The sequence below is a fragment of the Methanolobus vulcani genome, from assembly GCF_006546655.1.
Lineage (GTDB): Archaea > Halobacteriota > Methanosarcinia > Methanosarcinales > Methanosarcinaceae > Methanolobus > Methanolobus vulcani_A.
The window spans coordinates 1-114194 of record NZ_VIAQ01000011.1 but is presented as its reverse complement, the minus strand read 5'-3'; the positions used below and the strand labels follow the sequence as shown (position 1 = coordinate 114194).

Annotated in this window: 126 protein-coding genes, 1 tRNA gene and 1 pseudogene (1 of these 128 running past the window's edge); 64 read left to right on the top strand and 64 right to left on the bottom strand. The window is 41.5% G+C overall.

The window, feature by feature from the left end:
* From FKV42_RS04705 to FKV42_RS04665, 9 genes are all read left to right on the top strand, one after another.
* Window positions 1-362 carry the final stretch of an aspartate-semialdehyde dehydrogenase gene (locus FKV42_RS04705; protein ID WP_154809088.1) on the top strand. It extends 631 nt beyond the left edge of the window, so 362 of the gene's 993 nt are visible here — the last part of the coding sequence; its start codon lies beyond the left edge, outside the window; the stop codon is at window positions 360-362.
* Window positions 363-511: 149 nt separating this feature from the next.
* Window positions 512-928, top strand: coding sequence for a hypothetical protein (locus FKV42_RS04700; protein WP_154809087.1), 417 nt, complete (start codon window positions 512-514; stop codon window positions 926-928).
* A 209-nt stretch (window positions 929-1137) separates the two neighbouring features.
* The gene (thsA, locus tag FKV42_RS04695; RefSeq protein WP_154809086.1) at window positions 1138-2751 is read left to right on the top strand and encodes a thermosome subunit alpha; all 1614 of its coding nucleotides are present in this window, start codon (window positions 1138-1140) and stop codon (window positions 2749-2751) included.
* A gap of 125 nt (window positions 2752-2876) precedes the next feature.
* On the top strand, window positions 2877-3461 hold the full coding sequence (locus FKV42_RS04690) for a biotin transporter BioY (RefSeq protein ID WP_230375496.1): 585 nt from the start codon (window positions 2877-2879) through the stop codon (window positions 3459-3461).
* Window positions 3458-4273 carry an energy-coupling factor transporter ATPase gene (locus FKV42_RS04685; protein WP_154809085.1) on the top strand — a complete coding sequence of 272 codons (816 nt, stop codon included), beginning with the start codon at window positions 3458-3460 and terminating at the stop codon, window positions 4271-4273. Before FKV42_RS04690 ends, FKV42_RS04685 begins: the two co-directional genes overlap by 4 nt.
* The gene (locus tag FKV42_RS04680; RefSeq protein ID WP_154809084.1) at window positions 4258-5091 is read left to right on the top strand and encodes an ATP-binding cassette domain-containing protein; all 834 of its coding nucleotides are present in this window, start codon (window positions 4258-4260) and stop codon (window positions 5089-5091) included. The genes FKV42_RS04685 and FKV42_RS04680 overlap by 16 nt, the downstream gene beginning before the upstream one ends.
* Window positions 5084-5854: an energy-coupling factor transporter transmembrane component T family protein gene (locus FKV42_RS04675; RefSeq protein WP_196214048.1), complete on the top strand. Its 771-nt coding sequence runs from the start codon at window positions 5084-5086 to the stop codon at window positions 5852-5854. The genes FKV42_RS04680 and FKV42_RS04675 overlap by 8 nt, the downstream gene beginning before the upstream one ends.
* Window positions 5855-5906: 52 nt before the next feature.
* The gene (locus FKV42_RS04670; protein WP_154809082.1) at window positions 5907-6257 is read left to right on the top strand and encodes an ArsR/SmtB family transcription factor; all 351 of its coding nucleotides are present in this window, start codon (window positions 5907-5909) and stop codon (window positions 6255-6257) included.
* Entirely contained in the window at window positions 6257-7396 is a 1140-nt protein-coding gene (locus tag FKV42_RS04665) for an SO_0444 family Cu/Zn efflux transporter (RefSeq protein ID WP_154809081.1), read from the top strand. The genes FKV42_RS04670 and FKV42_RS04665 overlap by 1 nt, the downstream gene beginning before the upstream one ends.
* On the opposite strand, the gene FKV42_RS04660 is transcribed toward FKV42_RS04665, so the two are convergent.
* The 4 genes from FKV42_RS04660 to FKV42_RS04645 all read right to left on the bottom strand — a co-directional run bounded on the left by FKV42_RS04660 (window position 7379) and on the right by FKV42_RS04645 (window position 8929).
* A complete protein-coding gene (locus tag FKV42_RS04660) occupies window positions 7379-7609 on the bottom strand; it encodes a hypothetical protein (RefSeq protein ID WP_154809080.1) in 231 nt (76 codons plus the stop codon). The two genes, FKV42_RS04665 and FKV42_RS04660, sit on opposite strands and share 18 nt — an antisense overlap.
* Window positions 7610-7741: 132 nt before the next feature.
* Complete coding sequence (locus tag FKV42_RS04655) at window positions 7742-8287, bottom strand: molybdenum-dependent transcriptional regulator (RefSeq protein WP_154809079.1); 546 nt, start codon at window positions 8285-8287, stop codon at window positions 7742-7744.
* Between the two features lie 16 nt (window positions 8288-8303).
* Complete coding sequence (locus tag FKV42_RS04650) at window positions 8304-8510, bottom strand: helix-turn-helix transcriptional regulator (protein ID WP_091708569.1); 207 nt, start codon at window positions 8508-8510, stop codon at window positions 8304-8306.
* Between the two features lie 23 nt (window positions 8511-8533).
* Window positions 8534-8929: a hypothetical protein gene (locus FKV42_RS04645; protein ID WP_154809078.1), complete on the bottom strand. Its 396-nt coding sequence runs from the start codon at window positions 8927-8929 to the stop codon at window positions 8534-8536.
* 170 nt (window positions 8930-9099) lie between these two features.
* Between FKV42_RS04645 and wrbA the strand changes: the two genes are divergently transcribed.
* The 6 genes from wrbA to FKV42_RS04615 all read left to right on the top strand — a co-directional run bounded on the left by wrbA (window position 9100) and on the right by FKV42_RS04615 (window position 17166).
* Complete coding sequence (gene wrbA / locus FKV42_RS04640) at window positions 9100-9717, top strand: NAD(P)H:quinone oxidoreductase (protein ID WP_154809077.1); 618 nt, start codon at window positions 9100-9102, stop codon at window positions 9715-9717.
* A gap of 110 nt (window positions 9718-9827) precedes the next feature.
* A complete protein-coding gene (locus FKV42_RS04635) occupies window positions 9828-10496 on the top strand; it encodes a hypothetical protein (RefSeq protein WP_230375495.1) in 669 nt (222 codons plus the stop codon).
* Window positions 10497-10680: 184 nt separating this feature from the next.
* The gene (locus FKV42_RS04630; protein ID WP_154809076.1) at window positions 10681-11151 is read left to right on the top strand and encodes a hypothetical protein; all 471 of its coding nucleotides are present in this window, start codon (window positions 10681-10683) and stop codon (window positions 11149-11151) included.
* A gap of 226 nt (window positions 11152-11377) precedes the next feature.
* Window positions 11378-15640 (top strand): alpha-2-macroglobulin family protein, encoded by a 4263-nt coding sequence (locus FKV42_RS04625; RefSeq protein WP_154809075.1) that lies wholly within the window; start codon window positions 11378-11380, stop codon window positions 15638-15640.
* 217 nt (window positions 15641-15857) lie between these two features.
* Entirely contained in the window at window positions 15858-16700 is an 843-nt protein-coding gene (locus tag FKV42_RS04620) for a MerR family transcriptional regulator (protein WP_154809074.1), read from the top strand.
* Between the two features lie 79 nt (window positions 16701-16779).
* The gene (locus FKV42_RS04615; protein ID WP_154809073.1) at window positions 16780-17166 is read left to right on the top strand and encodes a hypothetical protein; all 387 of its coding nucleotides are present in this window, start codon (window positions 16780-16782) and stop codon (window positions 17164-17166) included.
* Between the two features lie 17 nt (window positions 17167-17183).
* Here FKV42_RS04615 and FKV42_RS04610 read toward each other — a convergent pair whose 3' ends face one another.
* The gene (locus FKV42_RS04610) at window positions 17184-17672 is read right to left on the bottom strand and encodes a small multi-drug export protein (protein WP_154809072.1); all 489 of its coding nucleotides are present in this window, start codon (window positions 17670-17672) and stop codon (window positions 17184-17186) included.
* Between the two features lie 107 nt (window positions 17673-17779).
* On the opposite strand from FKV42_RS04610, the gene FKV42_RS04605 reads away from it, so the two are divergent.
* Together FKV42_RS04605 and mutS are read left to right on the top strand one after the other, a co-directional pair.
* A complete protein-coding gene (locus FKV42_RS04605) occupies window positions 17780-18463 on the top strand; it encodes a class I SAM-dependent methyltransferase (RefSeq protein ID WP_154809071.1) in 684 nt (227 codons plus the stop codon).
* Window positions 18464-18550: 87 nt separating this feature from the next.
* On the top strand, window positions 18551-21205 hold the full coding sequence (gene mutS / locus FKV42_RS04600; RefSeq protein WP_154809070.1) for a DNA mismatch repair protein MutS: 2655 nt from the start codon (window positions 18551-18553) through the stop codon (window positions 21203-21205).
* Between the two features lie 55 nt (window positions 21206-21260).
* On the opposite strand, the gene FKV42_RS04595 is transcribed toward mutS, so the two are convergent.
* On the bottom strand, window positions 21261-22442 hold the full coding sequence (locus tag FKV42_RS04595) for a multidrug effflux MFS transporter (protein ID WP_154809069.1): 1182 nt from the start codon (window positions 22440-22442) through the stop codon (window positions 21261-21263).
* Window positions 22443-22651: 209 nt separating this feature from the next.
* On the opposite strand from FKV42_RS04595, the gene mutL reads away from it, so the two are divergent.
* From mutL to FKV42_RS04560, 7 genes are all read left to right on the top strand, one after another.
* Window positions 22652-24715: a DNA mismatch repair endonuclease MutL gene (mutL, locus tag FKV42_RS04590; protein WP_154809068.1), complete on the top strand. Its 2064-nt coding sequence runs from the start codon at window positions 22652-22654 to the stop codon at window positions 24713-24715.
* A gap of 41 nt (window positions 24716-24756) precedes the next feature.
* Window positions 24757-25767 (top strand): cobalt-precorrin-5B (C(1))-methyltransferase, encoded by a 1011-nt coding sequence (locus FKV42_RS04585; protein ID WP_154809067.1) that lies wholly within the window; start codon window positions 24757-24759, stop codon window positions 25765-25767.
* Between the two features lie 3 nt (window positions 25768-25770).
* Window positions 25771-26352, top strand: coding sequence for a precorrin-6y C5,15-methyltransferase (decarboxylating) subunit CbiE (gene cbiE, locus FKV42_RS04580; RefSeq protein ID WP_154809066.1), 582 nt, complete (start codon window positions 25771-25773; stop codon window positions 26350-26352).
* 331 nt (window positions 26353-26683) lie between these two features.
* Window positions 26684-27379: an energy-coupling factor ABC transporter permease gene (locus tag FKV42_RS04575; RefSeq protein ID WP_154809065.1), complete on the top strand. Its 696-nt coding sequence runs from the start codon at window positions 26684-26686 to the stop codon at window positions 27377-27379.
* Window positions 27376-27666 carry an energy-coupling factor ABC transporter substrate-binding protein gene (locus FKV42_RS04570; protein ID WP_154809064.1) on the top strand — a complete coding sequence of 97 codons (291 nt, stop codon included), beginning with the start codon at window positions 27376-27378 and terminating at the stop codon, window positions 27664-27666. Before FKV42_RS04575 ends, FKV42_RS04570 begins: the two co-directional genes overlap by 4 nt.
* A gap of 269 nt (window positions 27667-27935) precedes the next feature.
* Window positions 27936-28718: a cobalt ECF transporter T component CbiQ gene (gene cbiQ, locus FKV42_RS04565; protein WP_154809063.1), complete on the top strand. Its 783-nt coding sequence runs from the start codon at window positions 27936-27938 to the stop codon at window positions 28716-28718.
* A 10-nt stretch (window positions 28719-28728) separates the two neighbouring features.
* Window positions 28729-30069 carry an energy-coupling factor ABC transporter ATP-binding protein gene (locus FKV42_RS04560; protein ID WP_154809062.1) on the top strand — a complete coding sequence of 447 codons (1341 nt, stop codon included), beginning with the start codon at window positions 28729-28731 and terminating at the stop codon, window positions 30067-30069.
* A 27-nt stretch (window positions 30070-30096) separates the two neighbouring features.
* On the opposite strand, the gene FKV42_RS04555 is transcribed toward FKV42_RS04560, so the two are convergent.
* The 4 genes from FKV42_RS04555 to FKV42_RS04540 all read right to left on the bottom strand — a co-directional run bounded on the left by FKV42_RS04555 (window position 30097) and on the right by FKV42_RS04540 (window position 32115).
* Window positions 30097-30708 (bottom strand): hypothetical protein, encoded by a 612-nt coding sequence (locus FKV42_RS04555; RefSeq protein WP_154809061.1) that lies wholly within the window; start codon window positions 30706-30708, stop codon window positions 30097-30099.
* Window positions 30705-30953, bottom strand: coding sequence for a hypothetical protein (locus tag FKV42_RS04550; protein WP_154809060.1), 249 nt, complete (start codon window positions 30951-30953; stop codon window positions 30705-30707). The genes FKV42_RS04555 and FKV42_RS04550 overlap by 4 nt, the downstream gene beginning before the upstream one ends.
* A gap of 202 nt (window positions 30954-31155) precedes the next feature.
* Window positions 31156-31701 carry a winged helix-turn-helix domain-containing protein gene (locus FKV42_RS04545; protein ID WP_154809059.1) on the bottom strand — a complete coding sequence of 182 codons (546 nt, stop codon included), beginning with the start codon at window positions 31699-31701 and terminating at the stop codon, window positions 31156-31158.
* A gap of 219 nt (window positions 31702-31920) precedes the next feature.
* Window positions 31921-32115, bottom strand: a complete 195-nt coding sequence (locus FKV42_RS04540; RefSeq protein ID WP_154809058.1) for a hypothetical protein — start codon at window positions 32113-32115, stop codon at window positions 31921-31923.
* 690 nt (window positions 32116-32805) lie between these two features.
* Between FKV42_RS04540 and FKV42_RS04535 the strand changes: the two genes are divergently transcribed.
* Window positions 32806-33492 carry a HoxN/HupN/NixA family nickel/cobalt transporter gene (locus tag FKV42_RS04535; RefSeq protein WP_154809057.1) on the top strand — a complete coding sequence of 229 codons (687 nt, stop codon included), beginning with the start codon at window positions 32806-32808 and terminating at the stop codon, window positions 33490-33492.
* Between the two features lie 14 nt (window positions 33493-33506).
* Here the strand turns inward: FKV42_RS04535 and FKV42_RS04530 are convergent, their stop codons facing one another.
* From FKV42_RS04530 to FKV42_RS04520, 3 genes are read right to left on the bottom strand one after another with little or no spacing between them, the layout of a single operon-like run.
* Window positions 33507-34343 carry a TIM barrel protein gene (locus FKV42_RS04530; protein ID WP_154809056.1) on the bottom strand — a complete coding sequence of 279 codons (837 nt, stop codon included), beginning with the start codon at window positions 34341-34343 and terminating at the stop codon, window positions 33507-33509.
* Window positions 34343-34675, bottom strand: a complete 333-nt coding sequence (locus FKV42_RS04525; protein ID WP_154809055.1) for a hypothetical protein — start codon at window positions 34673-34675, stop codon at window positions 34343-34345. The genes FKV42_RS04530 and FKV42_RS04525 overlap by 1 nt, the downstream gene beginning before the upstream one ends.
* Window positions 34676-34729: 54 nt before the next feature.
* A complete protein-coding gene (locus FKV42_RS04520) occupies window positions 34730-35188 on the bottom strand; it encodes a phosphopantetheine adenylyltransferase (RefSeq protein WP_154809054.1) in 459 nt (152 codons plus the stop codon).
* 166 nt (window positions 35189-35354) lie between these two features.
* Between FKV42_RS04520 and radA the strand changes: the two genes are divergently transcribed.
* Window positions 35355-36332, top strand: coding sequence for a DNA repair and recombination protein RadA (gene radA / locus FKV42_RS04515; protein WP_154809053.1), 978 nt, complete (start codon window positions 35355-35357; stop codon window positions 36330-36332).
* Window positions 36333-36477: 145 nt separating this feature from the next.
* Window positions 36478-37158, top strand: coding sequence for a phosphoglycolate phosphatase (locus FKV42_RS04510; RefSeq protein ID WP_154809052.1), 681 nt, complete (start codon window positions 36478-36480; stop codon window positions 37156-37158).
* A gap of 68 nt (window positions 37159-37226) precedes the next feature.
* On the opposite strand, the gene FKV42_RS04505 is transcribed toward FKV42_RS04510, so the two are convergent.
* Window positions 37227-37502, bottom strand: coding sequence for a PRC-barrel domain-containing protein (locus FKV42_RS04505; protein ID WP_154809133.1), 276 nt, complete (start codon window positions 37500-37502; stop codon window positions 37227-37229).
* Between the two features lie 48 nt (window positions 37503-37550).
* The gene (locus FKV42_RS04500) at window positions 37551-39788 is read right to left on the bottom strand and encodes a CDC48 family AAA ATPase (RefSeq protein ID WP_154809051.1); all 2238 of its coding nucleotides are present in this window, start codon (window positions 39786-39788) and stop codon (window positions 37551-37553) included.
* A 250-nt stretch (window positions 39789-40038) separates the two neighbouring features.
* On the opposite strand from FKV42_RS04500, the gene FKV42_RS04495 reads away from it, so the two are divergent.
* Together FKV42_RS04495 and FKV42_RS04490 are read left to right on the top strand one after the other, a co-directional pair.
* A complete protein-coding gene (locus FKV42_RS04495; protein ID WP_023844906.1) occupies window positions 40039-40251 on the top strand; it encodes a TRAM domain-containing protein in 213 nt (70 codons plus the stop codon).
* 125 nt (window positions 40252-40376) lie between these two features.
* A complete protein-coding gene (locus FKV42_RS04490; protein ID WP_154809050.1) occupies window positions 40377-41027 on the top strand; it encodes a flavodoxin family protein in 651 nt (216 codons plus the stop codon).
* A gap of 46 nt (window positions 41028-41073) precedes the next feature.
* On the opposite strand, the gene purL is transcribed toward FKV42_RS04490, so the two are convergent.
* Both purL and FKV42_RS04480 read right to left on the bottom strand, forming a co-directional pair.
* Window positions 41074-43221, bottom strand: a complete 2148-nt coding sequence (purL, locus tag FKV42_RS04485; RefSeq protein WP_154809049.1) for a phosphoribosylformylglycinamidine synthase subunit PurL — start codon at window positions 43219-43221, stop codon at window positions 41074-41076.
* Window positions 43222-43360: 139 nt separating this feature from the next.
* Window positions 43361-43720 (bottom strand): DUF192 domain-containing protein, encoded by a 360-nt coding sequence (locus tag FKV42_RS04480; RefSeq protein ID WP_154809048.1) that lies wholly within the window; start codon window positions 43718-43720, stop codon window positions 43361-43363.
* An 84-nt stretch (window positions 43721-43804) separates the two neighbouring features.
* On the opposite strand from FKV42_RS04480, the gene yciH reads away from it, so the two are divergent.
* From yciH to FKV42_RS04445, 7 genes are all read left to right on the top strand, one after another.
* Window positions 43805-44113, top strand: a complete 309-nt coding sequence (yciH, locus tag FKV42_RS04475) for a stress response translation initiation inhibitor YciH (protein WP_023844901.1) — start codon at window positions 43805-43807, stop codon at window positions 44111-44113.
* Between the two features lie 123 nt (window positions 44114-44236).
* Window positions 44237-45394, top strand: a complete 1158-nt coding sequence (gene nifS, locus FKV42_RS04470) for a cysteine desulfurase NifS (RefSeq protein ID WP_154809047.1) — start codon at window positions 44237-44239, stop codon at window positions 45392-45394.
* 16 nt (window positions 45395-45410) lie between these two features.
* Entirely contained in the window at window positions 45411-45779 is a 369-nt protein-coding gene (locus FKV42_RS04465) for an iron-sulfur cluster assembly scaffold protein (protein ID WP_154809046.1), read from the top strand.
* A gap of 22 nt (window positions 45780-45801) precedes the next feature.
* Window positions 45802-46170: a transcriptional regulator gene (locus FKV42_RS04460; protein ID WP_154809045.1), complete on the top strand. Its 369-nt coding sequence runs from the start codon at window positions 45802-45804 to the stop codon at window positions 46168-46170.
* Window positions 46121-47383, top strand: a complete 1263-nt coding sequence (locus tag FKV42_RS04455) for an Nre family DNA repair protein (RefSeq protein WP_394348044.1) — start codon at window positions 46121-46123, stop codon at window positions 47381-47383. The genes FKV42_RS04460 and FKV42_RS04455 overlap by 50 nt, the downstream gene beginning before the upstream one ends.
* 105 nt (window positions 47384-47488) lie before the next feature.
* The gene (locus FKV42_RS04450) at window positions 47489-48526 is read left to right on the top strand and encodes an inorganic phosphate transporter (protein ID WP_154809043.1); all 1038 of its coding nucleotides are present in this window, start codon (window positions 47489-47491) and stop codon (window positions 48524-48526) included.
* Window positions 48523-49215: a TIGR00153 family protein gene (locus tag FKV42_RS04445; RefSeq protein ID WP_154809042.1), complete on the top strand. Its 693-nt coding sequence runs from the start codon at window positions 48523-48525 to the stop codon at window positions 49213-49215. Before FKV42_RS04450 ends, FKV42_RS04445 begins: the two co-directional genes overlap by 4 nt.
* Window positions 49216-49237: 22 nt before the next feature.
* Here FKV42_RS04445 and FKV42_RS04440 read toward each other — a convergent pair whose 3' ends face one another.
* Together FKV42_RS04440 and purC are read right to left on the bottom strand one after the other, a co-directional pair.
* Window positions 49238-50686, bottom strand: a complete 1449-nt coding sequence (locus FKV42_RS04440) for a phytoene desaturase family protein (RefSeq protein ID WP_154809132.1) — start codon at window positions 50684-50686, stop codon at window positions 49238-49240.
* Between the two features lie 26 nt (window positions 50687-50712).
* On the bottom strand, window positions 50713-51426 hold the full coding sequence (purC, locus tag FKV42_RS04435; protein WP_154809041.1) for a phosphoribosylaminoimidazolesuccinocarboxamide synthase: 714 nt from the start codon (window positions 51424-51426) through the stop codon (window positions 50713-50715).
* 177 nt (window positions 51427-51603) lie between these two features.
* Here purC and nikR point away from each other — a divergent pair, with 177 nt between their 5' ends.
* Window positions 51604-52026 carry a nickel-responsive transcriptional regulator NikR gene (gene nikR, locus FKV42_RS04430; protein WP_023844892.1) on the top strand — a complete coding sequence of 141 codons (423 nt, stop codon included), beginning with the start codon at window positions 51604-51606 and terminating at the stop codon, window positions 52024-52026.
* Window positions 52027-52037: 11 nt separating this feature from the next.
* Here nikR and FKV42_RS04425 read toward each other — a convergent pair whose 3' ends face one another.
* From FKV42_RS04425 to FKV42_RS04380, 10 genes are all read right to left on the bottom strand, one after another.
* A complete protein-coding gene (locus tag FKV42_RS04425) occupies window positions 52038-52397 on the bottom strand; it encodes an ArsR/SmtB family transcription factor (protein WP_154809040.1) in 360 nt (119 codons plus the stop codon).
* Between the two features lie 69 nt (window positions 52398-52466).
* Window positions 52467-52874, bottom strand: coding sequence for a bacteriohemerythrin (locus FKV42_RS04420; RefSeq protein WP_154809039.1), 408 nt, complete (start codon window positions 52872-52874; stop codon window positions 52467-52469).
* Window positions 52875-52997: 123 nt separating this feature from the next.
* A complete protein-coding gene (locus tag FKV42_RS04415) occupies window positions 52998-55676 on the bottom strand; it encodes a cation-translocating P-type ATPase (protein ID WP_230375494.1) in 2679 nt (892 codons plus the stop codon).
* 69 nt (window positions 55677-55745) lie between these two features.
* Window positions 55746-56600, bottom strand: coding sequence for a PfkB family carbohydrate kinase (locus FKV42_RS04410; RefSeq protein WP_268865965.1), 855 nt, complete (start codon window positions 56598-56600; stop codon window positions 55746-55748).
* A gap of 87 nt (window positions 56601-56687) precedes the next feature.
* Window positions 56688-57056 (bottom strand): PAS domain-containing protein, encoded by a 369-nt coding sequence (locus tag FKV42_RS04405; protein WP_154809037.1) that lies wholly within the window; start codon window positions 57054-57056, stop codon window positions 56688-56690.
* 191 nt (window positions 57057-57247) lie between these two features.
* Window positions 57248-58432: a cation:proton antiporter gene (locus FKV42_RS04400; protein WP_154809036.1), complete on the bottom strand. Its 1185-nt coding sequence runs from the start codon at window positions 58430-58432 to the stop codon at window positions 57248-57250.
* Between the two features lie 6 nt (window positions 58433-58438).
* Window positions 58439-59011, bottom strand: a complete 573-nt coding sequence (locus tag FKV42_RS04395) for a CBS domain-containing protein (RefSeq protein WP_196214047.1) — start codon at window positions 59009-59011, stop codon at window positions 58439-58441.
* Window positions 59012-59028: 17 nt separating this feature from the next.
* The gene (locus tag FKV42_RS04390; RefSeq protein ID WP_154809034.1) at window positions 59029-59304 is read right to left on the bottom strand and encodes a ferredoxin-thioredoxin reductase catalytic domain-containing protein; all 276 of its coding nucleotides are present in this window, start codon (window positions 59302-59304) and stop codon (window positions 59029-59031) included.
* Window positions 59305-59348: 44 nt separating this feature from the next.
* The gene (locus FKV42_RS04385) at window positions 59349-60560 is read right to left on the bottom strand and encodes an FprA family A-type flavoprotein (protein WP_154809033.1); all 1212 of its coding nucleotides are present in this window, start codon (window positions 60558-60560) and stop codon (window positions 59349-59351) included.
* Window positions 60561-60577: 17 nt separating this feature from the next.
* A complete protein-coding gene (locus tag FKV42_RS04380) occupies window positions 60578-61066 on the bottom strand; it encodes a ferritin family protein (RefSeq protein ID WP_154809032.1) in 489 nt (162 codons plus the stop codon).
* A 274-nt stretch (window positions 61067-61340) separates the two neighbouring features.
* Between FKV42_RS04380 and FKV42_RS04375 the strand changes: the two genes are divergently transcribed.
* Both FKV42_RS04375 and FKV42_RS04370 read left to right on the top strand, forming a co-directional pair.
* Window positions 61341-62444, top strand: a complete 1104-nt coding sequence (locus tag FKV42_RS04375; RefSeq protein ID WP_154809031.1) for an inositol-3-phosphate synthase — start codon at window positions 61341-61343, stop codon at window positions 62442-62444.
* Window positions 62445-62459: 15 nt separating this feature from the next.
* The gene (locus FKV42_RS04370) at window positions 62460-63293 is read left to right on the top strand and encodes a DUF429 domain-containing protein (protein ID WP_154809030.1); all 834 of its coding nucleotides are present in this window, start codon (window positions 62460-62462) and stop codon (window positions 63291-63293) included.
* Window positions 63294-63353: 60 nt separating this feature from the next.
* Here FKV42_RS04370 and afpA read toward each other — a convergent pair whose 3' ends face one another.
* The 9 genes from afpA to FKV42_RS04325 form a co-directional block, all read right to left on the bottom strand.
* Window positions 63354-63899, bottom strand: a complete 546-nt coding sequence (gene afpA / locus FKV42_RS04365) for an archaeoflavoprotein AfpA (RefSeq protein ID WP_154809029.1) — start codon at window positions 63897-63899, stop codon at window positions 63354-63356.
* 23 nt (window positions 63900-63922) lie between these two features.
* A complete protein-coding gene (locus FKV42_RS04360; RefSeq protein WP_328287506.1) occupies window positions 63923-64591 on the bottom strand; it encodes a ferredoxin--NADP reductase in 669 nt (222 codons plus the stop codon).
* Window positions 64592-64623: 32 nt separating this feature from the next.
* The gene (locus FKV42_RS04355; protein WP_154809027.1) at window positions 64624-65253 is read right to left on the bottom strand and encodes a flavodoxin family protein; all 630 of its coding nucleotides are present in this window, start codon (window positions 65251-65253) and stop codon (window positions 64624-64626) included.
* Between the two features lie 19 nt (window positions 65254-65272).
* Complete coding sequence (locus tag FKV42_RS04350) at window positions 65273-65464, bottom strand: 4Fe-4S dicluster domain-containing protein (protein WP_154809026.1); 192 nt, start codon at window positions 65462-65464, stop codon at window positions 65273-65275.
* A gap of 15 nt (window positions 65465-65479) precedes the next feature.
* Window positions 65480-66901, bottom strand: coding sequence for a multiheme c-type cytochrome (locus tag FKV42_RS04345; protein WP_154809025.1), 1422 nt, complete (start codon window positions 66899-66901; stop codon window positions 65480-65482).
* Between the two features lie 108 nt (window positions 66902-67009).
* A complete protein-coding gene (locus FKV42_RS04340; protein WP_394348043.1) occupies window positions 67010-67327 on the bottom strand; it encodes a carboxymuconolactone decarboxylase family protein in 318 nt (105 codons plus the stop codon).
* A 104-nt stretch (window positions 67328-67431) separates the two neighbouring features.
* Window positions 67432-67650 (bottom strand): DUF2180 family protein, encoded by a 219-nt coding sequence (locus tag FKV42_RS04335; RefSeq protein ID WP_154809023.1) that lies wholly within the window; start codon window positions 67648-67650, stop codon window positions 67432-67434.
* An 8-nt stretch (window positions 67651-67658) separates the two neighbouring features.
* Window positions 67659-67898 (bottom strand): DUF2180 family protein, encoded by a 240-nt coding sequence (locus FKV42_RS04330; RefSeq protein WP_154809022.1) that lies wholly within the window; start codon window positions 67896-67898, stop codon window positions 67659-67661.
* 457 nt (window positions 67899-68355) lie between these two features.
* The gene (locus tag FKV42_RS04325) at window positions 68356-69672 is read right to left on the bottom strand and encodes a hypothetical protein (protein WP_154809021.1); all 1317 of its coding nucleotides are present in this window, start codon (window positions 69670-69672) and stop codon (window positions 68356-68358) included.
* Window positions 69673-70055: 383 nt separating this feature from the next.
* On the opposite strand from FKV42_RS04325, the gene mer reads away from it, so the two are divergent.
* The 4 genes from mer to FKV42_RS04305 all read left to right on the top strand — a co-directional run bounded on the left by mer (window position 70056) and on the right by FKV42_RS04305 (window position 73577).
* Entirely contained in the window at window positions 70056-71036 is a 981-nt protein-coding gene (gene mer, locus FKV42_RS04320) for a 5,10-methylenetetrahydromethanopterin reductase (protein WP_154809020.1), read from the top strand.
* Between the two features lie 27 nt (window positions 71037-71063).
* Entirely contained in the window at window positions 71064-72092 is a 1029-nt protein-coding gene (gene fpoF, locus FKV42_RS04315; protein ID WP_154809019.1) for a F420H2 dehydrogenase subunit FpoF, read from the top strand.
* A 13-nt stretch (window positions 72093-72105) separates the two neighbouring features.
* On the top strand, window positions 72106-72633 hold the full coding sequence (locus FKV42_RS04310; protein ID WP_154809130.1) for a nicotinamide-nucleotide adenylyltransferase: 528 nt from the start codon (window positions 72106-72108) through the stop codon (window positions 72631-72633).
* Window positions 72634-72920: 287 nt separating this feature from the next.
* Entirely contained in the window at window positions 72921-73577 is a 657-nt protein-coding gene (locus FKV42_RS04305) for a cobalamin B12-binding domain-containing protein (RefSeq protein ID WP_154809018.1), read from the top strand.
* A gap of 66 nt (window positions 73578-73643) precedes the next feature.
* On the opposite strand, the gene cysS is transcribed toward FKV42_RS04305, so the two are convergent.
* Together cysS and FKV42_RS04295 are read right to left on the bottom strand one after the other, a co-directional pair.
* Window positions 73644-75080, bottom strand: coding sequence for a cysteine--tRNA ligase (gene cysS, locus FKV42_RS04300; RefSeq protein WP_154809017.1), 1437 nt, complete (start codon window positions 75078-75080; stop codon window positions 73644-73646).
* 23 nt (window positions 75081-75103) lie between these two features.
* A tRNA-Cys gene (locus FKV42_RS04295) sits at window positions 75104-75176 on the bottom strand.
* A gap of 314 nt (window positions 75177-75490) precedes the next feature.
* Here FKV42_RS04295 and FKV42_RS04290 point away from each other — a divergent pair.
* Genes FKV42_RS04290 through FKV42_RS04280 form a run of 3 tightly spaced genes read left to right on the top strand, consistent with a single transcriptional unit; the run spans window position 75491 to window position 79927 of the window.
* Window positions 75491-77929 carry a PAS domain S-box protein gene (locus tag FKV42_RS04290; protein WP_154809016.1) on the top strand — a complete coding sequence of 813 codons (2439 nt, stop codon included), beginning with the start codon at window positions 75491-75493 and terminating at the stop codon, window positions 77927-77929.
* Window position 77930: 1 nt separating this feature from the next.
* Window positions 77931-78359 (top strand): response regulator, encoded by a 429-nt coding sequence (locus tag FKV42_RS04285; protein WP_230375493.1) that lies wholly within the window; start codon window positions 77931-77933, stop codon window positions 78357-78359.
* Complete coding sequence (locus FKV42_RS04280; protein ID WP_154809015.1) at window positions 78359-79927, top strand: hybrid sensor histidine kinase/response regulator; 1569 nt, start codon at window positions 78359-78361, stop codon at window positions 79925-79927. Before FKV42_RS04285 ends, FKV42_RS04280 begins: the two co-directional genes overlap by 1 nt.
* Before the next feature lie 18 nt (window positions 79928-79945).
* Here the strand turns inward: FKV42_RS04280 and FKV42_RS04275 are convergent, their stop codons facing one another.
* The 6 genes from FKV42_RS04275 to trpD form a co-directional block, all read right to left on the bottom strand.
* A complete protein-coding gene (locus FKV42_RS04275; protein WP_154809014.1) occupies window positions 79946-80497 on the bottom strand; it encodes an adenylate kinase family protein in 552 nt (183 codons plus the stop codon).
* Window positions 80498-80552: 55 nt separating this feature from the next.
* Window positions 80553-80684 carry a hypothetical protein gene (locus tag FKV42_RS14190; protein ID WP_268865964.1) on the bottom strand — a complete coding sequence of 44 codons (132 nt, stop codon included), beginning with the start codon at window positions 80682-80684 and terminating at the stop codon, window positions 80553-80555.
* A 98-nt stretch (window positions 80685-80782) separates the two neighbouring features.
* The gene (locus tag FKV42_RS04270) at window positions 80783-81373 is read right to left on the bottom strand and encodes an anthranilate synthase component II (protein WP_154809013.1); all 591 of its coding nucleotides are present in this window, start codon (window positions 81371-81373) and stop codon (window positions 80783-80785) included.
* On the bottom strand, window positions 81370-82941 hold the full coding sequence (gene trpE / locus FKV42_RS04265; protein ID WP_154809012.1) for an anthranilate synthase component I: 1572 nt from the start codon (window positions 82939-82941) through the stop codon (window positions 81370-81372). The genes FKV42_RS04270 and trpE overlap by 4 nt, the downstream gene beginning before the upstream one ends.
* Complete coding sequence (locus tag FKV42_RS04260) at window positions 82934-83611, bottom strand: phosphoribosylanthranilate isomerase (protein WP_154809011.1); 678 nt, start codon at window positions 83609-83611, stop codon at window positions 82934-82936. The genes trpE and FKV42_RS04260 overlap by 8 nt, the downstream gene beginning before the upstream one ends.
* On the bottom strand, window positions 83589-84626 hold the full coding sequence (trpD, locus tag FKV42_RS04255) for an anthranilate phosphoribosyltransferase (protein ID WP_154809010.1): 1038 nt from the start codon (window positions 84624-84626) through the stop codon (window positions 83589-83591). Before trpD ends, FKV42_RS04260 begins: the two co-directional genes overlap by 23 nt.
* Before the next feature lie 309 nt (window positions 84627-84935).
* On the opposite strand from trpD, the gene FKV42_RS04250 reads away from it, so the two are divergent.
* A complete protein-coding gene (locus tag FKV42_RS04250; protein WP_154809009.1) occupies window positions 84936-85337 on the top strand; it encodes a DUF1699 family protein in 402 nt (133 codons plus the stop codon).
* Between the two features lie 180 nt (window positions 85338-85517).
* On the opposite strand, the gene FKV42_RS04245 is transcribed toward FKV42_RS04250, so the two are convergent.
* The 5 genes from FKV42_RS04245 to FKV42_RS04225 all read right to left on the bottom strand — a co-directional run bounded on the left by FKV42_RS04245 (window position 85518) and on the right by FKV42_RS04225 (window position 90345).
* Window positions 85518-85835 (bottom strand): FeoC-like transcriptional regulator, encoded by a 318-nt coding sequence (locus FKV42_RS04245; protein ID WP_154809008.1) that lies wholly within the window; start codon window positions 85833-85835, stop codon window positions 85518-85520.
* Entirely contained in the window at window positions 85835-86296 is a 462-nt protein-coding gene (locus FKV42_RS04240; RefSeq protein ID WP_154809007.1) for a hypothetical protein, read from the bottom strand. The genes FKV42_RS04245 and FKV42_RS04240 overlap by 1 nt, the downstream gene beginning before the upstream one ends.
* A gap of 34 nt (window positions 86297-86330) precedes the next feature.
* Window positions 86331-88352 carry a ferrous iron transport protein B gene (feoB, locus tag FKV42_RS04235; RefSeq protein WP_154809006.1) on the bottom strand — a complete coding sequence of 674 codons (2022 nt, stop codon included), beginning with the start codon at window positions 88350-88352 and terminating at the stop codon, window positions 86331-86333.
* 28 nt (window positions 88353-88380) lie between these two features.
* Window positions 88381-88617 (bottom strand): FeoA family protein, encoded by a 237-nt coding sequence (locus FKV42_RS04230; protein ID WP_154809005.1) that lies wholly within the window; start codon window positions 88615-88617, stop codon window positions 88381-88383.
* Window positions 88618-88860: 243 nt separating this feature from the next.
* A complete protein-coding gene (locus tag FKV42_RS04225; RefSeq protein ID WP_154809004.1) occupies window positions 88861-90345 on the bottom strand; it encodes a cobyric acid synthase in 1485 nt (494 codons plus the stop codon).
* A 114-nt stretch (window positions 90346-90459) separates the two neighbouring features.
* On the opposite strand from FKV42_RS04225, the gene cbiT reads away from it, so the two are divergent.
* The 7 genes from cbiT to FKV42_RS04190 all read left to right on the top strand — a co-directional run bounded on the left by cbiT (window position 90460) and on the right by FKV42_RS04190 (window position 94759).
* A complete protein-coding gene (gene cbiT, locus FKV42_RS04220) occupies window positions 90460-91014 on the top strand; it encodes a precorrin-6Y C5,15-methyltransferase (decarboxylating) subunit CbiT (protein WP_154809003.1) in 555 nt (184 codons plus the stop codon).
* A 54-nt stretch (window positions 91015-91068) separates the two neighbouring features.
* Entirely contained in the window at window positions 91069-91683 is a 615-nt protein-coding gene (locus FKV42_RS04215; RefSeq protein WP_154809002.1) for a cobalt-factor II C(20)-methyltransferase, read from the top strand.
* Window positions 91684-91699: 16 nt separating this feature from the next.
* Window positions 91700-92443, top strand: a complete 744-nt coding sequence (gene cobM, locus FKV42_RS04210; protein WP_154809001.1) for a precorrin-4 C(11)-methyltransferase — start codon at window positions 91700-91702, stop codon at window positions 92441-92443.
* 62 nt (window positions 92444-92505) lie between these two features.
* A complete protein-coding gene (locus FKV42_RS04205; protein WP_154809000.1) occupies window positions 92506-92955 on the top strand; it encodes a cobalamin biosynthesis protein CbiG in 450 nt (149 codons plus the stop codon).
* A gap of 8 nt (window positions 92956-92963) precedes the next feature.
* Window positions 92964-93305 (top strand): cobalamin biosynthesis protein, encoded by a 342-nt coding sequence (locus tag FKV42_RS04200; RefSeq protein ID WP_230375492.1) that lies wholly within the window; start codon window positions 92964-92966, stop codon window positions 93303-93305.
* Window positions 93274-94065, top strand: coding sequence for a precorrin-3B C(17)-methyltransferase (gene cobJ / locus FKV42_RS04195; RefSeq protein ID WP_154808998.1), 792 nt, complete (start codon window positions 93274-93276; stop codon window positions 94063-94065). Before FKV42_RS04200 ends, cobJ begins: the two co-directional genes overlap by 32 nt.
* The gene (locus FKV42_RS04190) at window positions 94055-94759 is read left to right on the top strand and encodes a precorrin-8X methylmutase (RefSeq protein WP_154808997.1); all 705 of its coding nucleotides are present in this window, start codon (window positions 94055-94057) and stop codon (window positions 94757-94759) included. Before cobJ ends, FKV42_RS04190 begins: the two co-directional genes overlap by 11 nt.
* Window positions 94760-94805: 46 nt before the next feature.
* On the opposite strand, the gene FKV42_RS04185 is transcribed toward FKV42_RS04190, so the two are convergent.
* The 6 genes from FKV42_RS04185 to FKV42_RS04160 form a co-directional block, all read right to left on the bottom strand.
* Window positions 94806-95462 (bottom strand): cytochrome c biogenesis CcdA family protein, encoded by a 657-nt coding sequence (locus tag FKV42_RS04185; protein ID WP_154808996.1) that lies wholly within the window; start codon window positions 95460-95462, stop codon window positions 94806-94808.
* Window positions 95463-95945: a thioredoxin family protein gene (locus FKV42_RS04180; RefSeq protein ID WP_196214046.1), complete on the bottom strand. Its 483-nt coding sequence runs from the start codon at window positions 95943-95945 to the stop codon at window positions 95463-95465.
* A gap of 103 nt (window positions 95946-96048) precedes the next feature.
* Complete coding sequence (locus tag FKV42_RS04175) at window positions 96049-96738, bottom strand: 2,5-diamino-6-(ribosylamino)-4(3H)-pyrimidinone 5'-phosphate reductase (RefSeq protein WP_154808994.1); 690 nt, start codon at window positions 96736-96738, stop codon at window positions 96049-96051.
* A gap of 51 nt (window positions 96739-96789) precedes the next feature.
* Complete coding sequence (locus FKV42_RS04170) at window positions 96790-97641, bottom strand: CBS domain-containing protein (protein ID WP_154808993.1); 852 nt, start codon at window positions 97639-97641, stop codon at window positions 96790-96792.
* 11 nt (window positions 97642-97652) lie between these two features.
* A complete protein-coding gene (locus tag FKV42_RS04165) occupies window positions 97653-98111 on the bottom strand; it encodes a universal stress protein (RefSeq protein WP_154808992.1) in 459 nt (152 codons plus the stop codon).
* A gap of 30 nt (window positions 98112-98141) precedes the next feature.
* The gene (locus tag FKV42_RS04160; RefSeq protein WP_154808991.1) at window positions 98142-99242 is read right to left on the bottom strand and encodes an amidohydrolase family protein; all 1101 of its coding nucleotides are present in this window, start codon (window positions 99240-99242) and stop codon (window positions 98142-98144) included.
* Window positions 99243-99574: 332 nt separating this feature from the next.
* Between FKV42_RS04160 and FKV42_RS04155 the strand changes: the two genes are divergently transcribed.
* Both FKV42_RS04155 and FKV42_RS04150 read left to right on the top strand, forming a co-directional pair.
* On the top strand, window positions 99575-99931 hold the full coding sequence (locus FKV42_RS04155) for a DUF167 domain-containing protein (RefSeq protein ID WP_463510145.1): 357 nt from the start codon (window positions 99575-99577) through the stop codon (window positions 99929-99931).
* 383 nt (window positions 99932-100314) lie between these two features.
* Window positions 100315-100782, top strand: a complete 468-nt coding sequence (locus FKV42_RS04150; protein WP_154808990.1) for a toprim domain-containing protein — start codon at window positions 100315-100317, stop codon at window positions 100780-100782.
* A 15-nt stretch (window positions 100783-100797) separates the two neighbouring features.
* Here the strand turns inward: FKV42_RS04150 and FKV42_RS04145 are convergent, their stop codons facing one another.
* From FKV42_RS04145 to FKV42_RS04135, 3 genes are all read right to left on the bottom strand, one after another.
* On the bottom strand, window positions 100798-101166 hold the full coding sequence (locus FKV42_RS04145) for a DUF356 domain-containing protein (protein WP_154808989.1): 369 nt from the start codon (window positions 101164-101166) through the stop codon (window positions 100798-100800).
* A 188-nt stretch (window positions 101167-101354) separates the two neighbouring features.
* A complete protein-coding gene (proC, locus tag FKV42_RS04140) occupies window positions 101355-102170 on the bottom strand; it encodes a pyrroline-5-carboxylate reductase (RefSeq protein WP_154808988.1) in 816 nt (271 codons plus the stop codon).
* A 26-nt stretch (window positions 102171-102196) separates the two neighbouring features.
* Entirely contained in the window at window positions 102197-102688 is a 492-nt protein-coding gene (locus tag FKV42_RS04135) for a multiprotein bridging factor aMBF1 (RefSeq protein ID WP_154808987.1), read from the bottom strand.
* Window positions 102689-102771: 83 nt separating this feature from the next.
* Here FKV42_RS04135 and FKV42_RS04130 point away from each other — a divergent pair, with 83 nt between their 5' ends.
* Both FKV42_RS04130 and FKV42_RS04125 read left to right on the top strand, forming a co-directional pair.
* The gene (locus tag FKV42_RS04130; RefSeq protein ID WP_154808986.1) at window positions 102772-104061 is read left to right on the top strand and encodes a proteasome-activating nucleotidase; all 1290 of its coding nucleotides are present in this window, start codon (window positions 102772-102774) and stop codon (window positions 104059-104061) included.
* A gap of 48 nt (window positions 104062-104109) precedes the next feature.
* Window positions 104110-104709: an endonuclease dU gene (locus FKV42_RS04125; protein ID WP_154808985.1), complete on the top strand. Its 600-nt coding sequence runs from the start codon at window positions 104110-104112 to the stop codon at window positions 104707-104709.
* Between the two features lie 40 nt (window positions 104710-104749).
* On the opposite strand, the gene glmM is transcribed toward FKV42_RS04125, so the two are convergent.
* Entirely contained in the window at window positions 104750-106090 is a 1341-nt protein-coding gene (glmM, locus tag FKV42_RS04120; protein WP_154808984.1) for a phosphoglucosamine mutase, read from the bottom strand.
* 151 nt (window positions 106091-106241) lie between these two features.
* Here glmM and larE point away from each other — a divergent pair, with 151 nt between their 5' ends.
* The 3 genes from larE (at window position 106242) to FKV42_RS04105 (ending at window position 108470) form a co-directional block, all read left to right on the top strand.
* Entirely contained in the window at window positions 106242-107060 is an 819-nt protein-coding gene (gene larE / locus FKV42_RS04115) for an ATP-dependent sacrificial sulfur transferase LarE (protein WP_154808983.1), read from the top strand.
* Between the two features lie 90 nt (window positions 107061-107150).
* The gene (locus tag FKV42_RS04110) at window positions 107151-107687 is read left to right on the top strand and encodes a DUF531 domain-containing protein (RefSeq protein WP_154808982.1); all 537 of its coding nucleotides are present in this window, start codon (window positions 107151-107153) and stop codon (window positions 107685-107687) included.
* 39 nt (window positions 107688-107726) lie between these two features.
* Complete coding sequence (locus FKV42_RS04105; RefSeq protein ID WP_154808981.1) at window positions 107727-108470, top strand: DUF166 domain-containing protein; 744 nt, start codon at window positions 107727-107729, stop codon at window positions 108468-108470.
* A 33-nt stretch (window positions 108471-108503) separates the two neighbouring features.
* On the opposite strand, the gene FKV42_RS14090 is transcribed toward FKV42_RS04105, so the two are convergent.
* Window positions 108504-108965 (bottom strand): PEF-CTERM sorting domain-containing protein, encoded by a 462-nt coding sequence (locus FKV42_RS14090; protein WP_230375490.1) that lies wholly within the window; start codon window positions 108963-108965, stop codon window positions 108504-108506.
* A gap of 234 nt (window positions 108966-109199) precedes the next feature.
* Between FKV42_RS14090 and FKV42_RS04095 the strand changes: the two genes are divergently transcribed.
* Window positions 109200-110327, top strand: coding sequence for a DUF362 domain-containing protein (locus FKV42_RS04095; protein ID WP_154808980.1), 1128 nt, complete (start codon window positions 109200-109202; stop codon window positions 110325-110327).
* A gap of 69 nt (window positions 110328-110396) precedes the next feature.
* On the opposite strand, the gene pheS is transcribed toward FKV42_RS04095, so the two are convergent.
* Window positions 110397-111875, bottom strand: coding sequence for a phenylalanine--tRNA ligase subunit alpha (gene pheS, locus FKV42_RS04090; protein ID WP_154808979.1), 1479 nt, complete (start codon window positions 111873-111875; stop codon window positions 110397-110399).
* Between the two features lie 87 nt (window positions 111876-111962).
* Complete coding sequence (locus FKV42_RS04085) at window positions 111963-113261, bottom strand: tryptophan--tRNA ligase (RefSeq protein ID WP_154808978.1); 1299 nt, start codon at window positions 113259-113261, stop codon at window positions 111963-111965.
* A gap of 203 nt (window positions 113262-113464) precedes the next feature.
* Between FKV42_RS04085 and FKV42_RS04080 the strand changes: the two genes are divergently transcribed.
* On the top strand, window positions 113465-114013 hold the full coding sequence (locus FKV42_RS04080; protein WP_154808977.1) for a hypothetical protein: 549 nt from the start codon (window positions 113465-113467) through the stop codon (window positions 114011-114013).
* A gap of 80 nt (window positions 114014-114093) precedes the next feature.
* A pseudogene (locus FKV42_RS14335) lies at window positions 114094-114194 on the top strand (IS5/IS1182 family transposase); the annotation flags it as partial.

Sequence of the window (114194 nt, the reverse complement as noted above, 5' to 3'; positions counted from 1 at the left end):
AAGTCGTCTGGGAAACCAGAAAGATCTTCTCTGAGCCGGACATGCCAATAAGCTGCACATGTGTAAGGATCCCAACCATGAGGGTACATGGTGAAAGCATTGTTATTGAAACTGAAAAACCTGTAAACCCTGATGATGCAAGAAAATTATTAAGCTCCGTTGAAGGCATCGTACTTAAGGATGATATTGCTAACAATGTATATCCGATGCCAATAACTGCTACAAAGAAATACAACGTGGAAGTTGGCAGGATCAGACAGAATCTTGTGTTTGGTGACCACGGCCTCGAATTCTTTGTATGTGGTGACCAGATTCTCAAAGGTGCAGCTCTCAACGCTGTACAGATTGCTGAGAAGCTCTGAATCATAAAGTCATTCAGCGATGCATTTATGCATCACTCCACATTTTTTTATTTGAATTATTTTTAGGGTTATTGTTGTCTAATAGGCAGTAATTCTTATCTGTTTTCAGATCATAGTTTTATCCGGGTTTATTCTCACGGGGTTAAAGTATGAGCATGCAGGAAATCGACATATATATTGAAAAGATAGAAAGGAACGACCTTCGATCATCCGACATTCCGTTAATTCTCAAAGCATTGCGACAGGATGCAAAAACAGGGCAAATAGAGCTTTCTAAAGATGATATTCATCTTTTTCAGGTTTACCTGTTCTTTTTCCAACAACTGGAACTGGCTAACAGGTCTGCATCGTCAGATGTTCATGCAGGCGACTGGCGTCCAGTAGTTGATGATTTCTCGATGCTAAAGCAGATGATGGATGAAATGGAAAAAAGGAAGGTCATAATAAATGTTTCATGGAATGCAGGTGGTATGGCAATCTATGATATACCCGATGAGATAATTTACAAGAACCATCTCTATTATATGGTACTTGCACATTTAAACAAGCTTTATGGGAGAAAATAATCTCTCAAACTTGACTTTATATTATATAATTGACCGATAAGCCTGTCTTTATTTTCATTCTTATTTTTGTGTTGACAGTTAAAATCTAAGCGGTTACATTTATATAGAACCGCCTGCATTTAGATTGAGCAGTACCATAGAGAGTACTAAAATCAAACTAATGTTTACTTCTAACTTACAGAACATTATGATTATTAGGAGGTTAAAAATTGGCAGGACAGTCTTACGCTTCAGGGAACAGAAACAGGGCCCGTGCAAGGGATGCACAGAGCATTAACATCCTTGCAGGAAAAGCAGTTGCAAAAGCAGTCAGGACAACACTTGGTCCTAAAGGAATGGACAAGATGCTTGTTGACGGACTTGGAGATATCGTCATCACAAACGATGGTGCTACAATTCTCAAGGAAATGGACATCGAGCACCCAGCTGCAAAGATGGTGGTCGAAGTTTCAAAGGCACAGGATGACGAGGTTGGCGACGGTACAACAACCGCAGCAGTACTCACAGGAGAACTCCTTACAAAAGCAGAAGAGCTTATCGAGAAAGGTGTTCACCCAACAATTATCTCTGGTGGATACAGACATGCAGCAGAGAAGGCTGTTGATATCTTAAAGACCATTACGATCGATGTTTCCCCGGACGACAGGGAAACCCTGAGTAAGCTGGCAAAGACTGCTCTCACAGGAAAGGCTGCAGGCGAATACAAAGACTTCCTTGCAGACATTGCTATCGATGCTGTTCTTTCAGTTGTCGAAGAGACCGATGAAGGTATCAAGGTAGATGTTGATGATATTACAATCGAGAAGCGTGATGGTGGCAGTATTCTTGAGTCTGAACTTGTCAAAGGTCTTGTAATTGACAAGGAAAGAGTCAGGCCAAACATGCCAAGGAAAATCGAGAATGCAAAAGTTCTCCTTGCAAGCTTTGCTATCGAATTCCAGAAGATCGAGAAGAGTGCAGAGATCAAGATCACCTCACCTGACCAGATGAACCTGTTTGTCGAGCAGGAAGAAAAAATGGTCAAGGAAATGGTTGACAAGATCATTGCAAGTGGTGCAAATGTAGTATTCTGCCAGAAAGGTATCGATGACCTTGCACAGTACTACCTTGAAAAAGCTGGTGTCTACGCATGTAGAAGGATCACAAAAAGCGATCTTAAGAAGCTGGCAAGAGCAACCGGAGCAACCCTGTTCCAGGATGTAACTGACATCAGGCCAGAAGACCTTGGTGAAGCTGAAGTTGTGGAAGAGCGTGAACTCCACGGTTCAAAGATGACCTTCTTGCTTGGATGTAAGGAAGCTAAGACTGCTTCACTCATTCTCCACGGTGGCACTACACACATCGTAGACAGTCTCAAACGTGCACTTAACGATGCACTCTGTGTCATTGGTGTAGCACTTGAAGACAAGAAGATTGTTGTAGGTGGCGGATCCACTGAGATCGAGCTAGCGCTCAGACTCAGGGAATATGCAGCAACACTTAAGGGCAGAGAGCAGCTTGCAGTCGCTAAGTTCGCAGAAGCACTTGAGATTATTCCACAGACACTTGCAGAAAATGCAGGTCTTGACCCAATAGACAAGCTCATTGACCTCCGTGCACAGCACGAGGAGGGCAACAAGAACATGGGCCTTGATGTTTACACCGGAAAGGTAGTAGACATGTATGAGAATGATATTCTTGAACCACTTAGAATTAAGACTCAGGCAATTAATGCAGCAACCGAAGCAACAGTAATGATTCTCAGAATCGATGATGTTGTGGCTGCAAGCGGCAAGGGCGGCGCAATGCCACCAGGTATGCCACAGCCTGATATGGATATGTAAATCTTTTTTGTGCAGGATTTTCCTGCACAGCAATTCTCTTTTTATTATAGTTTGTTTTGTTTTTCTCCCGACATAAGAGTTATATATTTTGTAAACCATGCACAAAACACAATGGTTAACAATAGATGTTTAATAAGAATGGTGGTCTTATGTTGAATGTGAATCATTTTCAGACCACAAACAGCAACAACATTAAGAAAATGGTCTTTGCCTCTCTTTTTGCGGCATTGATGGCTGTGGGTGCATATGTTGAGATTCCCATACCTGCAAGTCCGGTTCCTATTACATTGCAGACCTTTTTTGTATTACTGACAGGTGCTATATTAGGGGCCAGATGGGGTACGATCAGTGTTATTGTGTATCTACTTCTTGGAATTGCAGGTCTGCCAGTTTTCTCCGGTGGTAGTTCAGGTCTGGGTATGATATTCGGACCAACAGGTGGATTCCTCATTGGATTCATGTTCGGTGCTTTCATTATAGGTTATCTGTCAGACCGTTTTGGAACGAAAAATATAGGTTTAAATATCGCTATTATGCTTGCAGGTCTTTCCGTAATTTATGTTTTCGGAATACTCCAGCTTATGAACGTTGCAGACCTTAGTCTTACGCAGGCACTTGTGCTTGGAATGATTCCCTATCTTCCCGGTGCAGTTCTAAAATTGATTGCTGCTGCAGTAATCTCTTCCAGATATTCACTAAACCAAGAATGATTAAAATTAAAAACCTGAGTTACCAGTATCCTGATGGCAGTTCTGCCCTCGATTCTATAACTCTGAACATCCGCAAAGGTGAATTTGTAGCCATTGCCGGAAAGAATGGTTGTGGTAAATCAACCCTGTTACGACACATTAACGGGCTTCTCCCGCCTACCGAAGGCTCCGTAATCGTAAAAAGGATGGATACTTCTGATCCAATAAATCTTCAGGAAATACGCAGAACAGCTGCAATGGTATTTCAGGACCCACAATCCCAATTCATCGGGATGACAGTTGAAGATGACGTTGCATTTGGTCCGGAGAATCTGAGTCTTCCGTCTGCTGAGATCAAAAGGCGAGTATCCACAGCACTTGAGTCAGTTGGCATGTCTGGGTACAGGTATAACACCCCCAGAACTCTCAGTGGTGGCCAGAAACAGAAAGTTGCTCTGGCTTCAGTTCTTACAATGGAACCTGAGGTCATACTTTTCGATGAGGTAACTTCCATGCTGGATTCAAATTCCAGAGTGGACATACTTTCCTTGATCCGGCAGTTGCACGAAGCAGGAACCACTATTGTTTATGTTACACATCTGATCGAAGAACTTGTACACGCAGACAGACTTGTGCTAATGGAAAAGGGTTGCATTATCCAGAATGGGAATCCCAGGGAAATTATCAGCAAGATAAGTTCCGGTAGTTTTGGTTTTGATGCACCTCCCATAATTGAATTATCAAAAAAGCTTGTAGGTGCCGGAATAATCAAATCCTCCTTTTTGCCTTTATCTAAAGATGAACTTCTGGAGGCAATATGTCGATTGAAGTGAAGGACCTGAGTTTTTTCTATAACAAAGGAACATCCCTTGAAAAAAAAGCTCTTGATAAAGTAAGTTTCTCCATAGTAAAAGGTGAATTCGTTCTAATTACAGGAGAAGTAGGTTCCGGGAAATCAACTCTGATCAGGCATTTGAATGGATTATTGAAACCTCACTCCGGTTCTGTAAAAGTAAGTGGAATTAATTCGACAAATAGGGAACTGCGGTCAAAAATCGGTCTGTTGATGCAGTATCCACAAAGGCAGCTTTTTGGGAAAACCGTCTTTGAAGATGTGGCTTTTGGACCTTCAAATTTCGGTCTGAAAGATGATGAACTTAAAGAACGTGTAAATGAATCTTTACTCCTTGCAGGCCTCTGTCGTGATATTGCAGATATTTCGCCATTCTCACTTAGCGGAGGGCAAATGCGCCTTGTAGCTCTTGCAGGTGTTCTCTCCATGAGGCCTGAATACCTTATTCTGGATGAGCCGACATCAGGTCTTGATCCTGAAAACAAAGCTTCTCTTTTCTCAACCCTGAAAAAGCTTCAGACCACAGGAATATCAGTTATCATAGTATCACATCAGATAGATGATTTCCTGCCATTCGCTAATAAAGTACTCTTTCTAAAGAACGGCTGTGTTGATTTTATCGGTAGTCCGGAGGAATATTTACAATCAGTATCATCTCCTATTCCTGAGCTTACTTCCCTGATGAAAGAATTACAGAATTGTGGCTTTGAAGTTGCCAGTGATATCTACTCTGTGGAAGATGCTTTCAACGAGATTACCAGAGTACTTGGCTCAAAAGAGGTGTATAAGGATGAATGACCTTTTCCTTTCTTTTGTGCCTGGCAAATCTTTCCTTCACAGACTTGACCCACGGACAAAGGTATTAGGACTCATGGCGGTCAGTTTTTGTATTCTCAAAGTTTCATCCTTTGAAATAATGGCATTGATGGCTATTATTTTTGCAATACTTGTAATTGCATGCCACCTTCCTTTCCTCCATTTCGTAAGGTCTGTACGGCCAATGCTTCCTTTTTTTACATTCATATTCCTTATGCAGTTGCTATTCACAGAAGGCACCCATTTATTTGACTTTGGCTTGCTGAAAGGTACTTACGAAGGTTTTCTCCTTGGCAGCATACTTGCATTGAGATTTATTTTCCTGATCCTCTTTGCTGCTCTTATCACAGCTACCACCTCACCTTCAGGGATCACTTCCGGTATTGAACGACTTCTCAGACCATTGCCATTAAAGTATCTGGGAATATCCTCGCATGACCTTGCAATGATGATGTCATTGTCACTTTACTTCGTGCCAATGCTGTTTGATAGTTTCAGGGATCTCAGGGACGCGCAAATCTCACGTGGGCTGGATATTAGAAAAGAACCTGTAAAAGCTATCATGTCTCTGACCGTTCCTCTTGTGAGAATGGCTCTCAGGTCAGTTGATGAAGTTGCTCTTGCAATGGAGAGCCGCTGTTATACTGGTGAAGGACGCAGTTCTATGTATGTACTGGAATTCAGGTCGTTGGATTATGCTTTACTTGTTTTTTATTGTGTGCTGCTGTTTTTGCTTTATATTTGATGAAAGGTAAAGCAAGGGTCATATTGATATATGAACATATGTTCATATGTTTATGGATGATTCAGAACATATTTGTGCAGATTCAACATGCCTCGGTGACAGAGTCAGGCATCTCCCTTCAGAAGATTCCATCTATTCCATGTGCAGGATATTTAATGCACTCCAGTGCACAACCCGCCTGAAGATACTTTTTTTGCTGTTGCAGGGTGACCTTTGTGTAAAAGCAATTGAGGATGCTCTGGGACTCACCCAGTCTGCAATATCCCATAGTCTGAAAAACCTGAGGCAGCTTGACCTTGTAAGAGTCAGAAAAGAAGGTCGGTTTGCTGTCTATTATATTGCTGATCAGCATGTTGAATTACTGATGTCCATGTGTCGGGAACATGTGGAGGAGGTCAAATAATGACACTTATCGATGCAATTCCATCTATCATTATAGGGATTCTGGCAGAGTCATGGAATTTGTTTGAAGAGGCAGCTCCATATCTTTTCCTTGGATTTGCAGTTGCAGGACTGTTGCATGCACTTGTTCCAGATGAGAAAATTCTCAAATACCTGGGTAAATCCGCAGGCAAGTTCAGATCAGCATTTAATGCTTCACTTATAGGCATTCCATTGCCGCTTTGTTCTTGTGGTGTTGTCCCGGCTGCACTTTCACTAAAGAACAGGGGTGCAACAAAAGGTGCCACTCTTTCTTTTCTTATATCTACTCCGGAGACCGGTGTGGATTCAATTGCCATCACATATGCTCTCCTCGATCCCATAATGACTGTTTTCCGTCCCATTGCCAGTATGACAACGGCTTTATTCACGGGAATTGCAGAAAATATCATTGGTGAGAAGAGGGATTCAAAGAAGTCTTTACTCTCATCTGATAACGGTTCAATTGCTCTGATGCAGGCTCCGACGTGTAGTAATTCATCATGCTCATGTCATTCAGGTTCTGTACCAGATGAGAATGCTTCCGTTCTGACCAAAATAAAAAAAGCCTTACGTTATTCATTTGTAGAACTTCTCGGTGATATATCGGGTTGGCTGATGGTAGGTATTCTGATAGCCGGAATAATCTCCTATGTAATACCGGATGAACTAATAGGCGATTATCTTGGGGGAGGTGTTTTCTCCATGATACTTATGCTTGTAATAGGAATTCCTCTTTATATTTGTGCAACAGCTTCAACTCCACTTGCTGCTGCTCTGGTATCAAAGGGAATGAGTCCGGGTACTGCGTTTGTATTCCTGCTGGCTGGTCCCGCAACAAATGCAGCTACTATCACCATGGTAACAAGGTTTCTGGGAAAAAGAAGCGCAGCACTATATCTTACAATGATAGCAGTGTGTTCACTGGCTTTTGGATTGCTGCTTGACACGATTTATTTCAGACTGGGCATTGAAGCTTCGTCTATCGTAGGAAATGCAAGTGAGGTACTGAACCCATGGATAAAAACAGCGTTTGCACTCATTCTGATTCCGTTCATAGTTCATGGTATCTATAAACAAAGAAAATTGAAGAAAGGCAGGAATTCATCTTCTTCGGTGTAATTCCTTTGAGAGGACTTCTGTCATTTTCTCTTTGAACCCATCTACTACTACGTCAGCTTGTTCGTTAAAGTTCTGCTTAGTATGTTCAGCTTTAATATCGTCGAAATTTTCCGGCTCTAAATCATCCTGGGTAGGAATTGCCACTATCTTTCCCAGACAGTCACCGTTTTTGATCTTGCCGTTCTCCCACGAAAAATCTTTTTTATTTTTCATGATTCTCTTCCCGGGCGTGAAACAACAAATATCAACAATTTGCTATATAATTTCTAACCAGAATAATATGCGTCTTAAAAGTATATACGGCTTTTGAACGGTGGAATCCTAAATCAGACCTCTAATGTCCTCTTATTCATGTTTTTGCTCTTTTCCGATAAGCACTTCCGTTGACTTGATTATTGCAAAGACACTATCTCCCTCTTTAATATCAAGTCTTTCTACAGCTTCGGAAGTTATAATGGATGTAAGTGCAGATGGTTCGATTTCCAGTTTGACTTTGGCAACAAGGCCGTCTTTTTCAACGCCTGTGACCTTTGCAGGTATCTTATTGCGGGCTGAGATAGCAAGGCCTAGTTTTTCCCAGGAACCTTCGTCTTCCATTGCATTGTTTATGAATTTCTTGTTCATCTCATATTCCTTAATGAGTCTGCGTCCTTCATCAGTGAGAAAAGTTCCCTGGCTCTTTCCGCCCCTGACAGTTGTAACTACATCCTTCCCCAGTCTTTCACTCATCTTATTGAGAACATTCCATGCATGTTTGTAGGATATATCCATCTTCATACATGCTTTGCGAAGTGATTTTTCCTCATCAATGGCTTTGAGAAGTTCTACTTTTCCACCGCCTATAATTGGTTTTCCATCTTCTGCAAGCCAGACTTTTGTTTTTGCTTCCATTATTATCTCCCGGATATTATTTGAGATCAGATTCATCAAAGATGAACAGTTCATCTATTGTTGTCTCAAGAGTTATTGCTACTTTATATGCAAGTTTTAGGGAGGGATTATATTTCCCTTTTTCCAGAAAACCGATGGTTTCCCTTCGCACACCAACTTTGTTTGCAAGGTCTTCCTGGGTCATGTCATATCTGGCCCGAAGTTCCTTGATCCTTGTTCTCATCTTATCATCCTGCATTTTTGGATTTATTCTATGTCTCCTTTCCTGAAGAGGTACCATTGGATTCCTTTTGCTGACACTATCATTGAGAACATGAGTATTGCCAGCATTCCTTTGACTGTCATCTGTGCTATTCCTGTTGCTTCTACCCAGAATAGAATGGATATCAGAATGAATGTCAGCATCCATGAGTATGATAGTCCGTAGGCTCCTATCTTTACAGTCCTTTCATCCTTGAAAGGTCCTTTCTGTGCTCTTTTAAATCTCAGGTAGATGACAAAAAACAATATGGAACCTGTATTGAGAAGGCTAATTCCTGTCATGATGTTCTCTTCATAATAACCGATGATGAATATTCCTGCTATCATGAGGATAATCGCCAGCGTGTACCCAATTTGTCTGAATTTTTCCAGTTTATCCATAAATATCACCATATGTAATTCTAACATTATGTTAGATATTATTCTTATTATGCGATCTATATCTAACATCCGCTATTTATAATCATGCTTTATATGAACTCCCGGAAAATTACTTATTCAGGAATTCACCCATATGTGTAAGCAGCAAATGCAGTTCGAAGGTGGAGACAATGAAAGTCAGTGTGATCTTTTACAGTTTGTACGGACACAACTACAAAATGGCTCAGGCAGTTGCCGAAGGTGCCAGGGAAGTTAAAGGTGCTGATGTCGGACTTTTCCAAGTCCAGGAAACTTTCACTCCTGAGATTCTTGAAAAAATGGGAGCCACAGAATCCAAAAAGAGCTTTGAGCATATCCCTGTTGCAACAGTTGATAATCTCACAGAAGCAGATGCTATTATCTTTGGAACTCCAACAAGGTTTGGGATGATGGCTGCACAGATGCGTGCTTTTCTTGACAGGACAGGAGGCATCTGGTCAAAAGGTCTGCTTATAGGAAAAGTAGGCAGTGTTTTTACGTCCAGCAGCACACAACATGGTGGTCAGGAATCTACCATACTGAGTTTCCATACAACGCTGCTGCATCATGGAATGGTTATAGTGGGCGTTCCGTATTCTGAAAAAAGGCAGTCAACACTTGATGAAATTACAGGCGGTAGTCCCTACGGTGCTTCTACAATTGCTGGCAGTGGTCCTGATACAAGACATCCAAGCGAGAATGAGCTGGGAATTGCGAGGTTCCAGGGCAGGCATGTTGCTGAGATTACGAAGAAGATGGTTGGTGAATAATATTGGCATGTTTACAGTTCATGTAATTTTCAAACAACATTCAAACAATTGTATTTATTGTACTTCTTATTTGTAAAAGTTTATATTGATACAAGTGTTTAATATATCCTATGAAAGAAATAAAGATCAAGTATATTTTGGCTCTATCGGTTCTATTTTCATTGGTGCTGGTGGGTCTGGTCTATGCCGGTGGTTTCCTGAATGATTCCAGCAAGGAGGAAGCCAGTGATAACCCTTACTATACCTTTGGAGGATATGGGGAACTTTTTATTTCAGATAATGGGTCGGATGGGCTTATTAGAGGGTCAAACCCTGAAATAGAGGCACTTAGCTATGAATATCTAAGTGAGAATTCGGATGTGATTCTCATAGGCACGGTAAAAGAGATTCTTCCAGGCAAATGGAATACTGTAGATGGGAAGAGACCACATGATTCCATTGACGACTTCGAGTGGTATGATATGATCTATACTGATATTGTGATTACTGCTGATGAATACTTAAAAAATCCATTGCCGGAAGATGAGGTCATTGTTCGGGTTTTTACAGGAACAGTTGGTAATGATGTCAGTACTGCTGATTATGAAGCTTCATTTCAGAAGGGTGAAAAGGTTTTTCTTTATCTGATAGAGGATGAGTGGGAGTACACAAGGAACCTTGGTCCGGACCACTATTTTACTCTTGGCTCGATTCAAGGCAAATTGACGTTAACTGATGATGGAAATGCCATGGGTGTACATGGAAATATAAGTCAGAATGAATTAGTTGAAATGATTTAATCTTCATAAATCAATTTATCTATATTTCTTTCTTTATCTGTTTTTAGTTGGATATTTGGCCATAATTTTTATTACATATCTCATTTATTTGTATATTCTCAAAAAATATCCTGTGTTATATGTTTCAGTATTCATTCGATTGCAGAATGGGCTTTAGTTTTATATTCTAAAAGGCAGGCTGGTTATGAGTACATTGAAAAAAATGCTATTTTTGTTCCTCGTTATTTTCCTCATTTCATCAATCGATTATGTAATTCCAGTTGAAGTGGAAGGCATTGTCGAATCCAAATCTATTAATGGCAGGATGAGTGGAAATATTGGTGAAGGGGTTTTAGAAAATCGGGAGTTTTTTCCTGATGAACTACAGATAGAAGTAGAAAATGAAGATTTCAATCAATTCTTTACTCCAGAAGACAGGAATGCATATGTTAATGATTCAATGAAAGAACTTCTGGAAAGGAAATATGTCAGTGTTGATTACTATGTTGCTGTAAGGCTAATCTCTGATGATCCTGCAAATGATGTGTCTGAAGGCGAAACTTTCACATATTTTACCAGTCTTGATGACTTTAATAAAGTGAAAATTGGTGACAAAGTCAGGTACAAAGTAGCACGGTATCGATTTGCCAGAATTGACAAGATTACTGTTCTGTAGATTAAAAAAGTAATAGCTCTGTTTTTATGGCTTTGTAGAAAACCTATGGAAATTTTTAGTATATGATATTGTGGACTATTAGAGTTTCATCTAATTTTCAAAATCCATAGGCGCAACAACACATAACTTCAAACATCTTCGAAGTTTAAGCAAAGTATATACAGTTCTATTCCTAAATCTTCCAGTAAGAATCAATATTACATAATAATCAGGCAGGAGTGGTTACATGAACTTTACAGGAAAAAATAAAGGATCATTAATTCTATTGGTATCGCTGGCGACAATTTTTGCAGCCCTGATATCGGGTTGTATAGGAAATAATACAGATTCTGTTCTTCCGTCAAATATTGCAGGGCCATGTGGTGGTCAGGTATCATCTATGGGTGATGAGTTCTTCATACTTGCACCACAAACCCTTTTCTCAGGCGGTGAAAGCTCTGTGACAATGGCAGCTTTTTCTGATAACCGATCAGTGGAACGCTGTGTGGAATATACGCTTACAGACGAAAATGACAATGAGATAACTCTTGTCCAGGCGTCTACATCCGAATCAGGAAATGTTGTAGCTACCTTTGAAGTGCCTGATGTTGAAGAGGGGACATATGTACTTTCAGCAAAGCCTTCAGGTGTTGATACTGAATTCACAGCAACAGTGGATGTTGTAAAGAACAATCCATTGTTCATCGAAACTGACAAACCCATCTACAAACCCGGTCAGACAATACACGGCAGGGTAGTTTCCCTGAATAACAATCTTGTTCCTGTGGAACAGAATGTAACGATAGAAATTACGGATGCAAAAGGCATCAAGGTATTCAAGGAAGAACTTCGCTCAAACGAATACGGTGTAATTTCTTTTGACCTTCCACTCGCATCCGAACTTAACCTTGGAACATGGAAAATAATAGCATCGTCAGGAAGCTCCAGTTCTAATGTTGACATTCAGGTTGACAAATATGTGCTTCCAAAGTTTGATGTTTCACTTGAAACCCCACAGGAATGGTTCCTTGTTTCAGATGAAATAACAGGCACAGTTTCAGCCAATTATTTCTTTGGAAAAGAAGTGGATGGGGATGTACTTGTGGAAGCTTCCCGCTATGTTGGTGAGTGGGAACAATACGCAACCTTCTCAGGCAAACTTGAGAACGGAAGCATTGAGTTTGAACTTCCTGCCGTGGAATATGCAACAGGGACTTATGGGGCAGGAGGACAGGCAAGTCTCATGCTCAATGTTACAGTCACAGACACTGGAAACCACAGTGAGTCCACAAATAAACTTTTGACTATCACCGAGTCGTCAATCGTCCTCCAGTTAATCCCGGAATCAAGCACTATCAAACCCGGAATGCCATTGCAGGTACTTCTGGTTACAAAGGACCCGACAGGGGAGCCTATTGATGCTGATGTTTCAGTTGAGACACGACTCAGGAACGAGTCCTATGAGGATACACATGAACAGTATAATCTGAGCACTGAGAACGGGATTGCAATGCTTGAGCTTGATATTCCTTACAATAGTACCAACCTGTACATAAGTGCATACATTGATGCTACTAATGCATGGGCAAGTGAGTCATTAAATGCTGCTTACTCTCCTAGTGCCAGTTTCATACACATCACCCAGGTAAGTGATGGAGTGCCAGAAGTTGGTGACGCAATTTCGTTCCATGTGTATTCCACAAATCCCGGAACTGTGTTCTATGATGTGTTTGCCAACGGAAGAACCGTTTATTCAGCAACAAGCGATGAAGCTGATATCAGCATTCCAGTGACACCACAGATGAGCCCACAGGCAAAGGTTGTTGCTTACATGATAAACCCCAACAGCGAGGTGTCAGTGGATGTGCTTCCGTTTGATGTGGAATTCTCTACTCAGGTCGATCTTTCAAGTTTATTCAGCAGCGAATCGGCTGAACCGGGGGACAATGTTACAATTGATTTCGATGCTGGCAGCAGGTCAATGATTGGATTCTCTATAGTTGATGAATCAGTCTATGCTCTCAGTGAAGGCAGGCTCAATCTTAAACAGGTATTTGATGAGCTGGAAAAGCGTTTCATGGAACCACAGGCAGAATCTCATCCCTCATGGTACTCGGAAGGTGCTTATGATACCCTTTACAACGAAGGTATGGTAGTAATGGCATCGCCGGGAATTGATGTTCCACGCTCAGATGAATACGATAGTGCTGCTGTATTTGATGGAAGAGAGGTCGCTTTTGATGCTGTAAATTTTGCAGGTTTCATGATGGACGTTGAAGACGAAATGGTTGAAGAGATGCCTGCAATGGGGATGGAGACAATTCCTACTGAAGAAGGAGGACTTGATAAATCAATGGCAGATGGAGGCGACCTTGCAGAAGTGCAGCGTGTGCGTCAGTTCTTCCCTGAGACATGGGTGTGGATGCCTGAACTTCTAACCGATGATGATGGTCTTGCACGTGTTGACCTGAATGCACCTGACAGCATCACCACCTGGAGGTTACATGCAGTTTCAACCGGTTCGGAGGGAATTGGTATTTCAGAGTCCAGTCTGACTGTATTCCAGGATTTCTTTGTTGACCCTGACCTGCCGTATTCTGTGACAAGGGGCGAGGAATTCCCTGTGCAGGTACAGGTCTATAATTATCTTGATACCGAGCAGGATGTCAAACTCACGCTTAGTAACGCTGATTGGTTCAGGATAATAGGTGACGATATCCAGACTGTTACTGTGGATGGAAATGGTGTGGGATATGCCAGCTTCACTATAAGTCCAACAAAAGTTGGAAAACAGATTGTTGAAATAACAGGCCAGACAACAGAAAGAGCCGATGCTGTCAGAAAGGATATCATTGTTGAGGCTGAGGGTGCAACCCGTGAGATAGTTGACAATGGAGTGCTGAGCAACGGTTCTGTGGAGCTTGATGCAACACTGCCAGCAGACATTGTTCCTGATTCTGAAAAGGTGCTTGTTAGTTTTACTCCAAGCATTGTTGCGCAGAGTATTAGCGGAGTGGATGATTTGCTTGGTATGCCATATGGATGCGGTGAGCAGAACATGATGCTATTCTCCACTGACGTTGAGGTATTGCGATACCTGAAAGCAACCGGACAGGATAATCCGGAGGTTCGTGCAAAGGCTGAGATGTACATCATCACGGGCTACCAGCGTGAACTGACATACCGTCACAGTGATGGCTCATTCTCAGCATTCGGTGAGAGCGATGAAAGTGGTAGTCTCTGGCTTACTTCATTTGTGCTTTCCCAGTTCAGTGGTGCAAGGGATGTCACCACCATTGATGAGGATATACTTTCCGATGCTGCAGACTGGATAGAATTCTACCAGCAGGAAGATGGTTCATGGGAGCAGGTCGGTTTTGTTATTCATCAGGACATGATGGGAGGTTTGAGTGGTACCTATGCACTAACAGCCTACACAACCCTTGCACTTGGGGAGTACGGTTCTGCAAACCCTGTTGTTATGGCAAAAGCCCAGCAATATCTTGAAGATAACCTTGCAAGCCAGGACGATCCTTATGCACTTGCTATCGGAACTCTTGCGTTGCAGAAACTTAACAGTTCTATGGCAGATGAAGCTCTTACTGAGCTGCTGGCAATCTCTAAGCAGGATGATGACGGCATGTACTGGGGATATGGTGACGGTGATATCAAACTTCCATACGAGTATGGTGGTTATGGTTTCATAGCTCCTTCAAGTAAGAATGTGGAAACGACTGCATACGCCACCCTTGCACTTATCGAGGCAAAGAATCCTTCAGCAACACCAGCATTGAAATGGATTGCTGCACAGCGTAATTCCAATGGCGGATTCTCAAGTACTCAGGATACTGTCATGGCTTTCAGGGCTTTGATGAGTGCAGCAGCATCTGCCGGAAGGGATATTGATGCAACAGTTCATGTGATTGCTGATGGAACAGAGGTCAAATCCGTTGAAGTGAATCAGCAGAACTTTGATGTTGTCCAGATAATTGAGATTCCGGATGGAACTTCAAAGGTGGAACTTGAAATGGAAGGTACAGGCGACCTGAACTATCAGCTTGTAAGGCGTTTCAATGTGATTCTTCCTGATGTCATTGAGCAAAATGAGATTGAGCTTGATGTTGAATATGATTCAACTGATGTTTCAGTTAACGATGTCGTGACAGTTAACGCTCACATCAAGTACAACGGAATCACCGGCATCGATGGCACTACAAGTTCAAGTGGTATGGTGATAGTTGACCTTGCGGTTCCGACTGGTTTCAGTCCTGTAACTTCAACCCTCGAAGCAACAAAAGCATCAGAGGATAAGATAACCCGATACGAGATTGCCGGAAGGAAAGTAATCTTCTATATCGATGACATGCAGGCTGACGAAGAACTGAACTTCAGTATGCAGGTTCAGGCTCTCTTCCCGGTGAAGGCAGTTGTGTCAGAGAGCAAGGCTTACTCGTATTATAATCCGGAGGTTGTGGCTGAAGTAAAGGGAATGAACGTGACTGTAGTTTGATAGGAGAAAGGAAGGGATGCTTTCTCTTCCTTTAGTTATTTTATTCAATCTGCTATCCAACACTAATTGTAGTTTCTGAATTAATTTTATTAGATATGGTAATATCAACTGGAAATTCATAGTAACCCGTGGTGAAATTTGTATTACTAAATAAACTCTGACCCGTGTCAGAAAAAATCACATTAAATATGAACAACCCAATTATTTGTTGACCAAGATGAAATTCGATCGGATACCAATTGGAAAATTTTCCCTGATGACGCACTTGACACAGAAAGCTCTTCGTATATATGACAAAAAAGGTCTTCTTGTGCCCGAGGCAAAGGATGCATTCACAAATTACCGTTGCTACACCTATGATCAGATAGAAAGAGGAGTAAAGATACGTACTCTTTCCTGGATGGGATTCTCCCTTGATGAGATTGCTACGTTGCTGGATGCAGAGGAAAAAAGTGACAGTGCCACCATCAGTGTACTTATGCAGAAAAGATGTGCACACACTGAGAAGGAAATCCTCAGACTGCAGAAAGTACAACAGGTCTTGCTCAGACAAAAAGACACATTGGAGTTGTATAGTATGTCAGTATCAGAACCAGCGATTAAAGAAGTCCCACAGATGCGTGTATTAAGTAAAAAAGAGATTGGAAGCTATGAAGTGACAATAGGGAAACTCATAGAAGACCTATTCGGGTTCATAGAATCACGAAATAATCTCCGAAATAATCTTAAGATGACTGGACCCTGTATGTTCATCTGTCATGATGAGGAATACAAGGAAACAGGAGCAAATATTGAAGTTGTTCTTCCAGTATCAGGTAGCATTTCCACCGATAACTTTGAAGTTGAACTGGTAACATTACCGGCCGCTACTGTTGTATCGGTTATCCATAAGGGACCCTATGAGGAAGTGGGTGTAGCATATACCCGTCTTTTTGAATACATCAAAAATAATGATCTTAAGGCTGCAGGTCCTTCCAGGTCATTATATTTAAACGATCCGAATGAAGTTTGTGAAGAAGAGTTCCTGACTGAGGTACAGATTCCTGTAAAACCATTGTAATATTTTTGCAGGAAATAGTTCCGAAAGATTAAGTATTTATTTCAGTCAAATTAACATCTTCTCTTAAAGGGGATTTCAAATGAACAAATACTTGAAAATGTTCCTTTACGGACTGCTTGTGTGGCTAATTCCTTTTATCATATCCTTTGCATTCGTTGATAAGCAGGGCAATTTCACGATTGGTGAGACATTCTTTAAATCTATTATGGTAGTTACCGGTGCTCTTGTGGGCGTTGTTCTTGCAGTGAGGTATTTCAGGGATGTTGAAACAAATTACGTGAACGAGGGCATATTTCTCGGCTTGTTCTGGCTTGCAATCAATCTTGCACTGGACCTTTTAATGGTGTACGGAGGATTTTTCCAGATGGGAATTATGGAATACTTTACCGATATCGGAATGCGCTATTTTGCCATGCCGATTTATACGATAGGAATGGGTTATGCTCTGATGCAACAGCGCATATGAGTTCAATTGAAATAATCTCATCCTAGCAGCCATTTCAGGCTTTCTATTCCGTAATAGGATACAATTGTGACAATCACAGTCCAGATTAAAATACTCAGAGTAATCCACATTGTCACCATACATTTCTTTGATTTGAAACTAAGGGCAACAAATGTGGCAAAATGTGTGCCTACGGTTAGCGGAGATATTAAAGCAAGTCCTGGCAAACCATATCGTTTCCAGATATGGAGTGCTTTCTTTTTTCTTTTTGAAGGCGGTTTTTTGTCCTCACCCGATTTGCGTTTATCAAATATAGAGGTCAGGTAATGATAGGCTGAAATCAAAAAATAAACTGTTGTCAGGTTCCCTGTGAACGCAAGTATGGAAACTGCCAGAGGATTTAATCCGAGGGCTATTCCTGCCGGGATTACAACAAGAATTTCTATCCACGGTGTAGCTGCCAGTAGAAATACCAGTGAATAGGCAAAAAATCCTTCAGCATTGTACAAAGACTCAATCCCAAACATCAATCTTAATTAATTTCATAGTACCTTATACTTTCGCACGATGTGTGACATACTGTAATTTTGTATTTTTCATCACATTTATCTGGCATAAAGGCCATCACCTTTTCATGTCCGTTCAGTACCATAATGTAGTTCCCGGGGGACGTTCTTTTCAGGAATACGTTGACATTTTCAGTCTTTCAGACGAAGACCTGAATAAATCAATTCTGGGTTGTGGTGATGGTCCTGCCAGTTTTAATTGTGAAATGAACAGGATGGGGAAATCGGTTGTTTCAGTTGATCCTATATATGAGCTGGACAGGGAAATGATTCAAAAAAGGATTGATGAAACCTATTTAGAAGTGCTGGAGCAGACAAGGGCAAACAAGGACAAATTCATCTGGAAAAACATATCCTCAGTTGAAGAACTGGGTGAAATTCGCATGAGTTCCATGAGCCAGTTCCTTGATGATTTTGAGAAAGGTAAAATACAGGGGAGATATATTGCGGGCGGGCTGCCGGAGTTACCTTTTGCAGATAATTCTTTTGATCTGGCACTTGTATCGCATCTGCTATTTTTGTATTCGGAGCAGCTATCATTTGATTTTCATGTTCAGGCAATTGATGAGCTTTTGAGGGTTGCCAGTGAAGTGAGGATATTTCCACTGGTGGACCTGAATTCAAGGAAATCCATACATCTGGATGAAATCATAGGGTTGTTAGTTTCAAAGGGTTATGTTGTCAGTGAGGAAAAAGTGAATTATGAATTCCAGAAAGGTGGGGACACTATGTTGAAAATAATGCATGTTTAATTTCCGTGTATAATTTCATCCCTTCTTCAATGCAAAAACAAAAATACTAACAGCCAGATAATTTGGGGCACGAATTTGGTGTGAATCATCATGAGTAAAGTAACCCCTGCCATGCAACAGTATTATGCAGCCAAGGAAGAGCATAAGGACGCCCTCATATTCTTCAGGATGGGGGATTTTTACGAATCATTTGGAGAAGACGCAAAGACAATTGCAAAGGAACTTGAGATTACCCTGACAACCAGGGGGAAGGATAAGGATGGGGAAAAGATGCCACTGGCCGGTATCCCCTATCATGCAATAGATAATTATCTTCCTCGACTGATTAAAAAAGGATACAAGGTTGCCATATGTGAGCAGCTTGAAGACCCGAAACAGGCCAAAGGTGTTGTGAAAAGAGGAGTGGTGAGGGTTGTAACTCCGGGCACAGCGATGGATTCCTCTATGTTCTCGGATTCCTCTAATAATTATCTCGTGGCTTTGTATGGTGATAAAGGTGAATTTGGCCTGTCTTTTCTGGATATTTCAACAGGAGAATTCCTTGCAACCCAGCTTACCGATGAGCAGCCATATGATCGCATCATAAGTGAGCTTGCACGCATGGGGCCGTCTGAGTGCATCATGCCACCATCCCTGCTAAAAGAAACTCATCTCAAAGAGAGAATAAAAGACCTGAGGATAATTATTCATGAGGTTGATGAGGATTCCTTTGATCACAAAATTGCTGAAAAAGTTCTCCTTGACCACTTTAAAGTAACTACTTTAGAGGGTATGGGTTGCAGTGAACTTCTGGCGGCAGTTTCGTCTGCCGGTGCAGCATTGCGTTATGCAACAGACACCCAGATGAGAGAACTCTCACAGGTACAAACGCTAAAGACTTATTTTGATTCCGAGTTCATGGTTCTGGATGCCATTACCCTGAGGAACCTGGAAATTGTCAGGAATGTCAGAGGTGAGGGAAACGATGCATCTCTTATCGGTGTACTTGATGAAACAAAAACCCCGATGGGCAGAAGGCAGTTACAGAAATGGCTGCTGAAACCACTAATTTCTGTGGATGCTATCAATGATAGGCTGGATGCTGTTTCATGGCTTCACGATAATACACTTGTAAGATTCGATATCCGTGCTCATCTTTCCTATGTAAAGGACATGGAACGTCTTGTTGGAAGGGTCATGTATGGTAATTCCAATGCAAGAGACCTTGTCTCCCTTAAAAAATCACTTGAATCCGTTCCTCTTTTGCTTGATTCTCTCCAGGGATGCAAAGACATAGAATTGCTTGAGAGCACTTCATCAAAGCTTTCATCATTTGCAGAACTGGATGAGCTTGCAAAACTCATAGACAGCGCAATCGTGGAGGAACCTCCTCTTAGTGTCAGGGATGGAGGGATGATTAAACCCGGTTACAATGAGCAGCTTGATGAGCTGTTCGACCTTTCGAAGAACGGTAAACAATGGATTGCGAAGTTCCAGCAGAAAGAACGTGATAGGACCGGGATAAAGTCCCTGAAAGTAGGCTACAACAAGGTTTTCGGCTACTATCTTGAAATTACAAAGGCCAACATCTCACAGGTTCCAGACGATTATATCAGGAAGCAGACCATGACCAATGCTGAGAGGTTCTATACTCCTGAACTGAAGGAACGTGAGAGTGCCATACTCTCGGCTGATGAAAAAATGGTGGCTCTGGAATACGAACTTCTCAGTGAGCTAAATACTATTGTAGCTTCACATTCCAGACAGTTGCAGGAAACTGCTGCTCTTATTGGTACACTGGATGTGCTTGCAAACCTTGCTGAAGTTGCAGCAAATAACAATTATGTCAGGCCTGCAATAACACCTGACTGCAGGTTGCTTATCAGGGATGGAAGGCATCCTGTGGTTGAAAATACAGTTCCCGGTGGATTTGTTTCCAACGACACTGAGATGGACTGCAGTGAGAACCAGTTCCAGCTTATCACTGGACCTAACATGGCAGGTAAATCCACCTATATGAGACAGATTGCTATGATCGTTATCATGGCGCAGTCCGGTTCTTTTGTACCTGTATTATATGCTTCTATTGGAATTGTGGACAGGGTTTTTACAAGAGTAGGTGCTTTTGATGATCTTGCAAGTGGCCAGAGTACTTTTATGGTGGAAATGGTTGAACTTGCCAACATCCTGAACAATGCGACACCTAAGAGCCTTGTACTGCTGGATGAGATTGGCAGGGGTACAAGCACTTACGATGGTTACAGCATCGCAAAGGCAGTTGTTGAGTATATCCACAACAAAGGCCGTGTTGGTGTCAGGTCACTTTTCGCCACGCACTACCATCAGCTTACCGAAGTTGCAGCCAGTCTTAAAAGGGTTAAGAATTACCACATTGCTGTGAAAGAAGATGGCGATGACCTTGTCTTCCTGCGTAAGATCGTTCCGGGTGCAACAGACAGGAGCTATGGTATCCATGTTGCAAGGATAGCTGGTGTGCCTCATGCAGTCACTTCGAGGGCAAAGGAAATTCTCGAGGATATTGAGGACGAGTGCATGCTGAGTGAAGAGGACCGCAAGGGTAGTAAAAAGAAACAGCACAGCAGTGCCAAATATACTCAGGTTATTCTGTTCGATCAGGAAGCAACTTACACTGAAACAACTCCTGATCCCCTCATTGAGGAACTGAAAAAAATAGATGTAAATTCCATGACACCGCTTGAGGCACTGAACAAGCTGCATGAAATAAAAAGTAAACTTGCATAGTGCGGAGTTTACGCATTTTTAATTTTTGTCTTAATTCTTTGTTGTATTATTCCGTTCAGCTCTTTGAACCTATTCCCTGTTTCTGCAATACCATCCATGCAATAAACGTGAGAACCCCACATACTAATGTGATTGTTCCAAGTATCTGCAGGCGTTCCATCACATCCAGGGACACCAGCCACATTCCTACTGCTCCCAGAGAGAAATATGTGAAAATCAGCAGAGATGAGGCAGCTCCTGCATCTTTGTGTACCTGTTCAAGTACTAGGTGGTTGCTTGGTGGCCTGCTGATGCCTATGGAATATGTGACTAAAGCCATTGGAAGAGCAAAAGCCAGGGGTGAGTAATTTCCAATTGTCAGAATAATGGCTGCTCCGACTACAAGTCCCACAAATCCTCCTGTCATCAGATGTTTCGGTTTTATTCTGTCGCCGAGTTTCAGGAATGACATGGAGCCTGTCATGAGTGCCAGGGCGTTAAATGCAAAGAAGTAGCTGTAAGTCTGTTCACTCATTCCGAACCCGTTGATGTAAATGTCTGATGAGCCGGCAATGAAACTGTACATTGGTAAAAGGCTAAGTGACATAACAAGAACCATGATAATATATATCCTGTTATGCAGCAGGTTCACGTAGGAATGCAGTACCTTTGATACAGGTGCGTTTGACGTTTCTTTCAGGGTTTCCGGTGTTCTGATGACACCAAGAAGTCCGAGAACTCCCATTGCTCCCTGAGCAATGAATATCCAGTGCCATTTGAGGTATGCAAGTATCCATCCGCCGACCACCGGGGCGAACATCGGTGCGAGTGCCATTATAACAGAAATGTATGCAAGAATTCTTTGTCGTTCATTTCCTGAAAAGAGATCCTTTGTCATTGCCATGGACAGGGAACTACTGGCAGCAGCTCCGGCGGCCTGCAGTATGCGGAAGGCTATCAGTGCAGTTGCACTGGAGGCCATGGCACAGAGTATGCTGGCAATTATGTAAATTATGATTCCGGCCATCAAAGGCTTCTTGCGTCCGTACCTATCTGATATTGGTCCGTAGAAAAGCAGTGAGAATCCATAGGTGACAAAGAAACCTATAAGAATAAGGTTAACAACTGACAGGGGCTCATCCCATAAAACTGCCAGGGACGGAATGGCAGGCAGTATCATATCAGTTGAAAACGCCGGAAAGGCGGTCAAAAGAGCTAGTAACGGTACTATGTTTTTTATTTTTTCAGAATTGTTCATAATGAACCTTCTAACTTAATGTCGGCTCTTACAATGCGTGAATATATATAATCGTATGGGCGATAATAATCATTTATTTTCATATTCTTTGCAGGTTTTTAATCAGTAGTTGAAACTTGCAATGCAAACACAAAAATACTAACAACAAGATATTTTTGCCGTGATGGGTTGGATTATGGAATATACTTGCCGTGGACAGGAAGTGGAAAATGACTGAGAAATCGTGTGATCTTAAAGGTTCCCGAATAAAATTACTGGATGAGTCCACCATCAACAAAATAGCAGCAGGAGAAGTGATTGAGCGTCCTGCCTCAGTGGTCAAGGAGCTTATTGAAAACTCAATTGATGCTCATGCAACCGATGTTCGAGTGGAAATAGGGGGGTATGGCACGAAAAGCATCCTTGTTGTAGACAATGGTACAGGAATGAGTCATACAGATGCTTCAATGGCTTTCAAGAAACACGCTACAAGTAAGATTGGCAGAATAGAGGACCTTGATAATATTCTCACAATGGGATTCAGGGGCGAGGCTCTTGCTTCCATTGCTTCTGTTGCACGTGTGGAACTGGTCACCCGTCAGGAAGGGGAAATTGAGGGTACCAAGGTAGTGGTTGACACCAGCGGAATCAAGAACATAACCTCTACCGGTGCATCAGTGGGAACCAGTATTCTTGTAAATGACCTATTTTACAGCACTCCTGCACGCAGAAAATACCTCAAAAGTGCCAGAACTGAACTTGCACATATTGTAGATGTCGTGTCACGAAACTCCCTGTCACATCCCGATGTTTCATTTACTCTGGTTATAGATGGAAAAGTTAACCTGCGTTCTCCCTCGTCTGTAAAAATGCTTGACAGCATAGTGCATTTGTATGGTGCTGATGTTGCACGTTCCCTTGTTCCACTGGAATACGAATCCGACCTCCTGACAATCTCAGGATATGTATCAAAGCCGGAGTTCACCAGGAGTGGAAAGGATTTCCAGGTATTTTTCATAAACGGCAGACCTATTCACTCAAACCAGCTTAGCAATGCTGTGAGGCTTGGTTATTACACCCTGCTTCCAAAAGGACGTTATCCTGCAGCTTTCCTTAATTTCATAATCAACCCTGTGAACGTTGATGTGAATGTGCACCCTGCAAAACGTGAGGTCAGGCTTAGTCATGAAAAAGAAATTGGTGTCATGATTATATCTGCTGTAGAGAAAGCACTTGCAAAGGATTCTCTTGTACCTGAAGTTCAATTGGACAAAAAAGATGTTCCTGTTCAGTCACGTTTGAATATTTCAGGAGCTAAACCAAGTTCATCTTTTTCAAGTACTCCATCTGACAGATCAGTAGCATATGATTCAGTAGAACCCAGAAAGCCGGCAGAATTTTCAGTTTCTTCTGCACAAGTTACGTCCACTTCATCAAAAACACCTGTCTCATCTTATGATTATCAAAGTGTTGAGCCCTCTCGTACTGGGGAAATAGTTTCTCAAAAGCCGAACGATGATTTAGAAAGTTCTTCTCCAATTATAATTTCTGATGAAGAAACGGTTGAAAAGCCAAAAACAAGTGTTGTCAAAGAGGAAAATGAACCATACCATTATCCTGCTAAAGACACTCAACGCCGCCTGAAAAGAAGTGAGCGGCTTCAAATGAATGTAAGTTCTGAAGGGCCGGAGGAATTAGAGGAGCTGAACGCTTCATTTAATCCATCAGGAGTGAAGGTATTCGGTCAGTATGCTGATCTTTACATAATTACGGAGATGGATGGGAAGCTTGTGCTTATTGATCAGCATGCAGCGCATGAGCGTATCATGTATGAGCAGGTGCTGAGAATGCAGGATATGGGATGGCAGGAACTCATCACTCCGATTACTCTTGACCTGAGCCAGAAAGAGATAGCAATCATTGGGGATTTTATTCCACAGCTTGAGGAAATGGGTTTCTCTATATCTGAGTTTGGTCCAAAGACATATGTTGTTACTACGGTTCCAAGCATTTTCGGTAAGCTTGAGGATACTGATGTGATACATGATATAATCTCGGACCTTCTTTCAGTTGGCAGGGTCAAGGAAGATACGGAACGTTATGATCTTCTGTGCAGTACCATGGCATGTCGTGCAGCTATCAAGGCAGGTGCGGTATGCAATACTAAACAAATGGAAGAACTTATACGCCAGCTCATGAACTGTAATAATCCTTACACGTGTCCGCACGGCCGACCTACTATGATTTCTTTTACGAAGGATGAACTGGCCAAGCTCTTCAAAAGGACTGGATAGAGTCGGTAGATTTTAAAAGTATTACTTACAATTGACCTGAGATGATTGACCCGGTAAACAAATCCAGGATTCCAGACGAATGGCTGGATCGTTCTAAAATGCCACGTGAAGAGCTTGAAGAGGGTATAAAGAACGGAACTCTTGTGGTTCTGAGCGATGGTTCTGTATTAAAGAGAGGATATACTACCGGAACCACTGCAGCAATGGCTGCAAAGGCAGCTGTTCTTTCCCTGGGCGGTGATGTAAACCATATTTCAGTTCCAACGTCTGTTGGACTCAGGGCAGAGATGGATGTCACAGGAAGCAAGGGACATGCTGTTGCAGTGAAGATGAATAACGATCACGAATCTGATATTACAAGGGGCCTTGAATTCGTTGCCGATGCCAGGGAAGCTGAAGGTATTAGTGTCTATGCAGGCGAAGGGATTGGAATTGTTACCCGCAGCGGCTTGGAATCCAGGAAAGGCCATCCTGCGATTAATCCTGGTCCCATGAAGCAAATCAAAGAATCCATTAAGGAAGCTGTGGATGAGCTTGGACTTAAGGGTGCTGAAGTAACTATCTATCTTCCAAGAGGTAAGGAAATTGCGAAGCAGACCCTGAACAGCCGTATTGGTATTGTTGATGGAATTTCCATTCTAGGAAGTACAGGATTTGTGGAACCATGGAATGATCACCTGGGTGAGATGAAAGGTGATCTCATAAGACACTCTGACAAAGTGGTGCTCACCACAGGCAGAGTTGGCATTCGTTACTCAACCATGCTTTTCCCGGATCACACTGTTGTGCTTGCAGGAAGCCGTATATCCGAGGCTCTTGATTCAGCACATGGTGATGTGGTTATCTGTGGATTGCCGGGACTTGTGTTGAAATGGGGCAATCCTGATATGCTTAAAGAAAGCGGCTTTGCTACTGTTGTTGAGATGATAGAACTTGACCCTGAGAATGAGCGTCTTAAGCAGGCATTTAATATGGCTGTGGAAAAAGGCAAAGGTGCCCGTATTGTCGTTGTTGACAGGGACGGTACCGTGTTAATGGACAGCGGGGAATAATTAATGATAGTAGTGGGTGTGGGCGTTGGTCCGAATATGTTGACCCAGGAAGCTATAGGGGTAATCAGCAATGCTCCTGTTGTGTATGGTTCAAAACGTTCTATCGAACTTGCAGAAGAGTTCATCAAATGCGATGCTCATATTATTAAAGATTATAAGAATCTCCATCTTTTACCGGAAGATGCAGTTATACTCTCTACTGGCGATCCAATGTTTTCAGGACTTGGTAAGTTTGCCACGGAAAAAGATCGTGTTGTTACAGGCGTATCATCCATACAGGCTGCATGTTCTCGTTTTCATGTTGATATGTCAACACTTGCAATGATCACTGCACATGGCAGGGACCCTGCACCTGCAAAGGAAGTCTTGATAAGGGAAATTGGTCTGGGTAAGAATATATTCCTGCTACCTGCGGACAGCTTTGGACCAAAAGAGATTGCAGCAGTATTACTGGGAATGGGTGTTAATGCAAGAATATGTATCTATGAGGATATTGGTTATCCCCATGAACGTTCTGTTTGTGGAACGGTGGCAGAGCCACCTGAGAATTTATCAGATGTGTACTGCGTTATGATAGTACAATAAATACTCATCATATGAAATATTTGTTGTAATAAAACAATTTCTTCTGATTTTTTTGATAAAGTGATTTTTATATATAATTCGCTTCACTGTTACTTATGATGATTTGTTAGTGTGTATTGTATTATTTCATTATCAGTAAAGTTTCTTAGCTTTCGAGATAAAATTAATAATCTCAGTAGAGAATCGTTATGTTTATGTACCATAACATATTACATCCAATAGCCAAAACAAATTTAGTTGTTCACATGAAACGATTCAAATTGTTCACGGTGCTAACTGGCTTGTTTGTAAGCAGTCCAGTTATTGTTCGTTATATGGAAGGTGAAAAATAATGCATATATTCGAAGGTTTCTTGCCATCTCCATGGTGGCAGTTATGGTTTGTATTTTCTATTCCTGTTATATTGTATGGTATGTACAAATTGAATAAACTTGTAAGTGCAAGACGTGACGTTATTCCTCTGTTGGCAGTTGCTGGCGCTTTTATTTTCGTATTGTCTTCTCTTAAACTTCCGTCTGTGACTGGAAGTTCATCACACCCTACAGGTACGGGAATGGCAGCAATTCTTTTTGGTCCAGGTATTACGGCTGTTCTTGGAGTAATTGTACTCCTCTATCAGGCAATTTTCCTGGCACACGGCGGTATAACCACACTTGGTGCAAACTCTGCATCAATGGCAATTATTGGTCCTGCAGTTGCTTATGCGTTCTATAAGGCTGCATCCAAGGCAGGTATCAACTTCTACCTGAATGTTTTCCTTGCAACAGCAATTGCTGATTGGGTAACTTATGTTGTAACTTCTGTGCAATTAGCAGTGGCGTTCCCTGCGGCTGAAGGTGGTATATTGGCATCATTCACGGCATTTGCCACAATATTCGCAGCAACCCAGGTTCCACTTGCAATAATGGAAGGTGCTCTTACAGCACTTATCATGAAGTATGTTGTACAGATCAAGAGTGATGTATTGATTGACCTGAATGTGCTTAGTACATCTGCAGTTGCAAAACTCAAGGAGGCAATGGAATGAAACTGGAGTACTTTGTAGCTATAATTGTAATTCTTTTTGCTGCTCAGTTCTTTTACGGTGCTGCAGCAAATCCGGATTCCGAATTTGGTGGTGCAGACGGTGCAGCAGGAGATTATGTCGCAGAGAACTTTGGTTATGAACCTTTTGTACCATGGTTCCAGAAATATCTCTTTGAACCACCTGGAGGAGAAACCGAAAGTCTTCTCTTTGCACTTCAGGCTGCATTCGGTGCAATCGTAATTGGTTACACATTTGGATACTATAAGGGCAAAGGTCAGGGTAATTAATTCATGACGTGCTTCTCCTGAAAGAAGCACATTTCCCTTTTTCTTTTTTAAATCTAAATGCTTGTAAACAATTTATTTTGATTAATCTGATTAATTTCAAAGCATTTTATGCAAATTGATTTATGCGTCTACCTTTTTTAGAGTATGATTATAATCGTGGAACATAACAACGAAATACTTATGTATAACGTTCTCTATCGTATTACATTACACTTGTACAGCTATTATTTACACAATTTGTATTGTTTTATAATTGGTTGGATCTAAAAATGGCACATATACTTGATGACTATGCGGTACTGAGCCCACTCAGGTACAAAAATAACTGGCTTAAAATATCCATTGTGACTTTTGGACTACTGGCGGGCGTATCTTCTAACTCACCACTGGTTCCCTTTCTTGTAGCTATATGTATGAGCTTTGCAACTCTTTATTTTGCAAAGATTCCTATATCATTCTATTTCAAGCTACTTGCAGCTCCTGCTAGTTTTGTTATAGTTAGCGTGGTCATAATCGCATTCTTCTTTGGTGAAGGTGCCAAATTATTCTCGTTCGATATTTTAGGTTATACTCTTGGTGTAAGCAAGGCTGGCCTTAATATGGCCCTTTTGGTTTTAGCACGTACACTTGGTGGTATGTCATGTCTGTTTTTCCTTTCTCTAACAACGCCCATGATCGAGCTTTTTTCAGTTCTCAAGGCTACAAAGCTTCCTGACTCATTTCTTGAGATTGCTATGATGATGTATCGTTATATCTTCGTTTTTCTTGATGTAGCAATGGGTGTGAAATATGCTCAGTCCGTAAGGCTTGGTTACAAGGATTTCAGGACATCTTTCAAGTCCATGGTCATGCTTGGAACAAACCTTTTCATAAGGTCATGGGAACAGGGCGAGAAGATATTTGTTTCCATGAACTCGCGATGTTATGATGGAAAATTGACAATTTTGGATGATAAAAGGCCTGTTAAGTTCTCTGAATTAATATTGACTCTAGTTTATTTCGCATTGGTGATACTGACTTTTTATTTTACACGGGGTGCGTCCGTTATTTGAGGTGAGATATATGATTATATTAGAAACAAAAAATCTGAGTTTTTCCTATCCTGATGGTACCCTTGCTCTTGATAATATTAATATTTCCATTGAAAAAGGTAAAAAAATAGCTTTTGTCGGACGCAATGGTTCCGGAAAATCAACATTGTTTCTCTCAATGAATGGAACTCACCGTCCTAAAAAGGGTGAAATACTCTTCCATGGGGAGTCCATGAAATATGATTCTAAATCCCTGAGGGATGTCAGGAAGAATATCGGTATCGTTTTTCAGAATTCAGATGACCAGATATTTGCTCCTACTATCTATCAGGATGTTGCCTTCGGACCAACGAATCTTGGTTATCCAAAGGATAAAGTTGAATCAATTGTTAATAATACTCTGGAATATGTAGGTCTGACGCACCTGAAGGATAAACCTCCTCACCACCTGAGTGGTGGCCAGAAAAAGAGGGTTGCAATTGCAGGTATTGTTGCAATGGACCCTGAATTAATCATTCTGGATGAACCACTTGCAAATCTTGATCCGGTGGGTGCAGATGAGGTAATGGACCTGCTCAATGAGCTTAACTACTTCGGGAAAACAATTATCATATCAACACACGACGTTGACCTGGCATATGGGTGGGCAGATTATGTATTCCTTATGAATGAGCATAAGGTGATCAGTGAAGGTACTCCTGAATCTATCTTCATGGATGAAGAAAATCTGAAAACAGCTTACCTTAGAAGACCTGTTACTCTTGAGATTTATGAAGAGATTAAACGTAGAGGTCTTGTAAAACCTCAATGTTGTCCACGTGACATTCCTGACCTTGTTCATTCACTACGTTCACAGCAGTTATTGTGGGCAAAAGTACCATCTGAGGTAAAAGAAGGGGATTACATCAATCTTGGTATATTGTATGGTGATTATGCACCTGATTCCGGCTACGAGGCTGCAAACTGCAAGGTTCTCCATGTTCATGAAGATAACCTTGCAATTGTAGAAATGGAAAGAAGGCCATACAGGGCAGGTTTTATCGGCATATATGACACATCCAGATATTCTAAAAATGAGCTTTGCGACATAATTCTCAGAGATGAGATTGAATGTGTTGGTGCCATGGGCAAGAGGAGCAAAATCCTTGCAGAAAGAGATGAGATCTATCTCCATGTAACTGCAGGAGTTGTAGACCGTTCAATCCTGAACTCCCTGGCAGGTCAAAGATGCTTAATTCTTACAAATGGCGGCATGGTGTGTCATGCTATGAAAAGGATAAAAGGTTACATGGAAAAAAGCGGAATAAATATCCCGGTTACTGTTGTTAATCCCGAACAAAAAAAGCCAGAAGCAGAGAGCACAAACAATTGATTTTTTATTTTTTGAATCAATTTGTTTTTAGTTCTCGATCATGTTTTTTATGGTGAATTGTCCAATTCCCTCTTTTTCGATATTTAATCCAACAAGAAAAGTTCCAACATGTAAATCTCTTCCATGTGGTATTTTGGATTTGATGTATTCATCGGTTAACCTTGAAGGTGATGCTATTAACGCTTCAGATACAAAGTTCATTCCTTCAGCTTCATCCCATGGTTTAGCACTGATTATCAATAGTGGTACTTCGGTTGTATTCTCCTGACATTTCATTTTGCGGAAGTTGACTACAATGTTGCCAAATACGCAATGATCATTTGAGTTTATGTACTCTTTAATTTCATTCGCATCGCTGATGTCTCTTCCAATAATTTCTCCCTGATATATTATCTTTAGATTATCTGTTGGCCACTTATAGTCTATGTTAGTTACAAAAGCCAGCAATATGTCCGATCTTAGAACTTTTTTGACTCCAATGTTGTGTTTTCTGCCAAGATATAATGAATTCATCTGTTCATCTTTTTCTTCAAGTTTTTTTATTATCTTAACATCATCATTTTCAAGAACGATTGCTTTTTCTATTCCTTTTGTATCATGAAGCATTTCTATAGCTTTTTTATAGATCAATGTATTCAAGATAATTCTCCTACTGAATGAATATTCAATCCCTTTGAATCTGGAAATTGCTGGTTGATGGCAGATGCTGCCCTGTCAATGATTTCATGGATGGCTTCGGCTTCTGGTTCGACCAGAAATCTGGCTATGTCGATCAGCCTATAATTGTGATCAATGTCTTTTTTATATATGTACGTCTGCCAGAACAGTCCATTCTTATGTGTTTCATAAGCTGTATTTTTGTATTCAGCAATTTGTAGGTACATTTTATCCCTCATCGGTGCAGATAATGTATGAAACCAATAATACTAACAGTAATTAGCTTTAATGTATAAATAGTTGTTCGGTTGTCTGGAAATTTTCAGATTTCAATTTGGATTAATTGGGAATTTTATACGCAAAATCAGATGCCTGCTAAGTTGTGAAAATAGGTTTATGCTGGTTCTGTATGAGTATTTTCAGGATGAATCAATCTTCTATCTCGATATTAAGACGCAATTTTGCAACGGGTTCAAGTTTCTTCCATGTAATTGTTACATCATCACTTAATATGTATTTCTGGACCGTCTGGTTACAGAGTTCTCCATCCTTTTCATATATAAAAAATCCTTCATCCCCGTTAACTGCAACTACCTGTTCTATTCCTTTAATCTTCTTTGTTTCCACGATTGCAACCTTTTTCAGGGAATCCAGCAGATTACTGCCTTTTTTTGCCTTCACTGTTTTTGTTGGCGCAAGGATATCCAGTGAACTGGCAACATCTTTGTTATTTATTTCCAGAACATGGGTTTTTCCATATATGTGCCTTTCAATAAGACTGGCCTCTTCAAGAATGCTCACGTGTTTTGATGCAACAGGAATTGATAACTCTTGTTCGCGAGCCAGCTGCGAAATGTGTTTTTCATTTTCATGAAGGCTCTTAATCATTTTTAGCCTTGTTTTACTGTCAAGTGCATAAAACAATTTTAAGAATTGTGATTCAATATCGTTATTCTCATTATCCTCTATACTCATACTACTTGGTAAATAGGTGTATTGGTATATGTATTCTTCTTTTGTCTTATTTTATTTTTGAAAATGCTTGTTACTACATGGTAAAAAGTTAAGCAAGAAGATGACTTTAGAAGAAGATCTAAATCAAAAAAGTGGCGTTCAGGGGATGAGTGAACGCCGGGAATCGATATTAAAATAGGGTGTTTTTAGTATCCTGAAAAAATAAGTTTAAGATTATACTTACATTTTGACAGCTACGAGTGAGAGGCCAAGTTCGCCTTCTACTGCCTTGATCTGTTCAAGATCATCGGATGTAAGTTCTGCGTTTTTGATATCCTGTCCGGAGAATGCAAGAATGGTTACACCCAGTTTCTTTTCAAGTTCTTCAATGGTCTTTACTTTTGATTCGTCTATTTTTGAGTAACTCCATAACATCTTAATTAACTCCTATTTGTTTGAGTAGGGGCAGAACTCTATTTTTTCGATATAAAAGGCTTTACTTTCATTGTTCTTTTATGGTATATCGTGTTATTTGTATGAATAACACACCTTTCTCTTTTTTATGGTATTTGTTAAATCTTATAGTAATATCATTTACTTTTTAAAATAAAGACTTCTTAAGGTTCCTGCTTGTTTTTTCCTGTATTCGTATTTTGGGGGCAACTGCTTCAATTTTTTCACACGCGTTAACAGTTAGTATTTGATTTTTACGAATACGGATTACTATATTTTTATATTAGATTGAACTCGGTATATTGTTATATCTTGCAAAACAATGTGTATAATTATGTATTACTTTCTACTCAATATTCATGCATTATGTAGATTTCACTTAATCTTTCCGCATTATGTTCTAACTTTATATTCCTTTTATTGGGAACTGCAATTATTCTGCTATTGAACTGTATTTTATTTATGGGTGATACTTTGTTTGCTCATATTTGTATTATTTTATCCATCGTCCTTTTCAGAAGTAATTTGCGATTTGTTACTACGGTGTTACTTTAATGCCATTTAATAATATACGAATGCATAATCTATTTATATACTCACTGTAAATTAGTATTACTAACAACAACTATCGTTCTTTGCGCTATATCCTCTAATATAAAAGGAGTAATGATCATGGATATTCTTTCAATAGGAGCAGACGGATTCTCGTCAGGTCTTAGTATTTTTATAGTCATCTCTGCATTTCTGCTTGGTGCACTTCATGCGCTTGAACCGGGTCATGGCAAGTCCATAATGGCAGTTTTTGTCATGGGTACAGATGCAGATCTTAAAGACGCACTTCTTCTAGGGCTGACCATTGTTACATCTCATGTTGTAGTGGTATTGGCACTAGGAGTTGCGTCGATATATCTGGTAGAAGCTTTGAATGTTGACATGACCCATGATATCATGAGTGTAGTGGGGGGCATTATCCTCATAATAGTTGGAGCATGGATTCTCAGGAAATTCTTCCATCCGCACGAACATGTTATCGATACAAAAAAAGGTATCATTGCAATAGGCCTGTCAACAGGACTGATTCCATGTCCTGCTGCACTTGCAGTATTGCTATTCAGCATCGCAAACGATCAGGTGTATAATGGTCTGATATATGTACTAATATTCAGTGCCGGTCTTGCACTGGCTATTACTTCACTGTCAGTTGTATTTGTCAAAGGAAAAGGATTCATTGAGAATTATGTGAGCAGCACCAAAATAAACAAACTTCCACTTGTAAGCGGTTCTGTCATTGTGGTAATTGGTATTTTCACATTGCTGCATCCATTCCTGGTGCATGTGGCACCGTCAATTCATATCTAATGAGCAATGAGGGCCTACAAACCCTCGTAAGTTCTTTTGAGCAATAATGCGTCGCCTTCATTGTCAGGACTTTCACATATCAGCAGACCTTTCACCTTGAAATCTTTCAGAGCACGCATAAGTTCTGCATATTCCATGTCTGAATCATCAAGATTCAGATGATTCCTTTCCCCTTTTTCGTTGTATTCTATGCCTGAAACATGCATGTGCATATCATCAAGTCCTTCACGGCCAAGTTCATTCTCAACAAGTTCCAGCGTGGCAGAGAATTCCTCATAGCTGTTCTCAGCACCATTGCTTCTTGCATGCAGATGCGCAAAATCAATGCATGGGAGTACGTTCTCCAATTCAGCTCCAAACCTTACATTTTCCTGTAGGCTTCCAAACTGTGTCCCCTTTCCGGTGGTCTCAGGTCTGAGTATCACTTCTATACCTTCATCATTAAGCCTTGAAACAAGCTGTTCCAACAATCCAAAAACCTTCTCGTAGACCTTTTCCGGATTCTCTTTGTGATAATATGCAGGGTGGAAAACAATATTTCTTGCACCGCAAAGACTGCCAATTCTTGATGATTTGTAGATTCTTTCAATACTGGCATCTATCTTTTCAGGTTCCTGTGAGTTCAGGTTGATGTAATATGGACCATGAACGCTCAGTGATATCTCTTCATCCTGTGATTTCTCACGAACATCAGATGCAGTAGCTTCACCCATTTTGACTCCACGAACAAACTCAAGTTCCATGCAGCCAAGTCCGAGTTCTTTCACTCTTTCGATACCGGAAATACTGTTTCTTTTCTTTGAGCTTTTGGGTGTTCCGGCAGTCCCAAAAAGCAATCTAGAAGCTTTCATTATGCCATTCCAAGCATTGCTTTGAGTTCCTTCATTTTCTCAGTGGATAGTTTCTCTTCAACCATCTCGATGAAGGTGTCGACATCTTCTTCTTCAAGGGACCTGATGTCCTCTTTTCCTTCCATGGCAAGCTGGAACAGATATTCCATCTCTTCAATGTCCAGTTTTTCCATCCTTGTTCTGAAATCATCAGCGTCCGCAGCAATTTTGTGGGATACAGGCCTGAGAATAAAGGGGTAATTATGTCCCGAATTTGACATTGTGTTCCCACCGAGTTCAGGTGCAAGCTTGTTAAATATCTGATTGTCCATTTCGTTGAATACTCTTCCCATGGACATTAGTTGTAGAAAATAGTTTATAAAATTATGTTCCAAAAAACAGGACTCTTATTTCAGGTGTCCGTGAATATCGATCTCACCGTGCACGATTCTTGTTGATGATATCGGTATTTTATCATCGGCAAGCACAAAATCTACCCTGAAGATCTTGATTTCCTTCATCTTTTTCTCATTTCTGAGCTGATTAATCTTCAGTGCAACAGGATGTGTTTCCGGTGAAACTATAATGTAGTCATAGTTTTTTTCTAGTGTTTTTCCGAAGGGCTCGTTGAGTTTCAGTATTGTATATTCCTGGCCTGCTGAAATCTCATTAATGTATTCAAGAAGATTCTTCTTCCTGGTAGCATAATCAGGAACATGACGTGGACGTTTATTTGCCATCTCATTGGATGTAAGTCCGATATCAACAATTCCATTGTTTCCGGCAAGTTCGAATGCTTTGCGGATAAGTTCCTTGTGTCCGTCATGCAGGCATTCGAATGTTCCGCCTACTACTACTTTGGCCATTGCACCCTTAATGACTGCTTTGAATGATAAGTTTTGTCGTAGTTCTATCATGAATACTATAAATAATACTTTCACTCCGCTCTCTTCAGGTATATATACTCAAAAGTCAATTAGTTAATCGAATTGTGCACCAGAAGAAAACATGTGCACCAAGGAGTTATAATAAATGTCAGAAGTGTTATTGGAAGAACTGGACCATGTGGGTCCGGCGACCGCACAGAAACTAAAAGACGCCGGTTTTACAACCATTGAAGCAATTGCCGTTTCCTCTCCGGCAGAACTTGCAACCGCTGCTGAAATTGGTGAATCTACCGCCTCAAAGATCATTCTTGCAGCCAGACAATCGGCTGATATTGGTGGATTTGAAACCGGTGATATTGTAATGGAACGCAGGAAGCTTGTGGGCAAGCTTTCCACAGGATGTACTGAGTTCGATGAGATGATGGGCGGTGGTATAGACACTCAGGCAATTACTGAACTCTATGGTGAATTCGGTTCCGGTAAAACGCAGGTAGCACACCAGCTCGCTGTTAATGTACAGTTACCCAAAGAACAGGGCGGACTTAGTGGTTCCGTGGTTATTATCGATACTGAGAATACATTCAGACCTGAAAGAATAAAACAGATGGTTGAGGGTCTGTCCGAGAAATACGGTCAGGAATATGATCCGGAAGAGTTCCTGAAACACATACATGTTGCACGTGCATACAATTCCAATCACCAGATACTGCTTGTAGATTCTGCAATGGAACTTGCAAACGAGTTAAAAGATAGTGATATGCCTGTGAGACTTTTCATTGTGGATTCCCTGACAGCTCACTTCAGGGCTGAATATATAGGAAGGGGAACACTTGCAGACAGGCAGCAGAAACTTAACAAACACCTTCATGGCCTGCAAAAATGTGGTGATCTTTATAATGCTTCTGTAATAGTTACAAATCAGGTTATGTCAAAACCAGATGCATTCTTCGGTGATCCTACAAAGCCAATTGGTGGACATATCGTAGGTCACACCGCAACTTTCAGGCTTTACCTGCGTAAATCCAAGGGAGATAAGAGAATAGTCAAACTTGTGGACTCTCCAAACCTTCCTGATGGTGAAGCTATTATTTCTGTAACCACGCCAGGTCTGCGTGACCCATGATATCGGGATACAGTAAATGATTCTCCTTTTAGGAGAACCTTTTCTCTTTTCCCTCGTATTTTATTTTTTTCCGAATGTTTTTTAATTTTATCCGGGAATCACGTCACTGAAAACACTTTTATCTCTCTCTTATCATCTATTGCTTATGAAATACAAGGCTTTAGTAATAGACGTTGATGGCACTATTACTCATATTGATCGCAAACTCAGCCTTGCAGCTGCTGCAAAACTAAGATCACTTGATATTCCAGTTGTGATAGCAACCGGAAATGTACTCTGTTATGCAAAGGCAGTGGCAAAACTCGTAGGTGTTTGCTGTAATATAATAGCTGAGAATGGTGGTGTTATCATTGATGGTTTTGACAATGAGCCAATCGTTTCAGATGTAATTCATGAATGTGAAGATGCCTATGAGTTCCTTTCTTCTGAGTTTGAGATGGAAAAGCTGGATTCCGGTTACAGAAAAACTGAAATCGTCCTCAGAAATAATTTCGATATAGAAAAAGCACGCGAAGTACTGGGGACACGTTTTCCTAATGTAGAGATAATTGACACACATTTTGCCATACACATAAAGAGCAAAAAGATCAACAAAGGAACCGGACTTTTAAAAATGGCAGAGCTTATGGGTCTTGAAACTACTGATTTTGTAGCTATAGGAGACTCGGTCAATGATCTGGAAATGCTTCAAGAGGCAGGATTTGCAGTTGCTGTAGGCAATGCTGATGATTTCTTAAAAGACATTGCAGATTATGTCAGTAAAGCAAGTTACGGAAATGGTACAGTGGAAGCGATAGATTATCTGCAATCAAGCAGTTTGATCTAAATCATTTTGCTGATTCTGATTAAAAAAGAAAGTATGGGGCTGCAAATTAATCTCTGCAGCCATTGTGATCATATTTCTACAGGTTCTGGAGTTAAGCCACGGGCTATATTCTTGTCAACAACGATATAGTCCTTTATGGCTCTGACAGACTCAAAAGGCAGGAGTATGTATTGCTCATCTACCTTATATTTGGAAGTATCAAGACTCATATCCGGTTTTACTATAAGGTCAATGAGGTCTCCTGTCCTGATGTCCATTACAATATTGTATAATATGCCGATTTCCGTTCCATCAGTTGCCATTACCTGTTTGCTCGAAAGGTTCTTTGCAAAGACATTTGCCATTTTCATTCGCCCCTTGATATAATAATTACATCTAAATTTTTCATATATTTATCTGTATCCTATATAAGAACTTGTTTCTTCTTTCTTGATGCCACCCTTGAACTGTGCCTGTATTTTCTCGTAGTAATCAACAAGATTTTCAGACAGTGTGGGTCTAACCTTGTTAAGGGCTTCCTTAAAGTACTTCATACCAACTTTTTCAGCATCAAAATTCTCTCTCAGTGACAGCATTACAGCCTCTCTGCACACTGCTTCGATGTCCGCTCCTACAAATCCCTCTGTCATGCTTGCAAGGTCATCAATTGTAACATCATCTCCAAGAGGAATGTTCTTTGAATGGATCTTGAATATCTGTTTTCTTCCTGCGTATGTGGACTGTCCAACAAGTACCATCCTGTCAAACCTTCCTGACCTTAAAAGTGCAGGGTCAATAATGTCCGGTCGATTGGTTGCGGCAATCACTACTATTTCCTTCAACGGCTCAAGACCATCCAGCTCTGTCAGAAGCTGGTTAACGATTCTCTCTGAGACCTTTGAATCCTCTGACATGGCACTTCTCATCGGTGCAATGGAATCTATCTCATCAAAAAATACAATACAAGGAGCTACCTGTCGTGCTTTCTTGAAAGTTTCCCTGATGGCCTTTTCAGATTCTCCTACCCATTTGGACAGCATCTGTGGTCCTTTAACACTAATGAAATTGGCATTTGATTCATTTGCGACTGCCTGCGCTATCAGTGTTTTTCCGGTGCCGGGTGGTCCAAAGAGCAGAACTCCCTTAGGAGGTTTGATTCCCATGCTAACAAACCTGTCAGGTCTTGTGAGCGGCCATTCCACAGCTTCTTTAATTTCCTGCTTGGCTTTGTCCAGTCCTCCGACATCATTCCATCTGATATCAGGGACCTCTACAAGTACTTCTCTCATTGCAGAAGGCTCAATCTCTCTCAGTGCATTCTCAAAATCGTCCTTGCAGACAACAATGCTATCGAGAATTTCCTGTGGTATATCATCCTCTTCCAGGTTGATATCTGGCAATGCTCTTCTGAGGGAGCGCATTGCTGCTTCCTGAACAAGTGCCAGAAGATCAGCACCCACAAATGCCTGTGTGTGTTTTGCAATATAATCAAGGAACTCCTCGTCAACATCTTCTGCAAGAGGCACGCCACGAGTGTGAATCTGCATTATTTCAAGACGATCATCGGTATCAGGAACTCCAATTTCGATCTCCCTGTCAAATCTTCCCGGTCTTCTAAGTGCAGGATCGATTGCATCAACACGGTTTGTAGCACCTATTATGACAACCTGTCCTCTTTCCTCAAGGCCATCCATCATCGTAAGCAACTGTGCCACAACTCTGCGCTCAACCTCTCCGGTGACATTCTGTCTTTTTGGTGCTATTGAATCTATCTCATCGATAAATACGATTGAAGGGGCATCGTCTTCTGCCTCCTCAAATATCTTACGGATACGCTCCTCACTTTCTCCGTAATATTTTCCCATGATCTCAGGGCCGGCGATGTATAGGAAATTTGCTCTGGATTCATTTGCAACGGCCTTTGCTATCAGTGTTTTACCTGTACCAGGTGGTCCATAAAGGATAATTCCCTTAGGGGGTTCGATATTAAGTCTCTGGAAAAGTTCGGGGTGCTTCAGTGGAAGTTCTATCATTTCCCTGACGCGCTGTATCTCTGTTCCAAGACCTCCGATGTCTTCATAGGTTACTCCGCGGGTTGCACCGTCATAACCACGAACAGGTTTCTGGCGAAGTTCAATTTCAGTGAACTCCCCTATTATGAGTATCTCGTCCTTTGGATCAGTTTCAACGGCAACAAGCGGAATAGCCTGTCCACCACCCATCTGGCTGGTCATAGGCTGTGTCATTGAACTTATAATAGGGATGATGTCGCCTTCTACCAGCGGGCGTTTCATTATGTTACGTTTTATTATCTCGCTGATGTGGTCGCCGTATTCCATGGTGACACCTTCAGGAGGTGCAAGTATCACTTTTGTTGCAGTAACTACTTCTGCCTTCCTTACGGTGATTCTCTCACTAATTCCTACTCCAGCGTTCTGCCTGATAAAACCGTCAATCCTGACAATTCCTTGTCCCCAATCCTGCCTTTCAGCTCTCCATACCTTGGCTGCTGTTTTCCTCTTTCCTTCTATCTCAACTATGTCTCCGGGAGAGAGTTGCAGGCTCAGGAGTGTGGTAGGATCCAGACGTATAATTCCCCTTCCGAAATCGTTTGGATGGGCTTTTTCAACTTTAATCTGAACTTCGTCCATTATATTCATCCCTATAATTACTTTGAACAAACAGTGAGCTTGTAATTTATAGCTACCTATTTTATTCTAAAGAATAAATAAGATATGGTTTCTGGGATGGCCATGTTTAGTATTGAGAAGATTTAAATATCTGTTATGTATACTAAATGCTGTAAGATTTGATACTATTCTGGATTCATTGATAGTTTTATCGTGATTTTTTTCAGTACGGTTTCTTGTCTTAGTTTTGAATTAAAGGACGTGTATTATTTTGTTTAATAACAATGACAGAGAATCAACAGCTCCAGTAGATGTTGGCGAGACATATGAAGTAACAATTGAAGACCTTGCAAGAGAAGGAGATGGCATCGCCAGAGTAGAGGGCTTTGTAATCTTTGTACCTGACACCCAGGTCGGCGACACTGTAAATATCAAGATCACAAGAGTACTGCGCAAATTCGGTTTTGCAGAAAAGGAAGAATAAACTCTTTTAAGAATGGTTAAACCATTCTTCTTTACTTTTTATCTGGTTGCTACCAGAATTTCTTTTAATTATTGATCTGTTTTTTTAAAGAAAGATATTTATCTTCTGTGATCTCATTTTTTATCATGGGGTTAAAAGCATTATTTTTGAATTGTACTTTGAAACGATCACCTGAAATCTCAAATACAAGGGCCCTGATCGATAAGGCTGTAAATCTTTTTGACGAACTTGGCGTAGAAAGTGAAGTTCTCAGAGTTGTGGATTATGATGTTAAGTTTGGTGTTTCCTCTGATGAAGGTGAAGGTGATGAGTGGCCACTTATTCTGGACAAAATCAAAGCCAGTGATATACTTATAATCGGTTCTCCAATATGGTTTGGTGTGCGTTCATCTGTGGCACAGTTAGTGTTTGAACGACTTGCCGGTACTTATGAGGAAAGTGACCCTAAAACAGGTCAGTTTCCGCTTTACGGCAAAGTAGGTGGTGTGGTTATAACCGGCAATGAAGACGGAGCTCACGATGTTGCAGCAACTACGCTGTTTAACCTGACTCATCTGGGTTGTACAGTCCCGCCAAATGTCGATAGCTACTGGGTAGGCGATGCTGGTCCGGGTCCAAGTTATATTGCTGCTGGCGGAGAAAGGCATCTTTATACCAATAAAACTGTCAGATATATGGTGAACAATCTTGTATTCTTTGCAAAATTACTGAAAGATAATCCTATTCCTACGAATATAAACAAGCTTTATGAGGATGCCCTGAAGGAAAGTGACTGAAGTTTTCCTTATCAGGATTAAAAAAAAAGTAATTGTTGATGATGGTTTATTCCATCATCAAATTCATGAGACTTTCTCTTGCCTCTTTTATCTCATCAAGAGTAAGCTCTGTCTTTGAATCTCCGATCTGGATGCTCAGTGAGTTTCCACCAACAGTACCAACGACCGTGCATGGTACTTCTCCAAGCATTTCCTTGACAGCATCAGGTTCTGATGTTGTAATCAGTGCTCTTGCATATGATTCAGAGAACAGGATGTCATCAGCTCTAAGACCCTCTGCTACATTGCTAAGATCTACCTTTGCACCTGTCTTTTCGCACATTTCTGCAAGTGCGACTGCAATTCCACCAAGTGAAACATCGTGTGATGCAGTAATCTTTCCACTTTCAGCAAGTGTAATGAGTGCATCTATGGTAGCAGTTACATTTTCAGGAACCTTTGGTGCTTTACCATCCTTTTCTTTTCCTATGATATTATAGTACTCAGAACCTCCAAGTTCATCGGATGTGCTTCCGACCAGGATAATTGTGTCACCTTCATTAGAGAACACACCAGCTGGTGCCATTGTCACATCTTTGATGTAACCAGCAAGTCCGATAGATGGTGTTGGCACAATTGCTGTCTTAAATTCACCACTTTCATTGTAAAGTGAAACATTTCCTCCGACAACAGGTATTGCCAGGTCTCTTGCAGCATCTCCAAGTCCGAGAATTGCATGCTTGAACTGCCAGTATATGTCAGGTCTTTCCGGGTTTCCAAAGTTCAGACAATCAACAATTGCTATTCCACGTGCACCCTTTACAGCGAGGTTCATTGCGTTCTCAACAACAGTTCCTTTTCCGCCTGAATATGGGTCAAGGAGCGTGTGTCTTGGGTTGCATCCGCATGAAAGTGCTATTCCTTCATTTCCATCAATTCTAAGTATGCCTGCATCGTCGCCTGGTTTTGTTACAGTTCTGACCTGAACTTCATGGTCGTACTGTCTGTAAATCCATCTCTTTGATGCAACGTTGTGTGATGACAGTACATCGAGAATTGCCTGTTTGATGTCTGCCGGAAGTTCCGGTTTTTCTCCAATGTCACGTTCCTGCGGAGCAGTTGATGGGCGCTCAAAAGTAGGAGCACCTTCTGTCAGGAGTTTGACCGGAATGTCTGCTGCAATCTCTCCCTGGAACTGCACTGTATAGTTAAGTTCCTCTGTAAGTTCACCAATCATGCTTCCATTAAGGTCATATTTCTTTGCTATCTCAAGGACAGCATCAACATTCTCAGGTTCAACTTCAAGAAGCATGCGTTCCTGTGATTCTGCTATGAGGATTTCGTATGGTGTCATTCCTGTTTCACGAAGAATGACATTGTCTGCAATGATCTTCATTCCAAGGTTACCTTTTGCTGCCATTTCTGAGCTTGCACCGGCAAGTCCTGCTGCACCAAGGTCCCTGCATGATTTTACGTATCCTTTTCCAATAGCTTCAAGTGTTGCCTCTATAACAAGTTTTTCTGTAAATGGATCCCCAATCTGGATACTTGGCCTGTCTTCTGCTTCAGAATCTTCTGAAAGGTCTCTTGATGCGAATGATGCTCCTCCAAGTCCATCTCTTCCGGTGGTTGAACCCATAAGCACAAGCTTGTTACCTGCTTTCTGTGAGCATGCGGTTACAACATCTTTTTCACGTGCAAGACCCACTGCAACCACATTTACAAGAGGGTTTCCGCTGTATGATTCGTCAAAGAATGCCTCTCCACGTACAACTGGCACTCCGATACAGTTTCCATACCCTGCGATTCCTTCTATGATGTGCTCGAAAAGGTAGAGGTTCTTAGGATTGTTAAGAGGACCGAAATAGAGCGGGTCCATAAGTGCAATTGGTCTTGCTCCCATGGAAATGATGTCACGCACAATTCCGCCAACTCCGGTTGCAGCACCATTGTATGGGTCAACGTATGATGGGTGGTTGTGGCTCTCCATTCCTATTGCAAGTACCCATCCGTTTCCAAAACTGATAATTGCTGCATCGTCACCAGGACCAATTATTACCTTGTCTCCGGTGGTTGTAAATGTTTTAAGCAGGGGTGCGCTTGAGCGGTATGAGCAGTGCTCACTCCACAGATTAAGGAAGCATCCCTGTTCTACAAGATTAGGTTCTCTTCCCATTTTCTCTGTTATGATCTTTAAGTCATCTTCAGGTAACATCTATGTTCCTCGGTAATTGAGTATTATTATAATATGGTGATTCTATCAGGGCTTTAAAGAACCCGGAATGTAATAAACATTTCTTTGAACAGGTTTAACATATGTGCGTATTTATATATTCCTTGCAACATTTTTGAGTCTACTGGCATTGATTCTCAAATTTTAATGTATCGCCGGGTTTAATCCTTAATTTTTCAGATTTGCCATGAGACGTTTCGATGATGTATTTTACCTTTTCCTGACAGGAGCAAGTACCTATCCATGCTTTCAGACTGGATGTTTTTATGACCCTTTTCTCATCGTTAAGGAAAATAGCATCAATTGGATAATTGACAAATAGCATGTGTAACGAAACTCTCTGAGATTTCTTCATTACAAATACAAGGGCATAGTTATCAGGTATCCTCTTAGTGAACATAAGCCCCTTGATCTGCTTTAGCATGCTACAGGCAAAATCAACGTCTGTTGCTACTTCTTTACCATTAGATTTTAATATCATCGAAGTTCTACTCTATTCATCTATTTGATTAAATGCATATGGAGTGTTTAAAATAGATAATAATGTCGGAGGAAATACCACAAGATGAGTTCAGAAATGTGTTCAGTCTGCGGATTGCCAAAAGAACTTTGCATTTGCGAAGAAGTGGCAAAAGAGCAGCAAAGAATAATTGTCAAAGTAAATAGAAGAAGATATGGTAAAGAAGTAACAGTTGTAGAGGGTTTTGACGCCCATGAAATTGATCTTCATGAACTATCTACTTACCTGAAATCTAAATTCGCATGCGGTGGAACTGTAAAAGGAAATTCTGTTGAGCTTCAGGGAAATCACCTGACCCGCATGAAAGATGTTCTTATTGCAAAGGGATTTTCTCCAGATCAGATAAAGGACTAATATTATTCTTGCATGTGTGTGCAGACACACACATTTTTACGGCATCTAGCTGATTATATTCTTTGGCATACTTGCTGAAGGATATTTATTTATTACAAGTCTTCTCTTCTTATTATAGGAACCATGAAACGAATCTATATGGATCACAGTGCAACCACTCCAGTTGATTCGCTGGTTGTGGATGCCATGTTGCCATTTTTTAGTGAGATCTTTGGCAATGCTTCCAGTCTCCATTCATTTGGAACCGAGGCGGCAGAAGCTCTCTCCCTTGCACGTAAACAGGTTGCAGATGCCATCGGTGCCCTCCCCGAAGAAATCATATTCACATCCGGTGGGACCGAGTCTGACAATCTTGCGATAAGAGGTGTGGTTCCATTCAATGAAGGTAAAAAGCACATTATAACCTCTGTTATCGAGCATCCTGCTGTGCTCAATACATGTTCTTTCCTTGAAAGTCTGGGACATGAAGTTACATATGTTCCCGTGGATGTTGATGGTATAATTGATGTAAAGGTACTTGAAGAATCAATTCGAAAAAACACTGCAATTATATCAGTAATGCATGCAAACAACGAAGTTGGTACCATCCAGCCCATTGAAGAGATATCCGGAATTGCAAAAGAGCACAATATCTATTTCCACACTGACGCCGTTCAGAGTGTTGGAAAGATTCCTGTTAATGTGGATGATCTGGGCGTGGATATGCTCTCTATTTCTTCACATAAAATACATGGTCCCAAAGGTGTCGGAGCTCTTTATGTCCGCAATGGGACAAATATCAGCCCTATAGTTTTTGGAGGAAATCACGAAAAGGGAATGCGTTCAGGTACTGAGAACGTTTCCGGTATTGTGGGATTTGGAAAGGCAATGGAACTTGCTGCTGAACGACTGAGCGAAGATTCAGTACACATGACCCGGATGCGTGATTCACTTATAAGCAGGGTATTTGATACTATTTCCGATGTTCGCCTGAACGGCCATCCTTCCAAACGCCTTCCAAATAATGTAAACATGAGTTTCAAGTATGCTGAAGGTGAATCCATGCTTATGCTGCTGGATATGCAGGGAGTTGCAGTATCTACAGGTTCAGCATGTTCTTCAAAATCACTGAAAGCTTCACATGTACTCAGTGCCCTGAGGATAGAAGATGAATTTATACATGGTTCCCTGAGGATGAGTCTTGGCAGGGAGAATACCATGGATGATATTGATCATATGGTCGATGCTTTGCAGGAAACAATTACTAAGTTAAGGGCAATGTCTCCACTTGCTGACAGATAATTATGGGGGAGTGGTTATGTATTCTAAGAAGGTAATGGAGGAGTTCAGCAATCCCGCAAATGTGGGGGTTGTTGAAGATGCTGATGGTGTGGGTGAGGTCGGAAGCACAATAGATGGCGATATAATTAATATATCTATAAAGGTTAAAGATAACATACTGGAAGATGTTAAGTTCAAAACATTCGGTTGTGTTGTTGCAATTTCCACATCAAGTGCTGTTGTGAAGCTTGCAAAAGGCAAAACAGTTGATGAAGCCATGGCATTGACCAACGAAGATGTTATCAGCTATCTCGATGGTCTTCCTGAAGGAAAAGACAGATGTTCAGGTTTTGCTCTGGACGCATTGAAAATGGCAATTAATGATTATATTCATAAAAATAAATAGCATAAGAAAAAGGTGACTTTCTGTGAAAACAACATGTGAGATCATGGTTCAACGTGTATTACCTGCCATCCGTGCAGAACTTGCAAGATGTATGATATGGGAACATGGGAAAAACCAGCAGGAAGTTGCAGAAATTCTTGAACTCTCCAGAGCTGCAGTATCTCAGTATTTGAATGATAAAAGAGGTGCAGAGGTAGATTTCTCAGAGGAAGCCCAGGAAGAGATACAGAGATTTGCAGCGAAATTAATTGAAGGAATGAGCACCCGGGAACAGGTTGCAGGTATGTGCAATGTGTGCAAGTTTGTTCAGCGTTCCGGCTGGCTGAATAAAAATGAACCGGATGCCGGCTATTGTATCCTTTGTGGAGACCCGGAAGTCATTGACTCCTAATCTTTGCATAAAATGCAAGGGCAAAGGTCTTTGTGGAAGGCCATACTGCCCTATTCTTGAAAAATTCAAATCCATTGAATCAGTGGTTCCCAAATCATCAGGAGATACATCCATATTTGGAGCATCTCCTCCCTCTGTTTTTGTAGGCAGGCATAACTATCCGAATGTGATGGCAGGGCCAATGATTCCTCCGCAGCTCTGCGGGGATGATGCAATGCAACTTGAAGACCCTAAGGCATTGCTGAAAATGAACATACAGGATGTCATAGCTTCTCGCTCCCAGCTTGTCAGGGCAAGTACCGGGATTAGTGTGAAAAATGCTCGTACTCCTGATAATCCTCTTATTGAGAAATCCCAGGAACTCGCTCTATCAAAAAAACCGGTGGATACAGAAGCATGGTTCAATAAGCCGATCAGTAACAAACTGAAATTCGATAATGTGCTGACTCCTATGGGTCCGTCAGGCGATCTTAGGAAGTTCGATATAACTGAAAATCCGAAGGTTCCAAAAAAAGTGGATTCTCTTGTTTATGACGACGATGCCCTGGCAAAGGATGCTATATCTGAACTCTGGGATGGCAATATCCCTGCAGAACACATCTCACGTCTGCTTTCCATCGGTCTTTTAGGTCAGGAAAGAAAACTCGTTCCTACACGCTGGTCAATAACAGCAGTTGATGACATGGTTGGAAAAGACCTTCTGGCAGAGATAAGGGATTACCAGCAGTTAAGTGAGGTAACCGTTTTTAGTGGCGGTGTTTTTGGCAACCATTTCGAGATAATCCTGATCCCACGTATGTTCTCATTTGAACTAATAGAGGTCTGGATGCCCCGTACTGTCTGGTCAGGTGGTAGCACATGGATAGAAGCAGATCACGAAGGGTTTGGAGGAAAAACAAAGTATTCCAACCTTGCAGGTGGGTATTATGCAGCCCGCCTTGGTGCTCTTGAATATCTCAAATCCATAAGAAGACAGGCCACCATCTTTATGGTAAGGGAGATTCGTCCGGAATATTGGGCTCCGCTTGGAGTCTGGGTTGTGAGGGAAGGTGTAAGGAAAGCTTTCAGCAAAGAGCCTGAAAAGTTTGGTTCAACAGAACATGCAATAGCAAATATTTCCAGCCGTTTAAAGACTGATAGATCAAAATGGATGGCTCAGGCAGCTATGTTGCCGGATATCCGTTTCCAGCGAACTCTGGACTCGTTCTTCTAAATAGTTCTATATATCTTATTTATGGCTATATAGTATATAGTAGGCATCTTTATGACCTGTTCTTTGCTTAGGAGGACTAAATCTATATAGTGGAGAATATTTTCGATGAGTCTTTTTGATCCTCTCGTATTGTTACTGGTTGCAGCAGGTCTGTACATGGCATGGAATATTGGTGCTAACGATCTTGCAAACGCCATGGGAACGTCAGTAGGCAGCGGTGCGTTGTCTATAAAACAGGTAATTATCATCGCAGGTCTATTTGAGTTTGGAGGTGCTATTCTTTTTGGAAAGAGAGTAACTTCGACAATCGCCAAGGGAATCGTTCCAATTGATTCCATAAGCATAATAGACCCGCATCTTGTGGCTATAGGTATGTTTGCAGCTATTCTTGCAGCCAGTTTCTGGATCACTCTTGCCACCTTCTATAATCTTCCGGTATCCACAACTCACTCAATAGTAGGTGCGGTTCTTGGTTTTGGTCTGACTGCGGCCTATCACGGGATTATCGGTTACAGCGAGATAAAATGGGCTGTTCTCACCAAGATCGTTGGTAGCTGGCTTGTATCACCTCTTCTTGGAGCTATAATTGCTTATATCATATTCAGTCTGATTCGATATTTTATCCTTCAGAAAGCTGATGACCCATACAATATAGAAAAGAAATTCGTTATCTTCCAGACAATGACTGCATGTTATATCGCCTTTGCACACGGTTCCAATGATGTTGCAAATGCGGTAGGTCCGCTTTATGCAGGACTTAGTTCTCTTGATATGGCAGGAATAAGCGTTCCTCTCTGGGTAATGGCACTTGGGGGTATTGGAATGGTTATCGGACTGGCCACATGGGGTTACCGTGTCATTGAGACCATAGGTACACGTATCACAGAACTTACCCCTACCAGGGGATTTTCAGCAGAATTTGCAACAGCTTCAGTAGTTGTGCTCCATAGTTACAGTTCTTTGCCAATATCAACCACACATACCCTTGTAGGTTCAGTAATTGGTGTAGGTCTTGCAGGTGGTCTTGCAGCGGTTGATTTAAGTGTTATCGGAAAGATAATTGTTTCATGGGTAGTTACAGTACCAGTAGCAGCCCTTACATCTGCACTGATATTTGCAGGACTGTTGGGAGTTGGAATATGATCAAAAAAGAGTATATTCGTTCCGTATTGAATGTATTTGCAAGCTCACCTTTCAAGCCTCTTGTAATGCATGCCAACAAAGGCGGGGATTGTGTAAGAAAGCTCAATGAGTCTGTTATGGCTTACTGTGACGGTGACATGGAAAAAGTCGAAGCTTTGAACAAAGAGATCGATGTATTAGAACATGAAGCTGATGTCATTAAACAGACCGTTCGCTCTGAACTATCCTCTTCTATTATGCTTCCTGTGAATGCAAATGATCTGCTTAATTTCCTGAAACCCCAAGACTCGATATCTGATGATGCTCAGGAAGTTGCATTCTGGCTCACACTGAGGAAATTTGAAGCTCCATTTGAGATACACGAAGGTTTCTGTGAACTCATAAATAAGACCCTTGAAACCGTGGAACTTTATGAGGACCTTGTTGCAACACTTAGTGAGCTTCTCGAAACATCGTTTAGTAAGAGGGATGTTGAAGAAACCCTTGCCCTTGTAACAAAAGTTGAGGAAATGGAACATCAGGTAGACATCATAGAAAAGGATCTTGTTAAGCAGATATTCCGCAACGAAGATGCAATTGGTGCACTTGGGGTTTATCATCTATCTCTTCTTGTAAGGGGAATAGGCGACATTGCAGACAAAGCCGAGCACGCAGCTGATAGATTAAGAACAATGGTTCTGAGAAGGTAATCACCTTCTCATACTTTAATACTTATTTGTGAAGACAGTTGTCTTCATTCATCTTTTTCAGCAATTCAACAACTGAATAAGCTGCACGGGTTATTCCCATACTTCTTTTATCGGTATCAGTTCCTGCAGCATATAATCCCTTAATAGGTGTCCTTACATCTGCAAAATATCCGTCAATGGTAACTGCAGCTTTTTCAGGGATTGTTATCTGATTGTGTGTCATTTCAATATGATCCTCAATTCCCGGAATTGCCTTGTATATTGTGTCATATGCTTTTTTAATCTGCACATCTTCATTCTCATCAGATTTGAGAATAAATGAAAAACCTACAAGCTGTTTTCCTTTGGGTGCCAGTGAAGTATCGTAGTTGCTTATTGGCATTGCCCAGTATGGTGAATCCTTAAACCATATCTCAGAACCAATATATTTGAAATCCTCCCTCACGGAATCAAGCCCTGTCCATACGGTCAGGCTCTTTGTGTGTGTAACTCTCTTCAAATCCTGGATATAGTTATTTGGAAGACTTTCAATCATTTGCGGCAGGTTTGAGACAAATCCTGTGTAGACCACTTTGTCAGCCCTGTATACCTCATCAGCTTCAACACCTATGACTTTTCCTCTTTCAGTGATTATCTTCTTCACTTCACAGTCTGTTTTGATCTCCACGGTATTTGGCAGAGAGAACAGGACAGCATTAAGTATGCCTTTTAATCCTTTTCTGGGATATCCCTGTGAATAGTTTACTTTATTAGTGGCCAGTCTTCCAAGTGATGTAAAAGGATTGGATACTTTGGTGAGTTTCATCTGCAGGGAAGTATGAACATTTGGCGGCAGGAATGATTTTGGCACCGGTTCAGGGCTCATTTTCTCATTGTGTTTGAGAATGCTTTCAAGCTGCTCCTCTGGAACACTGTCTCTCACAAAACTGCTTCCTGCAAGAATTCTCTGGGCAGATGTCTGCTTCATGTCCTTGCCTGAAAGGAAATAGCATATTGTATCAATGAAATTGTATGTATCTTCTGTCAGGTTAGCTGGCATGAACTCATATACTGATTCTTTGGACAGGTCTGTTCCAAATGTCGAAAGGGTGAGTGCCTTTGTAATGGCCTGTGTAAGAACGATTCTGTCTTTACGTGGCAGAACATCGAATGTAACAAATTCCTTCACGTTGGAAGGGACCTTCATAAACTGATTTTCTGTTCTCACATAATAGTTGCCATACTCTTCAAAGACCGGCAGGTAGTCAAAATAGTTGTCCATGAGTCTTCTAAGAGGCCCTACTTCAAGATGTGTAATGGCGTGCGCACCTGTATCTACCTGGAAACCATCAACCATGTAGCTGTTACAGTTGCCGCCGATAAATTTACTTTTTTCAAGAACAAGTACTCTGTTACCGTGTTTTGATAAAGTGAGTGCGGACAGGAGTCCGCTTATACCGGCACCTACAATAATCACATCGTAATCTTCCATCATTTCCCCTCATTACGATAGTGATCTTATTCGAATATTTCAGGTACTATACGCTTTGCAACTTCTTCGTATGCTTTTGAAAGGTCTCCCTTGTCAAAGCGGAAAATATCCTTATCCATTGACTGGCCTGTGCTCTTGTCCCAGAGGCGGCATGTGTCACATGAGATCTCATCAGCAACAACGATCTTGCCATCCACTCTGCCAAACTCAAGTTTGAAGTCAGGTAGCAGGAAGCCTTTTTCATCAAGGTAGTTTTTCAGTATTTCGTTGATCTTAAGAGCCATCTCACGTATTTGTGCTACTTCTTCATAAGTAGCAATACCCATTGCAACAGCGATATCCTCATTCATCATAGGGTCGCCGTGTTCATCGCTCTTGTAATCCATAACAAGTACAGGTGTCTTGAAAACAGTTCCTTCTTCAATTGGGTATTTGCGTGTAATGGAGCCTGCTGCAATGTTCCTTGGGATCACTTCAATTGGAATGATCTCTACAGCACGGACCAGCATCTCGTTGTCTGCTTCCATTCCAAGGTAATGTGTTGGAATTCCTTCTTCTTCGAGCATTTCAAAGAGCTTTCTAGAAATCTGTGCGTTGAAATATCCTTTCTTTTCAGCTTCACTCTTCTTTTTACCGTCAAATGCAGTAAGGCTGTTTCTGAATACTGATATTAGTTTATCAGGGTCTTCTGTCCTGTAAATGGTCTTTGCTTTGCCTGAGTACAATTCTTCTTTTTTCATCTGCATCATCCTCTTACCAGTGTTGTTATTGATTATTTATTATATAGATGTCCTATAATTATTTATGTTTTAATTAATGTATCATTTATGTAGTAGAAATGCATACTAAATGTTATTATAGTACTGTATTAATAACTACATTGTTTATTGTATTTGATTATTTTATAGGTGAATCATATGGAACAGGAACTTATGCGTATAGGGGTATCGCTTCCCGAAAATCTTCTCACTAAATTTGATTCCATCATTGAACAAAGAGGTTATTCCTCACGTTCCGAAGGGATCAGAGACTCAATCAGGAATTATATTACCCATTATGAATGGATGAGTGACGTTAAAGGAAGGCGTGTCGGTACTATCACATTGATCTACGACCATACCAAACGTGGCCTTTCAAGCGCTCTCACCGAGATACAGCATGATTACTCTCATATTATTAAGTCTTCCGTCCACATCCATCTTGACCATGATAACTGTCTTGAGGTCATAATCCTTGATGGTGAGGGTGAGGAAGTAAAAGCAGTTGCAGAAAGGACAATGGCACTAAAAGGTGTCAATTATGTCAAGCTTAACACAGCACTTCCTGCTGAGAAAATATAAAAATTTAAGACTTATATTTCTTTTTTGAATGAGGAGTTAATGCTCCTCAATAATTTATCTCCGGTTTCCGTGAGATAGTATATCTGAAAATTCTTGTCTCTTCTTGAGTCCACAAGGTCTGCATCTTTCAGGAGTTTCAGGTGGTATGACAGTGCAGAGTGTTTATAGTCTGTGATCTCAACAAGTACGCATACACAAAGCTCGCTTATCTGAAGTGCTTTAAGTATTCGTATTCTGACAGGATCGGACAATACTTTGAAAACAGATACAAGTTTGTCTACATTTTCCTCCATGACAGCATGGACTTCAAGCGTTGTTGCGTCTGGAAGAATGTAAGGTTCCTGAATTATCTTAATTTCCTGATCTGTCATATCCTGATTAATTAGGTTTAATCAATTAATATGTTTTGACTACTCTGGTCAAAAAAATTTGAAAAAGACCTATTTAAGACCTTTTTCTATGAAAAGTGATGCATACTTCTTGTCAGTGCCCTGTATGTGCCCTACAAGCCAGTCTTTCAGGAAATTGAGGATATCGTAGCTGACTCCTGCTTTTCCGTTCTCATAATCATTCTTGAAGGTAAGCACCTTTTCTACGAAATTTTCATGTTCTATTTTGTGTTTCTCGTAGTCCTGATATGCAAAACGTTTCATGTATTTTTCTTCGGTAGAAAAATGGAATTGTGTATACTCAGCCATCTTGTTAATGATATCCAGAGAAACTTCCTTGCTCTTTGCTTCCTTCATTGCATCATGAAGGTCGTTGATCATACCAACAAGGACTTTGTGCTGGTCATCGATTTCTTTGATTTGAAGGCTGTATTTGTCTGACCATGTAATAAGAGCCATAAACTATCACCAGTTAGTAATGAGTATTTTTATATAAATACATTATTATATTTCAAAAACAATGGGGCAATTTTGTAATATTCCTACGCTTGCCATTTTTTATGAATTCAAGCTTATGGTTGCCTACTTTTTACTAGCTGCTGTAGCTAATTTAAGTCCTTCTGCAAAGAGGAATGTAACAAAAGCAACTACAATTGGCATAATCCATTCGGATGGTGAGAGGGCAATTAGCCCGAATGCATCATTCAGTTTTGGAATATACATTACTGACATTGTCGCAAAGAATGTAGCTGTTACTCCGGCTATCATTAATTTGTTATTGAAGATCCCTATGCTGAACACTGATTTATCAAGCGATCTGAATGACAACGGTATGAACAGTATCATACTTACAACAGTAGCAAATGTCAGTGTTCTTGCCATGGTTGTATCAGCTACTGGATCACTTATTTCAAACACAAGATAAGATGCGATTCCCATTACAAAAGCAAGTGTGATCACAAGGAACAGATTTCGCTTTTTAAGGAAATTATCATTAGGGTCCCTTGGAGGCATTGACATTATTCCCGGAGTTGCCGGGTCAAGTCCAAGAGATACGGCAGGCATTATCTCGTTGAACATGTTGATGAAAAGTATCTGCAATGCAAGCAGCGGTATAAGGTCAAAACCAAGGAGACTTATTCCTGCCATGATCAGTATGATCAGCATGAAATTCCTTGATATAAGATATGTTATGAATTTCTCAATGTTATTGTAAATGGTTCTGCCGCCACGCACGGCTTCTACGATAGATGCAAAGTTGTCATCCTGGAGTATCATTACACTGGATTCCTTTGCAACATCTGTTCCTTTGATTCCCATAGCAATGCCGATGTCAGCTTTTTTAAGAGCAGGTGCATCATTCACACCGTCTCCTGTCATGGCAACGATGTGTCCTTTTTTCTGCAGGGCATTTACGATCCTGAGTTTCTGTTCCGGCATTGTCCTGGCGTAAACATTTATGTTCTCAACAAGAATGTCAAACTCTTCATCGTTGAGTTCTTCAAGCTCATCACCTGTGACCGCGCAGTCTTCTACTATTCGACGGAGTTTTTCATCCTCATAGACTCCGCAATCATTTTTGCCATCAAACAGGCCGATATTCCTTCCGATTGCCTTTGCAGTTTCCTGGTTGTCTCCGGTTATCATTATGACTTTGATACCGGCTTTCCTGCACATTTCAACGGCTTCTTTTGCTTCATCTCTTGGAGGATCAATCATGGCTACAAGACCAAGGAATATCATGTCCTTTTCAAAATCTCCGGTGTCTGTCACTTCAGACTCTTCCTTGCAAGTCACAGCCAGTACACGATAAGCAGAACTTGCAAAATCCAGATTCTTGGCCAATATGATCTCCCTGTCATTTTCTGTGAGAGGGACACGCTCTCCATTCTTTTCTATAATGTTACATTGCGGCAGGACAAATTCAGGAGCACCTTTTGTAAATGAGATAAACCCAGTTCCAGTCTTGTGGATAGTTGTCATTATCTTTCTTTCAGAGGTAAACACAATCTCCTCTGTCATCTCATAATCTTTGTCCAGTTCATCCTTCCATAGATCTACTTTTGCAGCGGCAACAGTAAGGGCTATCTCAGTTGGGTCGCCGACAACTTCCCATTTGTCTCCTTTCTTTTCAATGGCAGAATTGTTACAGAGAGTAATTCCCCTGAGAAGATTAAGTGTAGTACCGTCTTTATTTACATCAACAATGTTTCCACGTTTGAGGAAATCTCCTTTAGGAATGTATCCTGACCCGGTGACATCAATCTCTGTCTCGCTGACAAACAGTTTTTCCACTGTCATCTCATTTCGGGTAAGTGTGCCGGTTTTATCCGTGCATATGATCGTGGTTGATCCAAGAGTTTCCACAGCAAGCATTTTTCGGATAATGGCATTGTGTCCTGCCATTTTTTTCATGCCGTATGCCAGGGTTATTGTAAGCGTGAGTGGCAGTCCTTCCGGTACAGCAGCCACAGCAAGGGCTAGTGATATCAGGAGCATATCAGCAAACGGAGCTCCAATGTAGATCCCGATTGCAAATGTAATTGCAGAAGCAAGAACAGCAAGGAATGCAAGTGTCAGGGAGAGTTTTGTGATCTTGACCTGAAGCGGAGTATCTTCATCTTTTGTCTGGATCAGTTTTGCTATTTGCCCTATCTTAGTGTTCATCCCCGTTGAAGTGACAAGAGCCTTGCATTTTCCATGTACTATTTGAGTTCCGGCAAATATGGTTTCGTTTTCTGTTTTACCAACGGGAACGCTTTCTCCTGTCAGGGAGGATTCATCAATTTTAAGGGCAACTGCCTCATATACAAAAGCATCTGCAGGAACTTTATCTCCTGTTTCAAGAACAAGAATATCTCCGGGAACAACATCGATAGTAAGTATCTTTCGAAGGCGTTTATCTCTCAGCACAGTGGTTTCGGATTGCACTATGCTTTTGAGTGCTTCCATGGCTTTTTCTGCCCTGTATTCCTGAACGAATCCAAGTATGATGACAACGGCAATTGTGAACATTATTACCCCGAAGTCAATTGTTTCACCAATTGCAAGGGAAATAACAGCAGCTGCAGCAAGCACCCAGACAATCAGATTCACGAACTGCCCTGCAAATACTTTCAATGCCGTTGTTTTCTTCTTTTCAGTAAGCTCGTTCTTCCCAAAACTTGCTAATCTTTCCTGTGCTTCCTGCTCAGAAAGTCCAGCTCTGGAACTTTTCATTTCAGTGAATAGTTCTTCAGGATCCATGTTTTCCTGTTCCACTCAGTTTCTCCCCTTCATTCCCATTTAATCCTCAGTAACAATTATCAGTAAATATATTCAGCTTTGTTACTATATCTTTTTTAGTCTGTCTGCAAAGTCGGTTGAGATGTAATTATCAGGGCTCATGCAAACGTGAGATGCAAATTCAATCGCAGTTTCTATTATGTCATCCCATTCAGGTTCAGAAATAGTGTGAAGGTCTGTTATTTTCTTTTTATGAAACATATATGCGATACCTGCGTTGAAAGTGTCACCTGCACCAACAGTGCTTATTGTCTTGATTACAGGGACAGCATAGTGTTTGGAATAAGAAGGAGTTCTCAGGTAAACACCACGTGAACTTGCTGTGTAAATAAGTATGTCACATCCTCTCTCGCAGACATAATCATAGGCTTCATCGGAATCGTTGCAGTCTCCAATCATTTTCATATCCTCATTGGAGGCTCTCACAATATCTGCAAATCCTATGTTCTCTGATACCATTGGTCTGATCTTTTCAAGTGAAGAAGAAAGTGAATCCCTGAAATTCGGGTCATAATACATTGTAACGCCGTTGTTCTTCGCAGAATCCAGAATAATTTTCAGTCCGTTTCTGGTTTCTGGATTCAATGCCAGAATTGAGCCGAACATGAGTAAGTCTGTTTGTTCAAATTGCGGAAGCTCAATATCAAGTCGTTTTTCAGGAAAATCTTCATAGAACTCATATTTTGCATCGTTGCGTTCATTTAAAAAAGCAAGTGAGAGGGGTGATTTTCTATTATAATGAAAAAAATGGTTGGTTGCGACTCTATTTTCACTGAGAAAATCTTTAATCAGGCTGCCGACATTGTCCTGCCCGAACTCACTAATAAATGAAACCGGAACTCCTATTCTTCCAAGAGAGACTGAGGTATTAAGCATGGCTCCGCCGGGACAGGATGCTATGATTTTCCCTTCTTTGAAGAGTATATCATAAAAAGTTTCACTGATGGTGTAAACATGTGATATGTTATCATCCGCCGGATTTCAGTTTTAATTATCCGTAATATCGGTTAAAATTCCTATAATATGGGCTACACTTCCATTTTCATCACGAATGAATGTGGTCTTTTCCTCAACGGTTTTGACATGTTCTTTTTTAGTCTTGATCCTGTATTTCTGTGAAAGTCCGCCAGCACCTTCAAGTGCATTTTCCTTCAGTTCCAGAATAATTCTATCGAGGTCATCAGGGTGAACAAGGTCCTTAAAGTTCACTTTTCCTGAAGTAAAATCTTCAGTTTTGTACCCAAATTTCTCAATTGCTGAAGACACAAACTCTACATTTCCGTTTTCTTTGCGTATGAATGCTATTATTCCTGAATTATCAAGAAGCATTTCAAGGGCTTTAACACGAAGCTCCATTATTTCAAGAATGTCTTTTTGCTTTAGAACACATTCCAGTTCAATTTGCTCAGTTTCATCGCTCAGACGGTCCTCTTTCTGATCGTAATTATTGAATTTACCAAACCCGGTGTTCTGACCTATAAGAACCCCTCCATATAATAGTAAATAATAATCTTGTTCAATAATTTAAGTATTTGTTGTCCTTATTATCAGACAGTCGGCTGCTCAGGTACTTTCAATCCTCTTTCTTTGTATCTGATGGACATCTCCAGCAGTATCGGTGAGACAATAATGGAAACAATAACCATGAGGACAATGGCAGAGAACAGTTCATTGCTGATTATCCCGAGTTCTTTTCCAATTGCAATGACAACAAGTTCCACTCCTGCACGTGGCATCATTCCTATTCCGAATATCAGGCTATCCTTTGAACTGTAACCAACCAGTTTTGTGCCTATGAATCCGCCAATGAGCTTGCCTGTAAGTGCAAGTACAATAACAAGAACGGCAAAGGTGCTGGCAGTGTACAGTATTTCTATTTCAACAGAAAGTCCGATAAAAGCAAAGAACAATGGTGTAAAGAATCCATAGGCAATTCCGCTAACCTTTTTCTGTACAGCCTCTATTTTTGCAATTGGGAGGTCAGAGATAAGTACGCCTCCAAAAAATGCACCTATGACTGCATGCAGTCCGAAAGCTTCCGCCATGTATGCACAGAATAAAGCTATCAGTATCACGAAAGAGAAGAGTGCTTCTTTTGTATGCATTTTCTGAATTTGCCCAAAAAGGGCAGGAAATACTTTCCATCCCATAATTGCCATGACAATTGCAAATGCCATTATGTTCCCGCCTATCCGGAGCAGATCAATAACTGATGGCAGGTGTTGAAATGTGACAACTGATATGACAACGGTTAGCAAAAAGAGTCCTATAATATCATCAAAGATCGCTGATGTCAGCATGAGGGAACCCGGCTTGCTGGACAGGTAATCCGTATCAATCAGGGTTTTAACCACTACACTGATGCTTGTAGGACTGAACGCAACTGCCATGAAGAGTGATTCGAGAAAGCTGAATCCATACATGTTCCCGAGCATGAATCCAAATGTAAATGCAAAAAAGATCTGAAAGAACGTAGGGATGAGTGCATTTATTGATGCTGCCTTCAGGTCTTTTACATGTACTTCCCTGTAACCTGCTGTGAACAGCAGGAATATTGCCCCAAGCTCTCCCATGAAAGTAAAAGTCTCAATGTTATCCGGTCTGAATGCCAATGCAAAAAGAAAACCAGCTGCAATTTCCCCGGTTATTCCCGGAAGCCCTGCTCTTTCGCTGACCTCGCTTAGTATCCTTGCCAGTAACAATACAACCATTATCTGGAGGATTGCTTCCATTGGTCATTATCCCCGTAACTCATATATTTTCCTTATCAGGTCTGATTTTGAAACAACACCTTCAAGCTTTTTGTCCTTCACAACACATAGTCGGTCAATGTGATGTTTTATCATAAGGTCTGCAGCTTCGCATAGAGTGGCATCAGGGTCTATAATCATGGGGTGATGCACCATCAACGTCGATGCCTCTTCACTCAAGGCTTTGATAGCCATCAGATGTGTGTGATGATGGCGGTTGCTTCTTTCAAAAAAAAGTAGTTCAAGAATATTGTTCTCGTCAATGACACCAACCAGTTCGCCGTTCGGGTTCACTACGGGATAGCTGTGGTATGGCGTTTTAGTCATCAGCTCCATTATATTCTCGATGGATTCAGTTTCCTTTACCATGGTCATTTCTTTTGACATGACCTCACTGACTATGATATCAGCACAGATATCAGATAATCTGGTTTTATCTCTGGGAACTTCTTCCTCTTCCTGAACTTCCGTTTTGTCCGGTATATCTTTTCCAGTTTCTGTCATACGGGTCAGGAGTTTGAATTTGAAAAAAGATGTTATGAAGCTTGCAGCTTCATGCATCTGGTAAAAAAAGATATTTATTTGATGTAAAGTCCGCACTTGCATGAACCACGGGTTTCAACATCCCTTGATCTTGCAGCACATGGGCAGATAATCTTCTTATCCTGTTCCTTGTCTCCGGTTCTCTTCTGGCAGAAGCAGTACCATTCTCCAAACTCCTTCTTGTTATTGCAAATACCTTTTACGGCAGTTGTAATAACATCCCAGTCAGTGTTGAGTTTGTATCCGGTTGTTTCTGCGTTTTTCTTAGACCTTTCATAAAATTCTGCTTCTAGATCATTTTCGAATCTCATAGTAACACTCTCATATGTTCGAATAAACATTCATTTTCATTAATTTAAGAGTTTGCATTTCCTTTTGCAATTTCGGCAAGTCTGTATCCGATTTCTCTGCAATCTTTCCTGTCTTCTTCATAAGGTCTGAACTTAATCTGCATACTTTCCATAGCAAGCTCAAACTTTGCATCTTCTATCATCTTTTCCATTCCTTTAACTGCACCGCCGCCCCATCCGTAAGAGCCAAACAGGAAGTACTTCTTTCCTTTTGGGTGCAATCCTTTAAGGTATGTCAGGAATCCGGCAGTGGTAAAGAACATTCCATTATTCATTGTTGGGGAACCTATGGCAACAACGGGAGCGTCCATGAGTTCTTTCATAGTCATGCTCCAATCGTTCTTTCTCAGGTGCCTTAGACGGACTTCAACACCTGCGGACCTTGCACCTTCAACAATTTCCATTGCCATTTTCTCAGTGCTTCCCCACATGGTATCATAGATCACAAGCACTTTTGGAACAGTTTCGCCACGTGCCCATTTTCCATACTGGTCAGATATTTCCTTAACTCCACTGCGCCAGATAATTCCATGTGCAGGAGCTATCATCTCCGGTTCAACACCAAGTTCATTAAGACGATCAATGTATTTGAGGACCTGTCCGCCAAAGGGTAGCAGGATGTTAGCGTAGTAAATACCCGCATCTTCCATTACATCATCAACTTCGTCATCAAAGCGTTTGGATGTTGCAATATGTTGCCCGAATGCGTCATTTGAGAAAAGGAGTTTATCTTCTTTCAGATAAGTCTGCATGCTGTCAGGCCAGTGAAGCATTGTTGCCTCAATGAACATCAGTGTCCTTTCACCAAGGCTTAATTCATCACCTGTTTTAACAACATTCAGGTCCCAGTTATCAAAACCTTCTTCCCTGTAATATTCAGAAAGACCTGTCTGTCCTTTTGATGATGAAAACACCTTTGCATCTGGTGCAACTTCCAGTACTGCGGAAATAGAACTTGAATGGTCCATTTCAACGTGGTTGGATATGATATAATCTATCTTTGAAGGATCGATTATCTGACTGATGCGCTTGATCATCTCTCCGGCAAACGGTGCTTTAACCGTGTCAATGAGTGCAATTTTCTCATCAACCACCAGATATGAATTGTAACTTCCACCCTTTGGTGTCTCATATCCGTGGAAGTCGCGCAGATTCCAGTCAACCACGCCTACCCAGTAGATTCCTTTTGTAATTTCAAGTGGTTTGTAATCGTCCATTATCCTGCCTCTATTTTTTACGTCTGCATCCTGAACTGGGTTGCCTCACCGAGCAGTTCATCAATTATCCTGTAGTGTCCTCTCTCGGCAGCTGCAACCTTTTCAAAGAATACTTTTTGTTCTTCATTTTCTGCCCTTTTGGCAAGTTCCATGTAGAAATATTCGCTCTTGTGTTCAAACCGCAGGGCTGCAAGAAGTATTCCAATTTCTTCCAGTTTTTCATCAGAGAATTCTTCACTGAAAGATGCTTCAAACTTAGGATATGTAAATTCTACCTCTGGTATATTCTTGCTTTCCCTGTACTGCTGGAGATATCCCGCATGCTTTTTTTCTTCATCTGCAAGGAATATGTACAATTTGCTTGCAGTCTCATTCTTCATAACAGATGCTTTTTCACTGTAATACGCCATTCCCTCTTCTTCAAGTTCGATAGCAAGACCAATTGCCTCGTCAAGTGACTTAAGATGGTCAAGCTCCTCTGCAATCTCATGTAGTATGTCTTTCATTTTAGATTCCCCTTTAGGAACTTATATTGTCAAAATACAATTTGTCGTTATCTATCTGAACAAAAATAAGACCCACTGTACAAATATTATCTAATTCTGACTTAATATATCTTTCGAGCTTGGTTGCCGTCAATGACTGAGTTAAAATTATATTCCTATGATATAGGCGACTATCCAATGTCTAGAAAACTTTTTATTTGTATTAATACATTAATTTGGTTATATTTCATCTGTTAGTTCTTTTCAACAAAATCACTTTCATAGAGGTAGATGAATGGACAAAATAAAAATCGCAATTGCTGGTATTGGTAATTGTGCAAGTTCCCTTATTCAGGGTATTGAATACTACAAAAACAAGAATGAGGAAGATGCAACAGGGTTAATGCACTGGGATATAGGCGGATATAAGCCTTCAGATCTCGAAGTGGTAGCTGCTTTTGATATAGACGAGAGGAAAGTTGGCAAAGATGTCTCAGAAGCAATTTTTGCACCACCTAACTGTACAGCGGTTTTCTGTCCGGAAGTTCCACCTACGGGTACCATTGTAAAAATGGGCTGTATTCTTGACGGCGTGTCAGAGCATATGGTCAACTATAAAGATAACAGGCGTTTCATTTCTTCTGAGGAAGCAGAATTAACAAAAGAGCAGGTAGTAAAGGAATTACAGGATTCCGGCGCAGAAATTTTGCTGAACTATATGCCAGTTGGTTCTGAGGAAGCAACTCGCTTCTATGCAGAATGCGCACTTGAAGCAGGAGTTGCATTCATAAATAACATGCCTGTTTTCATCGTAAGTAATCCGGAGTGGGCTGCAAAATTCGAGGAAAAGGGAATCCCTATCATTGGTGATGACATAAAGGCCCAGCTAGGTGCAACAATCACTCACAGGACTCTTGCAGATCTTTTCCGCAAACGTGGTGTGAAACTGGAAAGAACTTACCAGCTCAACACCGGTGGAAACACTGACTTTCTGAATATGCTTAACAGGGACAGACTTGCTTCCAAGAAGGAATCCAAGACCGAGGCTGTGCAGTCAGTTGTTGGCCAAAGAATGGATGATGATAATATCCATGTAGGTCCAAGCGACTATGTTCCATGGCAGAACGATAACAAGTTATGCTTCCTGAGGATGGAAGGTAAACTATTCGGTGATGTTCCAATGAATATCGAGCTTCGCCTTTCAGTTGAAGATTCTCCTAACTCTGCCGGAGTTGTCATTGATGCGGTCAGGTGCTGCAAACTTGCGCTTGACAGGGGCATTGGTGGAATTCTTTACTCGCCATCATCATATTTCATGAAACATCCACCAAAGCAGTTCACAGATGATGAAGCTCATGCGATGACAGATGCTTTCATCAAAGGTGAGCGCGACAACTGATTAAGGTATAAATCTATGGACTTTGCTGCCACTGGAAAAAAACGCCGTATATTTGGTGTTGATTTCAGTGGTGCAAAAGATTCCTGTAAAAAAATATGGGTGAGCAGCGGCAGATCGGTTGGCAGTACTCTGCATATAGAGGATTGTTACAGGCTGGCAGACCAAATGGGTTCTGGTTCCAGTTCCCGTTCAGGAAGAGATGAATGCTTTTCAGCACTTAGATCATTGATCGTACGGGAAAATGATGCTGTTTTTGGAATAGATCTTTCTTTTTCCCTGCCAGAACATCTAATGGAATATGACTGGGAGAGCTTTATTGAATCATTCTCTTCAAAGTATCCTTCTGCTGAGCAGTTCCGTGAATCCTGTCGTGACAGGGCCGGTGGGAAAGAACTGAAACGTACATCTGAGATCAAAGCAAAAGTTCCCTTTTCAGTATATAATCTCAGGCTTTATCGGCAGACCTATTTTGGAATAAGGGACGTAATATCTCCTCTTGTGAATGATGGTCTTGTATGTGTCCTTCCAATGCAGGAAGCAAAGGACGGGAAACCGTGGCTCATAGAGATATGCCCTGCTTGCAGGCTGAAAAAAGAGGATATGTATATTCAATATAAAGGTAAGACCGACGACAGACGCAATGCCCGTCGTAGAATACTTGAATATTTTATGAACAAGGGCCTTGTGATCTCTTCCTCATTACAGAAACTGATCGTTGCTGACACTGAAGGTGATGCCCTTGACAGCATCATTGCAACGTATTCCACTTTCATATCGCTTTCCCGACTGAGTGAGATACCAGACACTTCACCGGAAAATTACGCGATAGAAGGCTACACTTTTTTCTGAAACATGCTGCACTGAAATCACCATGTGTCAGATTCGTCGTTTGTTTATGAATTATGGTTATTAATCCTTGCCAACGCCAAGTATATCATAAAGTTCATCAGGACTATTAATAACTGTAATATTTTCCATCTGGGCGAGTTTCTTTGCATTGGAAACGTCTACTTCACGCATCTTCAGTTCCATTACGCGTCCTTCAGGAGATACTGTTTTGACAGTTCCCATCTCTCTGTCAACTGGCAGTACATATATTGGTGTGCTACCTTTTGCAGTCTGTGATACGACATTTGTGACAAGGGTATCTCCAATTCCACATACGATTTTTGCAACACTGTTAGATGTCATCGGAGCAATGATTAGTGCATCATAGTATCCAACCTGAAGAGGACCTGCGATAAATGGTGAATTTGGTCCGCCTTCTGTTTTGAAATTAGGGAAATCCTTCTGGATATCGTTCCACATGTGGTACCATTTCATAACGGTCTCTCCTTCCTTTGAAAGGAAAACCATTATCTGCAGATCTGTCTTGTTTTTGATATCCACCATTGTTTCATACGTTTCTTTGATCAGGTCTCCTGATCCGGTAATTCCCCATGCTATCCTTTTCATGATCTATGCCTTCTGTTATTGTTTTAATATCCTATCAGTGATTCCTTGTTAATCTCACTGTCAGGTATTTTCATCGTTTGAAGCAGTTCCGCCATTGCGTCAACCATGGCCGGCGGTCCGCATACGTAGAATGTTCTTTCATAATAATCAGGTAATTCCCTGAGAATAAGGTTTTCACAGATGCGCTCCCTGCACCCTGTCCAGTTTTCAGAGGCTCTGGTGAGTGTGTTGAATACCTTGAGATTAGGATTTTGTATTTGCATTTCCTCAAGTTCTTTTGTGAATATCATGTCCTCTTCGGTTCTGTTACTACATATCAGCATGATATCCGTATCGAGTTTCATATCAGTGCAATATTTACAGATACTTATCATTGGTGTGATGCCAATGCCACCACTGAGAAGTGCTATTTTATCACGTTCACCCTCTAATGTCAGTTTTCCAAATGGACCTTTTATAGTTGCTTTGTCTCCGGGAACCATGGAATCGAGCATGTTTGAGAACTCATGTCCTGTGAGTTTTTTTGTAAATTCAATATGATCTTTTTCAGTGGGGCTGCTGGAGAGCGTAAAGGGTTTACCCATCTTTTTCTCTCCGTCTTTTAATGTGATTGTCACATATTGTCCTGCTTTGTAATCAAAATCATCCGGCCTATTGAACCTGAAACTCTTTACGTTGTACGTCCGTTTTATAATCTCAGTAACAGGTTCTTCAAATTCCAGACTTACTCCTCCTTACGCAGGTCTTTTGTTGCGATGGCAGTTTTCATGAGTTTGTTCATGGTTCTGTGCAGACTTCTGATACCTTCCGAATCTTCTGCAGCACCTTCGGCACCTCTGTCCTGTGACCAGAAAGTACCCCCAAGGTTTGATCCGAATGATCCACCTGCAACAGGTATCATTTCACTGATAACGTAAAAATTAAGAATATTCTGTATGGCTGGTTCCTGTCCTCCGATCCTGTCTCCTCCGACAGCGGCGGCGGCACCAACCTTATTCATAAAGGACTTTGGATTGCGTGCAACGACTGCGCGGCACCTGTCCATTATAGTTTTAGTCTGGGCACTTAATGTACCCTGGTATACAGGAGTGCCAATAATCCATGCGTCTGCCCAGAGCATTTTATCGTAGAGTTCCACAAGGTCATCTTTGTGAATACAGCCTTCTTTCTTGCGTACACAGAAGTCACAGTGGATGCAGAATTTCATCTCTTTGCCGCGGGCAGAGAAATATTCTATTTCAGCGCCGTATTTTTCCTGCGCGAATCTGAGGGCTTCATTTACAATGTAATCCGTGGATTTCTTCCTGGGGCTTCCAGAGATGCCCAGCAGGCGAATACTTCGGTCGTCGGACATGGTGGCACTCCGTTGTTGTTTATTCCAGTGTAATTGCTTCCTGTGGGCAGGCATCAACACAATTACCGCATTCCACACAGTCGTCAGGACGTGCGATAACGGATTTTAAATCTCCGTTTGCGTCTTCCTGTATCTCAATTACGTCTGTTGGGCATGATTCTGCACATGCGCCGATTCCTTCACATTTGTTTAAATCTACTTCTGGTGGCATTTTTGTTTTCCTCCGTTATTTTCTTTTTAAGATGTACATCGTAATTCCAAGAACCATTGCAGCAGCAAATGCACCAAATCCTGGTGTGCTTGTACTGTCTGATTCAGGTTGGGTTCTTTCATCAGCAGGCGTTGACGGGTCGTAAATGATCGCAGATATTTCGTTCATGTCAACAACCGGTACCTCTATCTCATCCCCAAGAAGACTTTCAATCATGTCCTGCGGAGCTGATCTGTATTTCAGTGTACTTTGCACTGTCAGAGGATATGCTGCATTTTCAGGCATGACAAACGAGTGTTGCTCTGTTGCAGTTTCCTTTGGAGCAATCCTGTTGTCCTCAAGGACACTTTCAGCAAGCCAGAAACTCTTTGTTTCCTCACCTTCACTATCTGCCAGCACATTATTATACAACATCTTTGCATCGATGATATTTCCATTAGCATCAAGGCTTCCGGCATTGTATATTATGTCCCCGTTAGCATCAGTGACTGTAAGTTCCAGCCACATTTCCCTTATTTCGGAAACTCCTGTAGGGATATTATGTCCGGCTCCAGAGTTTGTGATGGATACATCAATTGTGACTTCATCTCCTATGGATGCGGTTTCCGGTGCTGACAATTCCATTGTCGTGGCTTTTTGCAGTCTTTCAATCGCCATTTCAGCTACGCTTTCAGCACCAAACATTGGTGGTATCAGAGTATTGGCACCCACAATATCATGTGATGAAATATGATCTCTTTTTGGAGCACCTGATGCTGCACGTCCTGGATTTGCCTCAAAATCGGTTATGCCTTCTGTCATGTGACAGTCCTGGCATACAACATCATCTTCAGCATACTGGCTATCTTTCCAGGTAGAATATGTATCGTCAATAACAAGCCCGTTAACAGGGTTGACTACCTGGTGACACATTCCACAGTATTCTGACTGAGTAAAAAGCTCCAGGTATTCGGACTCGTGGTAGTTTCCTCTTGCATCATCTAATGGTCCCCATTTTGTATCTCCCGGGGTCACTGTGAACGGTGCATTTCCTGTACCATTACTTTCGGATACTACGTGACAGAAATCACATTGGACTCCAAGTTTGGCAATATCGGACATTTCAGAACCATCAATAGGTGGTATTTCACCACTGACAACTCCTATGGGTGTGTGACAGCGTGAACAGAATTCATCCAATGCACCATCTGTGTCTTCGCTTGCGGCATCGACTTCTTCAAGGTAGAACGGGTCCAGGTATGCATTAAAGTGCATTGTTCCTTCCCAATCAGCGTAAATTATTGCATGGCATTGCCTGCATTTGCTCTCATAGGCAAAATCATCCGAACTATATTCTCCAGCCTGCGTTGGCGGTGTTGCAGTTACCACAGTTCCTGAACTGAGCAGTATGAGTAATGCTACCAAAACCAGACCTAGCTTAACAACTATCCCCCTCATGTCCTCTCCTCCAAATGATTGCTTACATATAATGCTTAAACACCGTCTATCTGGAACAATGCAAAGCAAAATTAATGTAAAAAGGGATAAAATCCCTTATTTTCCTGATTACTTAAGTTGCTTTAATGCATCTCTGCATGCAGCAACCGCAGGAGCTCCGGATGTGATGAATATTACATCCATTACTTCCATTATCTCTTCCTTTGTTGCCCCGTTCTTCAGTGCGCTCTTCATCTGTGATATTACACAGGCTTCACACTGTTTGGACGCAACAACAGCAAGTGCTATGAGTATCTTTGTTTTTGCCGAAAGTGCTCCATCTTTGAGCAGCCGGTGGTTACACATATTGTATTTGTGTACAAATTCAGGTTCAAGTTCCCCGAGTGTTTCTAATATCTGTGGTGTGAATCCCAACTTATCGGTCATATCATCAATAATCTCTCTATGTCCACATCCTTTACCGCTTCCATCTCCGCACATATCTCTTCTCCTCCCATTTATTAATAAAATCAGGAATGTTGCCATCCCGATTAATCGAATGCGTCTTCAATTGTCTGTTCAAAACAGTATTTGCAAAGAATCCTTGGCAATCCTTTTTGAAGCCTCTCAACGTGAGGTGGCTGTCCTACGGATACGGGGAGTTCAAGTTCCTTGCAGTGATCGCTACAGAGGCCTTTTCCACAGGCAATACAGATGGATGTTGCTTCTGTATCTTTTCCCTCTTCCATGCAGTCATAACATTTCATCATGATATCACCTAGTAGTTCTCCTTCAGGGCTTCATGACATGGTACACAGAGCACTTTCTTCCAGTGCTGTACATCCTTGTAGTCACAGGAAATTCCCATTCCGCATTTCAGCTTTATGCTGTATTCACCTTCCCATACAGGTGTTTCTTCTCTTACAAGGTGGTCCTTGCAAACTCCTCTCCCGCAGATTATGCAGACAGCAACAGTGTCACTGTCTTTTCCATTTTTTGCACATTCAAAGCATTTCATGACGATCACTCTGTCAATATGTTGTTTGTTCGCAAATATTTCTGTTCGTCATTTCTGCAGATGCTAATTAATAAGTTGCATAATATTGATATGTACAGGTGTATGTATCAATATCCCCCGCAGATATGATAATAATTCTTCTAACGTTACCGGATATATCTGTAACGGTGAATCTACAATTTTTTACAAGACTGTACGCCCAAATATCTTTACTTGAAAAGCTTGCCCCATACAAAACATGTTTCAGACGCAATCAGGAATCTAAAGAATTCAGTATATTTCGACTCTGTAGAAATCTTCTATTATCAGACAAGTTTGACAGTTTTTGATTATTATGTATCTATATATGTTGTATGCTATTGAGCAGTTACTGTCAGTTTATCTTGTTTGATGCGTTTTGGGATCGGTATCTCTCATAGGGCTGAAATGAAGCAGATGCAAAAACCTGCAAAATGAATTATTCACTTTTGCGCTTTCTCCACATATAAATCAGGATTAGAACCAGGATAATAAGAAGCGGGAGCGCAAGATAATACAGCAGAGTTGCAATTAATATAATTACTATAAACAAGAGATAGGATACAGCGTTAGTTAAACTGGATACTGTCCTTGAAATAAAAGTAATTTTGTCATTGCGGGTGTATCCTTTCGAATCGGTTTTGATAAGCAGTGCATCTTCTCCACCACCTCCGTACGAATTAGTTGCTCCAGTCATTATATATCCGCCGTCGGTGGTCTGCCGGACGGAAAATCCCCGGTCTTCTCCGTCACCGCCAAATATGCGATCCCATTCCTTATTCCCTTCAGAATCGGTTTTGATAAGTACCATGCTACAGGGAATCCACCCATCACCTCCACCGTAGCCGGCTATGATATAACCTCCGTCGGTGGTTTGTCTGACGGATGTCCCTTTCCCGGAACCGGCTAATTTCCTGCTCCATTCTTCGTTCCCTTCGGAATCGGTCTTGGTAAGTTTGATATCATAACCGCTCCCGGCTATGATGTAACCTCCATCCGCCGTCTGTCTGGCATCTTCCCCTTCAATTTCCTTTATCCATTCTTCATTCCCTTTAGAATCGGTTTTTACAAGCCAGTCTCCTCCGATAATATAACCGCCATCAGTGGTCTGCTGCACGGATCTGCCATTTTGATATCCTCCTCTTCCAAATACCCGATCCCATTCTTTGATACCGGATGAATTGGTTTTAATGAGCCAGATATTTTCCCCGGCTCCGTAAGAGGATGTAGAACCTGCAACAATATAACCGCCATCTGTTGTCTGCTCGACGGAATAACCTATATCATTTTTATCCCCGCCGAATGTGGTATTCCATTCCATATTCCCAGAGGCATCGGTCTTGATGAGCCAGACATCACGCTCATCTCCCGTATAACAACCGGTTATGATGTACCCACCGTCGGATGTCTGTCTGACGGATTGTCCGGTGTCATCGTTACTGGCATTAAAAACCTTCAACCATTCAAAAGTTCCATCTTCAGCGGTTTTAATCAGGCAGGCACCTTCAATGAGATGAAATTCCCCGCCTGCTTCCCAGTGTTTATGGTAGTAGCCGGTTAGTACGTAGCCTCCGTCAGAGGTTTGCTCAACGCAATAGCCTCCAACAGCATCATTTGACTCTCCAAAAAGAACTTTTTCCCATCTGTCCTGTGACTCTCCGGATGCTACGCTGGCTGCAATAATCGAAAACAGGAAGATGACAAATACAGCCATGCCGATTTTCCCTGCTGTGGGCAATGTAACTTTTTTACACATAACATCCCTTTTGGTTGAATTGTACTGCCATGTAAATTAGTTACTAAGATTTATGAACAAGTATAAGAAGTAATCGGGATCAACGAAAAAGCGATCTATTAATCGTTATACGTCCTATGTTCTTATTCAGGAAAAGAAATCAGAAAGTGAAAATCCCTCCAAACGGAATAACTTATATGATGATGTTCACCCCGGCGGTAAAAATTAATGTAAATTATTCTGTTTTCCAGGCAATATGTGCAGTTTGTTCGAAAAAACTAAATACTTCATAACAGGCATTTTCCGGGTCATAAAAATGCCTGCTTTTCCTGCCGAATCAAACCAACAAAGTTTTAAATATGTATAGATACCTGAATAGGAACACACTTTACAGGAGGATTCAAATGACATTTGGAATTGAATTTGTACCAAGCGACCCGGTTTTAAAAATAGCTCACTATGCAAAACTTGCTGAACAGCAGGGCTTTGACAACGTATGGATCACAGACCACTACAACAACCGTGATGTCTATTCTACCTTAACCGTGCTTGCAATGAACACAAACAGTATCAAGCTCGGAACAGGTGTAACAAACCCATACACAAGAAATGCAGCTATTACAGCATCAAGCATCGCTTCAGTTAATGAAATTTCAGGCGGCCGTGCAATTCTCGGTCTCGGTCCTGGAGACAAGGCAACCTTCGATGCAATGGGCATCTCATGGGACAAGCCACTCACAACAACAAAGGAAAGCATCCAGGCAATCCGTAGCTTCATCGCAGGAGATAAAGTAACTATGGATGGCGACATGGTCAAGTTCGGTGGTGCCAAGATGGCATTCAAGGGTGGAAATGTACCTATCTACATGGGTGCACAGGGTCCAAAGATGCTCGAGCTCGCAGGAGAGGTATCAGACGGTGTACTGATCAACGCATCACACCCAAAGGACTTCGAAGTAGCTGTTAAGCAGATCGCAGCAGGTGCAAAGAAGGCAGGCCGTGACCCTAAGGAAGTTGACGTAGCAGCATACGCATGCTTCTCAATTGACAAGGACGCTGCAAAGGCAAAGAGCGCAGCACAGATTGTAGTTGCATTCATCGTTGCTGGTTCCCCTGACATGGTACTTGAACGCCATGGAATTGACCCGGCAGCAAAGGCAGATATCGGTGGCGCTATCGCAAAGGGTGACTTCGGTGCACTCATGGGCGGCATGGTCACAGATGGCATGATGGAAGCATTCTCTATCAGTGGAACACCAGATGACTGTAAGGCAAGAATCAACGAGCTTCTTGACATCGGTGTAACACAGATTGTTGCTGGTTCCCCAATCGGACCAAACAAAGAGAAAGCTATCAAGCTCATCGGTAAAGAAATCATTGGATAAACGAGAAAATAACGTCGGAGGCAGTTAATGGCCCATCCAAAAATATTAGAGGTCATTGAGCACGACGTCTGTACTGCTTGTGGGGCATGCGTTTCAGCATGTCCTGCTGGTGCAATTGTTATGAACAAGCATGCAGAAGTCCGTGACCCTGATAATTTAGAATACTACGTCAAAGGTGCAGCACCTGACGTATGTGAGCAGTGTCTCACATGCGCACGACTCTGTCCTGTAATTGACGGATATGTAGAAGACGAATTTGCAAATGTAAAAGAGTTCTTTGGAGCAAAGAGTACCATAAAAGGCCAGGATGGTGGTGTAACTTCTATTCTTGCAAAGGCTTTGCTTGAAACCGGTACAGTAGATTGCATTGTTGGTATCGCCAAAGATGATAAATGGGGTACTGAGCTTATACTTATGACCAAGCCGGAAGATGTTGACAGGACAACAGGTACCAAATATACTTACGATTCAGTTCTTTCAGCTCTCAGGGAACCTTTTGAGAAGTATGACAAGATCGGTGTAATTGGTGTACCCTGCCAGGCACATGGCGCACGTCTCCTTTTAGAGAATAACAATGACAAGATTGTTGTTATCCTTGGTCTTCTGTGCATGGAAAGTTTCTATCATGATGTAATGACAGAGAAGATCGTTCCTGAAATAATGAACCTCCAGCTTGAAGATGTAGTTAAGATGAACTTCAACAAAGGTAAGTTCTGGAACATCACAAAGGACGGTGAGGAACATACAGTGAAGATTCCTGAAGTCGCTCCTCACGCAAGAAACCCCTGCCACCACTGCTGTGACTATACTTCCGTATCTGCTGATATATCATTGGGATCTGTCGGTGCTCCGGAAGGATGGAACAGTGTCTTCATACGCACGGAAACAGGTAAGAAGATCTTTGAACTTGTAAAAGACAAAGTAGAGATTATGGAAGATCCGAAGCCTGGAATTGACCTGGTCAAGAAACTTGCTCAGATGAAACACGATAACAACTCAGGTCACTATCTTGAAGTCTGTGAGAAATTCTCATTCGACGAATGTGGCATTCACTGATGGTTTATCACATATGCACATGAGAAGAGCGTTCTATATTGGACGCTTCCAACCATTTCATCTCGGACACTACTCTTTAATAAAAGATATTGCCCGGGATGTTGATGAGGTAGTAATTGGTATCGGCAGTGCGCAGAAAAGCCACGAGCCTAAGAATCCTTTTACTGCAGGTGAACGCGTAATGATGATCAAGCATGCTCTGGAGGATGCTGGCATTAAACATTACGCGATTCCTCTGGAAGACCTGCAAAGAAATGCTGTGTGGGTCTCTCATATTATTTCTATGACACCACCATTTGATGTGGTCTATTCTAACAACCCACTTGTTGTGCGCCTTTTTAATGAATCAGGCATTCAGGTAGAGCAACCTCCAATGTATCAGAGGAAAGGTTACTCTGGCAGTGAGATTCGTAAAAGGATGCTAAAAGACGAGGACTGGAAATCTCTTGTTCCAAAAGCTGTTATTGATGTCATCGATGAGATTGATGGTGTGAACCGGCTTAAGAGTGTGTCGAAATCCGATAAGGATTATAATGATTAGATTTAATTTCTAAATATGTCTGTTCATTAGAATGAACTATCTGTTTTTGTTATTGAGATTTTTCATATCAGGATTTTTAGAATTATTCCTGATCTGACTTATTATTACAAGTACGCTGTAATGTTACAATGATACTTGTATCTAATTTTATTATTTACATTCATATTCAATGCAAACATTGCACCCAGTTAATGATATATTATGATTTTTTGTAGTAACTTAATTGATTGCGTTCACATCTCGATTTCACCAGGCAGGTTGCGTTAATACAATCAAAGGGTGTTTCAATGCTCATAAATCAGGAGATTATTGCGAAGGCAAAAGAAGCCGTCATGGACTTTGATGACCAAGCAGCAAAAAAGATTGCAAAAGAAGCCCTTGAAGCAGGTGTTGATCCTTTAGAGCTCATTGAGGAAGGGTTCACAGAGGCTATGGCAGATGTAGGTGAACAGTTTGCAGCAGGTAAATTGTTCCTCCCTCATATGCTTGCAGCAGTTGATGCAATACAGGCAGCAATGTCTATTCTTTCACCTGAAATAGAAAAGTTGGGTGCTAAACTTAATTTTAAGGGCACAGTTGTTATTGGCACAATTGAAGGGGACATCCATTCCGTAGGAAAGGATATTGTCGCAACGGCTCTCACGATTGCAGGATATGATGTAGTGGATCTTGGTAGGGATGTGCCCATAGAACATTATGTAAAAAAGGCAAAGGAAGTAAACGCAGATGTAATAGCCTCTTCAGCACTCATGAGCATTACGATGATCAATCAGATACGCATAGAGGAGCAACTCACTGATGCAGGTCTCAGGAACAATGTAAAAACAATGGTTGGTGGTGCACCTGTTACTCAGGAGTGGGCTGACAGGATTGGCGCGGATATTTATGCTGAAAATGCAGGGGATGCAGTGAACAAGATCAATGCATTTTTGCACGAAAGCTAAGTCTACAGGACATTTAGGTTGATTAGTTATTTATGATGAAATGAGGGTTTTTTATGTTTTTTATGATTATATTCTTCTCCATCTCACTCCTTCTTTCCCGTCCTCTATGATAATTCCTTTTTCTTTAAACTCATCCCGTATAGAATCTGCTGTTGCCCAATCCCTGTCAATACGTGCTTTTTCCCTGAGTTCTATCAGTTCCCTGATTTCCTCATCCGAAAGGTCACTACTTTCCTTTTCGGATGTCTTTTTACTATCATCTTCAAAGATCCCAAGTACATTGTTTATTTCTGTAAAAAAACCCAGTACATTTTCAAGTTCAGCTTTTCCGGGTTTTTCATCCGTTATTATGGAATTGATCTTGCGGCTGAATACAAAAAAATTTCCAATTGCTTCTCTGGTATTGAAATCATCATCCATTGATTCAACAAATGCGGTTCTTGTTTCATCTATGAGTTCTGAAAGACCACAATCATCATCGTTATCTGATGCTTCAGAGACCGCATGTTTTACGTTTGAGATCGTGTTCAATAATCTCTTTCTTGCCTTTGCGGCTTCTACCAGTGCCTCCTCACTAAAATCAATGGTACTTCTGTAGTGAGTATAAACAATGAAGAACCTGATAGTTCCTGGGGGGAATTTAGCAAGCACTTCTTTTATGGTAAAGAAATTCCCAAGAGACTTTGACATCTTCTCTTTATCGATAGTCAGAAAACCGTTATGCATCCAGTATTTACTGAAAGGATGCATTCCAGTACAGCTTTCGGACTGGTGTATCTCTGCTTCATGATGTGGGAAAATCAGATCAAGTCCGCCACCGTGGATGTCCAGTTGTTCTGAGCAGTATTTCATGGACATAACAGAACATTCAATGTGCCATCCCGGTCTGCCTCTGCCCCAGGGGCTGTCCCATCTGGTTTCATTCTCAGGAGATCTTTTCCAGAGTGCAAAATCAAGCTGGTATCGTTTATCATCCTCAACATCGATCCGACACCCGGAACCTTCCATTAAGCCTTCAACGGTCTGGTGGCTTAATATGCCAATTCTGTCTGCAGACTTTTCAAGGTCATAATATACGTTCCCTTTAGGGGTTGAATAAGCAGCCCCCTTCTCAATAAGCAGGGCAACGGTGTCAATGATGTCCTCTATATGCTCTGTCACTTTGGGACGTGTATCTGGTTCCATTACCCCAAGAGCATGCATATCTTCTTCAAAAGATGCGGTGAACTTCCTTGAAAGTTCAAAGGTATCTTCTCCGCTTTCCTTTGCTCTGTTTATTACCTTGTCATCGACATCAGTGATATTGGATACATAATTTACGTCATATCCCTTGTAGATAAGGTAGCGTCTGATTACATCAAAAGAAACATAACTTCTGGCGTGTCCCAGGTGGCAGTGGTCATACACCGTGGGTCCGCAAACATACATATTCACCTTCTTTCCATGAAGAGGTACAAAATCCTCTGTTTCTCTTGTCAATGTATTGTAAACTCTAAGCGCCACAGTAACACCCTGATAAATAAATATGCCGAGAGAGAGATTCGAACTCCCGAAAAACCGCTCTGCAGGCGGTCACATTAGCCACTCTGTCATCTCGGCATGATAATGGTAGAACAATGCTACTCATTACATCTATTTTACTCTATTTATCTGTTCTCTTTAAATGTCAGGATTTGAGGTAATTATCGATATCATTCCAAAAATCAGTGCTTAATTCATCGTGACTGCAAAAAAACATTTGGAAAAATTTATTTATATAAACACACAATATTTCAGCAATTGAATAAAGTGGTATCAAATGTTCTCTTTAATGCTTTCTATTTTTGCAAAAGGGATGTATGCAGGCTTAATTCACTCATTTAACTAACAGAATGGATACTTCAGGTACAGGAAAATAAAGGACAGGGGTTAGATTGGAAGCAAGTAAACCACGGAAGAATTCGGGTTTCGTGTCCTATATCATTCGTAACCGCATGGCATTTTTTTGTGCATCCGTAACCCTGGTTATATCCCTGCTCATATGGTGGCATGCCTGTGCTATATACCAGGCTGATCTTCTCAATGACCAGCATACGCAGGTAGAGGTGCAGCTGGCACCGTATGGTGATTCTTTATCGAGTATAATAGGTCACAGTACTTCCCATCTGGAAGGCATGGGTTCTTTTGTAGAGGCAAATCCTTCAAAGGAGGAATTGGATGAAAATTTTGAGATATTTGCCTCGGGTATCTATTCCGGTTCATCGGTAATACGGATGATACGATTATTCCCGGTGTCCAATGAATCATATGTGTATCCGCATTCATGCAATGCGGCAGGGTACTGCAGGACCTTTAATAATCTTATGAATGATGAGGATCCTGCCAGAAAGGCTGCTTTGCAGGAGACCATTCGAACAGGCAGAACGGTGGTGTCCGATCCATGTGAACTTCAAGAGGGTGATATGGCAGTAGTTGCAAGAAGAGCCATCTATATAAACGGTTCATTATGGGGGATTGCAGTACTATCCCTTGATTTCCCTTCTATGATTGCGAATTCCGGACTGACCGACATAGGTGATGATTTTGATATATCTTTACAGGGTCTCTCTGGACAAACATTATTTGGTTCTAATGATACGTTACTTCGATCTCCTTCTGTTTATCAGGTCTCACTTCCGGAAGGCAACTGGGAACTGGCTGCTGTTCCCTCTGAAGGCTGGTCGGCATCTATAGAGGGACCGCTGGGTCTGTTCCAAAAAGGCGGATTGATCATTTCCCTTCTTTTGACGCTGCTTGTCTACATTGTCCTTAGCAGGGATATCTTCCTTAAAGCAGAGGTGGAAGAGCGCACCGCCTCTCTTCGTGAATCGGAGGGCAGGTATCGTCAGTTGTTCGACAGTAACTCCGACCCGGTGTTCCTTGTGGCCGAAGATAGCAGGATAATGGATGCGAATACGGTTGCTATGGAGCTTTATGGTTACACCAGAGACGAATTGCTGGAAATGGTTGCCTGTGACCTTTCCGCTCCTTCAATGCGAGATCCCGCCAGTTCACCTATGGAAGATATCCTGAAAAATGGGATGCAGTTCCAGTGGGTGCATATTACCAGAGATGGAAGGGAATTCCCTGTAGACATAAATGCCAGACCTATGGAACTTAACGGGGAAAGATATATCCTTGCAAGTGTGAGGGACATAACCGCAAACAAAGAGGCAGAAGAAGCTATAAGGAAGAGTGAAAAGAAGTATCGTGGCCTTTTTGAGAACAACATAAGTGAAGTCGTGATAACGGAAATGGTTCCTGATGAAAACGGACGTCCAATTGATTATGTATTTTTGGATGTTAACAGTTCATTTGAAAAGAATATAGGATTAAAAGCTGAAGATGTAGTAGGAAAGCGTGTGACTGAAGTATATCCCGGGATTGAAAAAAGGGAAAACACTTTACTGGATCTGCATAGGGAGGTGGCAATTACCGGAATCCCTGTCAGTGTTGAAATATATTCCGAGGAACTAAATGAATACTTTATTGTTAATGCATATAGGCTTGAAGAGAATATCGTTGTCGGTGTGTCCCAGAAGATCACGGAACGTAAGCTGGCTGAGATCGAGGTCAGAAAGCTGAACGCAGAACTCGAGAAACGCGTTGCTGAACGTACATCTGAGCTTGAGAAAGCTAACAAAGAGCTTGAAGCGTTTACTTATTCCGTATCTCATGACCTGCGCGCTCCTTTACGTGCCATAGATGGTTTTTCAAGGATCATATTAGAGGATTATGTGGAACTTTTAGATGATGAAGGAAAGCGTCTACTCAATGTGATAAGGACAAATACACAGAAAATGGACAAGCTAATTACGGACCTTCTGGGTCTTTCCAGGATTGGAAGAAATAAGATGCATTTAACTCCTGTAAACATGAACATAATGGTAAATTCAGTTTACAATGACCTGATGACAAATCAAAACAGCAATAATATTGAATTCAATGTTTCTGATTTGCCGGACAGCTATGCAGACTCATCTCTGATTAAACAAGTATGGATCAATTTGATTTCCAACGCCATCAAATATAGTTCATCACGGGACAAAAGTGTCATAGATGTAGGAGCTTACACTGAAGATGGAATGAATGTTTATTATGTAAAGGATAACGGTGTGGGTTTTGATCCTAAATATTCTCATAAGCTATTTGGTATATTCCAGCGTTTGCATAGCGAGAAAGAATTCCCGGGAACAGGAGTGGGACTTGCCATTGTCCAGCGTATAGCAAAAAGGCATGGCGGAGATGTCTGGGCGGAGAGTGAACTTAATAACGGAGCTACATTTTACTTTTCATTACCTATAAAAGATGGATACGATGTATATGGAGAATGAAGTGGAAATAGTACTGGTAGAGGATAATCCAAATGATATGGAATTAGCTCTCAGGGCATTGAAAAAAAACAATATTGCAAACAACATTATTGCTCTTGAGGACGGGGAACAGGCACTTGATTACCTGTATGGCAGGGGCGAATTTGCAGATCGGAATACGACTGTGAATCCTCGTCTGATATTACTTGACCTGAAACTTCCAAAAATGGATGGTCTGGAAGTTCTGAAAGTAATAAAAAGCGACCCGGAGAAAAAAATGATTCCTGTGGTGATGTTAACTTCATCAAAAGAAGAATGTGATGTTGTTGAATGCTATCGATTAGGAGTTAATAGCTACATTGTAAAACCAGTGGATTTCGATAGTTTTGTGAAGTCGATTCACAAAATTGGTTTTTACTGGTTATTAATGAATGAACATCCTAAACGTTAATGGAACATAAACACATGGAAAAAGAATCAAACCTGAGAATATTGTTTGTAGAAGATGTTCCATCTGATACGGAACTGGCGGAGAGGATACTGCAAAAGGATGGTTTAGTATTCAATTCGAGCAGAGTAGAAACCGCCGATGAATTCCTGAAACAGCTAGTTGAATTCAAACCGGATATAATTATCTCTGATTATAATCTCCCCGGTTTTGATGGGATGCATGCTCTCAAGTTGCTTTTTGAATATGACAAAAGCATTCCGTTCATAATCTTTACCGGTTCCCTTAATGAGGAAACAGCAGTAAGGTGCATGAAAGAAGGTGCAACGGATTATGTTCTCAAGGATCGCATTAAAAGACTGCCTTATTCAGTAAGGGAAGCCCTTCACAAAAAAGATGTCCTTGCGGCTAAAGAAATAGCAGAATGCTCACTTAGGATTAGTGAAGAAAGACTAAAGCTTGCCATGGAAGTGTCCGGTCAGGGTTTCTGGGATTGGGATATGGATACGGACAAAGTATATTTCAGTCCGGGGTGGTATTCTATGTTTGGATACAATCAGGGTGATCTGCCAGAGACATTCGATGCATGGAAATCTATTTTACATCCAGAAGATAGGGATGTTATCCATTCCAGATTACTTGATAATCTGCGGAACAGGGAAATATTCCAGATGGATTTCAGGATATGCTCAAAGAATGGGGAATGGATATGGGTCACAGGTCATGGTAAACCGTTTGGTATAGATGAGAAAAGTGTTCCTCACAGGGCGATTGGTACCTGCATAGATATAACCGACAGAAAACTTGCCGAACAACAGATGTTAAAAGCAAGAATTGCTGCTGAAGAGGCTAACCGGTATAAGAATGAATTGCTGGCCAACACCACTCATGAACTGAAAACTCCTCTGAGTTCAGTTATAGGTTTTTCTGATATATTATTGGAAGAAATGCCAGGCCAATTGAATAACTCGCAGCAACAATATATTTCTATCATCAACCAGAGCGGAAGCAGGTTACTTGAACTGGTCAATAGGATGCTGGATCTGTCCATGATAGAATCAGGCAAGATGGATGTGATTTATGAAAGTTTCAGTCCCGAATATGTTTTGTCTATTGTTCTTAAAAGGACAAGTTCAATGGCTGCTAAAAAGAAAGTTTGCGTAAATTCTGCTGTTGATCCTGTTCTTGAAGAGATTATAGCTGATGCTGATAAGGTTACAGAGATGCTTTATAACCTCGTGGAAAATTCAGTAAAATTCACTCCGGAAGGTGGCAAGATCTCAATATCTGTAACGGGAAACGGTGGAGACGTCTATTTTACAGTTTCAGATACTGGTATTGGAATTGAGAAAAAGGATATGGAAAGGATATTCGAACCTTTTGTACAGTTAGATGGCTCTACAAGTCGTAAACAGGGTGGTGTAGGCCTTGGCCTGATGCTTGTCAGGGAATATGCAAAGATGCATAACGGTGACATCCGTGTGGAAAGTGAATTTGGTAACGGAAGTACCTTCACGCTTAAATTACCCAGAACTCCTGTTAATTTGGGAATCAATACACAAAAATATTAGTTGAAGATTAAGTATTATTCAGTCGAATATGTAATCACACCAGTCAACAGAACCCGGCCTGAATTCCTCTTCAAGGTCCACTGTGTTACCATTTCGAACTCCTCTGATGATATGGATGATACTTTTCAAAGTCTTTTCTGCACTTTCTTTGGTGGTGTCAATTTCAAAGACTTTCTCACACCATTCCACTGATTCTGCAAGGATTATATCCAGAGCCTCAGCTTCGAGGTTCTCTTTTACTTTTTCTTCGGAATAATTCCTTTTTTCAAGTCTTCCTTTTAGCACAGCAGGGTCTGTCCGCAGTACAATAACAATATCGGCAATATGGTGGGAAAGGTGGCTATCAACGATAGTCACAGCATACGATTTGTCCTGAAGCTCCAAAACCCTGTCATAAACTATGTCCATGTCAGCAACAACACAGTCCCTTTCAGCATCCACTTCTGAGTAAAGCTCCTCTTCTTTAATAAGCTCATTAAGGTGGATTACCTGATAGTAAGGCTCCTCTTCAAGCAGTCTGGTCACGGATGTTTTTCCAGTTCCAGGTGTTCCTGTGATACCGATAAGCATAGTTAAGAATAAGTCTTCAAGTGCTTAATCATTGTGATTAAAATTATCAGTTTTCTTAAAGTCTGGAAGGTTCTATCCAGAACTCATGGTTCCTTGCAGAATCTACGGACTTTCGTGCACCAGTCCAGCGTTTTCTCCAGGATGATTCCCATGGTTTTGTTTTCGGGTTAATTCCATATTTTCCCAAATTGATCCTTCCATTTAGTTTTTAGTGTAATTACAGGGAATCCTCTAATAATTCTATAAAATAAGTTGCAGAGGAACTAATCTGTAACTACTATTTGTTTAGTTCTTGTTCTTTTCCTCAGCAATTTTCAGGAAATTCCTGATAATCTTCATTCCTTCCTCGGTAAGTATGGATTCCGGATGGAACTGCAAGCCATATACGGGATATTCCTTGTGTTCAACTGCCATGATTATATCATCATCTGTTTTTGCAGTGACTTTGAGTTCATCTGCCAGTTTCTCAATGGCAAGTGAATGATATCTGCCACCCTTGAACTTATCTTCAAGTCCTTCAAAAAGCGGAGATTCCTCGTGGCTGATTTCAGATGTTTTTCCATGAATCGGGCCACCCTTTGCATGTCCGATGGTTCCGCCGAATGCAGTGTTAATTGCCTGATGTCCGAGACAAACTCCAAGTACAGGTTTATTAGGACCGAATTCCCTGATTACATCAAGACATGAACCAATGTCTTCTGCCTTGTGGGGTGTTCCAGGTCCTGGGGAAATCACGATAGCATCAGGATTAATTTCCTTTACTTCTTCATGGGAAATGGTGTTAGGAACGACCATGGTATCAGGTTCGTATATGGAAACATAGTCCACGAGATTCCAGACAAAGGAATCCTTGTTATTTATGAACAATATTTTCATTGTTTTCCTCCTATGGCCTTTATCATTGCAGCCATTTTCCTTTCGGTTTCATTGTATTCGTAGGTCGGGTCAGAGTCAGCCACAATACCGGCTCCTGCCTGCACATAAGCTGTGTTGTTCTTGATAAGAACGGTTCTTATGACAATGGCAAAGTCTGCGTCACCATTCCATGAATAGTAACCTACTCCTCCACCATAGATGCCTCTGGATTCAGGTTCAAGATCATCTATGATCTCCATTGCCCTTATTTTAGGAGCACCGGAAAGTGTTCCTGCAGGGAATATAGCACGTGTGGCATCGAACTGGTCACACTCATCCCTGAGCTCACCGCTTACTGTACTCTCGATGTGCTGAAGGTGGGAATATTTCACCACGCTCATAAGGTCATCAACCTTAACGGTTCCACCTTTTGAGACCATCCTGACATCATTGCGACCAAGGTCAACAAGCATTACGTGTTCTGCACGTTCTTTCTTGTCGTTCAGCATCTCCTGTGCAAGTTCACTGTCTTCTTCATCATTATTTCCACGTGGGCAGGTTCCTGCTATTGGGTTTGTGATGACTTTCCTGTCAAAGACTGTCATGAGGGTTTCAGGGCTTGCTCCTACAATTCCGATATCCTTGAAGTTGAAGATGTACATGTAAGGGCTTGGATTTATGTTCCTGAGTCTGATGTAGAGTTGCAGAGGTGTCTGCTTCATTTTCACAGTGTACCTGCGGGAAGGCACTACCTGGAAAATATCACCATCAATGATATGCTGTTTTGCAATTCTCACAGCTTCTTCGTAGGCTGCCTGGTCCATATTGGCAACCGGTGCCTCGGTATCTGCTGCGGGAATATCCTCGCTGATACTAATGACTGAAGCCATCTGAAGTGATCTTTCCATAAGTTGAGCTTCAGATACAGCGTGTTCGTAAACATCGTTGAGGTCGCTTGATTCAGTAACGAATGGTGTTATTACTATGTATGTCTCGTTTGTTATGTGATCAAAGACAAAGGTCTTTGACATGATAGCAAAATGCATGTAAGGGACATCTGCATCAGGTTTTTTGTCCCGGTCTAACCATGAATCATAAACAAGGTCGTAGCTGTTATAACCGATAGCTCCTCCGAGGAATGTCTGCCTGTCAAAGCGCTTCTGGTTAAGCATCTGAGTTCCGGTGCTTGTAGGATATATCTTTCTGAAAGCTGCAAGAGCATCGTCACCTTCACTGACCTTCACCCTGACCTTACCGCCAATAAGTGATTCCACATCTCCCATTGCTTTGAGCTTGTTGTAGATGTGCTTTGTAAGCTCGGAGTTCATCTGGCACTCGATGGTAATGTATCTGTCTTTGATAGCTACAACCATCTCAGGTTCGTAGCCTACGAATGAATACCTCGCATGCCTTTTCTCCTTCTCAACGGATTCAAGCAGATAGGAATGTCCTGCATTTTGCAGGGTTGCATAGAGTTGCAACGGGCTACAAATACTATCCACTTTTGTCATGAGCTGCACGATTGCAGGCTTCTGTGAATTTTCAACGAGGGTTTTGAAATCCTCTTTATTAAGATCAAAATCAACCATTGATACACCTTGCTTCTTCTATAAACCTGCATACTTTTGCAGGGTCTTTCTTTCCGTCGGTTTCCACACCGGAAGCGGTATCCACGGCAAAGGGCATTACCTTATTAACCGCGTCTCTTACATTATCAGGTTTCAGTCCTCCAGCAAGTATTACCGGAGCTTCTGTGTTCTCTACTACTTTTCTGCTGATTGACCAGTCGTGCACGAGTCCTGTGCCGCCGCTTGCACCTGCCTTGCCGGAATCAAGGAGTATGCCATCTATCAGGTCACTCTCATAGAGTAAATCTATCTCTGACATCATTTCAGATGGCAGTTCCCTGCATTCTACCGGTACGACAAATGTTCTGATTATCTTCTGGTGTGTGTTGTTACGTATGATCGCTATTTCATCTGCGCTGAGATCGTTATGAAGCTGAACTACATCTGGCCTGACCTTCTCAACTAGTTCCAGTGATTCCTGTCCGCTTGATGGCATTATCACAAGCACGGAGTTCACGAAGAATGGCACTTTCCTGACAAGGTCTGCGGCGGTCTGTGCATCCAGTTTCCTAGGGGTGTTTACAGGAACTTCTGTGATGAAACCCACAGCATCGGCTCCGCAGCTTACTGCCAGTCCAATGTCCTCAGCAGTTTTCATTCCACATATCTTAACTCTGGGCAGATGCTTCATCTATGACTCCCTGAATGTTGTCGTCATCACTGAATTCGATGAGTTTTGCCAGTGCTTTGCCGCTGTCAATTACTTCCTCAACCATAGGGACTGCTTCTTTGATTGAGGCTGCTTTTCCGGCAACATAAAGAGCTGCGGCTGAGTTCATTACAATGATGTCTCTCTTTGGCCCCTTTTCACCCTTCAATATTCTTATGATATCTATTGCATTCTCCTTAGGTGTGCCGCCTGCAATATCCTCAGGAGTTGCTCTGTTGATTCCAAGCTCTTCTGGAGTGAGTGTATAGGTGGTGATGTTTCCATCTTTAAGCTCAGCAACGTATGTTTCTGAGAAATTGGATATCTCATCCATGCCGTCACCGTAGACTACCATTGCCCTGTCAACTCCAAGTTTCTTCATTACCTGAGCAAAAGGCTCGCAGAGGTTCTTGTCAAATACACCTACAAGCTGTACTTTTGCATTTGCAGGGTTTGTGAGTGGTCCTAGTATGTTAAAAACTGTTCTTACTCCCATTTCCTGTCTTATTGGTCCGACCCTTTTCATTGCCGGATGGAAGATTGGTGCGAACATGAATCCGATTCCGTTCTTTTCTATGGATTCGGTTACATCTTCAGGTGCTTTGTCTATTTTTATGCCGAGTTCTCTCAGGACATCGGCACTACCGGAAAGTGAAGTTATGGAGCGGTTACCGTGCTTTGCAACGGCTACGCCGGTTGCTGCGGTAACGATTGCAGAGGCGGTTGAGATGTTGATCGTGTTGCGTTTGTCTCCGCCGGTTCCTACAATATCTACAAGTGCTCCGTCAGCTTCAGGGTTAATTGTATTTGCAGCTTTCTTCATACCGGTTGCAAAACCCGCAATCTCGTCAGTAGTCTCTCCCTTCATTTTTAGGGCAATGAGGAGGCCACCTATCTGTGCGTCTGTGGCCTCTGTGAATATTTTGGTGATTGCGTCCTCTGCTTCTGTAATTGTGAGGTCCTGCTTTTCACTTACTTTCTTGATGTAGTCCTTCATGTTAGCACCTTTCAACGCAATAATGTATATATTTGTACAATATTGATTAAAGATGATTAATTATATTTAAGGGTTGTGGGTTTTGTGGCTTTGTGTAAAAATCCCATTTTGCTTGATTTTATACGCAGAAGCTAAATTTCAAATTTTTCTTTTTTTGCATTTTCATAAGTAGTTAATCTATTATCCTGAAATATCATGCTTCAAAAAATATAGCAGTTTCCAATATATTTTATATATACAGTAATTTTTAAGTAATTTGTATACTTTTGGACAGCAAATCCTGTTTAATTCAAATATTGGTGATAAATAATGAAAATCAGAGTAGTAAGTTCAAAAGAAGAAATCAATAATCTCGGTTCTAATGAAGAAATGATTCATCTTGCATTCAGGCCATCAAACACAGACATATTCAGTCTCATAACAAACTGTCCGAATGTGAAAGCACTTCATATCCCAAGTTCATATATTAAAACAATTTCCAAATCCACTCGAATGTTTTTGGATATGAGGGGTATTGCATTAATTGAAGGCGATGTATGGGGTCACAGGAAAGACATTAACGAGTACTCTGAAGTTTCAGAAAGTGTATATGAGCGCTTCGACCAGTGCAGAGCAGATGGTCTTTCAGATGAAGAAATTGCAGCAAAGATGGAACATGAACTGAATATGAGCACTGATTTAATCAAGTTCCTGCTTAAAAATAAGAAGTAAGAGAAGAGCATTTGATGTATAATTAAATGCCCTTGCTCTTTTCATACAAAATACCAACTTTTGCTTTAATTGTGTAAAACAGCAAAAAAAGACTTCAAACCTGAAAATGCCGGATGGTTTGGGTTTACGGGTAAAAATACTGTTGAATGGAAAAAGCAGAACGAAGAGTAAACACAAACATTAGTTTAATGCCTGCTCTCCGCACAAAGCTCTGCCCTTATCGGTCAATTTGTATGATTTCATATTCATACTTCTGGAAGAAAGTTCAGGGCCTGCGCAGACCCTTGAACAGCCTTTGCAGTCACCTGTACAGTCACATCCTGCCGCATTCTCTATGCAGCATTCGATGTCACCTTTTTTCTCCATAATGTTCAGGAGATCCCTGAACTCATCCTGTCGCATGTTAAGCCTGTCGGCAATAGTGCGGGTGGTGAGATTCTCTCTGGAATCCATCATCTCCGCCAGCCTTCTCAGGAAATACCTGTAACCAACCACCATTATGCTCCCTCCAGGAACACCAGCACTTCATTAGATGAGAAACTGTCCTTCCAGTACAATATACCGATAAGGGAAAGTAATCCCAGGTAGATGCCAGGCCTGAAACTTTCCATTACGCTCCAGCCTTCATAATCATCAGGAACCAGAAATGAATCCAGCAGGTTGCCGCCCATGATCAGTAAGTAGACTGCCATGAATATCAGTGACATCAGTATTCCCACGTAAACAAAAGACACTCCGGCATTAATGCCCTGAAGCATCTCCCTGAGTCCGTTAAGAAATACAGCACCAATTACCAGAAGACAGAACCCACCAAGGATATCTCCCGGTATGAACAATAATCCTGCCATACCCGTATCTATTCCAAGACCCTCTACAATGTGCAGGAGTCCGAAGAAAGCATACAGCACTCCTGCGAGTGCTGCAAATGTTATTTCTTTATTGCCGTAACTTCTTGTCATATCTGTTATCTCTCTTTTGTTTCAGGTTATAATCTCAGGCCAGCAGCCCCATACGTGTACCGCCCTGATATATCACAAACGCAAATCCCCATGCCAGTGAGGTTCCGTAAATAAGCTGGAACAATGTCCATTTCCATGAACCTGTTTCTCTTTTAATTACTCCGATGCAGGCAAAACATGGTACATACAGGAGAGTAAAAACCATGAGTCCAAGTGCTGCAAGAGGTGTCATTGCACCGGCTGCAAGAATGTTTGAGAGACTCTCTTCATCTTCACCGACTCCGTAAAGCACACCCATGGAACCAACTACGATCTCCTTTGCCACAACACCGAAGACCAGTGCCACAGCGATCTTCCAGTCAAATCCGAGTGGTGCTACAAGAGGCTCAAGTACTTGCCCTATCATTCCGATTACGGATTTCGTTGTACCATAAACCTCTTCGGAAGCAAATGTTCCATTGCTTCCGGGAGCAGGGATGGATGCAAGTAACCACACACCGACCACACCGATCAGTATGATCGTACCGGCTTTCTTGAGGTATATCTTTCCTCGCTCCCACATGTGGATCAGACTTCCCTTGAGAGTTGGTAACTTATATGACGGGAGTTCCATGATGAAAGGCGTGTCCTCTCCTTTAAGGATGGTACTGCGCATGAGTTTTGCACTCAGGACCGCAACCATAATTCCAAGAGCATACAATCCGAAGATCACAACTCCTGCGTCTCTGCCGAAGAATGCCCCTGCGAGGAGAATATAAACTGGGAGCCTTGCTCCACAGGAGATGAAAGGAGCTACCAGAATGGTGATGAGCCGATCCCTGCTGTCTTCTATGGTACGGGCTGCCATAATAGCAGGCACATTACACCCAAATCCCATAACAAGCGGTATGAAAGATTTTCCGTGAAGCCCGAACTTGCTCATGACCTTATCCATTATGAACGCAGCTCTGGACATGTAACCGCTGTCTTCCATAAGGGATATCATGAAGAAGAGCAGGAGAATGTTTGGGAGGAATATAATCACTGAACCTACGCCTGCGATCATTCCTTCTCCTACAAGGGATGCCAGCCACGGAACAGAGATTACGTTTGTTGCTGTTTCTGCCAACCATCCGAAGAATATATCGATTATATTCATGAATGGTGTGCCGAAAGTGAAAGTAACTTCAAAAGCAGCCCACATGAGTGACAGGAATATCGGTATTCCTAGGACTTTGTTTGTTACTACCCTATCCACCATGTCCGATCCGCTGAGGTGGGATGTATTGATATTACAGACCTGTCTCAGCATTGTCTGTATGGTCTTGTATCTCTGGTCAGCAACCTTTGCCTCAAGTATCTCGGCATCGGTTTGATTCATTATTTTTTGTATCTCTGAGTAACTATTACTCTCCTTTGCTTTTTTGATTATGTTCTCGTCACCCTCAAGCAATTTTAAACTGAACCATCGTGACGGATAATGTGCAAAGTAAGGGTCACTTTCAAGAACTGCTCTTAGTTTCTCAACATTCTCTTCGATCTGATCGTCATAAGTGAATACATTCTCTGTGACCCTTGTTTTATGTAGTTCATCTATGGCTGCCTCAAGAAGTCCTTCAATTCCGTTACCCTTACTTCCTATTGTGGATACAACCGGAACCTCCAGGAATTCCTGCATTTTTTTCTCATCGATGTTGTCACCTTTTGCAAGGGCAAGGTCGGTCATGTTAAGCGCAATAACTAGCCGGACACCGAGTTCCATTAACTGGGTTGTGAGGTAGAGGTTTCTCTCAAGGTTGGTTGCGTCGATAACCTGTACGACTACATCCGGTTTTTCCTCAATAATGAAGTCACGGGCAATGATCTCGTCAAGCGAGTAAGCTGTAAGGCTGTATGTGCCGGGGAGGTCCACTATCTCCATCATCACATCATTGTACACTCTTTTGCCTATCTTACGTTCCACCGTAACGCCGGGCCAGTTGCCCACATGCTGTTTTGAACCGGTAATTGCATTGAATATGGATGTCTTTCCAACATTCGGGTTCCCGGCAAGGGCAACAGTAATTTTTTCTGTCATTCTACCACCATTGTCGCAATTTGCCTGCTTACTTGAGAACCTCTACAAGAACGGTTTCAGCTTCCCTTTTCCGTAGAGACAGGTTGTAACCTTTCAGTTTGAATTCAACCGGGTCTCCTAAAGGTGCTCTTCTGATTACGTCTACTCTGGTACCGGGTGTAAGTCCCATATCCAGAATCCTTTTTCTGGAGGATTTCTGGCCTGTTACTTTCAGAACCTTCACAGAGGTTTCAGGTTCTATGAAATCCAGTGTTTTTTCATTCATGTTATGACCTTTTGTGTGTTTACTTTTAGTAGGTATGCCTAACATGGTTAATTTAGTATATACTATTTTTGGTTGGCTTTTTTTAATTGCTACTACTACTTGCCATTGTGGGATATAACTTAATTGACAATAATAACGTGGTTTGATGGTTGCGTTTTTTGAACAGCAGAGCTACCCAATTACCAAAAAGATGCATAAAAAACAAAATCTAGTTAAAAAAAGAATCAGAAAAGTTGAAGACCATTACTGGCCTTCGATAAGTTCGTATATCTTGTCCATGTCAAGGCAGCTTTCAACTACCCTGGCAAGTTCCTCATAAGCCTCATCTTCTGTGGTCACAGTTTCAGGGTGATATTCCACACCTTTCTTTTCAGTAAGGTAAATCATGAGGGCATGGCGAATGTTCTCGTTCTCAAAGAGTCCATGAAGGTATGTGCCCACTACAGTTCCGCTTTCATCGATGCTGCCGTCATCTCCGAAAACTGTCCTTGGTGTCTTTGTTGCACCCATATGGATCTCGTATCCCCATATTTCATCACCTTTTATGTGATTGAATATGGGCCCATCGGCAACAATTTCTTTCTTGACCTGGACTGTTCTCTTTTTGTATTCTCCGAATGATGTTTCAGTTTCCAGAAGTCCAAGACCTGCGTAATCCGCCTCAACTCCGTTTTCCACACCTGAATCGTGGATAACTTTTCCAAGCATCTGGTAGCCGCCGCAAATTCCAAAGATAGCTGCTTTGTCTTTGAGGTTCTTAATCTGTACATCCATGCCACTTGACTGGAGGTCAAGAAGGTCGCTTACTGTATTCTTTGTACCGGGGATGATTACGCAATCAGGGTTGCCCAGATTCTCATCAAGGTCTACATATCTGACATTTGCTATTCTCTCAAGTGGTTCAAAATCAGTGAAATTTGATATCCGTGGCAGGCGGATTACTGCGATGTCGATGTCATTGATCTCTTCGTTCTCTTCGCGTCCTTTTTTCTTTTTCCTGATTGCCATGGAGTCTTCAGATGGGATTTTGAGTTTGTAATAGGGAAGCACTCCAAGAACCGGAACTCCTGTGAGATCCTCAAGCTGTTTCAGGCCGGGTTCAAGAATTGCAGGGTCACCTCTGAATTTGTTGATGACAAAACCTTTGAGGTTCTTAGCGACATCTTCAGGCAGTAATTCCTTTGTACCGTAAAGGCTTGCAAATACTCCACCTGATTCGATATCTCCTACAAGGATAATAGGTGCTTGTGTTATGCGTGCGGTCCCCACATTGACGATGTCGCGGTCGTAGAGGTTAATCTCTGCGGCTCCTCCTGCTCCTTCCATAACAATGAGATCATATTCGGATTCAAGTCTATCAAGGGCGCCTCTGAGTACATCGTGCATTTCCTCAATTGAATCATAGTAATTTCCGGCAGATTTGTCTGCATATGGTTCCCCAAGCACGATGACCTGTGATGTCCTGTCTCCTTTTGGTTTTAAAAGCACCGGATTCATGTCTGCTGTGGGATCGACTCCGGCAGCTTTGGCCTGGATAGCTTGGGCAATTCCAATTTCCTTTCCATCTTTTGTTATCCATGAATTCAAGCTCATGTTCTGAGCCTTAAATGGTGCAACCTTGTATTTTCTGGACAGTATCCTGCACAGGCCAGTGACCATTATGCTTTTGCCGACATCTGATGCAGTGCCGAGTACCAGTAATTTCTTTGCATTTCTTTTGTTTTCCATTGCAACTGCCCTCTTACTCTTTTTGTTTTTTCCTACTATTTCGTAATAATGCAACAATTTTATGAAGGGCAACTTATATCTACTTAACTCCAGTTTATCTTAGTTAGGTGGAATATGACTGAACTTTTGCATGTAAGTGGCGGCCCTACAAAACCCGAAATTATCGCAGTTTCTTTATCAAAACTTGATTTGGCAGACGGTTGCAGATTTTTTGATATTGGTTGCGGGACTGGAGCCGTGTCAATAGAAGCTTCAAAAATGGTACGTGACATCAGTATATGCGCTATTGATGCAAGGGAAGAAGCCATTAGTGTGACGAAGAAAAATTTCGAAGCATTTAAGATTAACAATGCACAAGTGTTTTCCGGTGAATCATCAGAAATCCTTGAAAAACAGGAAGTTGGTTCTATAGATTGTGCATTCATTGGTGGCACAAAGAATATTTCCCGTGTGCTTGAAGTGCTTGCTGAGAAAAAGGCAAAAAGCATTGTATTAAATGCAGTCAGAATTGAGACTGTCGTAAATGTAATAAACAAGATGAAAGAACTTGACTTATTCGAAGAGGCACTGCATATAATTGTGTCTCGCAGCGCGCCAATCACTGGCGAAACTATGTTCAAGCCGGAGAATCCGATATACATCATTGTCGGTAAGTCCGGTAAAAACTGACGTTAACTTATGCATCAACTTACTTAATTTATGTTTATTTAATGGTGATATAAAATGCTTGTAGGAGTAGGACTTGGCCCTGGTGACCCAGGGCTTCTCACATTGAAAGCTGTTGAAAGCCTGAAAAATGCATATAAGGTATACGTTCCAGGGCCTATGGCTGCGGATCTGGTGGCACCTCATGCAGAATCAGAAATTCTTGATTTCCCGATGCTGACTGATTATGATGTTCTCAATGATATCTGGAAAGAGAATGCTGATAGGATTGCTGAGGAATCAAAGGACAATCTTGTTGTCTTTGGCCTTATCGGTGATCCGAATTTCTTCTCAACGTTCACTCACTTAAAGCGTGTGATGAACAAGTTCTATCCTGATGTTGAGACATCAACTATTCCCGGTATCAGCTCGATAACCTCGTTTGCTGCGCAGGCATGCACAGAGGTCGATTCCTCCTTTGAGGTAACTGATGGGTCAGAAAGCAAGTACAGGATAAGGCTCAAGGCCAGTAATCCACTTGATATCATTGAATCCTATGAAAGGGAAGGTTTTAACAAATTCATATTATGTGAGCGCCTTTTCAGTGATAAGCAGGTCATAATCACAGAAAGGGATAAGATCCCTGAAAAAAGCAGCTATTTCAGTATAGTCTTCGCACAAAAGGAAGAATGATCACAGGGTGAATCCAATGACAGATAAGAAAGTATATTTCGTAGGGTCCGGTCCGGGAAATGCAAAATACATCACCGTAATGGGTAAGGAGCTTCTTGAAGGGGCTGACCTTGTAATCTATGCAGGTTCCCTTGTAAATCCTGAAGTTGTCAATTACTGTAAAGGTGAAAAGATTGACAGTTACGGACTTACCCTTGATGAGACTAACAAACTTATAGTTGACAATCTCGAAGCAGGTAAGAAGGTCGTAAGGTTACACAGCGGTGACCCATCACTTTACGGTTCAATCGTAGAACAGATGGAAGAACTTAAGAAGTTCGATGTAGAGGTTGAGATTGTCCCTGGTGTATCTTCTGTGTTTGCAACAGCAGCAGCACTGAAGACCCAGCTTACACTAAATGAGGTTTCAGAAACCCTTATTATCACACGTCCTGCAGGTAAGACACTTGAGAAGGACCAGATTACAGAGCTTTCAAGACATGGCGCAACCATGGCTGTGTTTTTGGGAACCCAGAAGATCGAGCAGATTATGGAGAAGGTCGAGTATCCAGATGACACTCCTGTGGCAGTTGTCTTCCACGCATCATGGCCTGACCAGAAGATCATTAAGGGCACTGTTGCAGACATTGCCAGCAAGGTCAAGGAAGCAGGCATCAAGCGCTCCGCAATGATCCTTATCGGTGGAGTTGTAGAGCCTGTGGAATATGGTAACTTCGGGAGGTCTTACTTATACGGAGTGGCACAAGAACCGCTGTCATAACCTTTGAGAGAAATCTTGAGGTTGCAGAGCGACTGGCAGAACATCTGGATGCAGACATCCTGATGTTCGATAAAACCATCTTCAAAAAGGCATTTGAAGAATACGATGTCATTGTGGCAGTGTTTGCCACCGGCATTGTTGTCCGTGAGATTGCACCGCTTATTGAGGATAAGTGGAAGGATCCTGCAGTTATTGTAGTGGATTCCAACATGAATTTCGCAATCCCTCTGCTTGGAGGTCATCACGGAGGCAACGAGGTTGTCAGGAAGATTGCAGAGATTGGTCCTGTTCCGGTTGTAACTACAGCTACTGAAGTTCACAACAGGAACTCAGTGGAAGGAATTGCCAAGTCACTTGGATGTGATATTGTCAATAAGCCGTCGACTGTTCAGGTAAACTGCGCTCTGCTTGATGAGGACGTTGAAGTCCTTGAAATCAAAGGTCCGAAGATCGTCATAGTCGGGGACGATGTTTCTGTCTTGAAAAGAGAAGAAAAGGCTGAGGACAAATGATCATAGGTATGGGCGCCCGAAGGGGCATTGACAGTCAGGAAGCTATCGATGCGATAAATAATGCGCTTGCGGAGGTAGGCAGAAGTATCGATGATGTGGAAGGGCTGGCATCAGCTAAATTAAAAGAGAACGAGACAGGTCTGCACGAGGCAGCGAAGTTTTTCGGGCTCACAATAACATTCATAGATCATGATGAATTGAATAACTATGATGCGCCGTCGGCTTCGCAGGCAAAACGCTTCGGGCTTACAGGTGTGGCAGAGCCTGCCGCACTGGCGTTGTCGGAAAAAAAGGAATTGATACTAAGGAAGAAGGTATATGGAAGGGTCACAATCGCAATCGCAGAGTAAAGGTAAACTCTACATCATCGGTATAGGTCCGGGTTCGGTCGAACAGCTGACAGTGAAGGCAAGAGATGTAATTATGACATCAGATTACATTGTCGGAAATGGTACCTATCTTGACCAGATGGCAAGCCTGCTGGACAAACAGGAGATAGTCCGTAGTGCCATGGGAAAGGAAGTTGACCGCTCACGCAAGGCAGTGGAGCTTGCACAGGACAAGGTTGTTTCCATGATAAGCGGTGGAGATGCCAACGTTTATGGTATGGCAGGTCTTGTTCTTGAAGTTGCAGAACATGCAGGTCTTGATGTTGAGGTAGAGGTTCTGCCTGGTGTAACTGCAATCACAGCAGCAGCAAGTGTCGTTGGAGCACCTATTGTCAATGATATGTGTACCGTAAGTCTCAGTGACCTTCTGACACCATGGGAAGTCATCGAGAAGAGACTTGAGGCAGCATCATCAGCAGACTTTGTAATGTCACTCTACAACCCAAAGAGCCGCCAGCGCAAATCCAATTTCTCAAGAGCAATTGAGATTATCAGAAAGCACAAGGAAGATTCAGTACCTGTAGCTCTTGTAAAGAATGCTCTGAGGGAAGCTGATCAGGATTATGTTGTTACAACCCTTGGCGAGGTAATGGACTACAACGACTGGGTTGACATGAGCACTACCATCCTTATCACAACGAATGATTCCCGCATATGGGATTCACCATATGGCAAGAGGATAATCACTCCAAGGGGGTATCATCGGAAATATGACTACTGAGCCCAAAAAGACCGACACAAGCATTGAAGAGCTTGTGGAGATGACAACTGAGATCGACCCTGATCTCGTTGCTATCTGCAATGACCTTGGTTCACAGACTGATGAGGCCAAGGCAATCTACATGACAAGCCGTAACATTGCCCGCAAACTTGTGGGTGATGAAACTCCTGAGGATCGTGTGAAACAGCGCTGTGTAACCTCAACGGGTGACCCGGCAGTAGCAGACCTCATGCGTTTTGTCAATGATCCTATTCCAGCAGGTGTTGAGGCAATTAGAAAAGGTGCTCCTATTCTTGTTGATATCAATATGGTCAAGTCAGGAATAACCAAGAGAGGCCACAACTGTGAGATTATCTGTGTACTTGACAAGGATGAGGATGCAGAACTTGCCAAAAAATATGGTATTACAAGAACTGCAGCAGGATTCCTGAAATGCAAGGACATACTTGAAGGTTCAATTGTCGCAATAGGCAATGCACCATCTGCCGCGTTTGCAGTATGCAGGATGATAGAACACGGCATCAAGCCAGCTATCATTGTAGGCACACCTGTAGGTTTTGTCAACGCTGCAGAATCAAAAGAAGTTGTCAGAGGCGCACCGGTTCCATCAATTACATGTGTAGGCACACGTGGCGGAACGCCAATGGCAGTTGCCTGTATCAATGAACTTGTTACAATAGCAAATGAAGATTAATGTGTTCTTGAATGAACACATTAACTAATTCTTGTTCTTTCAATATTTATGTCAGAAAAGCCCTTAAGTGGTTAGTGTAAACCATCCACAGTCCTGCAATAATAAGCACAATGCCTGCTCCTTTTTTGAGCTCAATGTCATATTCAGCTATCTTGCCGAGCCTGTCACCGGATAGTTTTGCGGAATAGGCGATAATCAGCATTGGGATTGCAAAACCCATTGCATATATGAACAGAAGTCCTGCACCATAAAGCACGTTTCCTTCAAGTGCCACAAGGGTGAGTATTGATGCCAGTATGGGCCCAACGCATGGAATCCATATAATTCCAAGGGATGCACCGATAACAAGTCCTCCGATAAGTCCTTTCCCTTCTGCATGGATTTTTCCTGTATATTGTGACAGGGATGCAAAAACATCTTTTTGCATGAGCATTGATATGCCCATGAAAATTATGATGAGTTCAGCAATTATCTTGAGTTCATTGAGATATGGTAAAATATATTCTCCAAATGCAGATGCTGCAATGCCCATTACAGTAAATGAAAATGTAAGTCCCACAATTATTGAAAGAGGGCGAAGTTTGCTATTTCCTGTTGAGTATGCAAGCACGATGGGAAGCAGTGGCAATACGCAGGGGGAGAGCACGCTCACGATACCTGCTAAAAAAGATGCCAGTGGAGTTAGTGTGCTTGCATCGACCATTTAATCAGCTGATTTCCTGTATTCAATTGCGTTATCAAGCAATTCTGTAAACTTGTTTTTAGTGGTCAGACCGATGTATCTTGCATAATTCCTGTCTGTTGTAACCTGGCCATCTGTTCCCATGTAAACGTAGCCATCCTCATTGTTTTCAACGATGACAAACGAGTCTGGGATAGAATATATATTAAAACTGGCAGCAAGTGCGCTTGCCCTGTCTGAGTTAAGATATACTACAGATGCTTTGCCTTCATATTCCAGTGATATCTCTGCCATAATAGGTTTTTGTGAGCTGCAGGCAGGACACCAGTCTGCTCCAATTTCAATAAGGACTGGCCCCTGTGATACTAAGGTGTTAAGTTCTTGTGCGCTTGTAATCTCTATTATCGCACTGTTCTCCATTGCTTCCTTATTGTCGCCTGTCATTCCTGCGACTATAAATAAGACTGAAATTACAACAATTACTGGCAGGACTAATTTATTCATGATATCACCTTTTGTCTGGTTTATATTTAAACTATAATGATTTATACTTTTGTGTAGGGATATGGCAATAGCACACAAAACCATGTTTCAAAAAAAGAAAGTATCATTGCTTTGAATTAGCAAGAACTTTCCACTTAATAAGAATTCCATCTTCCATTTTATCAGCATCAATAAGCTCGAGTTTCTGTATCTCTTTCTCGCTAAAACCTTCACCATCCGTAAAGGTAGGTGCGGTCTTTCCGCCAATTATCAGGTTTCCAAGAAAAGTGTATATCTCATCAACAAGCCCGTTTGATATCATTCCCCAGTTGAGTGTTGCACCGCCTTCAACCATCAGGCGGTCAATTCCCTGGGTTTTGAGCTCTGACATTGCTTGTTTAAGGTCTACGCTATCTTTTCCTGCAACAACAATTGTTGCCTGCTTTTTCAGAAGTGCTACTTTATCTGCTGGAGCGGATTCTGAAATCAATATGATACGTTTTCCTTCGCCTTTTTTAAATATGTCAGCATCAACAGGTGTCCTTGCTTTGCTGTCAACAACAACCCTTGCAGGATTCTCATCCTTACCTGCTGCAATCCTTTCTTCTTTGAGTTCAGCAGATTTCACTGTCAGACTTGGATCATCGGCGAGTACTGTTCCAATGCCCACCATCACAGCATCAGATCCTGCACGCAACTTATCCATGCGGTTGAAATCGATCTGGCCTGAAATCCTTACTTGCTTTCTTTCTTTTGTGGAAATCTTGCCGTCGGCAGACATTGCCGAATTTATAAATGTAAATGGGCGTTCCATTGGAATCACTATTAAAAAAAGATTATCTGGGTATTGCTACCCATAAAATAATTAGTTTTCAACGATAGCTTTCATGAGGTAGCGGTCACGCAGAAGTCCCAGGAATTTCTGGTTTGCATTGACGACTGGAATCTGATCAATCTTGTTCCTCTTCATCTTCAATGCACATTCGCTGACACCTGATATGTATGCAGCTTTTACAAGGTCACTGACCATTACTTCCTTTACTGGTATGTCAGGTACTTTAACTCTTGAAACGCTGTAGTAAATACTCATAGTGTCTCTCATGGATTCCCATGTCCATTCATCGTCATCTGATCCTGCGGACATGTCTGACATCTCAACGGAATCCTCTATGACACTTGCACTTATGACATCACGATCAGTGAGAATACCTACGACTTCAAGGTTGTTGTCTATTACAGGAGCAGCCTTTGCTTTTGCAAGTTCCATTACTCTTGCAGCAACATTTAGAGGCGTGTCAGTCCAGATTGGGACAACAGTTGTGTTCATGAATTGTCCAACATGATCAGTTAAGTTGAGTTCTGCAATGGATGCAACAATGTCAGCAACAGATATGATACCTACAAGTTTTTCATCCTTTACAACAGGAAGTCTTCTGATATTGTGTTCCAGAAGTATCTTTGCAGCATCAACAATACTTTTGTCAGGATCTATTGTTATTGGGTTGCGGGTCATTAAAAGCGCAAGCTGTTCTTCTTCCGGATTTCTCAAAAGGTTAGCTCTGCTCACAACACCTACAATCTTTCCATCTTTTAATACTGGTACACCAGATACTCTTTTCTCTTTGAGCAAGGTATGAACTTCATCTCTTGATCCCGGAAGGGTTGCATATGCAACTTCTGTTCTCATTATACTGGAGACTTTGATGTTTTTTGGCATGGTGAAACTCCTTACTTTTCCTCTTCAGAGTCACCTCGTACTACAAGTACAGGTACTTTTGAGTTTCTTGTTACCTTTTCGGCCACACTTCCAAGCAGGAATCTATCAATTCCTGTTTTTCCGAGAGTTCCCATTACTATGAGGTCAATATTGTTATTGTCGGCAAACTCGATGATCTCATGACTTGGATTGCCTTCCAGAACAACGGATTCAAAGGTGATGCCTTCTTTCTTTGCCAATTCTTCAACTGTATCAGTAGCTCCGTTTGCTTCTTTTTCCAGAAGTTCATACATCATTTCCCAACCGGCATCCATGGGTATTGATGTAAAAGCCGCAGTATCAACAACATATCCTGCATATAGTTTAGCACCACTCATTTTAGCAAGTTCTATGCCGTGAATAACAGCTTTTTCATTTTGTTTGGATCCATCGGTTGCAATAAATATATTTTTATACAGAGTACTTGTCATTGTCCCTCTCCTTAGTAACTATATCCCTGTTTAAATTATTACAGATAGTATGTCATCAGGTCGCGCTCTTCTTACAATCCCGCTGATTACTTCCCTTGTGCCAGCAAGATTGCTCGAATTACCGTTAATGATCATTATTTTGGCTTTATTTCCTTCCAGAATAGAACCGGTGTTCTCAAGCCCTAATATTGTTGCTCCCATAAGCGTACACATCATAAATACTTGTCTGTCCTCTATGCCAAAAATTTTAGATAAAATCTCCATCTCAGAGAACATGTTTACCGAATTAAGCATTACATTATCGGTTCCGACTGCCACTTTAATGCCTTCGTCCAGCATTTTTGCAATAGGTGCCATTCCAACACCAGTGATAAAATTAGATCGCGGACAAACTACTATGGGTATGCTTTCCTCTGCAACCTTTTTTAGGTCAGACAGTTCTGCATGTGTCAAGTGGATCAATATATCAGGATCAAGTGATAATGCCTTGTCAATGTCACTTTTGTCATTCTCTCCGGAATGTATCGCAAATGTTGCACCATATTTTTTTGTTTTCTCTCTTGCAGTCTCAAGTACGCTCATATCCACATCATTAGCGCCACTCATTCCAAGTCCATCGGCATTTACCAGAATCTCATCCAATTCAGCACAGAGTTTGTCCGTATCTCCTGTTTGCAGTGGCCTGGCAAATATTCTTTCTTCTATTTCTGATGAACTAAGGGCTTCTTTGAGAACACTGATCCCATTAACTCCACCTTCTCTGAAATCTGCAAAAGCGCAGGTACCTGTGTAATTCATGTCACTGATCGAGCTTTTCATGGCCTCAATCATTTCATCACGTGGAGTGCTGTTCAGTATGCGATGTTTTAGACCTTCAGGTGGTTTAACAAGCTGGTCCAGATCTCTTTTGACATAGTGTCCAACGGTTTCACCAAGAACAGGGTCCTTGCAGACAGAATCACCTATATGGGTGTGTGCATTTACAAAACAGGGAGCAATGATTATTTGTGAATCATTTTTTTTCTCATGCACTTCCTTAATGATGCCGTCCTCTACTACAATATAACCTTCAATGACCTCTGCTTCAGGTCCGTATATTATTTTCCCGGATATTGTCTGTTCCCATGACATGAACATTCATTAATTGCTTTAATCCTTTATAAGCACTTATCAAGTATATGTTTCCAGTTTACCTTTTAGGCTTTTTTTAGACGCTATATTTATATGTCTCTCCTGTAGTAGGTAAACATGCGTATTGTTAGGTCCTTGCATGAGAGCATGGCAGAGCCTATCTGTGATTGTACAGACAACCTCAATACGCTACATTGGATAGTGCGATAAAGCCTGTCACGAGGGAAACTGGGAAGGACAGCGGAAATTCCAATAGGATGATCTCCCGGAGTTAGTGCGTCAGACGACAGCATTATCCTTCTTTTCATACAATCATTTGTTTTGTTCGTTCGATGTTATCTGGAATATGGAAAATTGGTACAATGACTTTTGAGGATGCATTAAAAGAAGTAGATTCCGGGGTTATTATTGATATTGAGGTAACACCCGGCTCAAAGGTTCTCTGTGTGCCAAGCGGTTATAATCTATGGAGAAAACGTATCGAGGTACGTTTATCTCAGAATGCTCAGAAAGGCAAGGCCAATGAGCAACTGGTTTCTGCTCTTGCAGACTTGTTTGGATTGCGTAGTTCTGATGTATCTTTTGTAAATGGGATGCATAACTCCAAAAAATCTCTTCTTTTGCAGAATGCTGATTATTTCCATATCATAACAGTTCTTAGAGAAAAACTGCCTGATGATGTTGTTTAATATTGTCGTTTCTGTCATATTTTTGCCTATCTTAATACTTTCACCTCGCTTGCCTTCTCTTAATATATGCAGAAGACAATCTAGTATCTGAGGTGAAATACATGGATGAATATTTCGAAAACCTGGTAGATAGAGCATACTACTATGAACAGTTTGATCAATTCGTTCGCTATTACAAGTAAATTAATCAAATCCTGTCGCAACGATTCCCTCCCAATCCCAAAATGTTTGCTTTTGATTGCGACAGGTATTACTTGTAATAGTATCTCTTTTTAAAATCAATTTTGTTTCATGCATTGAAAGGTTATTCTTTAATCAAATGAAATGCAATTCACGTTCATAATTGACCAATAAACGTGACCTTCTTATTCAGGATAATTGTCATGCGACCACGAAAACCCGGCTCAAAAAGATATTTGAAAGCTCCTTTGATCGTATATGAAAAAAGGATGGAACTAATGGACAAATTACTTGGTGAGTTGCAAGATTTTGTGGACCAGGGTTCAATTATTGTCGTGGAAGGAAAAAGGGATGTAATTGCATTAAAGTCTCTTGGTATTCATGGCGATTTCCGGCTGGCTACGCATCATTCTCTTGTCAATTTCTGCGAGGATCTTAAAAAGACCGGGAAGCAAATAGTGATTCTTACTGACTGGGATCGTAGAGGCAACATACTTGTTGATAAACTTGTAGGGAATTTACATTCACTTGGGGTAAATCCGGATACGAGAATTAGAGAACTTATCATTTCCCTTGTACAAAAAGACATAAAAGATATCGAAAGCCTGCCGGGTTACGTTGAAAAACTAAAACAGATAACCAAAGGTACGGATGAAACCGATTATTTTTAATTACAGTACACTTTTTTAGTGGTGTTGGGGTTCAAAACTACGCTCAAATTCCGGATATAGTTCAGATTTGTCCATTAGCTCGTCATAAACATCATGTCTTGGACTAACTATAACTACATGGGCAGGAGGATGTATCTTCCTTAATTTACTGATTGCAGCACCTGCATTATTATCAAGTTCTACAAGTGCAGCAGAATTGCATCTGGCTTTAAGTGTTACTCCTGCAACACTAACCAGAAGATTATCCGCATAAACAGGTTCTATTCTTTTCGGTTTTGACACAAACTTCATTCTTCCGTAATGCTCGAGATCATGTAATGCAACATTGACTTTGTCGGCATTGTCACCCCTGATTACAGCAAAAGATTTAACTCCAATCCCCATTCCAGAAAACCCCCATGTGTAATTTTTTCATATGTATATCTCGTGGTTTACGTGTTTTAGGCTCCCGCACCTAATGCCTGGATTTCCTAGTATAGGTATAATCTTAACTTTTTACAGTAATAAACCTTTCCATTCTAGGAAATACAGAACTAAAATGATATTACACATTAATATTTTCGAGGTGTATATTATTTTCCAAGTTCTTTGGAACGTTTTGAGGATTCAATAACAGCCTGCATGAAGGCAGATCTGATTCCGTATTCTTCAAGAACTTTAATTCCTCTGATGGTTGTTCCTGCAGGAGATGTAACCATATCCTTCAGTTCACCCGGATGAGTTTCAGTTTCAAGTGCCATTTTTGCAGCACCAAGGATGGTCTGGGCTGCAAGTACGAGTGCACTCTTCCTGTCAAGTCCTTCATACACCGCGCCATCTGCCATTGCTTCAATAACCGGGAAGATATATGCAGGTCCGCTACCGGAGAGTCCTGTTACTGCATCCATGAGGTTCTCAGTAACCTGAATGGCACTTCCAACTGCACCAAATATCTCCAGAGCATCCTCTGCATCTTCTTTTGATGCATTGCTTCCCTGGGTTATAGCAGAAGCAGCTTCAGCAACAGTTGCTGCAATGTTTGGCATAACTCTTATGACTCTGGTTCCATCATTGAATTCGCTTTCAATATCTGCAATTTTGACACCGGCTGCAATGGAAATTACTAGTTTGTCAGAATCGATGTCATCTTTTATACCCGCAATAACCTTCTTGATAATCTGTGGTTTTATTGCAAGTACAATAATGTCTGAATTATTTACAGTATCTATATTGTCTGTAGATACGTTAATCCCTACATTCTGTTTAAGTTCATCAAGGGATGGCTCGTAGAGATCACTTGCATATACGTTGGATGGGGAAAAAAGACCTGCATTGCATATTCCTTTAATTAATGCACTGCCCATTTTTCCGGTTCCGATAAATCCGAGTTTTTTACCTTCAAGGCTCATTTTATCACTCTGGTAATTTCAATAATTTATTTTCTCTTGATGGTCACTATGTCCCCAAGAGTTGTTCCACGGTTAAGTCTTTCACCACTCCAATCATTATCTCCGGTTCTTTCCGTGAGCTTGATATCGAGTGCTTTCTCTATCTTCTGACGAACATCGTCCTCAGGTACGATCTCTTCACGTTCTATCTTTTTGATAAGTGTTGCCTTTTCCTTTATCTTGGAAGCAAGCTGGTCATGTGACCACTTTTTTCTCTCTCTTGCTTCTTTTATTGCATGTCCGTATTCATCTACAAGTTCGTCAACAATCATTCCAGAGGCTTTCCTTTTTGGTCTGCTGCTTCCTGTTGCAGAAGCTGGCCTACGGCTTACAGGTGCAATTTTCTTGGACACTGGACTGCGCTTTCCTGCTGCAGTTCCATATTGTGAACATCTTCCACATACTGTAAGTTCACTACCGTCAATATTAACTTTAAAAGAACCGCCTCTGATCTCGGCGCCACATATTTCACACTGCATAGATCTTCAACTCATAAAGTGTCTACTATCATCTTTACGAAAGGGCTATATACCGTTCGCACTTAAATAGTATTCGGAGGCACATGAGCGAGACCAGCGACAGTGACTTTGAGCATAGCAGGTATGATTTTACCGCTGTGAACAAAGCCGACTATGACTATGTCGGTACAGATAATGAGGAAGATTTTTCCAAATATCTGTTAGACCGAATGAGACAGTTAGAGTCCAGGAATACTCTCCTGAAGGAACAATGCGACCAGATCGAGTCGGAAAAACGTTTTGTTGAGAGCCAGAAACTCAAATACGAACGTGAGGTGCGCAGACTGCAGGCGGAAGTTGATCGTCTGAAAACGGTTCCTCTTGTAGTGGCAACTATAATGGATGTCATTTCTGAGGAAAAAGTGCTTGTCAGAAGTTCCACTGGACCGCAATTCATGGTCAATGTATCCCAGTACCTGAGTGAAGAATCTTTAGTTCCGGGTGCAAAAGTTGCATTGAACCAGCAGACACTTGCGATCGTGGAAGTAATCCCGACAAGCGAAGACCCTGCAGTTTCAGCAATGGAGGTAATAGAGTCACAGGATGTGGACTACGAAGATATAGGTGGACTTGATTCTCAGATACAGGAACTTATAGAATCTGTGGAATTACCACTGACAAAACCGGAATCTTTTGAGCGTATAGGTATCACTCCACCAAAAGGTGTTCTCCTGTACGGTGAGCCCGGTACCGGAAAGACATTACTGGCAAAAGCCGTTGCACACAGGACCGAAGCTACTTACATCAGGGTGGTAGGTTCCGAACTGATACAGAAATACATTGGTGACGGTTCAAAACTTGTCAGGGAACTCTTCGAAATGGCAAGGAAAAAATCTCCGAGTATCATCTTCATTGATGAACTGGATGCAATTGCTTCAAGACGTCTTAATGATACTAACGGCGCAGACCGTGAAGTCCAGAGGACACTCATGCAGTTGCTTGCGGAAATGGATGGTTTTGATAACAGGGGTGATGTGAGAATTATTGCAGCCACTAACAGGCTTGATGTTCTTGACCCTGCAATTCTAAGACCAGGAAGGTTTGACAGGATAGTCAATGTACCAATGCCGGATGAAGAAGCACGTGCGAATATATTTAAGATTCACACTCGTTTCATGTCTGTTGCAGATGACCTTGACTACAGAAAACTCGCAAAACTGACCGAGAATGCAAGCGGTGCAGATCTGAATGCCATTGCCATGGAAGCAGGTATGCTTGCTGTAAGGCTTGACAAAGAAACGATCACAATGGCTGATTTCCTTGAGTCTGTACAGAAGGTAATGTCAAAGAAAGAAACTAAAGAGGAAGTTCTTCCGGAAGGAATGTTCATCTAACATTCCTGCTGGTAAGTTACTTCACTACCTTTTTTCATATTATTTTTTGTGAATAGCGTACACCGTAATTTTCACATTAAAGACGAGATCCGTATACTGGGCATAGATGATTCTGCGCTTATCAGCAATAAGATCATTATAGTCGGAGCCTTCTTTCGCGGTGGAAAATGGCTTGATGGTGTACTTCGCTCAGAGATTACCAGAGATGGCCTGGACGCAACAGATAGCATAGTTTCAATGGTGAACAACAGTAAACATTTGACTCAGATTCGTGCCATAATGCTAGATGGTGTCACTTACGGCGGTTTTAATCCGGTTGATATTGTTGATCTATATGAAAAAACCAATGTTCCGGTAATCGTCCTGATGCGAGACCTTCCGGATTTTTTAAGCATAGAAAAGGCTCTTTCATTTTTGCCAGAATCTGAAACAAGGATGGAAATTATAAGAAAAGCCGGAAAGATCAGTAGTGTGATAACAAAAGATGATAACAATCCTGTTTTCTTCCAATGTTGCGGGCTGGATTATGAAATAGCCGCAAAAATAATAAAAATGACATCAACAAGGAGCAATATCCCTGAGCCACTTAGAGTTGCTCATTTGATTGCTACGGGGATTGTCCTTGGTGAATCAAGAGGAAAGGCGTGATCCTGCTCATAAAAGCAAGCCTATTCCTCTAATTTGAATCTTACTTTGCCTTGTTGACCAGATCAACACCCTCGTTCATAAGGGCATCTGCTCTTTCTTTTGTCTTAGATTCAGCAAATATTCTGATTATTGGCTCGGTTCCAGAAGGTCTTATAAGCACCCATCCGTCATCATACCAGACTTTAACTCCGTCTGTGATGTCAACTTCATTGTCTTCTGCAAGGACTTCTTTCTTGACTTTCTCCATAGTTGCAGTTGAGTCCTCGATCCTTATCTTTGTCTTTGAGTTAAAGTATTCAGGTACGCTCCGGGCGAGTTCTGAAAGTTTCTGCCCGTTTGCAATAATTTCAAGGAATTTGGCACATGCCATGGCTCCGTCACGACAATACTGATGTTCCGGGAAAATAAGCCCTCCATTGCCTTCGCCTCCGAAGACTGCATCAATTTCCATCATCTTACGTGCTACATTAATGGAACCCACGGCTGTCCATGCAAGTTCAACACCTGCTTCATTGGCAACATCGAGCATACGTGATGAGGAACTGACCGGGGTGACTATTGGTCCTTTTTTCCTTGCAAGGACATATTTTGCCATCATTGCAAGCTGGATTTCTTCCTCGATGAAATTACCATTCTCATCAAAGAATACGGCACGGTCTGCATCTCCGTCCTGTGCAACTCCCATGTTTGCACCGGACAATTTCACAATGTCAGCAAGTTCAGTGAGTACATCTGGTGTTGGTTCCGGGTTTCTCCATGGGAAATTACCATCTACCTGTCCGTTGATGGTTATTACCTCACATCCTAGTTTCTGGAGGAGGAATGGTAATGTTACAGAGCCTGCTCCGCATCCGGTGTCCACAACGACCTTGAATTTCTTCTCACGGATGAGCTCATAGTCAACTGAATTGATTATTCCGTCAAGATAAAATTCGTTGGCATTGCTGTCGTGGCGAAGGTCTCCTGTCTTTTCCCATGATGCAGTACTGAATTCTTTGGAGTAGTATATTTTCTCAATTTCCCTTTCCCCTTCGCGTGACATTTCACTACCGTCACCTGCGATGAGTTTGATACCGTTGTACTCTCTTGGATTGTGGGATGCAGTTACAACAATTCCTGCATCGGCATATTCCTTCACATAATATTGGACAGAAGGTGTCGGGCAAATCCCTACATCAATAACCGTGAGTCCTGCAGAAAGTGCACCGGCAATAGCGGCGGATTTTAACATCTCACCAGAAGCTCTTGTATCCCTGCCGATTGCAACTACACCTTTTGAACCCATATAGGTCCCAAGACTTCTTGCAACATCGATTGCCAGTTGTGGAGTTATGTATTCGTTCGCTATACCCCTTACTCCGTTTGTTCCGAAAAATGCCATCAATTATCACCGTTGTTAAAAGTATTGCAGGTATATGTCATAACTTTGTTTTATGTCTTATGAGGGAATCGGTATTTTTGATTTCTTGTATGCTTCTATCAGTATTTTTGTGGGATTATTCTTAATATCCTATTAAGCGTATAGTCATCAAATGATTAAGTCCAAAATCGAACAGCTTAAAAAAGATATTGGCTCCTATGAAAGTGCCCTGGTGGCATTTTCCGGTGGAGTTGACAGCGCTACAGTTGCATTTCTGGCTCACGAAATACTTGGGGATAAAGCAATTGCTGTGACTGTAAATACTCATTCATTTCCTGACAGGGAACTCAAAGCAGCAAAAGAAGTTGCCGCAGAGATTGGAATTGAGCACAGGGTTCTGGACCTGAATGAATTATCTTTCCCTCAAATTACAGAGAATAGTCCTGAAAGATGCTATTATTGCAAGAAAGAGATTCTGGCATTAATGGATCAGTTCAGGATAAAACATGGTATGGATATAATTCTTGAAGGTAGCAATTCTTCAGATCTTCTGTCTTATCGTCCCGGTAAAAAGGCAATAGATGAAGCTGGAAATATAGTGCATTCTCCTTTAATGGCTCTGGATATTAGCAAGAAAGAGGTGCGACAGATAGCAAGCGAACTGGGTCTTTCAGTTGCAGAGCAAATGCCTTCTCCATGTCTTGCTTCAAGGTTCCCATATGGTGATAAGTTAACAGAGGATGGGATTAAAAAGGTGGAGCTTGCTGAGTCTTTCCTTTATGATAAAGGTTTACGGGGATTTAGGGTGCGTGACCACAAAGGCATTGCACGCATAGAAGTAAGTCCAGATGACATGTCAGAGCTGTTAGATATCAAAGAAGAGCTTGTCAGTTACTTTAAAGATATCGGTTTTAAATATGTCACACTTGATCTTGAAGGTTTCAGAAGCGGAAGCATGGATGAAGTTCTTTTATCGCAAAAAGATCTTTGATCGTTCAATGGAAATTGCGTTAATGCAACAGATTTAATACCTGTAAGCAATCTGTGTTGTCCCTGTAATTAGTATTTGAAGGTGACAGGTATGCTGACATTAGGTATCGTTAACACATATGATAAGATCAAAGTGCTGGATGCCCATTACAGGGCAATTGCAAGAGCTGCACCTATATGTTATGCATACGGATTTTCTCTTGCTCTTTATGACTTTCCTTTTAATATGGATGCGGATGAACTTGTGGAATTTGTTGCTGATAAGACCACCATTGGTGAATCCGGTAAATACCTGAAGTTGCTTCATGAGAAAAAACACCTTTTTGTGTTTGACCTTCCAAAGAAAGGTTTCCAGCCGCAGTTCGGTTCGGTGGTCGTTACAACTTCAAAACCAGAAAAGAAGTTCAGCATTACTCCGGAAACCTTCGCAGATGAGATAATGAATAACAAATCTTTCCTCGTGCTTGTGGGACTTGGTCGCAAAGGACTTCCAAAGGATCTATTCAGTCTTGCGAGGTATCATCTTGATATTACCTCACAGGGTGTTTCGCTTGAAACATGCACAGCAATCGGCTGCATACCTTCTTACGTCATGGGAATTGTTCGCACAAAGAGTTCATTAAAATAAGCAGAGGACTTTATTTAGTATCAATTGTATACTCTTTTTATGCGTCTGAGCATTTTTTATTCAGGGGAGTTTGGAAAGAAGGTTGTAGGCAACCTTGTCAATTCAGACCGTTTTTGTGTTTCATGTGGTGATCTCTGTGACCACTGCCGCGAACCAAGAATGAGTTTTGCACCTATGATCGTAGGTCTTTTTGAATTAAGAACTGATCTTCCTGATTTTGTAGAGGATACAGATGAGTATATTCCATCCAATCTACCGGTCGCAGATTTGATTCTAGCCATCGACCTTCACCCTGATCTTATGATGTCAGTACCTGATATTGCTCTGTCAAGCAATGCAAAGGCAGTTATCATCCCTGTTGACGACTCCCGTCTGGTTCCGGCAGGCCTTACCGAACAGATAAGAAAAAAGCTGGAATCACAAGGTATTGAGTTTGAAAGTCCAAAACCGTTCTGTTCACTGGAGCTAACCGGAAAACCCACAATTGATGAGTTCGTAAAACTGGGATTTGGTCGACCTTTACTTAAAATTGATGTTGATAATACCAATGGTATTTTTACACACGTTGAAGTTATCAGGGATGCTCCCTGCGGTTCAACATGGTTCGTTGCCAAGAAACTGAAATGGTCAGATGTCAAAGATTACAAGGAAACCATTTCAGGGGCTCATCATTCATATCCCTGTACTGCAAGTATGGAAAAAGACGCACAGATAGGCGATACTATTCTGCATGAAGCCGGTTATATTATCAGAAAAAGCGTAGAAGATGCAATGGATAATTAGTTTCAAAAAAGAAATTAAAAAAGGAGTTTAAGTTTACTCCTTTCTGCGCTGGAAGATGAATGCCAGTCCAATAATTGCTGCAATTGGCAGAGCAATTGTTGGGAACTCTGGGATTCCTGGATCTCCAGGGCAGTAGTGTGAAAGGGTTATCTTTGCATTACTGTCTAGGGTGGTTCCATCTGGCAGTTTGTAAGTTACTGTTACCGTCATGTCATCGAGTGTATCAAACTCGTAATAAGGTACGGTATAGAAATCCATATTGTTACCCTGCTTCGACTGGTAATCAACTGGAGTATCACCGTCAACTTGAATCTGGGCATCAGTTACATTAGTTGCACCTAGAAAAACCCAGTGCAGGTACCCATCTTCAGAAACAGGTGCGTTAGCATCACTGCAATTATATTGGGCTGAGCTTAGACCTTGAGATTGATCCCAATTTATGGTGCCTGTAATCTCGGCTGCTGCCAGTTGCATGCCAGCAACCAGCAAAATCATTGTTATTATTAATATTTTCTTCATTAAATCCACCACCATCCTGTGTATGATTTATTTAAATCGATATGTAACCTTCTCTTTCTCTTTGGATATATACTTTATCAAAACATTCAATAAGTCATTATCATTATAATGATGATGTCCGTGATTTGCAAAAGATTACTAAAAAATCAGTTATTACTGAAATCTGCCTCTCCATTATATATTTCTATAAATTCTCACTATAGGGTTGTAATGGTCGACAAAGTTTCCATTGTAAAATGTGATAATTATTCTCATTCAAAAGAATGCATCATTGAAGCGCTTTCTCTGATAGGTGGCCTGAAGTCCATAATCTCCGAAGGTGACCGTGTGCTTCTAAAACCAAATGTTCTTGCCGCACGCAAACCTGAAGATGCTGTAACGACCCACCCGTCTATAGTTGCCGCAATGTGTGAACTGGTAAAGGATGCAGGAGGTATCCCTGTAATTGGTGATGGTGCAGGGATTACCAGACCTGGTGCAACAGCTCATGCATTCAAAGTATCAGGTATTGAGGCTGTGGCAAAATCCCAGGGTGTCCAGCTCCTCAATTTTCAGACAGAAGGTTATGTTGAAATGGAGGTTCCTGGTGCAATGCGTTTTCCGAAGCTTCATATCTCTAAAGCGATCACGGATGCTGATGTGATAATATCGCTTCCGAAGATAAAAACTCACGAACTGACATATTACACAGGTGCCGTTAAGAACATGTTCGGTGCATTGCCGCTCAAGACCAGAAAGGAAATGCATCTTCTGGGTGACAGGAAGCTCTTTGGAGAAGCTGTTATTGATTTATATTCAATTGCCAAACCTCATCTTGCTGTAATGGATGCAGTTGTAGGTATGGAAGGTAATGGCCCTGCTCATGGAAATCCAATCAAGACCGGTGCAATCATGGCATCATATGATTGCGTGTCGCTGGATGTGATTGGTTCAGGAATAATGGGTGTCGATCCTATGCAGGTTCCGACAACAGTTGCAGCTCTTAAACGTGGGTTTGGTAGCAGGAATCCTGAAGTAGTCGGTATTGATCCAAAAACAGTCACACAGAAGTACAAACCATCAAGTGGTGGTATTCTTTTTAGTCTGCCACCTTTTGTTATGCGGTTCTTTGGTAGGCAGTTTGAAATGAAGCCAAAAATCAATACTTCAAAATGTGTCCTTTGTGGTGCTTGTGCAATGAATTGCTCTGTGAAGGCAATTGATGAAATTGATGACCACTTAAAGATCAATAAGGACAAATGCATTATGTGCTACTGTTGCCGGGAACTATGCCCTGCAAATGCAGTTGATATTGATATGTCCTTAGTTGCAAAGGTAATCACAACTGTAAAAAGATAACTTCGGACAATAGGCATTTTAGAAGAATTTCAAAATACAAAAAATCCAAAAATAGAATTGTATGTCAGCTTAAAGCTGGCATACTTCACTCTTGCGGAGCCAGTCAATATCAGAGTGATACAACTGGCGCAGGTCCTTGAGTCCGAGTTTCAGCATTGCAAGCCTGCTGACTCCAAGTCCCCATGCAAGTACAGGGTATTTGATTCCAAGTGGTGCTGTAACTTCTTTCCTGAATACGCCTGCTCCGCCAAGCTCAACCCAACCAAGTCCGTCAACGTAGACTTCCGGCTCAACGCTTGGTTCTGTGTATGGGAAGTATCCCGGTCTGAATCTTATATCTTCAAATCCCATTCTGTAATAGAACTCAGCAAGGCACCCCAGAAGGTTTGAGAATGACATGTCCTTGTCCATAACAACACCTTCAAGCTGCTCAAATTCTGGTGTGTGGGTTGGATCAATTGTCTCTCTGCGATATGCCCTGTCAATTGAGAACGCCTTTACAGGTGCTTCCGGGTTGTCTGCCAGGTATTTGATTGTCAGTGACGTGGTGTGGGTTCTAAGCACATTCCTGCAGGCAATATCTTCGCTCCATTTACCTCCCCAACCTGTAGATCCAGTTTCGCCACCGTTCTCGTGTACTGCACAGACTTTATCTTTATATTCGAGAGGAAGTTCTGATCTGCTGGAAAGATGGAATGTATCCTGCATTTCTCTTGCAGGGTGGTCCTGTGGCTGGAACAGTGAATCGAAATTCCAGAATGAGCTCTGAACTGCTTCTCCCTTGATCTCTGTGAATCCCATGTCAAGGAAGATACGTCTCATTTCATCAATGAGGCGCTGGTATGGGTGAATCTTTGCTCCGTATATAGGTCTTGGAGCTGTGTGAATGTTATATGGTCTGAACTTCTTCTCTTTCCATTCTCCGCTTTTCAGGAGTTCGGATGTGAGTTGTGCGACCTCTTCTTCAACAGTGATTCCTGCCACAACAAGTTCCTTACCTTCAGATGTGATGCAGATTTTCCTTTTCTTGTTTTCAGTCTTAACTACAAGCTTGCGTTTAATGAGGTCATTAATGACTTTCTTGTCAGCTCCAAGTTCCTCAAATGTCTTTGCTTCACCTGCAAATGCTTCCAGAATTTTTTCATCCTCTCCTTTTTCAGCATTGCTGGTTGGAACTATCATTCCTTTTTCAATTCCTGCCCAGCCCTTGCGACGAAGCCATCCGGTAGCAATGCCCGCAACAGCAGGATTGAATTTATCCTTAAGCTCATCCATTGAGGTCGGACCTGAGATAGCATCAATTATCTGTCTTTCAGGCAGTCCTTCCTGAGCATACTTCTTTCCTTCATCTGTAAGCTCAAAGATCTCTGTAATTGTTTCATCTACCTGGGCAAGTCCTTTCTCTTCAAGTAAAAAAGCAGCCTGCATTGAAGTTTCCGTTTTCATTTCAGACTTATCAGCAAGTTCATCCGGACTTGCATCTTTTAGATTCTCCAATGCGATCAATACATTTTTCTCATTGGATGTAAGGTTGTACTGGGAGCTCATAATCACACCTGTTAAATTGAGTTAGTAAATCCTGTTATTGATAATAATTGTAATAATACTCGTTAGTTTGACTATTTGATAATTGGGTTATAGTCCGTATTCGTCAAGCCTGTCCTTTGCGACTTCACGTAGTTCCTGATGTTCTTTCAGGAACTTTTCAGTTCTCTCGGCTGCAAGGGCTTTACAGTGTCCGCACATTCTGGTTCCTTCACAGCATTCAGTGTATATCTGTGCAAGTTCCTCGTCATCATCTACAAGGTGGAATAGGAACATTTCATAAACAGAACATTTCTCCGGTTCGCCGCCAAGTTTTTTCTGTTCTTCAAGGTTTATTCTGCCACCGGTCTTTGCCTTTTTCACTTTCTTTGCAGCACCTTTTGGTTCTTCGGTAAGTGAAATATAACTCTCAGGTATACTGCTTGACATCTTTCCACCCTGAAGTCCTGACATGAACCTGTGGTATGTGGATGAAGGCGGAACAAATGCATAACCTCCAAATTCAAGTTCCACGTCCTGTACGATCTTCATGAGACTTTCAAAGTTGTCTGCACTGAAAACATCAACATGTCCTTCAAAGAGTTTGGTTTTGCCTGGAATGCGCTGACTTAATTCTTTAAGAGCTTCTTCTGGCGCTGCTTTGCTGCGGATACTGAAATATCTGTTTCCTTCCTTGTCTTCCCTGCCTTCGATCTTGAACATATTCATCTTATGTCCAAGTCCTCTTGTAAGCCTGATATGCGGGTCCTGATCAGAACCTACTGGAATAACGGCTGGTTTTGGTCCTCCATATTCCTCAAGTTGAGGGTGAAGTATGTCCGCACTCTGTGTTACAGCACTTAGCATGTGTGCGACATTTGTCTCCCCTGTAAAACCATAGATTGCACTGAGTTCAGAGTAGTTTGCCTTTGAACTTAATTCGAATGCAAGGTCTTTAACCTGCTCAGATTTCGACTGGAAGTAAATATGTCCGTTTGGTTCAAATCCAAGGGCAATCAGGCTGACAATGTATTCATTAATACCAATGTCATTGCATCTTTCCCATGACATGCCTCTGACGGCATGAGCTTCACGGTCTGCAATTCCGACAAATGCATCAGCACCCTGCTGCTGGTGCCAGATGATCTCTTCCATAACCATCTTGTGTCCAAGATGGATTTTTCCAGAAGGCATGAACCCACTCATAACTGAGAACGGTTTGTTGTTGTTCATTGCATCAGTGATGCGGTTATAGTTCCTGTGGCCAAAGATTATCTTTCGGCTCATGAACTTGTGAGGATTCTCAATCTCCCGGACCATATCATCGAATGGCTGAATACCAAATTCATCGAATAATTTGGAATAATCATCAATGTTCAATGCGCTCCAGGGGTCGATCTTCATGTTCATATGTTGCCTCTTAATCTCCTGTTTCTCGGATTTTTTAATTTAGTGTCCGCCACTTAAAATTGTTAGTAAAAATACGTTGTGATATGTAAAGGTTCTTATTGCATTTCAGCCCGCACATATAAAAATAAATCAAAGTAGCAACAAATATTTTATACAATAGTGTATATTTGCAGAATAGGACTAGATTTCATGGGGAAATGTCAATGGATATAACCTTCTTTCATTTTGCAGCATTGTTTTTCGGTTTACTCACATTATATAATTTGTATTCTGCCCGAAGGTATGGGGAAAGCTATCTTCCTGTAGTAGTAGGTATAATGATGCTTATTTCATTGGTTTTGTTTATCTTTCTTCCATGGCAATATGGTTATATTGCTTTCCTGCTAACTGCGATGTTTTCTGTGGCAATGTACAGGAAATCATGTGACATCCAGAAAGAAAAAATGAAGCGCTTTATTGGAGATTCAAACGACAATGATTCTCTAAAACTTATTGATTACTTTACCGGGTGGAAACTACTTCATCGCTGGAATAAGAAATATGGTCCGAAAAAAGCTTCTTTTATTAATTCGGCTATTATGTGGATATTCGGTATCGTTCTTGCATTCCTGCTATCTTATATTTGGCCCGACACTTTTGAGAATATGCGCCACAGTATTTTTCTCATTATGACAGCAGTCATGATTGGTTTTTACTGGCAGAATAAAAGACTGCTGGAAAGCCTTGAAAACGGCAATCCGGTAAAAGAATAAAAAAAATAGGCTCTGTAGAAAACCTACCCCCTATTTTATTTTGACATATTAATTTAAAAAGGATTAATCCCCTTAGCATTATCTGCTACCGAAAACACAAAGGGGATGATTGTGTTTTGTCTAATAAGTACTTAAAGTTTGTTGATACAGCGTTAGCTGTATCAGGAAAGTCACACCTTCA

Bases quoted from the DNA above. Each gene is read 5' to 3' on its own strand.
- FKV42_RS04095 (WP_154808980.1), top strand. From the start codon at position 109,200: ATGGTCGACAAAGTTTCCATTGTAAAATGTGATAATTATTCTCATTCA.
- FKV42_RS04390 (WP_154809034.1), bottom strand. From the start codon at position 59,304: ATGAGATTCGAAAATGATCTAGAAGCAGAATTTTATGAAAGGTCTAAG.
- FKV42_RS04385 (WP_154809033.1), bottom strand. From the start codon at position 60,560: ATGGACGATTACAAACCACTTGAAATTACAAAAGGAATCTACTGGGTA.
- FKV42_RS04510 (WP_154809052.1), top strand. From the start codon at position 36,478: ATGAAATACAAGGCTTTAGTAATAGACGTTGATGGCACTATTACTCAT.
- FKV42_RS04135 (WP_154808987.1), bottom strand. From the start codon at position 102,688: ATGCAGTGTGAAATATGTGGCGCCGAGATCAGAGGCGGTTCTTTTAAA.
- FKV42_RS04190 (WP_154808997.1), top strand. From the start codon at position 94,055: ATGACTACTGAGCCCAAAAAGACCGACACAAGCATTGAAGAGCTTGTG.
- cobM (WP_154809001.1), top strand. From the start codon at position 91,700: ATGACAGATAAGAAAGTATATTTCGTAGGGTCCGGTCCGGGAAATGCA.
- FKV42_RS04355 (WP_154809027.1), bottom strand. From the start codon at position 65,253: ATGTCCGACGACCGAAGTATTCGCCTGCTGGGCATCTCTGGAAGCCCC.
- trpE (WP_154809012.1), bottom strand. From the start codon at position 82,941: ATGGTTGATTTTGATCTTAATAAAGAGGATTTCAAAACCCTCGTTGAA.
- FKV42_RS04505 (WP_154809133.1), bottom strand. From the start codon at position 37,502: ATGGCAAATGTCTTTGCAAAGAACCTTTCGAGCAAACAGGTAATGGCA.
- FKV42_RS04185 (WP_154808996.1), bottom strand. From the start codon at position 95,462: ATGGTCGATGCAAGCACACTAACTCCACTGGCATCTTTTTTAGCAGGT.
- trpD (WP_154809010.1), bottom strand. From the start codon at position 84,626: ATGAAGGACTACATCAAGAAAGTAAGTGAAAAGCAGGACCTCACAATT.
- mutL (WP_154809068.1), top strand. From the start codon at position 22,652: ATGACTGAGAAATCGTGTGATCTTAAAGGTTCCCGAATAAAATTACTG.
- FKV42_RS04400 (WP_154809036.1), bottom strand. From the start codon at position 58,432: ATGGAAGCAATCCTCCAGATAATGGTTGTATTGTTACTGGCAAGGATA.
- FKV42_RS04615 (WP_154809073.1), top strand. From the start codon at position 16,780: ATGAACAAATACTTGAAAATGTTCCTTTACGGACTGCTTGTGTGGCTA.
- FKV42_RS04660 (WP_154809080.1), bottom strand. From the start codon at position 7,609: ATGAAAAATAAAAAAGATTTTTCGTGGGAGAACGGCAAGATCAAAAAC.
- FKV42_RS04205 (WP_154809000.1), top strand. From the start codon at position 92,506: ATGTTCGATAAAACCATCTTCAAAAAGGCATTTGAAGAATACGATGTC.
- FKV42_RS04445 (WP_154809042.1), top strand. From the start codon at position 48,523: ATGATCAAAAAAGAGTATATTCGTTCCGTATTGAATGTATTTGCAAGC.
- FKV42_RS04150 (WP_154808990.1), top strand. From the start codon at position 100,315: ATGCGACCACGAAAACCCGGCTCAAAAAGATATTTGAAAGCTCCTTTG.
- FKV42_RS04450 (WP_154809043.1), top strand. From the start codon at position 47,489: ATGAGTCTTTTTGATCCTCTCGTATTGTTACTGGTTGCAGCAGGTCTG.
- FKV42_RS04170 (WP_154808993.1), bottom strand. From the start codon at position 97,641: ATGCCAAAAAACATCAAAGTCTCCAGTATAATGAGAACAGAAGTTGCA.
- glmM (WP_154808984.1), bottom strand. From the start codon at position 106,090: ATGGCATTTTTCGGAACAAACGGAGTAAGGGGTATAGCGAACGAATAC.
- mer (WP_154809020.1), top strand. From the start codon at position 70,056: ATGACATTTGGAATTGAATTTGTACCAAGCGACCCGGTTTTAAAAATA.
- FKV42_RS04520 (WP_154809054.1), bottom strand. From the start codon at position 35,188: ATGGCCAAAGTAGTAGTAGGCGGAACATTCGAATGCCTGCATGACGGA.
- FKV42_RS04560 (WP_154809062.1), top strand. From the start codon at position 28,729: ATGATTATATTAGAAACAAAAAATCTGAGTTTTTCCTATCCTGATGGT.
- FKV42_RS04180 (WP_196214046.1), bottom strand. From the start codon at position 95,945: ATGAATAAATTAGTCCTGCCAGTAATTGTTGTAATTTCAGTCTTATTT.
- FKV42_RS04330 (WP_154809022.1), bottom strand. From the start codon at position 67,898: ATGAAATGCTTTGAATGTGCAAAAAATGGAAAAGACAGTGACACTGTT.
- nifS (WP_154809047.1), top strand. From the start codon at position 44,237: ATGAAACGAATCTATATGGATCACAGTGCAACCACTCCAGTTGATTCG.
- FKV42_RS04345 (WP_154809025.1), bottom strand. From the start codon at position 66,901: ATGAGGGGGATAGTTGTTAAGCTAGGTCTGGTTTTGGTAGCATTACTC.
- purL (WP_154809049.1), bottom strand. From the start codon at position 43,221: ATGTTACCTGAAGATGACTTAAAGATCATAACAGAGAAAATGGGAAGA.
- FKV42_RS04425 (WP_154809040.1), bottom strand. From the start codon at position 52,397: ATGACAGATCAGGAAATTAAGATAATTCAGGAACCTTACATTCTTCCA.
- FKV42_RS04455 (WP_394348044.1), top strand. From the start codon at position 46,121: ATGCCGGCTATTGTATCCTTTGTGGAGACCCGGAAGTCATTGACTCCT.
- FKV42_RS04570 (WP_154809064.1), top strand. From the start codon at position 27,376: ATGAAACTGGAGTACTTTGTAGCTATAATTGTAATTCTTTTTGCTGCT.
- FKV42_RS04270 (WP_154809013.1), bottom strand. From the start codon at position 81,373: ATGAAAATATTGTTCATAAATAACAAGGATTCCTTTGTCTGGAATCTC.
- cbiE (WP_154809066.1), top strand. From the start codon at position 25,771: ATGATAGTAGTGGGTGTGGGCGTTGGTCCGAATATGTTGACCCAGGAA.
- FKV42_RS04110 (WP_154808982.1), top strand. From the start codon at position 107,151: ATGCTGACATTAGGTATCGTTAACACATATGATAAGATCAAAGTGCTG.
- FKV42_RS04175 (WP_154808994.1), bottom strand. From the start codon at position 96,738: ATGGAACGCCCATTTACATTTATAAATTCGGCAATGTCTGCCGACGGC.
- FKV42_RS04525 (WP_154809055.1), bottom strand. From the start codon at position 34,675: ATGGGAAGAGTATTCAACGAAATGGACAATCAGATATTTAACAAGCTT.
- FKV42_RS04480 (WP_154809048.1), bottom strand. From the start codon at position 43,720: ATGATATTAAAATCTAATGGTAAAGAAGTAGCAACAGACGTTGATTTT.
- FKV42_RS04230 (WP_154809005.1), bottom strand. From the start codon at position 88,617: ATGAATGAAAAAACACTGGATTTCATAGAACCTGAAACCTCTGTGAAG.
- FKV42_RS04165 (WP_154808992.1), bottom strand. From the start codon at position 98,111: ATGACAAGTACTCTGTATAAAAATATATTTATTGCAACCGATGGATCC.
- fpoF (WP_154809019.1), top strand. From the start codon at position 71,064: ATGGCCCATCCAAAAATATTAGAGGTCATTGAGCACGACGTCTGTACT.
- FKV42_RS04395 (WP_196214047.1), bottom strand. From the start codon at position 59,011: ATGCATGAAGCTGCAAGCTTCATAACATCTTTTTTCAAATTCAAACTC.
- FKV42_RS04680 (WP_154809084.1), top strand. From the start codon at position 4,258: ATGTCGATTGAAGTGAAGGACCTGAGTTTTTTCTATAACAAAGGAACA.
- FKV42_RS04675 (WP_196214048.1), top strand. From the start codon at position 5,084: ATGAATGACCTTTTCCTTTCTTTTGTGCCTGGCAAATCTTTCCTTCAC.
- FKV42_RS04370 (WP_154809030.1), top strand. From the start codon at position 62,460: ATGGACTTTGCTGCCACTGGAAAAAAACGCCGTATATTTGGTGTTGAT.
- FKV42_RS04160 (WP_154808991.1), bottom strand. From the start codon at position 99,242: ATGTCATGGGAACAGACAATATCCGGGAAAATAATATACGGACCTGAA.
- FKV42_RS04550 (WP_154809060.1), bottom strand. From the start codon at position 30,953: ATGTACCTACAAATTGCTGAATACAAAAATACAGCTTATGAAACACAT.
- FKV42_RS14090 (WP_230375490.1), bottom strand. From the start codon at position 108,965: ATGATTTTGCTGGTTGCTGGCATGCAACTGGCAGCAGCCGAGATTACA.
- radA (WP_154809053.1), top strand. From the start codon at position 35,355: ATGTCAGAAGTGTTATTGGAAGAACTGGACCATGTGGGTCCGGCGACC.
- FKV42_RS04245 (WP_154809008.1), bottom strand. From the start codon at position 85,835: ATGGTGGTTGGTTACAGGTATTTCCTGAGAAGGCTGGCGGAGATGATG.
- FKV42_RS04500 (WP_154809051.1), bottom strand. From the start codon at position 39,788: ATGGACGAAGTTCAGATTAAAGTTGAAAAAGCCCATCCAAACGATTTC.
- FKV42_RS04645 (WP_154809078.1), bottom strand. From the start codon at position 8,929: ATGGATAAACTGGAAAAATTCAGACAAATTGGGTACACGCTGGCGATT.
- FKV42_RS04350 (WP_154809026.1), bottom strand. From the start codon at position 65,464: ATGCCACCAGAAGTAGATTTAAACAAATGTGAAGGAATCGGCGCATGT.
- FKV42_RS04625 (WP_154809075.1), top strand. From the start codon at position 11,378: ATGAACTTTACAGGAAAAAATAAAGGATCATTAATTCTATTGGTATCG.
- FKV42_RS04130 (WP_154808986.1), top strand. From the start codon at position 102,772: ATGAGCGAGACCAGCGACAGTGACTTTGAGCATAGCAGGTATGATTTT.
- FKV42_RS04145 (WP_154808989.1), bottom strand. From the start codon at position 101,166: ATGGGGATTGGAGTTAAATCTTTTGCTGTAATCAGGGGTGACAATGCC.
- FKV42_RS04380 (WP_154809032.1), bottom strand. From the start codon at position 61,066: ATGAAAGACATACTACATGAGATTGCAGAGGAGCTTGACCATCTTAAG.
- FKV42_RS04420 (WP_154809039.1), bottom strand. From the start codon at position 52,874: ATGGCTCTTATTACATGGTCAGACAAATACAGCCTTCAAATCAAAGAA.
- FKV42_RS04260 (WP_154809011.1), bottom strand. From the start codon at position 83,611: ATGAAGCATCTGCCCAGAGTTAAGATATGTGGAATGAAAACTGCTGAG.
- FKV42_RS04630 (WP_154809076.1), top strand. From the start codon at position 10,681: ATGAGTACATTGAAAAAAATGCTATTTTTGTTCCTCGTTATTTTCCTC.
- feoB (WP_154809006.1), bottom strand. From the start codon at position 88,352: ATGACAGAAAAAATTACTGTTGCCCTTGCCGGGAACCCGAATGTTGGA.
- FKV42_RS04610 (WP_154809072.1), bottom strand. From the start codon at position 17,672: ATGTTTGGGATTGAGTCTTTGTACAATGCTGAAGGATTTTTTGCCTAT.
- FKV42_RS04585 (WP_154809067.1), top strand. From the start codon at position 24,757: ATGATTGACCCGGTAAACAAATCCAGGATTCCAGACGAATGGCTGGAT.
- FKV42_RS04215 (WP_154809002.1), top strand. From the start codon at position 91,069: ATGCTTGTAGGAGTAGGACTTGGCCCTGGTGACCCAGGGCTTCTCACA.
- FKV42_RS04335 (WP_154809023.1), bottom strand. From the start codon at position 67,650: ATGATGAAATGTTATGACTGCATGGAAGAGGGAAAAGATACAGAAGCA.
- FKV42_RS04280 (WP_154809015.1), top strand. From the start codon at position 78,359: ATGGAACATAAACACATGGAAAAAGAATCAAACCTGAGAATATTGTTT.
- FKV42_RS04240 (WP_154809007.1), bottom strand. From the start codon at position 86,296: ATGACAAGAAGTTACGGCAATAAAGAAATAACATTTGCAGCACTCGCA.
- FKV42_RS04250 (WP_154809009.1), top strand. From the start codon at position 84,936: ATGAAAATCAGAGTAGTAAGTTCAAAAGAAGAAATCAATAATCTCGGT.
- FKV42_RS04275 (WP_154809014.1), bottom strand. From the start codon at position 80,497: ATGCTTATCGGTATCACAGGAACACCTGGAACTGGAAAAACATCCGTG.
- nikR (WP_023844892.1), top strand. From the start codon at position 51,604: ATGGAACAGGAACTTATGCGTATAGGGGTATCGCTTCCCGAAAATCTT.
- afpA (WP_154809029.1), bottom strand. From the start codon at position 63,899: ATGAAAAGGATAGCATGGGGAATTACCGGATCAGGAGACCTGATCAAA.
- FKV42_RS04575 (WP_154809065.1), top strand. From the start codon at position 26,684: ATGCATATATTCGAAGGTTTCTTGCCATCTCCATGGTGGCAGTTATGG.
- FKV42_RS04700 (WP_154809087.1), top strand. From the start codon at position 512: ATGAGCATGCAGGAAATCGACATATATATTGAAAAGATAGAAAGGAAC.
- FKV42_RS04340 (WP_394348043.1), bottom strand. From the start codon at position 67,327: ATGACCGATAAGTTGGGATTCACACCACAGATATTAGAAACACTCGGG.
- FKV42_RS04375 (WP_154809031.1), top strand. From the start codon at position 61,341: ATGGACAAAATAAAAATCGCAATTGCTGGTATTGGTAATTGTGCAAGT.
- larE (WP_154808983.1), top strand. From the start codon at position 106,242: ATGATTAAGTCCAAAATCGAACAGCTTAAAAAAGATATTGGCTCCTAT.
- cbiQ (WP_154809063.1), top strand. From the start codon at position 27,936: ATGGCACATATACTTGATGACTATGCGGTACTGAGCCCACTCAGGTAC.
- FKV42_RS04155 (WP_463510145.1), top strand. From the start codon at position 99,575: ATGTTATCTGGAATATGGAAAATTGGTACAATGACTTTTGAGGATGCA.
- FKV42_RS04305 (WP_154809018.1), top strand. From the start codon at position 72,921: ATGCTCATAAATCAGGAGATTATTGCGAAGGCAAAAGAAGCCGTCATG.
- FKV42_RS04105 (WP_154808981.1), top strand. From the start codon at position 107,727: ATGCGTCTGAGCATTTTTTATTCAGGGGAGTTTGGAAAGAAGGTTGTA.
- FKV42_RS04595 (WP_154809069.1), bottom strand. From the start codon at position 22,442: ATGAACAATTCTGAAAAAATAAAAAACATAGTACCGTTACTAGCTCTT.
- wrbA (WP_154809077.1), top strand. From the start codon at position 9,100: ATGAAAGTCAGTGTGATCTTTTACAGTTTGTACGGACACAACTACAAA.
- FKV42_RS04540 (WP_154809058.1), bottom strand. From the start codon at position 32,115: ATGTTATGGAGTTACTCAAAAATAGACGAATCAAAAGTAAAGACCATT.
- FKV42_RS04655 (WP_154809079.1), bottom strand. From the start codon at position 8,287: ATGGAAGCAAAAACAAAAGTCTGGCTTGCAGAAGATGGAAAACCAATT.
- FKV42_RS04225 (WP_154809004.1), bottom strand. From the start codon at position 90,345: ATGGAAAACAAAAGAAATGCAAAGAAATTACTGGTACTCGGCACTGCA.
- FKV42_RS04690 (WP_230375496.1), top strand. From the start codon at position 2,877: ATGTTTAATAAGAATGGTGGTCTTATGTTGAATGTGAATCATTTTCAG.
- FKV42_RS04490 (WP_154809050.1), top strand. From the start codon at position 40,377: ATGGGGTTAAAAGCATTATTTTTGAATTGTACTTTGAAACGATCACCT.
- FKV42_RS04085 (WP_154808978.1), bottom strand. From the start codon at position 113,261: ATGAACATGAAGATCGACCCCTGGAGCGCATTGAACATTGATGATTAT.
- FKV42_RS04605 (WP_154809071.1), top strand. From the start codon at position 17,780: ATGTCCGTTCAGTACCATAATGTAGTTCCCGGGGGACGTTCTTTTCAG.
- proC (WP_154808988.1), bottom strand. From the start codon at position 102,170: ATGAGCCTTGAAGGTAAAAAACTCGGATTTATCGGAACCGGAAAAATG.
- FKV42_RS04530 (WP_154809056.1), bottom strand. From the start codon at position 34,343: ATGAAAGCTTCTAGATTGCTTTTTGGGACTGCCGGAACACCCAAAAGC.
- FKV42_RS04200 (WP_230375492.1), top strand. From the start codon at position 92,964: ATGGGCGCCCGAAGGGGCATTGACAGTCAGGAAGCTATCGATGCGATA.
- FKV42_RS04545 (WP_154809059.1), bottom strand. From the start codon at position 31,701: ATGAGTATAGAGGATAATGAGAATAACGATATTGAATCACAATTCTTA.
- cobJ (WP_154808998.1), top strand. From the start codon at position 93,274: ATGGAAGGGTCACAATCGCAATCGCAGAGTAAAGGTAAACTCTACATC.
- FKV42_RS04465 (WP_154809046.1), top strand. From the start codon at position 45,411: ATGTATTCTAAGAAGGTAATGGAGGAGTTCAGCAATCCCGCAAATGTG.
- purC (WP_154809041.1), bottom strand. From the start codon at position 51,426: ATGAAAAAAGAAGAATTGTACTCAGGCAAAGCAAAGACCATTTACAGG.
- FKV42_RS04635 (WP_230375495.1), top strand. From the start codon at position 9,828: ATGAAAGAAATAAAGATCAAGTATATTTTGGCTCTATCGGTTCTATTT.
- FKV42_RS04685 (WP_154809085.1), top strand. From the start codon at position 3,458: ATGATTAAAATTAAAAACCTGAGTTACCAGTATCCTGATGGCAGTTCT.
- FKV42_RS04080 (WP_154808977.1), top strand. From the start codon at position 113,465: ATGGATATAACCTTCTTTCATTTTGCAGCATTGTTTTTCGGTTTACTC.
- FKV42_RS04405 (WP_154809037.1), bottom strand. From the start codon at position 57,056: ATGGAGCTTCGTGTTAAAGCCCTTGAAATGCTTCTTGATAATTCAGGA.
- FKV42_RS04670 (WP_154809082.1), top strand. From the start codon at position 5,907: ATGGATGATTCAGAACATATTTGTGCAGATTCAACATGCCTCGGTGAC.
- FKV42_RS04535 (WP_154809057.1), top strand. From the start codon at position 32,806: ATGGATATTCTTTCAATAGGAGCAGACGGATTCTCGTCAGGTCTTAGT.
- FKV42_RS04440 (WP_154809132.1), bottom strand. From the start codon at position 50,686: ATGGAAGATTACGATGTGATTATTGTAGGTGCCGGTATAAGCGGACTC.
- yciH (WP_023844901.1), top strand. From the start codon at position 43,805: ATGAGTTCAGAAATGTGTTCAGTCTGCGGATTGCCAAAAGAACTTTGC.
- FKV42_RS04620 (WP_154809074.1), top strand. From the start codon at position 15,858: ATGAAATTCGATCGGATACCAATTGGAAAATTTTCCCTGATGACGCAC.
- FKV42_RS04310 (WP_154809130.1), top strand. From the start codon at position 72,106: ATGCACATGAGAAGAGCGTTCTATATTGGACGCTTCCAACCATTTCAT.
- pheS (WP_154808979.1), bottom strand. From the start codon at position 111,875: ATGAGCTCCCAGTACAACCTTACATCCAATGAGAAAAATGTATTGATC.
- cbiT (WP_154809003.1), top strand. From the start codon at position 90,460: ATGACTGAACTTTTGCATGTAAGTGGCGGCCCTACAAAACCCGAAATT.
- FKV42_RS04665 (WP_154809081.1), top strand. From the start codon at position 6,257: ATGACACTTATCGATGCAATTCCATCTATCATTATAGGGATTCTGGCA.
- FKV42_RS04650 (WP_091708569.1), bottom strand. From the start codon at position 8,510: ATGAGAACAAGGATCAAGGAACTTCGGGCCAGATATGACATGACCCAG.
- FKV42_RS04325 (WP_154809021.1), bottom strand. From the start codon at position 69,672: ATGTGTAAAAAAGTTACATTGCCCACAGCAGGGAAAATCGGCATGGCT.